Origin of the sequence: Alteraurantiacibacter aestuarii (genome assembly GCF_009827405.1) — a bacterium.
GTDB classification, from domain to species: domain Bacteria; phylum Pseudomonadota; class Alphaproteobacteria; order Sphingomonadales; family Sphingomonadaceae; genus Alteraurantiacibacter; species Alteraurantiacibacter aestuarii.
The window spans coordinates 1-111,501 of the sequence record NZ_WTYY01000002.1 but is presented as its reverse complement, the minus strand read 5'-3'; the positions used below and the strand labels follow the sequence as shown (position 1 = coordinate 111,501).

Sequence of the window (111,501 nt, the reverse complement as noted above, 5' to 3'; positions counted from 1 at the left end):
GCCATCCAGTGGCTGGCGGCGGCAAGACCGCTGGCAAGCGCGATGGATATGCCTTCTCCGGCAAGCGAGGGGATCACTGCGGCCTGGTCTCCCAGCCGGTAGAGGCCGGGGGACGTGGTGCGCGCGATCCAGCCATAGGGCACAGCGCCAATGCTATCGATTCGGCCCGATTGCCAATCGCCAGACAGACGCGCGGCAAAATGCGCCGATTGCCCGGCCAGCATCTCCAGCAGTCTGGCCGGATCGCCACCGGCGCGTGCCAGCATGGATTTGCGCACCGCCAGGCAGATGTTGGCGCTGCCATCCTCCTGCATGATGATCCCGGCATAGCCTGCATCGAACAGGTGCAGCTCGATCGCTCCGGCCAGCAGCAGGCTCTGTTGCGGAGTGGAAGGCAGGCGCAGGCGCAGGCCAATGGCCGGATCGCGCGCCTGACGCGGGCGTGAATGGCCGCGCACATCGTGCTTGCCGCTTGCGAGAAAGATAGTCTCCGCCTGCCACGTCCTGTCCTGCCCGGTGGCAATCGTGCCTTCGATGTGGCGGATGGTGTCATGAACCAGCACCGCGCCCAGATCCTGCGCTCGCTGGCGCATGGCGGTGTCCAGCGCATGGCGTGACAGGCCATAGGCAGGCGCGGGCAGGGCGATGCGCGCCTCTCGCTGCCCGGTAAACAACCGCAATTGGTGCACGCCATGCGCGCCGATCTGGTCTGGGTCGACCCCCAGTGCGCGCAATTGCTGCGCCGTCTTCCAGCTCAGGAACCCGCCGCACAGCGGATCACCCACCTGCCGGTCACGGTCCAGCAAAGTTGGCACGCCGCCGCCCTGCGCCAGCACGATGGCTGCGGCACATCCCGCAGGCCCTGCGCCGATGATCAGCGGGTCCGCGAAACGCATAGCCGGAAGGGGAAGAAGCGCTCGATTCGTGCCGCAGTGATGCCGGCATCGCCAAGCAGGCGCTGCCAGTCATCGGGGCGGAAGGAGCGGGCAATCGAAGTCTGGCCATCGCTGCGCACGATGGGATGCCAGCGCATGATCCGGGCCAGCCACGGATAGCCGACATAGCTCAGCGTATGGCGATGCAGATCGTTGATGAACCATCCCGCGCGCGCCTCACTCTCCATGAAGCGCAGGAATTCCAGCAATTGCTGCTGCGTCATGTGATGGGCGACGAGGTTGGAGATGACGATATCGAAATTCTCGCCCGCCAGATCGGCATAATCGCCGGTGCGATATTCGATTGGGTAATCGGCGGGTGTGGCCTCGCGGGCCACGCCTGCGCTGCGGGAATTGAGGTCAATGCCCACCAGATGCGCCGATATCCCGCGTTTCTTCGCCCAGCGGGCAATGACGCGCAGCGTATCACCGCAGCCAAAACCGACATCGAGCAGGGTGAAGCTCTGCCTGTCGCCAATGGCGCGTTGCAGGAAGTTCAGCGTGGGGCGGTATGCCAGCGTCAGGCGGTTGACCTGAGACAGATCGCGCAGCACCGCGCCATAAATGGTCGCATCCAGCGCGGGGTCATCCATCAGTTCATCGCACAGGCGGCGTTTATCCAGCATCGCCGGTCCAGCCGAAGCGGAAACCTTCCAGCGCAAGTCCCGGCCCGAATGCCAGCGCAAGCCCGGTCTCGGGCCGCTGTTTGAGTATCTGTTCGAGCACGAACAGCACGGTGGCAGAGGACATGTTGCCGCATTCGCGCAGTATGGTGCGGGACACTTGCAGGCGGTCTTCGGGCAGGCTCAGGCCGCGTTCCACCGCATCCAGCACCGATCTGCCGCCGGGATGGACTGCCCACGCGTCTATCCGGTCGAGCGGGGTGCCATTGCCCAGCCGGGAAACCAGGTCGCTATCCTCCAGCGCGGCGCCGAAACGGCCCGGCACTGCGCCCGAAAGATGCATGGCAAAGCCGGTATCGCCAATGGTCCAGGTGATCAGGTCGCTGCTTTCCTCCAGCGCGGCGGAAATCCCTTCGCCCATGGCCAGGCCCGCTCCGCTGGTGGAGATGATGGCAGCCGCCGCACCATCGGCAAATTGCCCCATGGCCAGCAAGGCTTCCAGATCTTCGGTTTCCTGTAAATGCAGCGTGCACAGCTCCACCGCCAGCGTCAGCACCCGGGCATCGGGGTCCGACCGGGCAATATGGGCGGCGGTGCGCAGCGCGGTGATTCCGGCATAGCAGCCCATGAAGCCGATGGAGATTCGCTCCACATCGGCGGAGAGGCCCAGCTGGCGGGCAATGATCTGGTCCAGCCCCGGCGCAAGAAAGCCGGTGCAACTGGCCACCACGATATGGGTGACACCGGCAATATCGGGCAGGCGGGCGATGGCAGACAGCGCCAGACGGGGCGCCTCGCTGGCATAGATCGCCATGCGCTGCGCCGTGCCGGGGGCCTGATCGCCGCCGTAAAAGCTGCCGGCATCGAAGTGCGACTGGCCAGCGCCCAGCACGCTGAAGCGCCGGTCTATGCCGCCGCGGGCGGACATGCGCGCAAATACACGCCTCTGCTTGTCCTGCCGCAGCTGGGCCTGCGCCCAGTTGCGATAGTGGCTGTCTATCTCACCGTCGGGCAGGGCGGTCGCAATCGCGTTGATGCGCGGGACGGGCCGCAATGTTTGCATTCGGGCAAGATAGGGACTGCCCCCCGCAATAGGAAGATGGCTCTTTGACTATGGTGGGCCAAAGCGGGGGCATCGCGGGGCCAGATGATCGGAAGACGATCCGGGGCCGATACGAAAAACCCGCCGCAATTGCGACGGGTCCCGTATTCAGTGTTCAAGAATGGTGGGCGTAGCAAGGATTGAACTTGCGACCCCTACGATGTCAACATAGTGCTCTACCACTGAGCTATACGCCCGAGCCATTCTTCACGCCGTATGGTTGCGGCAGGCGGGCCATCTAGCGCCGCCCCGGCTGCCTTGCAAGGCCTTACATCCGGACGGGGATGGCATCCTCGAAAATGCGCTCCACTTCCAGCACCAGGTCTTTCAGGTGGAAGGGCTTTGACAGCATCTTGGCATGGGGTGCTTCGCGGCTGGCGCGCAGCGTCACGGCGGCAAAGCCGGTGATGAACATCACCTTGGTGGAGGGGCTGATCTCGTTGCAGCGCTGGGCCAGTTCGATCCCGTCCATTTCCGGCATCACGATGTCGGACAGCAGCAGGTCGAAAATCTCGGTCTGCATATAGGGCAGGGCCTCGATGCCACTGCTAACGGGAACCACCGAGAATCCTGCATTTTCAAGCGCGCGCGCCAGATATGTGCGCATAGCCTGATCGTCTTCGGCCAGCAGGATACGGATCATGTTGCGGTCCCCTCTTTTGGTGCAGGTCGCGGCCTAAACCACAAAGCCGTTAACTTCCCGTGCCGATTTGGATGTGCCCAGCTTTGAAACAGGAATTTTGACTTCGTGGATAATCGAGGCCAGCAAGCATGGATGGTCGATGAGGCAGCACAGGCGCGCGATTCGGGTGGCAGCCACGGCGGTCACTTGCCGGGGGATGAGGGCAAGCCCGCATTCGAGATGCTTGCGCGCAGGCCTTCGCCTATTCCGGTGCTGATTGCCGTGCCCCATGCCGGGCGAACCTATCCAGAAGCCCTGCTCGCCCGCATGCGCTTTCCCGATGATGCCTGCGTGCGGCTGGAGGATCGCCTGGCCGATCTGGTGGCGCGCGACGTGGCGCGAGAGACCGGGGCCGCTCTGCTGGTGGCCCATGCTCCGCGCGCGATGATCGATCTCAACCGCGCGCCGGAGGACATGGACTGGGACATGGTGGCAGGCGATCCGCCACCGGGCCTGACCCGCTTTGCCGCCGGGCGGCGCGCACGCAGCGGGCTGGGGCTGGTGCCGCGCCGCCTGCCGGGCATGGGCGAATTGTGGAAGGGACGGATGAGCTCGCAAGACCTGGCCGCGCGGCTGGACCTGGTTCATCGCCCCTATCATTCCACGCTGGCGCACATGCTGGAAAGCCTGCGCGATCGCTGGGGATCGGCGCTGCTGATCGATCTGCATTCCATGCCGCCGCTTGGCCCCAAGTCTGGCCAGGACCCATCACCCGATTTCGTGATCGGCGATCGCTATGGCTCTGCCTGCAGCGCTCACCTCAGCCTTGCGGCCTTCAACCATTTCGCCAGCTGCGGGCGGCGCGCGGCGCATAACCGCCCCTATGCCGGCGGCTATGTGCTCGATCGCCACGCTTCTCCGGCGCGCGGCTTGCATGCAATGCAGGTGGAGATCTGCCGAACCACCTATCTGGAGCCGGCCTTGCGTGAGGCGGGAGACGGGCTGGGCAACGTGGTCAATGTCCTGTCGGGCCTGGTCAGGCGACTGGCGGAGGACCTGCTCGCCGGATCGGGCAATCTGGCGCAGGCGGCCGAATAGGCACCCCAATGCCCACATGAAAAAGCCACCCCGTACACAAAGGTACGAGGTGGCCAAGGTTCTGGGAGGAAGTACACCAAAGTGCACTTATCCGGCGGGCCATGAGGGCAGCCCACGGGACTTCTCCAAAATAAGTGCGGTTCAGGGCCTTTCAAGTGCAGAAGGGGCCGGACATGCCGACCCCTTCCAGATTTTTTCACCTGTCAGGCGCGCTGGCCTCAATTGGCGGCGGCAGCGGTCCCGGCGGGGAGCGAGGGACCCTTGCCCTGTGCAGACTGCTTGGAAAAAATGAAGCGCATCAGGTCGAGTGAGAACAGATGGGCGTGGATCAGCGGCAGCAGGCCGTTTTCGTTCCACTTGCGCAGCTGGTCACCGCGCAATTCACGCAGCTTTTCCTGATTGATCATCTGGAAGCCGCGATAGATGTACGGCTGGCCGGGGTTGTCATTGCGGTTGATGGCAACTTCGCCGTCCATCAGCAGGCCGGCCTTCTGGATTTCTTCCATGAACAGCTGGGTCTTGGCACCCGCTTCCTCGAACTTCTCGCAGAACTGCAACAGTTCGGTGGTGTGCTGCGTAGGCTGCTTGTCCGCCTCGAACATCGGGCGACCTTCTTCGAATTCGCCCAGCAGGCCGCTGGTCGGATCGAAGCACAGCGAAAGATTGGTGGTATCGCGGTCCAGCTTTGCCAGCAGGAACGGATAGCGGCGGATATAGGCCGGCATATAGGCGGAGGTGTCGAGCGGCGAGCCGTCGTCATCGAAAAACACGTTCACGCCGTCATTCAGGCCCATCAGCGCCAGCGGCACGGGATTGTCACCAGCGGAAAACACGATCGGGAAATCGCGCTGTGCCTGCGGGAATTCCTCCACCGTCAGCGGAATGGCATGCTGCTTGGCGACCCACGGGGCCTTGTCCACGCTGATGGACTTCCAGCTACCATGATCTGCGCTGTTGAGCGGGACGAGGTCCTTGTAAAGGACGGGCAAACCTTGCTTCGGCGCGGTGGCCATTTCATTCTCTCCGAATCTGGATTTTCCTGTCTGGCGCAATCGGTAGCGAGCCCCTCCCGCAGCGATACACCAGTTTGATGCGCGCGGGCTTTAGTGGCTGTGCGCCTCTCGTGCAAGCGGCACGAGCTTGCCCGGATTGAGCAGGCCGCGGGGATCGAGCGCCTGTTTCACCTGCCGCATGATCGCCAGCTGCACCGGATCACCCAGCCTGCCCAGCTCATCGCGCTTCAATTGCCCGATGCCATGTTCGGCGCTGATCGATCCGCCCCAGCGGGTCACCAGGTCATGCACATAGGCGCTGATGTCCTTGCCCTGGCTGGCTTCCCATTCTCCCGGAACCGCGCCGGCGGGCGCCAGCACATGGTAATGCACATTGCCATCGCCCAGATGGCCAAAGGCAACCGCGCGCACGCCGGGAAAGTGCGCCTCGACCTGCGGCACGGTTTCCGCCACGAATTCGGCCATCTGCGCCACTGGGACGGAGATATCGTGTTGCATCGCCGGGCCAAGCGCACGCTCTGCTGGGGCAATTTCATCGCGCAAGGTCCAGAATTCCTCCGCTTGCGTCTCATTCATGGCGATGGTCGCATCCTCGACCAGCCCGGCCTCGAACGCGCTTTCCAGCAGCGCCTGCGCCCGGTCATGCAGCGTATCGACGTCAGAGGCATCGGCGGCGAGTTCAATCAGCGCGTGCCATTCATGCGCCTGCTGCAGCGGAGCGCGCGCTCCGGGCTTGTGCGCCAGCACGGCGTCCAGGCTGTGGCGCGGCATCACTTCGAACCCTTCCAGCGCATCGCCCGCCTGTTTTTGCGTGTGCACCAGCAGCCGCCGGGCAGCGCGAATGTCATCAAGCCCCGCCCACAGCACGGCGCGGTCAGCCAGTGCAGGCAGCAGCCGCAAAGTGGCGCCGGTGATCACGCCCAGAGTGCCTTCGGAACCGATCAGTAATTGCTTGAGGTCGAATCCGCGATTGTCCTTCTTCAGCGGAACCAGCGAATCGAACACCGACCCGTCCGCCATCACCGCCTCTATGCCCAGCACCTGCGCGCGCATGGAGCCGTGGCGCAGCACCTGCGTGCCCCCGGCATTGGTGGAAATCAGCCCGCCGATGGTGGCAGAGCCCTTTCCGCCCAAAGTCAGCGGGAAGCGCAGGCCCACAGCCTCTGCCGCCTCATGCAGCGTTTGCAGGATCACGCCCGCCTCGCAGGTGACCTCGCGGGCATCCTCGTCCAGCCTGGTGATGCGGTTCATCCGCCGCAGTGAAATTACCAGCGCATCGCCGCTGTCATCGGGCGTGGCACCGCCGGACATGCCGCTGTTGCCCCCTTGCGGGACCAGCGGCACGCCATGCGCCGCGCACAGTTTCACCAGTGCGGAAACTTCCTGCGTGGTGGCGGGCGAGGCCATGCCCAGCGCGCGGCCGGTGTAGCGTCCGCGCCAGTCCGTCAGCCACGGATCGACCAGTTCGGGGTCCTGCGTGAAGCCGCGCTCGCCCAGCAACTGGCGCGCGGCATCGCAAAATTCGGGTCTCTTGCTCATGGCGCCGCTCATGCCAGCGCAGCCACAAGCTTGCAAAGGGCAAACTGCAGGTTAAGCCACTATTCAATGTCAGCTGGTATTGGGGACGGGAAAGCAGGCCGCATCAAGCGCCTGCACCAGAGCAAAAGCTTGAACAAACGTCTCGCCTTTCTTCTCGTCGCACCGGTCCTGCTGCTGCCTGCCCTGGCCGCAGAGGCACCTCTGCGCGCGCAATCGGCAGAGGTGAATCTGAGCGCGCAGCCAGAACGCCAGCGGCCTGAACTGGGCCTGCAGGGCATCGCCACTCCGCCGCTGCGGGTGTTGCAGAATGCCCGCCATACCGACGATCTTGAACAGATGCGCATTCGCCAGCGGGTGATCATCCGCATCTCTCCCAGCACGCCCGATACGCGCGAGAGGATGCTGGCAACCTTGCCGCGCCGCGCCTCGCAAGACGCGTTCGAGGAAGTGGCGCATGATGACTGCGTCGAGATTGACGATATTGCCGGAGTAACCGCCACGCAGGACAACCGCCTGCTGCTGTTCATGCGCAACCGGCACGTGCTGGCGGCAGCGCTGGAGGACAGCTGCACCGCGCGCGCCTTCTATTCCGGTTTCTATGTCGAGCGCAGCGACGATGGCCGCCTGTGCATCGGCCGTGACCGCCTGCAATCGCGCGCCGGGGCCTCCTGCGAAGTTGCCGGATTGACACGGATTGTCGCTGCTGGCGATTAAAGCGTGCTGCGCCTGCCGCGTCAGGCCGCATTTCTTGACTTTTTCCCCTGTTGCTGCATAGGGCGCAGCAGTTAAGGTTGGGCCGTTTGCCCACCTCCATTCGCCTGCGACCCCAGTGGCAGGCCATTGATCCGGACATTGCGATACATATGAAGTTTGCCGATCTCGGCCTTTCCGACGAATTGCTCAAAGCCGTGGAAGACGCCGGTTATACCGAGCCGACCCCGATCCAGGCGGAAGCAATCCCGCAGGTGCAGATGATGCGCGACCTGATTGCCATCGCGCAAACGGGTACGGGCAAGACCGCCAGCTTCGTGCTGCCGATGATCGACATTCTCGCCAATGGCCGGCGCCGTGCGCGCATGCCGCGCAGCCTGATTCTGGAGCCGACGCGCGAACTGGCGATGCAGGTTGCCGAGAATTTCGAGAAATACGGCAAGAACCACAACCTCAACATGGCGCTGCTTATCGGTGGTGTGCAGATGGGCACGCAGCTGAAGGAACTGGACGAGGGCGTTGACGTGCTGATCGCCACGCCGGGCCGCCTGATGGACCTGTTCGAACGCGGCAAGATCCTGCTGACCGGCTGCGACCTGCTGGTGATCGATGAAGCTGACCGCATGCTCGACATGGGCTTCATCCCCGATATCGAATTCATCTGCGAAAAACTTCCCGCCCAGCGCCAGACGCTGCTGTTCAGTGCCACCATGCCGCCGCCGATCAAGAAGCTGGCGGACAGGTTCCTGACCAATCCCAAGTCGATCGAGGTTGCCCGCGCAGCCACGGCCAACGTCAATATCGCCCAGTTCAAGGTGGAAATCAGCCCGCGCAAGAAGAAGCAGGCGCTGAAGTATCTGCTGGAAGTGGACAATGTCTCCACCGCGATCATCTTCGCCAACCGCAAGACGACCGTGCGTGAGCTGAACAAGGAACTGCGCAAGGCTGGTTTCCGCAGCGGCGAGATTCATGGTGACATGGACCAGTCCAGCCGCATTGCCGAGCTTGACCTGTTCAAGTCGGGCGAAGTCAACATCCTCGTCGCATCAGACGTTGCCGCACGCGGACTGGACATCAAGGGCGTGAGCCACGTGTTCAATTACGATACGCCATGGCACCCGGACGATTACGTCCACCGCATCGGCCGCACCGGCCGTGCCGGGGCCAAGGGCCGCGCGATCACTCTGGTTACCCCGGAAGACGCCGAGGCGCTGGCCAATGTCGAGAAGCTGACCGGCATCAAGGTGCCTCCGTTCGACTGGAGCGCAACCTCGCCCCAGCGCGACGAAGGCCGCCAGGAAGGCGTCAAGGAAGCCGAGATCGAAGCCAAGGCCAAGGCCGCGAAGGACTCAGGTCGCGATTCTGGCCGTGACTCAGCTCGCGATTCTGGCCGTGATAGCGAGCGGGACGAGAAGCCCAGGCGTTCGCGCCGCAAGAAGGCGGACGAACCCAGGGCTGAAGCTGCCCCGCGCGAGGAAGAAGCCGCTCAGGATGAGCCGCGCGCAAGGCAGGCCCGCCCGGAACGCGCTCGGGAAGACAAGCCCCGTGAGGCTGCTCCCCGCGAAGCTGCTCCGCGTGAGGAAAAGCCCCGCGCTGAAAAGCCCGCCCGCAAGCCTCGCAAGTCCGCCGACGAAGGCGAAAAGGGCGATGCAGGCGAATGGAACGGCCCCAAGCCCAGCTTTCTGAACTTCGGCTTCGATTGATTCGGACCCGCTAGCGAAACGTGACGCTGGCCCCCGGCACACGCGCCTGCGTGTGAGGGAGCCAAGGGTCACATGGAGCCGCCGCGATGGGGCGGTGGGCTGTCGGCGGGATGCCGACCGTCGCCGTGCCGATTACTGGCGTTGAATATACGGGCGCGGATCGACAGAGGCCGCCGCGCCGCTTTCGCGCAGGAACTGCTCAAGCAGGTAAACATGTCCGGCGCCGTAGAGCACGAAGACCCGCTCGCCTGGCCCCAGCGTTTCACGCAGATTGTTGAAGATACGCAAGTTGCGTGCGTACCACGTGCCCACCCAGGCAGCGCCGGGATTGTCATCGTTGGAGCCAATGGCGGCCATCTCGAAATACGGTTCATGTTGCCGCAGGCGCGCTGCCGGTCCGTTCAGATCATAATACCATTCGCCAACCGTCTGTGCGCTCATGGCTGATGCAGTCTGGTCGGCTTGCGCCTGCCCATTGGTGACAAATGCATCGAACCGGTCGCTCTGGCCGTTGCGTTCGGCCCAATCGATGAAATCATATTCCGCTGGATCGCCCGGAGCCTGTCCGTTCCAGTCGAGCGCATAAATCTTTGTGAAGCCTAGCTTTCTGGCGAGACGAAAGGCGATCTGATCGCGTTCATTCGCGCTAACATCCAGGTCGCCCGCCAGATAATCTGCATAGCGCCGGTCCAGACCTGCCTGATCGGAACGCTCCCATTCGATGGCCACGCGCGTGGGCTGCCACCGTGCAAGCCCGTCAACCAGACGCTCAATTTCCTGTTGTCGCTCTGGGACGAGAACGTCCTCGACAGGCAGGTTGATGAGGTCGCGATTACTGCTGGCGAGGTGGTAGGTCCCAAGCAACATCACCTGAGGTTCCGGGGCCGTCTGATCTTGCGCGGTAGCGGTTGCGTGGCTTGCGGTCATGGTTCCCATCGCGAGCAGCAACGCACAAAGCCTGGCAATCATGAAACAGAGTCCTTTCAGGTGTATTGGGTGAGTAATACACCTGAACTGGAAATCCGGCAAGCCGAAGATATTGTGTCCGCAACCGGGCTGCAACGGCGCCGCAACCCGGTGCGATCAGCGGCTCAATCGGCGGTCTGCACAAAGCTGTCGATCACGCGCTTGGTGCCCGATTTCTCGAACTCGATTTCCAGCTTGTTGCCGTCCTGGCCCATGACCGTGCCATAGCCGAACTTGTCGTGGAACACGCGCGCGCCGATGGCGACATCGCTGCGCGGCTTGGCGGCGAAGCTGGCGGCGCTGCGGCCGGGTTCGGCCAGGCGCTTTGGCTTGTTGTCATATCCTGTAGCGAGCGCCCTTTGCCAGCCCGGGCCGCGCTGCTGCGAGCGCTCGGGGCGGCTGGTGGAGACGTGGGCGAAGGGGTCTTCGCTCTCGCTCCAGTTGGCGCGCCACATGCTGGCGCCGCCGGTCAGCGTGGTTTCCACCTCCACCGTATCCTCGGGCAGTTCTTCCACGAAGCGGCTGGGGATGGAGCTGGTCCACTGGCCGTAAATGCGCCGGTTGGCGGCATGCAATATGGTGCAGCGCCGCCGTGCGCGGGTGATGGCGACATAGGCCAGGCGGCGCTCTTCCTCCAGCGATGCCAGCCCGCCTTCGTCGAGCGAGCGCTGGCTGGGGAACACGCCTTCTTCCCAGCCGGGCAGGAACACGTGGTTGAATTCCAGCCCCTTGGCGCCGTGCATGGTCATGATGGTGATCTTCTCGCCATCGCTGGCGGCTTCATTGTCCATCACCAGCGACACATGTTCGAGGAAATCGCCGAGCGTTTCATACTCCTCCATCGCGCGCGCCAGTTCGGTCAGGTTTTCGGAGCGACCTGCGCTCTCTGCCGAGCGATCGGCCTTGAGCATATCGTCATAGCCGCTCTCCTCCAGCACCGTGCGCAGCAATTCCGACGGGGTGACCTGTTCGGACAGTTCGCGCCAGCGCAGGAAATCCCCCATCAGATCGGCAATCGTCCGCCGCGCGCGGGCGGCCAGTTCATCGCTGTCGGCCAGTTCCAGCGCGGCGGCGGCCAGCGGCATCTGGCGGCGGCGGGCGTGCTGGTACATCTTCTCCAGCGCCTTTGCCCCCAGGCCGCGCTTGGGCTGGTTATAGATCCGCTCGAAAGCCAGATCGTCCGCCGGTTGCGCGATCACCCGCAGATAGGCGAGGGCATCGCGGATTTCGGCGCGTTCATAGAAGCGGAAGCCGCCGATGATGCGGTAATTGAGGCCGATCTGGATGAAGCGGTCCTCAAACTCGCGCGTCTGATATTGCGCTCGCACCAGGATTGCCACCTGTTCAAGGTCGGCACCTTCGCTTTCCAGCCGTTCGATCTCCTCGCCCACGCGGCGCGCTTCTTCTGGTGCGTCCCACACGCCGATCACGCGGACTTTTTCGCCAGCATTGATCTGTGTCCACAGCGTCTTGCCGAGGCGCTGCGAATTGGCCGCAATCAGCCCCGATGCAGCTGCCAGGATCTGCGGAGTGGAGCGATAATTCTGCTCCAGCCGGATCACTTTCGCGCCGGGAAAATCCTTTTCAAACCGCAGGATGTTGGCCACTTCCGCGCCGCGCCAGGAATAGATCGACTGGTCATCGTCACCCACCACGCAGATGTTCTTGCGATTCTGGGCGATCAGCCGCAGCCACAGGTACTGGACCGCGTTGGTATCCTGATATTCGTCCACCAGCACATATTTGAAGCGCGTCTGGTACTGCTCCAGAATATCGCGATGCTGGCGAAATATGTTGAGCATGTGCAGCAGCAGATCGCCAAAATCGCAGGCGTTGAGCGCTTTGAGCCGTGCCTGGTACAGCGCATACATCTGCTGGCCCTTGCCATTGGCATAGGCCTCATTGTCGATAGGCTCCAGCTCACCGGGGTTGAGCCCGCGGTTCTTCCACCCGTCGATCAGGCCCGCCAGCTGCTTGGGCGGCCAGCGCTTTTCATCCAGATCCTGATCGCGGATCAGCTGCTTGATCAGGCGCAGCTGATCGTCCGTATCGATGATGGTGTAATTGCTTTGCAGCCCCGCCAGTTCGGCATGGCGGCGCAGCATCTTGGCGCAGATTGAATGGAAGGTGCCAAGGAACGGCATGCCTTCCACCGCATCGCCGATCAGCTGGCCCACGCGGTGGCGCATTTCGCGCGCGGCCTTGTTGGTGAAGGTGACGCACAGGATTTCACTGGGCCATGCCATCCGCTCGCGGATCAGATGCGCCATGCGGTGCGTCAGCGCGGCGGTCTTGCCCGTGCCTGCACCTGCCAGCATCAGCACCGGCCCCTCCGTCGTCAGCACGGCTTCGCGCTGCGGATCGTTAAGCCGCGCCAGCCATTCTGGAACCTGTCCGGCGGTGAGGCCGGAGGTCGGAAGAGGGGCGGTGTTCACTTGTGAACAGTTAGGGAACATGAACGCGGCGCGCAAGGCTGCCGCAGTCAGTCTTCGCTTTCATCCAGCCGCAGCAGCGACAATTTGGCCTTGCCCACCTTTCGCTCGGCCTCGAGCGAGAGGCCGCGCAGTTTCAGCTCCTCATCGCGCTCTGTTTCCAGCGATATCCACGTGGCAGGGCCAATCCAGCCAAGGCGGCCCAGTTTGTCTAGCGCGACCTGTCCCGCGCCCGTGCCATAGGGCGGATCGAGCATGATCAGGTCGAGCGGAGCCGGAGCTTTGCCCAGTGTCATCACCGATGCGGCGCGCACGTCACAGCGCGGCTGCGCGCGAAAGGCGGCGATATTTTCTCTCAGAGAGCGGATGGCGGCGGCATCCTGTTCCACGAACAGGCAATGCGCTGCGCCCCGGGAAAGCGCCTCCAGCCCCAGCGCGCCCGACCCGGCGAACAGGTCGGCTACTTTCAGCTCCTCGAAAGAGCCAAGACGGCTGGCGAGCATGGAAAACAGCGTTTCGCGCACGCGGTCTGCGGTAGGGCGGGTGACGTCACCGGCAGGCGTGCGCACGGGCCGCCTCTTCCATTCGCCAGCGATGATCCTCACAGATGGCCGCCCTTTTTCAGCGAGCTTTCGAACGGTTGCAGCTCATGCTTCATGACTTCATCGGCACGCCCGCGCGGCAGATCGCCCAGCTGGAAGGGTCCATAGGCGGTGCGGATCAGGCGTGAGACCTTGAGGCCCAGATGCTCCAGCACACGGCGCACTTCGCGGTTCTTGCCTTCGGTCAGCGTCATCTCGACCCACTGGTTGCGGCCTGTCCGCCGCTCCAGATTGGCGTCGATCTTGCCATAGCGCACGCCTTCGATGGTGATGCCGTGGATCAGTTCCTCCAGCTGCGCCTGGCTGATATCGCCAAAGGTGCGCGCGCGGTAAGTCCGTTCTATCTGGCTGGACGGCAATTCCATCGCCCGCTTCAGCTCCCCGTCATTGGTCAGCATCAACAGGCCTTCGGTATTGAGATCGAGCCGTCCCACCGGCATCAGCCGCGGGGCATCGGCGGGCAGGCAATTGCGCAGCGCGGAATAGATCGTCGGGCGACCGGAAAAATCGCGCTCCGCAGTCAGCAGGCCGGGCGGCTTGTGAAAGCGGAACAGGCGCGTGCGCTCTGCCTTGCCCACCGGCTGGTCATCCACGGTCACACCGGCAAGGCTGGTCAGCACGGTGGCGGGCGTGGTCAGCACCTCGCCATTGATCTTGATGCGGCCCGCCTCAATCATCCGCTCCACCTCTCGGCGGCTGGCAATGCCTGCGCGGGCGAGCAATTTGGCGATCCGGTCGCCGCTGCGCGGGGGGAGATCGTCGCTGTTCTTATGGTCGGGTGGTGACATGCCCCGCAGCTAGGGGCTGGGAGCCTCGGGCGCAACAATCATCAGCACCTGCGAGAGGCAGGCACAGACTGGCGTTGCCATTGGGCTGCTCGGCGAATCAGTGTTCCGGATGCGGCTGACGCCGCGAATCCTCATCTTCCTGATCACTGAATTGTCGCCAGCCATGTTCCGTACGCACAAGCGGCCTGCCGCATCGCGCACATTTGGTCCGGAAATCAAGGCCATCATGCCACACCCGGTTGCGGTTGATCGAATGACTGACCAATGCACAGATCATTTTGTTCAACATTGCGAGACTCCGTTGGCTCGCCTTCAGCTATCCTCTAACAACTCCCTTCTACCACTGACCGGCATTGGACCCCAATAGGTATTGGTTCATAGACTTCCGGTTGACCATTATTTGGGACGAGGGACATTGGATGGCTGAAGCACACACCGCAGGGGGCCGGCGCAGTATCTGGCAATCGGTGGCTCCCTATTTCGAAAAGGAGTCGCTGGCGGCCTTTTTCCTGGGTGTCTCATCCGGCTTTCCCTTCGCCATGATCGCCGCCACGCTGACCACAAGGCTGGCGCAGGACGGCATCGAAAAGAGCACGGTCACCGCCTTCAGCCTGGCATTTCTGGTCTATAATCTGAAATTCCTGTGGGCCTGGGTCGTCGATGGCGTGCGCATTCCGGTGCTTGGCAGGCTGGGGCAGCGCGTTTCGTGGATGCTGGTCGCTGGCTGTTTCGTCATCGCCGCCGTCGTCAATCTGGCGCTGGCGGATCCCGGCGCAGACATTGTGTGGACCGCCACCAGCGCGGTGATGGTCGGCATTGCGGGCGCGACTTTCGATATTGTTATCGATGCCTACCGGATCGAGACGCTCAAGCCCTACCAGCTGGGCACGGGTTCGGGGATGAGCCAGTATGGCTGGCGTATCGGTGCAGGCGCTGCGGCTGCCCTGGCGCTGGTGATGGCGGCGCGATATGGCTGGTCCATTGCCTATATTGCCTGCGCGGTGTTTGCGCTGCCAGCGATGCTGACGGCGCTGATCCTGGGCGAACCGCCGCGCCGCAAGGTGGAAATAGCCCGCAAGGGTCTGGCCGAGATGTGGAAGTCCGTTTCCGGGCCATTCGCCGAATTCTTCCAGCGCAGCGGAGCCATGATGGTGTTGCTGTTCATCCTTGTTCACAAGATCGGGGACACGCTGGCCAACCTCACCTTCCGCCTGCTGTTCGATGACATGGGCTACACCAATGACGAAATCGCACTGTACGATGTGGGCGTGGGCTTCTGGGCGCTGATCATCGGCGTGTTTGTGGGCGGCATCATCTATGCCCGCCTTGGCCTGAAGAAATCGGTGCTGATCTCGCTGGTGCTGATGGCAGTTTCCAACCTCAGCTTCGCCTTCCTCGCCGCTTCGGGGAAGAGCAATCTGGGCATGGCGGGCGCCATCGGGTTCGAGAATTTCGCCAGCGGTTATGGCGGCGTAGTGGTCGTCGCATACTTCTCTGCACTGTGCGACCTGCGCTTCACCGCCGCGCAATATGCGCTGATTTCAGCGGGCGCGAGCGTGGTCGGGCGTTTTCTCACCGGCACCACGGCGGGCGCGCTGATAGAGGGGATCGGCTATTTCAATTTCTACGTCCTCACCACCGTCGCAGCGCTGCCGGGCATCGTGCTGTTCTGGTGGATGATGCGGACGGGGCTGGTCGATGCCGCAATGGGCACGGCGGGTGAAGTGGGTGAGGGCGACGCGCGGGCCGATCCCTAGCTGATCAGTCCGGAGCTGATCAGTTTGGCACTTCGCCGTTGGCCTTGAGCACCTGCCCCGCCAGATAGAGCGATCCCGCGATCAGTATCGTGCCGCCGTCCTGCGCATGCGGGGCGAGGGCGCGGACTGCGTCTTCCAGGCTGGGTGCGGTGGTGGTTTCGGCCACGCCGGCATCGCGGGCGATTGCTGCCAGATCCTCCAGCGGATGATATTCGCTGCCGTCGATGGGAATGGCGGTCAGGCTGGCCAGATGCGGCGCGATGGTCGTCAGCGTGGTGCGCGCATCCTTGGCGCTGAGCATGCCGATGATCGCATGCACCGGCTTTTGCGCCTGCGTTTCGAGATATTTCGCCATTGCCAGCGCGGCATTGGGATTGTGACCGCCGTCCAGCAGGAAAGTCGCACCGGGCAGAAGCTGCGTCAGCGGGCCATCGGCCAGAAGCTGCAATCGCGCGGGCCACACGGTGGAACGGATTCCGCTCGCCATCGCCTCGGTTGAAACCGTCACCGCGTCCTGATGGCGTAGCATGGCCACGGCCAGCGCGGCATTATCGCCCTGATGGCTGCCGGGCATTTGCGGCAGGGGCAGGGACAGTTCGCCTTGCGCGTCACGATAGGCAATGCCGTCCGCGCTCACATCGGCAAACCACGCCTTGCCGCGCATGAACAGCGGCGCACCTTCTTGCGTGCAGCGCTGGGCGATCATGGCTTCCATGTCGGCGCGGTAATTCTGCGTCACCATCGGTGATCCGGCGCGGACAATGCCCACTTTCTCGAAGGCGATGCGCACTTCGGGATTGCCGGGAGAAGGGGCGCTCGGGTCTTCGTTCAGCAGGAACTGGTGATGATCGACGCCGAGAGACGAGATGCCGCATGCGGCGGGCCTGACCATCACATTGGTGGCATCGAACCGGCCGCCAAGGCCAACCTCGATCACGCAGGCATCGGCCGGAATGCGCGCGAAGGCGAGCAGTGTGGCCGCTGTGGTCACTTCAAAGAAGCTGGGGCCAAGGTCCTCGGAAATATCGAGAACTTCCTTGAGCAACTGTGCCAGAAGATCATCGGAGATCAGCGAACCGGCAACGCGAATCCGCTCGTTATAGCGCACCAGATGCGGCTTGGTGGCGACATGGACTGTCAGCCCTTGCGCCTCCAGCATGGCGCGCAAAAAGGCGCAGGTGGAGCCTTTGCCATTGGTCCCGGCAACGTGGAACACCGGCGGCAGGTCACGCTCCGGATTGCCCAGCCGGTTCAGAATTTCGTGGATCACCTCCAGCCCGATGCGGCCCTGCGGCAAAGACAGGGCGGACAGGCGATCAAGCTGCGCCTGAACCTCGGGGTCCCCGGAAGAGGCGAAGTCCTTCATGCTGCTGCGTGTCCTGGAATCAGGCGGCCTTGGCGCCGCTCAGATAATCGAGCAGGCGGGCCAGCGTGGGGCGCAGGTCGGCACGCTTCACCACCATGTCCACCATGCCGTGCTTGTGCAGATATTCGGCGCGCTGGAAGCCTTCGGGAAGTTTCTCGCGAATGGTTTCCTGAATCACCCGCTGTCCGGCAAAGCCGATCAATGCGCCGGGTTCGGCAATTTGGACATCGCCCAGCATGGCATAGGATGCGGTAACGCCGCCGGTGGTGGGATCGGCCAGTACCACGATATAGGGCAGGCCGGCTTCCTTCAGGCGGCGCGTCATCACCGTGGCGCGCGGCATCTGCATCAGGGACAAGATGCCCTCCTGCATGCGCGCCCCGCCAGCGGCGGTAACGGCGATATAGCCGCATTTTTCGTCCAGAGCGCGCTGGGCTGCGGCGCAGAAGGCATTGCCCACCGCCATACCCATCGATCCGCCCATGAACATGAAATCCTGCACGCCCACCACGGCCTTGTTGCCTTCAATCGTGCCCACGGCAGCGGTGAAGGCATCGGGATGCGGATTGGCGGCGCGGGCGGCTTTCAGCCTGTCCGTATAGCGCTTGGTATCGCGGAATTTCAGCGGGTCTTCGGCCACAACCGGGGCGGGCAGAAGTTCGAACCCGGCGTCCAGCAATTGCTCCAGACGTGCATCGGCGCCGATCCGCCCGTGATGCTCGCAACGCGGACAGACGGACAGGTTCGCCTCATATTCCTTGGCGAACAACATCTCCTGGCAACGCGGGCATTTGACCCACAGATTGTCAGGCGTTTCGCGCTTGGACCCAAAGGGCAGCGCATTGCGTACACGGGAAATCCAGCTCATGCGGCTGTCTCTCGCGCATTATGCACTGCCTTGGCAAGGCTCGCCGTATATTCGCGCAGGTATTCGGGTGCGTCATTGCCGTATTTGCCGACGATTTCCACGAAGGCAGAGCCGACCACGACGCCGTCTGCCACGCGGGCGATCTGCTCGGCCTGTTCGGGTGTGCGCACGCCAAAGCCGACCACGATGGGCAGGTCGCTCGATTGCTTGATGCGGGCCACGTTTTCCTCAATCGAAGCGAGCGCGGCCTGCTGTTTGCCGGTGATCCCGGCGACGGAGACGTAATAGAGGAACCCTGACGAGCCATCGAGCACGGTGGGCAGCCGCCTGGCATCAGTCGTCGGGGTGGCAAGGCGGATAGGCGAAATGCCATGCGCGCGCAGGTTCGGCCCCAGATCGGGGTCTTCCTCCGGCGCGAGGTCGACGCAGATCACCCCGTCCACGCCCGCCTTCTCGGCCTCAACCGCGAACCATTCCGGCCCGCGCCGTACCATCGGATTGGCATAACCCATCAGCACGAGCGGTACATTCGGATGCCGCGCGCGAAATGCGGTGGCGATGGCGAAAATGTCTTTGGTCTTGGTGCCAGCCGCCAGCGAGCGAAGATTCGCCGCCTGGATTGCCGGACCATCGGCCATCGGATCGGTAAACGGCATGCCCAGCTCGATCACATCGGCGCCGCCTTCGACCAGCGCGTCAAGATTGGCCGCAGTGTCGCCGTCGCCAGCCGTGATAAAGCAGACGAGCGCGGAGCGGGTGGGTGAGAAGGCGGTCTGGAAGCGGGTCATTTTACTCTCGTCATCCCGGCGAAGGCCGGGACCCATTGGGCCAGCAGCGCAGGATAGAAGGATGGATTCCGGCCTTCGCCGGAATGACGAATGAGGTTCATATTTGCGTCCCCAGAGCTTCCGCCACGGTGAAGATGTCCTTGTCGCCGCGTCCGCAAAGGTTGGCGCAGATGATCGCGTCGCGGTCCATGGTCGGCGCAACCTTCGCCACAGCAGCAATCGCGTGGCTGGGTTCCAGCGCGGGGATGATGCCTTCGGTGCGGCACAGCAGCTGGAAGGCGTCCAGAGCCTCGGTGTCGGTGACCGCCGTATAATCCACGCGGCCCGTTTCCTTCAGCCATGCATGTTCGGGGCCGATGCCGGGGTAATCGAGACCGGCGCTGATTGAATGCGCTTCGGTAATCTGGCCGTCCTCGTCCTGCAGCAGATAGGTCTTGTTGCCGTGCAGGATGCCGGGGAAGCCGCCTGCGAGGCTGGCTGCGTGTTCCTTGTCCAGCCCATGTCCTGCCGCTTCCACGCCAAGCATTTTCACATCCGGATCATCCAGGAAGGGATGGAACAGGCCGATGGCGTTGCTGCCGCCGCCGATGGCTGCCACCAGCAGATCGGGCAGGCGGCCAGTGCGGGCGAGCAGTTGCGCGCGCGCTTCGGTGCCGATCACGCTCTGAAAATCGCGCACCAGTTCAGGATAGGGATGCGGGCCGGCGGCGGTGCCGATGATGTAGAACGTGTCATGCACATTGGCGACCCAGTCGCGCAGGCCTTCGTTCATCGCATCCTTCAGCGTGGCCGCGCCGCTGGTGACGGGGACGACTTCTGCGCCCAGCAGCTTCATGCGGAACACATTGGGCTGCTGGCGGGCAACGTCGGTCGCGCCCATGTAGATCACGCAGGGCAGGCCAAAGCGCGCGCACACGGTGGCGGTGGCCACGCCGTGCTGGCCCGCGCCGGTCTCGGCAATGATGCGCGTCTTGCCCATGCGCATGGCGAGCAGGATCTGCCCGATGCAATTGTTGATCTTGTGCGCGCCGGTGTGGTTCAGCTCATCGCGCTTGAACCAGATTTGCGCGCCTTTTCCTGCCGGAGCGTCCTTGCGCAGTTCCTCGGTCAGCCGCTCGGCATAATACATCGGGCTTGGGCGACCCACGTAATGCTCCAGCAGATCGTCAAACTGCGCCTTGAAGGCTGGGTCTGCCTTGGCGGCCTTATACTCACGCTCCAGATCGAGCACGAGCGGCATCAGCGTTTCGGCCACATAGCGACCGCCGAACTGGCCGAAATGGCCGCGCTCGTCAGGCTGGTTGCGGAAGGAGTTGGGCTGTTGTTCGGTCATGTTTCCACTCTGGCTTTCGGTTCAGCCGTTTCGGGCCGCTTGGCAGAAGGCCCGTATCTTGTCGATATCCTTGATGCCGGGCGCGCTTTCCACGCCGCTGGAGGTATCCACAAGGGGGGCTTTGGTCTGCCTGATTGCATCGGCCACATTGGCAGGAGTCAGACCGCCCGCAAGGCCCCACGGCGCATTGTGCGTGAAGCCTGACAGCAGCGACCAGTCCAGCGCCAGCCCATTGCCGCCCGGCAGCGCGCCAGCGGGGGCATCGTACAAAATGCGGTCGACCGCGCCGACATAGCGCTGGGCGTGCTCCATACCGGCCTGGTCCCTGACCCCCACGGCCTTCCATATCTCGATCGGCAGCGCCTGTTTCAGCGCGGCGCACCATTCGGGCGTTTCCGCGCCGTGGAGCTGCACAACATCGGGTTGCACGGCATCAATCGCGCGGGCGGTTTCGTCGGGACCCATGCTCACCAGCAGCAGCACCGTCAGCAGCGGATCGGGCACGGTTTCACTCAGCGCGCGGGCATCGGCAAGCGAGAGATGGCGCGGGCTGGGTTCATAATGGACAAAGCCCACATGCGTTGCGCCCGCAGCAGCGGCGGCATCGATGCTCTCCCGGCTGGATAGGCCGCAAATCTTGATCAAAGTGTCTTGCATACAAAATCCGGTTGATCCCGATCGCGTCATGCCGAACTCGTTTCAGCATCCACCGGGCATGAAAAGCTGCGCCTTACATGGGATGCGCTTCCTTGCCGTCAAATGGACCCTGAAACAAGTTCAGGGTGACGAGGGGACGGCAATCACTTCTCCGGCCCCTTCTCCGGCGGGTTCTGCACCAGCCGCAGCAGGTTTCCGTCCGGATCGACCAGATAGGCGATGGTCAGCCCGCTGATATCGCGCTGCGGCGGGACGAGGCGCGGTATGCCGGTACGCGCTTCGGGAACCCCGGCGGCGCTGGCCTGCGCTACCATCGCGTGCAGATCATCCAGCCGGATGCAGCAACCATGTGAATTTTCTGCCGGGTCGAGATCGGGCCAGGGGAAGAATTCCATGCTCACGCCGCCATTCTTCAGGATCAGCCAGTGGCCGGAGCGGAAGGATGCGCGAAAGCCCAGTTTGGCATAAAATCGCTCTGCCTTGAGGAAATCGCGCGCGGGCAGGTTGGGCGTGGCGTGGTCGGCCATGGGCGCGCTTACAGCGTCGCCTCAATATCCCTTGCGGCCTGTGCGGGATCTTCCGCGCGGCTGATCGGGCGGCCGATGACCAGCACCGATGCACCATCATCGCGTGCGGCGCGCGGGGTGACGACGCGCTTCTGGTCGCCCACCGCGGATCCTGCGGGGCGCAGGCCGGGGACGACGAAAAAGCCGTTCTTCCACTGCTTGTGCACCGCTTTCACTTCCTGCCCGGAACACACGATCCCATCGAGGCCCGAATCCTGTGCCAGCTCTGCCAGCCGCATCACATGGTCATGCGGAGTGCCCGATACGCCGGTGCGCAGCAGATCGCGCTCATCCATGCTGGTGAGCATGGTCACGCCCACAACCTTGCAGTTTTCGCCCGCAGCGGCCTTGGCATCTTCCATCATCGCCCGCCCGCCGCCGGCATGAACGGTGACGATGGCGGGTTCCAGCACGTGCAGCGCCTGCATCGCGCCGGCCACGGTGTTGGGGATGTCATGCAGTTTCAGGTCGAGGAAGATCGGCAGGCCGACGTGGGCAATTTCATGCACGCCATGCGCACCGTGGGCGCAGAAGAACTCCAGCCCCAGTTTCAGGCCGCCGACGTGGCCCTTGACCTTCTCGGCCAGGGCCTTTGCCGCATCGAGCTGCGGCAGGTCGAGCGCCAGATAGACCGGGTTGCTCATATCGGCGGCATGCCCGGCGTGGTGTCGCGCGTATCGCTGTCTGCCGAAAGCGGTGTCGGCTCCTCGTCCACCACCGGCTGCACGATGGGCGTGGCAGCGGCGGTGCGCGCGGCGCTTTCCAGCGCGGCGATGCGGCGCTTGAGCTGCCATTTCCCGGCGCGGTGATACAGCCACATCGGCAGGAAGCCGATCACGAAGGAGACCACCACGATGGCCGGCAGCACCGTATCGATCAGCAGGTTATCCCAGATCCGCACCGATATCGGCTGCCAGTTGGCATAGGAAAACACCATCAATGCAACCAGCAGCAGCACCCATATGACTGTGCGTACGATTTGCATGGCTCTCTCCTCCTCAATACCTCTTCGGCGATGCTAGGGGCAATGTTTCCCCTTGTGAAGTCCGGCCTTGTGAAGCCGCTTAGCCAAACACGCGGGTAAACACCGTATCCACATGCTTGAAGTGGTAATCGAGGTTGAACTTCTCCTCCAGCTCCTGCTCGCTCATCGCGGCGGCCACTTCAGGATCGGCCTTGAGCAGTTCCAGCAGCGACAGAGCGCCATCCGATTCCCACACCTTCATCGCATTGCGCTGAACCAGGCGATAGGCGTTGTCGCGGGTGATACCCGCCTGCGTCAGCGCCAGCAGCACGCGCTGCGAATGGACCAGCCCGCCCATCTTATCGAGGTTCTTCTGCATCCGTTCGGGATAGATCAGCAGCTTGTCGATCACGCCTGTCAGGCGGGCGAGAGCGAAGTCCAGCGTGATGGTGGCGTCGGGGCCGATGAACCGCTCGACCGAGGAGTGGGAGATATCCCGCTCATGCCAAAGCGCCACGTTTTCCATCGCGGGCAGGGCGTAGGCGCGGATCATGCGCGCCTGTCCGGTAAGGTTTTCGGTCAGGATCGGATTGCGCTTGTGCGGCATGGCCGAGCTGCCCTTCTGGCCGGGCGCAAAATATTCCTCCGCCTCCAGCACTTCGGTGCGCTGCAGGTGGCGGATTTCCACCGCTACCCGCTCAATCGAGCTGGCGACTACCGCCAGCGTGGCGAAATATGCCGCATGCCTGTCCCGCGGGATTACCTGGGTGGAGACCGGCTCCACCGCCAGCCCCAGCTTCTCGGCGACATATTCCTCAACGCTGGGATCGATATTGGCGAAGGTGCCGACCGCGCCGGAAATGGCGCAGGTGGCGATCTCCTCACGCGCTGCGACCAGACGCTTCCTGCCGCGTTCGAACTCGACATAGGCCTGCGCCAGCTTGAGGCCGAAAGTGGTCGGCTCCGCATGAATGCCGTGGCTGCGGCCGATGGTGGGGGTGTATTTATGCTCCAGCGCGCGGCGCTTGATGGCGGCCAGCAGCGCGTCCATGTCTTCCAGCAGCAGATCGGTGGCGCGCACCAGCTGCACCGCCAGAGTGGTGTCGAGCACGTCCGAACTGGTCATGCCCTGATGCATGAAGCGCGCTTCGGGGCCGACCTGTTCTGCCACCCAGTCAAGAAAGGCGATAACGTCATGCTTGAGGATGGCTTCCTTGGCATCGATCGCTTCCACGTCGACCTTGGGATTGGTGTTCCACCAGTCCCACAGCGCCTTTGGCCCGCTTTCGGGGACCACGCCCAGCTCACCCAGTTTCTGAGTGGCGTGGGCCTCGATCTCGAACCAGATGCGATACTTCGCCTCCGGATCCCAGATCGCGGTCATGGCAGGGCGGGCATAACGGGGGACCATGGATATCTCTCTTGCGCAAATGGGGTAAGCCGCGCGGCTAGGACGCGCGCGGCCCGATGGCAAGGGGGCGCACCGGTGATTTCCCGCGCTGCAGCTCCGATTGCATAATTGTGCTTGTGCTATAGTCTCTTGCAAAACCAGCCGTTGCTGCGGCGATTGAGGATTTGTTGATGAAAAGTCTGCGCGCCGCCCTGTTCTGTTCGGCCGTGATCATGGCCGCGCCTGCTTATGCTGGCGACGAAGTGCTTTACGGCGATGTCCCCGACTGGGTGGATCAGGCTGATTTCGACATGGCGCTGGAAGAAAACGGCCCTCCGGAACTGCTGTATGACTGGCAGCACCGGATCGAGGGCGGGGTGGTCCATGCCTATACCGATCATGCGGTGCGCATAGAGAATCCGCAGGCGCTGATGCAGCAGGGCACGCTGACTTTCCAGTGGATGCCCGACAAGGGCGATATCACCATTCACCGGCTGGAGATTCACCGCGATGGCACGGTGCTCGATCTGGTGGGGCAGGGTGTGACCTTCGATGTGCTGCGGCGCGAACAGGGGCTGGAACAGCGTCTGCTCGATGGCGCGCTGACTGCCACGCTGGCGGTGCCGGGCCTGCGCGAAGGCGATGTGCTGCGCATTGCCTACACCATCACCACTGACGATCAGGCGTTGGGAGAGGACGTGCAGGTCACCCAGTTCCTGCCCTCCGCGCCGTGGCAGGTGGGCATGGCCCGCGCCATCGTCAGCTGGCCCAAGGACGAAGATATCTATTTCCGCGCAGAGGACCGCATCAATCTGGGTGAGCCTTTCGAGCGCGGCGACTACCTCGTTCTTGATATAGACCTTCCGCTGTCTCAGCGCGATCCCGTGCCGCGCGATGCGCCCACCCGCTATCGCCGGCCCGAAGTGTTGCGCGTGGGCAGTTTTGCCAGCTGGCAGGACCTGTCCGCGGTGATGACCCCGCATTTCGAGGAGGCAGCCCGCCTTGAACCCGGCTCCGCCGTGGCACGGCAGGCCGCCGATATCATGGCCCGCACAAGCGATCCTTTGGAGCGCATGGCGCTGGCCGTGCGGCTGGTGCAGGACGAAGTGAGCTATCTTCTTGATGGGCTGGACGGCGGCAATTACCTGCCGCAGGCGGCCGAGGATACCTGGGAAAAGCGCTACGGCGACTGCAAGGCCAAATCCGTGCTGCTGCTGTCGCTGCTGCGCGAAATGGGCATTACGTCGGAAGTGGTGCTGGTCACCACGCAGGGCGGCGATGCCATTCCTGAACTGCTGCCGCTGCCCGCGGCCTTCAACCACATGATTGTGCATGCGGAGCTGAATGGCACGGATTACTGGCTCGACGGGACCAGCGCCGCCACGCGTCTGGCCAATATCGCCGACGTGCCGCCGTTCTTCTACGCCCTGCCGCTGCGCGAAGGCGGCTCTGGCCTGATGCCGATGGAGCAGCGCGATCTGGCCAGTCCGCAAATGATCATGACCATGAATGTGGATCATTCCGCCGGTGCCGATTTCCCCGTGCTGTTCACCGGCGACATGCGCATTTTCGGTCCCGGCGGCGTGCCCTTGCGGGCAATTGTCGATGCCGACAGTCCTGAAGTTCTTCGCCAGCTGGCAGCGCGCTTTGGACCCGGCAACGGGCTGGAGGGCGTGCGCATATCCGCCATCGATGTGACCTATGATGCCGAGAAGGCCATCGGCACCGTGCATCTGGAAGGCGTCGCCTCGACCTTGTTCGAATGGCGCGACGGACGCATGGAAATGGACGTTACTTCGGGCATTGATCCTTCCGGCTTCAACCCCGACCGTGCCCGGCCAAGCTGGCGTGAAATTCCCGTTGCCACGCCGGGTCCGGGCCGCCAGCGGTTTGAAACCAACCTCACGCTGCCCGATGGCGGCGCAGGCTATTCGCTGACCGGCGATGCGCAGATGGATAGCGGTTTTGGCAATCTGCGGATCACCCGCGATGCCCGGATCGAAGACGGTGTGCTGCATGTGCAGGCGGAGAATTTCCTCGCCCTGGGAGAAATCCCCGCCTCCGAACTGGGCGCGGCCAAGCGCGCGGCCAGGCGGCTGGAAAGCGATATCGTCTCGCTCGCCACGCCCACTCAGGTGACCTGGCGCTGGGACCTTTCTGAAGAGGAGCGCCGCCGCCGCGCCGCGCCGATCCTGGCTGCATATGAAGCTGCCATCGATTTTGCCGACAAGGATGATTACGGCCCGCTGCAAGCGCGCGCGATGTTCCTGATGAATATCTATGAATTCGAACAGGCGCTGGCCGATTTTGACCTGCTGGTGGAGGAAACACCCTCTGCGTGGGCCTTGCACAACCGCAGTTCCGTGCTGGAAGCGCTGGGGCGGCGCGAGGAGGCGATTGCCGACCTTCAGGCCGCCTATGACCTCGATCCGCAAAATGGCACGGCCTTCTCGCTCGCGCGGATGATGGCCTATGATGGCCACACCGCAGAGGCCAACGAACTGCTCGAATTCCTGCCCGTGGGCGAAGAGGACCGGCTGAGCCTGACAGACGTGATGGCAACCGTATCCGGGCTTGATGGCGATGTTGAAAGCGGCCTGTCGCTGATCGCGGATGAGGTGGCGGACAAGCCCACCAATGGTACCGCGCTCAATGCCGATTGCTGGTATCGCGGCCTGTTCAACGTCGCTCTGGACGATGCGGTGGACCAGTGCACCCGCGCTGTCGAGCGCTCGAGCAATTCCGCGCCTGCGCTGGATAGCCGGGCGCTGGTGCGCTTTCGACTGGGCGATCTGCAACAGGCGATAGATGATCTGGACGCAGCGCTGGAAGTGGCGCCGGGTCTGGCGCCGTCAATGTATCTGCGGGGGGTCGTGCGTCTGACTGCGGGGGACGAGGATGGATCGAACGATATCACCACTGCCCTGCGCATGTTGCCGCAACTGGCGGAATTCTACGCCCGCCACGGGGTAATACCGCCGCGTTGATTTTGGCGCGTTGATAGGGGCGCGTTGATAGTGGCGCGCTAGAGCAGGCCCTTGGCGCGCAGCGAGACCTGCCCTTCGCTGCCCACGATCACATGGTCGTGCACGGTGATGCCCAGCAGCTGTCCGGCCTCGGCAATGCGGTGCGTCATGCGGATATCCTCGCGGCTGGGTTCGGGATTGCCGCTGGGGTGGTTGTGCACCAGGATCAGCGCGCTGGCGCCGATATCCAGCCCGCGCTTGATCACTTCGCGCGGGTGTATCGATGCCTCGTCAATCGTGCCGTCATGCACAAGGTGGTCCAGCAGCAGCCGGTTCCGCGTATTGAGATAGAGCACGCGCACCCGCTCATGGTTCAGATGCGCCATGTCGATGGCGAGATAGTCCAGCAGCGCCTGCCAGCTGCCCAGAATGGCATTCTGCGAGACTTCGCTACGGGCCATACGCCGTGCCGCCAGTGCGGCAATCTTCAGCGCGCCCACGCTGGCATCGGACAGGCCCTTGACCTGTTTCAACGCTTCCGGTTCGGCATTCAGCACGCCCGCCAGCGTGCCAAAGCGCGCCAGCAGCGCCTTGGCCTGCGGCTTGGTGTCACCGCGTGCGCGTGCACCGAACAGCAGATATTCCAGCACTTCGTAATCGGCCAGCGCCTCTGCCCCGCCGCTCAGCAGCCGATCGCGCAGGCGCGCGCGGTGGCCAATCCCGCCATGCTGCTGATTTTCAGCGGCTTCTGGCTGTTTCTCCGGCAATCGGGCGCTCCCTTTATCGATTGATGTGCATTGCCTTTGCCGCCCGCCTCGCGCAAGTGTTGCGCTTCATGGCGCATGAAAGTTCCCACGCAGCCCCAGAGGTCGCACCGCGCCGAAAGCGGCGCATTGGCCGCGCTATTGCCCTGCTTCTGCTGCTGGCACTGGTGGTCGCGCTGGCGCTTGCGTGGATCAGGCGGGAGCAGATCGCCCAGCAGCTGATCACCGATATGCTGGATGGCTACGGGGTGGAGGCGACCTACGATATCGAGAGTATAGAGCCGGGCGCGCAGGTTCTGACCAATATCGTGATCGGTGATCCCGCCGCGCCTGACCTGACCATTGAGCGCGCCGAGATCCGCCTGGAGCCGCGCCTTGGCCTTCCCAGCGTCAGCCATCTGATCCTCGACCAGCCGCGCCTGTTCGGCACCATCATCGATGGCGAGCTGAGCTTCGGCGCGCTCGACCCGCTGGTGTTCACCGGCGAAGAGGGACCGTTCGAATTTCCCGACATGCGCCTGACCGTGCATGATGGCCGCGCACTGGTGGAAGGCGATTATGGCCCGCTGGCGCTGCGGCTGGAAGGGGCGGGGCACTTGCGCGGCGGCTTTGCCGGCGAACTGGCGGGCGTGGCCCCCATGCTGCACCTGCCCGGCTGTGAAGCGCGGCAGGCGACCATATTCGGCGCGTTGGAGATAGATGCCGAGCGCCCGCAGTTTGAAGGGCCGGTGCGCTTCGATGCGCTATCCTGCGCCGATGGCGGTCTGGCGATGCAGGATGGGGCCATCGCCCTGACTCTGCGCGCTGATCGCAATCTGGCCGATCTGGAGGGCGAGGTGGGCATGCGGCTGGGTCAGAGCGACCTGGTCGGCAATCGCATCGCCGCGATGCAGGGCGAGGGCGATTTCGCCTGGCGCGACGGCAATCTGATCGCCAGCTACGACGTGCAGGGGCGCGACATTACCACGCCTGCCGCGCGCATCGCCGCGCTGGCGATCGAAGGCACCGTGCGCGGGCGCGATCAATTCGCCATGGTGGATGTGGAGGCGCAGGCCAGCGGCACCAATATCATCCCCGGCGCCGCGCTGATGCAGACGCTGGCAGACAGCGCGCAGGCGGCAGAGGGCACGCTGATTGCCCCGCTGCTGGGCAAATTGGGGCGGCAACTGGCGGCAGAAACGCGCGGCAGCACGTTCTCGGCCAGTCTCATCGCCCGGCGCAAGGATGACCGGCTGAGCCTGACCGTGCCGCAAGCGAATCTGCGCGGACGCAGCGGAGCCAGCCTGCTGGCGCTCTCCCGCGCGCAGCTGGCGTTTCCTGAAACTGGACCGGATTCTGGCCCGGATTCTGGCGGCGATTCCGGCCTGCCGCTGTTCTCGGGCAATTTCATCACCGGCGGCACCGGACTGCCGCGCATTTCCGGGCGGATGGAGCAAGGCGCAAGTGGCGCGCTGGAACTGCGCATGCAGATGCCCGATTATGCCGCCGGCGATGCGCATCTGGCGCTGCCGGACCTGCATTTGACGCAAAGCCGCAATGGTGCCCTGACCTTCACCGGCAATCTGGTGGCGAGCGGAGCCTTGCCCGGTGGCTTTGCCAGCGATCTGGCCGTGCCGCTGACGGGCAGAATATCCTCCTCCGGCGCGCTGTCGATGTGGGATGGCTGCACCGCTGTTCGCTTTGACCGGCTGGTTGTCTCCAGCCTTGAACTGGGCCGCCAGCAGGTGACGCTATGTCCGCCGTCCGGCTCCCCCATCCTGAGCTATGGACCGGGCGGACTGGCACTGGCGGCGGGCACGCCCTCGCTGCAACTGGCGGGTATGCTGGGGGAAACGCCGATCCGCATTGCCAGCGGGCCGGTGGGAATCGCCTATCCAGGCGCCCTGTCGGCGCGCAACCTCGATATCGAGATGGGGCCAGTAGCGTCGCCGATGAAGTTCGTGCTGGAAGATGTTTCGGCCCAGTTGGGAGAGGAGATTTCGGGGATATTCACCGGCGTGGACGTGCTGCTCGATGCCGTACCGCTGGATGTCCTGCGGGCCAGTGGCAACTGGCGCTTTACCGCTGGCAGGCTGGACATATCGGACGCGCGCTTCACGCTGGAAGATCGCCAGGCGGTAGACCGCTTCAACCCGCTCACCGCCCAAGGTGCCACGCTCTCACTGGCAGACAACCGCATCACCAGCGCCTTCGAACTGCATCATCCGGCCAGCGATGCCAGAGTGGTGAACGTGACGATGGCGCATGACCTTGGCACGGCGGCGGGCCATGCGGACCTGCTGGTCAATGCGCTGACCTTCCGCCCGGATTTTCAGCCCCGCGACCTTTCCGAACTTTCCTATGGCGTGGTCAGCCTGGTGGATGGCACGGTCACCGGGCGCGGGCGGATAGACTGGGATGCACAGGCGATCACCAGCACCGGCACATTCTCCAGCGACAGGCTCGATCTTGCCGCAGCCTTCGGCCCGGTAAAGGGCGCGCGCGGGACGGTGGTTTTCACCGATCTGCTGGGCCTGACCACCGCGCCCGGCCAGCGCATCTACATCGACGCCATCAACCCGGGGATCGAGGTCTATGATGGCGAGGTCGCCTTCTCCCTGCGCGGCGGCACGCTGCTGGAGCTGGAGGAAGCGCGCTGGCCGTTCATGGGCGGGGAACTGACCATGCGGCCGCTCACCATGTCCATCGGGGTGGAGGAAGTGCGGCGCTATGTTTTCGATCTCAGGGGTCTGGAAGCATCCCGCTTCATCGATCACATGGACCTCAACAATCTCAGCGCGTCGGGCATGTTTGACGGCACCATACCGATTGTGTTTGACGCAATGGGCAATGGCCAGCTGGAAGGCGGGCAACTTGTGGCGCGGCCGCCCGGTGGCAATGTCTCCTATGTCGGGGAGCTGACCTATGAGGACATGACGCCGATGGTGAATTTCGCCTTCGCCGCGCTACGCAGCCTCGATTACCGGGAAATGAGCATTGCCATGAATGGCCCGCTGACCGGCGAACTGGTCACCCGCGTGCGCTTTGACGGGGTCAGCCAGGGCCAGGGGACTCAGAGCAATTTCATCACCCGGCGCATCGCCAACCTGCCGATCCGCTTCATCGTCAACGTGCGCGCGCCGTTCTACCAGATGATGACAGACCTGCGTTCCTTGTATGATCCTTCCGCCGTGCGCGATCCGCGCACTCTGGGCCTGATGAGCGATGACGGCACACGGTTCGTGCCCGGCAACAGGCAACGTCCAGCCACACTTCCAGATGAATCCGATATTCAGCCCCCCGAAAGCGAGGCAATGCCATGAACACCGTCAAATTGACCAACCAACGCTGCGGAGCGCATAAGGACCCGATGAGGGACCTTAAGGCATTTCCAACGCGGAGCGCGGTGTTGTTGCCAGGCTTGCTGGCGGGTTTGCTGGCGCTATCGGGCTGTATAACGGTGAACGCGCCGTCAGAACCGATCGTGATCGAACTCAACATCAACATCACGCAGGAAGTGATTTACCGCCTGGCAGAGGACGCCGGGAATGCGATTGATGAAAACGCCGACATTTTCTGACGGAGCCGAAACATGAACAATAACCCGATCCGCCGATTTGCCCTGCATGCCGCGATGGCCGCCATGATGGTGGGCACATTGGCCGTGCCAGCTTCGGCACAGCGCGATCCCGCCTATGCGGCGGCGCGCGCCAATGGCCAGATAGGCGAGAAGATGGATGGCTATCTGGGCATCGTCGGCAATGCCACGCCCGAATTGCAGGCCATGGTCAATGATCTCAACAATCGCCGCCGCGCCGTTTATACCGAGCGTGCGCAGGCAGAAAATGCCACGCTGGAAAGCTACGCGCTGACCGCCGGCTGTCTCGCCATTTCCCGCACGGAAGTGGGCGAGATGTATCAGGCGCCCGATGGCAGCTGGCAAAGGCGCACCTCTGCGCCCCCGTTGCGCGATGCGCGTTGCCCCTAAAAGCGGGAAGATTGCTACCCCACCGGTTGACTCGAATATGACCCCCGCCTAAGGGGGCGGCGCCCTTGGCGGGCACCTTTCGTTGCCCGTGCCGTCGCCTTGCAAGAGGAGTAGGCATGAGCGAAGAAAGTCCCGCACGGGAACCCATCGGTGAGGATGCGCGGATCGACGCGCTCGAAGAGCGGCTCAAGGCTGCACGCGAGCGGGAAGAACAGCGCAACCGGCCGCAGGTCCAGGGTGCCGATGCCAATTACCGGCTCGGTAACCAGGTGCTTGCGCAGCTAATCGGTGGGCCTCTTGGAGGGGCCGTTATCGGCTGGGCCATAGACAGGCTTGCCGGTACCAGCCCCTGGGGTCTGTTGGTGATGTTGTTCTTCGGGATAATTGTCGCCTTCAGGAACATAATACGAATTTCGAACCGCCGCCCGGACTGATTTTCGGGCGAGCGGTTTTCAAGGTTCTGGCAGGTTTAGGGAAGCGAAACACAGTGGCAGGCGAAACGGCCAAGGTCGATCCTATGCACCAGTTCACCATCGAGCCGCTTTTCGGCTCCGGTGGTTGGGAACTGGCAGGCTACAACATTGCCTTTACCAACAGTGCGCTGTGGATGGCGATCTCTGCCATCGCGCTGTGGGTTTTCATGTTTGGCGGCATGAAGCGCGAGCTGGTGCCCGGCCGCTGGCAGATGGCTGTGGAAAGCTTCACCGGTTTTGTCGATGACATGCTGGAAGCCAATGTGGGCAAGGCGGGGCGCAAATATGTGCCTTATATCTTCAGCCTGTTCATGTTCATCCTGTTCGCCAACCTGCTGGGGCTGATGCCGCTGGGCGTTGTCGGCGTGCACCCGTTCACCTTCACCAGCCACTTCACCGTCACCGGCGTGCTCGCGATCATGAGCTTTTCGATCGTGCTGATCGTCGGTTTCTGGAAGCATGGCCTGCATTTCTTCAGCCTGTTCGTGCCGCAGGGCACGCCGCTGCCGATGATCCCGATCATCTTCCCGATCGAACTGATTTCCTTCCTCGTGCGTCCCTTCAGCCTCGGCCTGCGACTGTTCGTGGCCATGATGGCCGGACACGTGCTGCTTGAAGTGCTGTCCAGCTTCGTGATCGATGGCATGAACGCCTTTTCCAGTGGCATCGGCCCTGTGGTCGGCGTGCTCAGCTTCATCCTGATGATTGGCATCTGCGCCCTGGAAATCCTCGTTGCGGGCATCCAGGCCTATGTCTTCGCACTGCTCTCGTCGCTGTATATAAACGACGCCGAGAACCTTCACTAATCGCCTGTTTCGACCAATAGAATTTACACAAAGGAGTTATAATAATGGACGCAGAAGCTGCAAAGCTCGTTGGTGCGGGTCTCGCTGCTATCGGTGCCGGCATGGCCGCCATCGGTGTGGGTAACGTATTCGGCTCGTTCCTTGAAAGCGCACTGCGCAATCCGGGTGCGGCAGACGGCCAGCAGGGCCGCCTGTTCATCGGCTTCGCCGCTGCCGAGCTGCTCGGCCTGCTGGCCTTCGTCGTCGCGATGATCCTGATCTTCGTCGCCTGATCGACCAAATCCTTCCCGGCCGGGCGATCATCGTCTGGCCGGGGTTTGAACCTGTTCTCCTGTTGACAGACGGAATCCGTCCATGCCCCAGATTGCCCAAATCCTCGAGACATGGTCCAGCCAGGTTTTCTGGTTGCTGGTCGTGTTTGGCGCGGTGTTCTTCGTCATCGGACGGGGCATGGTGCCGCGTGTGATGGATAACATCGGCATGCGCGACAAGCAGATTGCCGACGACCTTGCCGCAGCGCAGGCCGCCCGTGATGCTGCGGACGAACAGGAAGATGCCTGGCGCAAGCGCGAGAATGAAAATCGTGCCGCCGCGCAGGCTCTGGTGCATGAAGCCAAGGCCAAGGCCGCAACTTCTGCAGAAGCGAAACTCGCAACCGTACAGGCTGCGATCGACACACAGGCAGCTGAGGCCGAAGCGCGCATTGCCGCTGCCAGCCATGCTGCTGCGGCCGAGATCGAAGCTGTCGCCAGCGAAGCGGCGCAGGATATCGTGGCCCGCCTTGCTGGTGTCAAAGTGACCAAGTCTGTGGCTGGTGCCGCTGTTAAGAAGGCGATGATGGCCAATGGCTAATCCGGAAACTCCTCTGCCGCAGGTTTTTGAAACCGAAGCCGCCCAGACCTTCGTCGAAGAAGGCCACGGCGGAACAGTGGAGCATGCCGAACCCGAGCTGCTCGGCCTGGTGCCGTTCCAGTGGGTTTCGCTGGCCATGCTGGTGCTGATCCTGATCGCCATTTTCGGCGCCAAGGTGCACAAGACCATTGCCGGCGGTCTTGACGCCAAGATCGCCACCATCCGCGAACAGCTGGATGAAGCCCGCAAGCTGCGCGAAGAAGCCGAAGCGCTGCGCGCCGAATATGCGGCCAAGATCGCCAATGCGGAAAAGGACGCAGCATCGATGATCGAGAACGCCCAGGTTGAGGCGGATTCGATCATCGCCAAGGCCGAAAGCGACACCGCGGCCATGATCGCCCGGCGTGAGAAGATGGCGGGCGAGAAGATCGCCGCTGCCGAACGTCTGGCTATCGATCACCTGCGCGCCCGCGCGGCCGATGCCTCCACCGCTGCGGCTGCCGCGCTGATTGCCGAAAAGCATGATGCTGCTGCCGATGCAGCGCTGGCCGACAAGGTCATCTCCGAACTATAAACCGTGCGCTGCTTGACGGCAGCACCCGCGCACAGCACCATCCGCTCACTGTGGGAGAGGGTGGATGATGAGATGTGTGCGCGGCCTGTTGCCGGCGCTGTTGTTGCTGCCGGCCGCAAGCGCTGTGGCTCAGGATGCAGAGGACCCCGGCACGCGCATCGCGCTGTGGGACAATGGCGTTCCCGGCCATGAGGAGCGGCGAGAGATCGCCCAGGTCTCGCGAGAATACTGGACGCGGCAGGTCAACGATCCGGCCATCGTCCATTTCCCCGCTGCCGCCGGAACGGGCACCGGCGCTTCTGTCGTGATCATGCCGGGCGGGGCGCATGAATTCCTCGTCACCACGACCGAAGGCACTGATGTGGCGCGCTGGTTCGCCGCCCGCGGAGTGAGCGCCTTCGTGCTCTATTACCGCCTTGCCAATGAGGAGGTGTCGCCGTGGGATATTGAAGATGCGCGCCAGGATGCAGAACGCGCCGTGCGACTGATCCGCGCGCGGGCCGATCAATTTGCGCTCGATCCGCACAAGATCGGCGTGATGGGCTTTTCGGCAGGCGGGGAACTGGCGCGCATGACGCTGCTCAGTCCGCCCGTGCCGCCCGAAGGGGCAGGCGATGCGCTGGACCGGGGCGATGCGCGGCCCGATTTCGGCATACTGGTATTTCCCGGCCCGATGCACGGCGATGTGGAGGATACCGGGCCCGGCGCGCCGCCCTTGCTGCTATCCGCCGCTGCCGACGATGAATGCTGTTCGCAGCCCGTCATCGACATCTTCCTCGCCTACCGCGCCGCTGGCGGTTCTGCCGAACTGCACATCTACCAGGAGGGCGGCCACGCCTATAACATGGGCGAGGCGAGCGATCTGGTCTCGCTCCAGCGCTGGCCCGGACGGATCGAGGACTGGATGGTCGATCGCGGGCTGATGGCGCCCCGTCAGCCGTAAATCAGGCGCGGATCAGAAACTGTCCTTCGCGGCCCTGAGTGCGGCGAAAGTCTGGTACGGCAGATCGCCGCCCCAGCGGGCTTGCAACGATGGATCGTCTGCGCGCAGGAACGGGTTGGTGTGCAATTCACGCTCCAGCACAAAGGGAACCGTCGGCTCATCGCGGCTGCGCTTGTCGGCGATCTCATCCGCATAGGCCCGCAGCGCCTCATTCTCAGGATCGGCGTGGAGCGCGAAACGGGCGTTGGATGCGGTATATTCGTGCGCGCAATAAAGCACGGTCTGCGGCGGCAGCGAACGCACCCGCACCAGCGAATCCCAGAATTGCGGGGCGGTGCCTTCGAACATCCGCCCGCAGCCCAGCGCAAACACGCTGTCGCCCACGAAAGCCATGTCGCTGCCGGGCAGGTGATAGGCGATGTGGCCCATGGTGTGGCCGCTCACGTCGATCACCTGCGCTGTGTGATCTCCCAGCTTCACCAGGTCGCCATCGCGCACGGTGCGGTCAATCCCGGCGATCTTCTCGGCATCGCCCAGCGGGGCGGTGATGGTGCATCCGGTCGCGGCCTTGATCGCTTCATTGCCGCCGGCGTGATCGGGATGCCAGTGGGTGTTCCAGATCTGCGTGATCGTCCACCCCTTCAGCGCCGCCTGGCGCAGGTACTCATCGGCATCGGGCGTATCGATGCAGGTCGTCTCGCCGCTGGCCGGATCGTGCACCAGATAGCCGTAATTGTCCGACAGGCAGGGGAATTGGTGGATTTCAATCTGGCTCATATCAGCTTCCTCGTCCCTGTTGGTGGCGGGGGATGCCGCCGGGCACCTGAACCCAGTCGAAGCGGCCCTGTTCATACACGGACCGGGTGGGCGCAAGCTGTGCCCCTTCCTCCAGCGTTCCCAGCGTCAGCCCCATGATCTGGGGCATGCGGCTTGCAAGGCCATACACGGTGCTGCCGCAATCGGGGCAAAAACCGGTGGTAAACGTGAAACCGTTGTCGCTTGGCCGGGTGAATTCGCGCGCCTCACCCTCCACACTGACCGCATCTCTGGGGAAATAGGCCATCGCGCCAAAGGGCGACCCGCTGCGTTTGCGGCAGTCGCTGCAATGGCACAGCACGGTGGCCGCGTCCGTCCTGTCCGCCACGCTGGCGCTCAGCTTTCCGCATTGGCAGCTTGCTCTCATGGCGCGCAGTCTATGCTTTCCTGCCGGCAAAAGAAAAGGCCCGCCCGCGAATGTCGCGGACGGGCCTTTTTCTGGTCGCTGTGAAGCGAAAGGCTTACTCGCCTTCGCCCTTCTTGAGAGCGGCGCCGAGGATGTCACCCAGCGAAGCACCCGAATCGGACGAACCGAACTGTGCCACTGCTTCCTTCTCTTCCGAGATCTGGCGGGCCTTGATGGAGAAGTTGGGCTTCTTCGAACGATCGAAGCCGGTAACCATCGCATCGACCTTCTGACCGGTCTGGAAGCGATCGGGACGCTGTTCGTCACGATCACGGCCAAGGTCAGAACGCTTGATGAAGCCGGTTGCGCCATCGTCGCCCACCTGCACTTCGAGGCCGCCATCGCGAACTTCGAGCACGGTAACGGTAACCACATCGCCGCGCTTGTGCGCACCGGAAGTGGAACCGCCTTCGGCAGGAGCACCCTTTTCAAGCTGCTTCATGCCGAGCGAGATACGCTCCTTCTCGACATCGACATCGAGCACCACGGCATTGACCTCTTCACCCTTGCGGTGAAGTGCCAGTGCGTCTTCGCCCGAAATGCCCCACGCGATGTCGGACATGTGAACCATGCCGTCCACATCGCCGGGCAGGCCGATGAACAGGCCGAATTCGGTGGCGTTCTTGACTTCGCCCGACACGGTCGAGCCGACCGGATGCGTTTCGGCGAATTCTTCCCACGGATTGCGCTGGGCCTGCTTGAGGCCGAGCGAGATGCGGCGCTTTTCCGAATCCACTTCCAGAACCACGACTTCCACTTCCTGCGAGGTGGAGACGATCTTGCCGGGGTGGACGTTCTTCTTGGTCCAGCTCATTTCGGAAACATGGACCAGGCCTTCGATGCCCGCTTCCAGTTCCACGAATGCGCCATATTCAGTGATGTTGGTGACGTTGCCGCTGACCTTCATGCCAATCGGGTACTTGGCGGCGACGCCTTCCCACGGATCGCTTTCCAGCTGCTTCATGCCCAGCGAGATGCGCTGCGTATCGGCATTGATGCGGATGATCTGGACCTTCACGGTCTGGCCGATCTCGATCACTTCGCTGGGGTGGTTGACGCGCTTGTAGCTCATGTCGGTGACATGCAGCAGGCCGTCGATACCGCCCAGGTCCACGAACGCACCGTAATCGGTGATGTTCTTGACCACGCCTTCGGTAACCTGGCCTTCTGCCAGGCCTTCGATCAGCTCGCTGCGCTGTTCGGCGCGGGTCTCTTCCAGCACGGCGCGGCGTGATACCACGATATTGCCGCGGCGGCGATCCATCTTCAGGATCTGGAACGGCTGCGGCATTTCCATCAGCGGGGTAACATCGCGCACGGGGCGGATATCGACCTGGCTGCCGGGCAGGAAGGCCACGGCGCCGTCGAGGTCGACAGTGAAGCCGCCCTTCACGCGGCCGAAGATACGGCCTTCGACGCGCTTGCCTTCGCCAAATTCGCTTTCCAGCTTGTCCCAGGCAGCTTCGCGGCGGGCGCGGTCACGGCTGAGCATGGCTTCGCCATCGGCATTTTCGACGCGGTCAACGAAGACTTCAACTTCGCTGCCGACGGTCAGGCCGTGGTCGTCATCGCCACGCGAGAATTCCTTGAGGGAGACGCGGCCTTCGCTCTTGAGGCCTACGTCGACAACGGCCATGCCGTTTTCAATTGCGGTAACGGTGCCCTTGACCACGCGGCCTTCAAAGCCGCCATCGGCGCCGCCGAGCTGTTCGTCGAGCATTGCCGCGAAATCATCGCGGGTCGGATTGGCTGTAGATGCCATAAAAGACAGTTTCCTGTTTCAGTTGTATTCCGGCCACCGGGTTGTTTTCCGGGGTCTTTTCTCCACCTTGGCGGAATTGCCTTGGCGGGCCAAAAGGGGCCGATCTGCCCGTGTGGCCGCATGCCGCACAGGCGTTCCTTGAACAGGGCATCTCAGCAGCAGCAAACAGGCATGGCAAAAGGCGACGTTGCGCCCCGGTGGAATGCCGACCATGCAAGGTTAGCGTGCCGCAGACATGTTCCTGTCCATCGAACGGGGCGCAGCTAGGCGAAAACGGTTCGAAAAGCAAGCGAAACGCGCTGCCTCTGGATGAGTCCCGGGAAGCGCTCCGGCATGAAAAGGCCCGGCACCTGCTCGCAGGGCCGGGCCTTCGTCAAAGAGCCTCCATGGATGGGAGGGGGGATCAGAGGCTCTTCTTGCTGAAATACCAGTCGGTATATTTGTAGCCTTCGCCATCGCTTTCACTCTCGCGATCACGCGCGGCGGTGGCGGTCTGCGGGGGCGGGACGATCACGTCTTCGCCCGGCTGCCAGTTCTCCGGCGTGGCGATCTTGTGCTCGTCGCTGGTCTGCATCGCCGTGAGCAGGCGCACGAATTCCGGGATCGAGCGGCCGTTCGACATGGGATAATGCACCATTGCGCGCAGGATCCCGTGCGGATCGATGAAGAAGGTGGAGCGCACTGCCTGCGTGTCCGATGCGCCGGGGTGGACCATGCCATAGGCGCTGGCCACATTCATCGAGATATCCTCGATAATCGGGAAGGGTATTCGCACGCCGAAGTTCTGCTCGATACTGCGCAGCCAGGCGATATGGGCGTAATTGGAATCGATCGACAGGCCGAGCAGTTCGGCATTCATCGCGGCAAATTCATCGGCATGGCGGGCAAAGCCAATGAATTCCGTGGTGCACACCGGGGTGAAGTCAGCCGGATGCGAAAACAGGATCAGCCACTTGCCGCGGTAATCGGCAAGGCTCTTGGTGCCTTCGGTGGTCTTGGCGGTGAAATCCGGCGCGGGCTCGTTCAAACGCGGGCCGTGGGTGACGGGCGGGGAAGCGATCTCGGTCATCGTGTTTACCTCATAATGTCAAATTATGTGAAGCCGAAGTGGCTGAGCAATACATAATCATTTACCGATAGAATGTAATTGAAACTTTCCGATCACATTCAACGAGAAATCCGCATACGCCTGTAAGGAGGCGGATATCGATCTGGGCATTGCCGAAATTGCCGAATTCAATTGCAACTATTGATATATGATGGCGCTTGGCAGACGTGCGGTGAATCTCACTGGAGCCAACCGCATTGACGCAAATGTAACCCCTGTTGGCTAGTGTCGGGCTGATGGGGCGAATTTACGGACTTGAAGCCATCCGGGGCATCGCGGCGCTGATCGTCGCGGCGTATCATGTGAACAATGTCGCGCCCTTTCCCGCCGCTGCGGACGAGATGTTCGGCGTTGCCTATCTGGCGGTGGACCTGTTCTTCCTGCTTTCCGGCTTTGTGCTGACGCGCACTTACGAACAGCGGATGCCTGCGACCGCGACCTTTGCCGTGCAGCGCTATGTGCGGCTGTGGCCACCTGTTGCCTGCGGCGTGCTGGTGGGTGCGTTCTATCTTTCGGTTTCGGGCGTGATCGGCGATGGAGACTGGACCGGAATGGTGATGGCTCTGGCCACCGGGCTGGCGATCCTGCCGGTGATCGGCGGCACGATCCTGTTGAATCCGCCCGCCTGGTCGATCTTCTTCGAACTGGTCGCCAATGCCATCCACGCCGCCCTGCTGCGCCGCCTGTCACAGCCGATGCTTGCCGCCATCGTTGCCGCATGTGCGATAGTGCTGGCACTTGGGACGGGTGAGGCGCGGCTCGACGTCGGCTATGGCGAGATGTTCTGGTTCGGCATTCCGCGGGTGATGATGTCCTACACTCTTGGCGTGCTGCTCTACCGTATCAATGGGGACCGGCTGTGGCTTCCGGCGCGCCTGGTGTGGCCGGCGCTGGCCGCCTACGCACTGGCGCTGGTGCTGATTCCCGCCGGACTTCCCACCGCGGTGGAAGTGGCATTCGTGCTGCTGGTCCATCCGCTGGTGCTGCTGGCGGCGCTGTCACTGGACAGGGGCAGGCTGGCGCTGTGGCTGGGCGCCTATTCCTTCCCGCTCTATGCGATCCATTACCCGGTCCAATTCGGCATTGCCCGGCTGGAACTGGGCTGGATGCCGACGCTCGCCGCCAGCCTGATCATTGCCGCAGTGCTGGGCATGGCGGTGGATCCGCGTTGGCGCAGGCTGGTGCTGGAAGGGTTGCGGCTGCGCGCCCCGCAGCCCGCCGCCACCTGAGCGGGGTCTCTTTCGGGCGCAGTTCTCAGGGGCAGGGCGTCTGCCCGGTCAGATCATTGACGATCGCCAGCGCAGCGGCAATTGCGGCATCCTTGTCCATGTCTGACGTGTCCAGCATGATCGCATCGGGCGCGGCCACCAGCGGGGCATCCTTGCGCGCGGTGTCGCGCTCATCACGGCGGCGCAGGTCGTCCTCGATCTGGGCCAGAGTGTGGCTTTCTCCGCGCCGCGTCATCTCCATCCAGCGACGATGCGCGCGCGCCTCCACGCTGGCGGTGACGAACAGCTTCACATCGGCATCGGGCGCAATCACCGTGCCGATATCGCGCCCGTCCAGCACCGCGCCCGCGCTCTGCGTGGCAAAGCTGCGCTGGCGCTCAAACAGCGCCTGCCGCACAGCGGGGTGCACCGAGACGCGGCTGGCCAGCCCGCCGGTGGCCTCGCTGCGCAAGTCAGGATGGCCGAGCAGTTCATCGGGAAAATTGGTCGCCGCCAGAGCATCCGCAGGATCATCGGGATCGCCATTATAGAGCGACACCTGATAACCTACCGCGCGGTAGAGCAGCCCGGTATCGAGATGTGGCAGGCGGAAATGCCGAGCCAGCGCCTTGGCAATCGTGCCCTTGCCAGAGGCGGTTGGCCCATCGACGGCGATGATCATGCTTTCACCTTCCCGCGCGCCTGCCACGCGCGCACCAGCCCAAAGACCGCAATCACCACCCAGCAGGCCTCCAGCACCATGCTGGGCGCATTATGGTGCACCGTCAGCGATATCACCAGCAACACCGCACCGATCAGGTTTGCACCATGCTGGATGAACGGGTTGGGGCGATTATTGGCGGTTTGATAGGCATAGGCGGCAAGGATGCAGGCCATGCCGACAAAGCCGATGTAATTGGCGAGATCGGGATCGATCATCCCGCTGCGGCACCTTCCATCAGGGCGATGAAGTTGGGGAAGCTGGTGGCGATCGGACGCACGTCGTCCACCAGCACGCCGTCATCGCTGGCAAGGCCTGCCACCGCCATGGACATGGCAATGCGATGATCGAGGTGAGTCCTGGCGCGGCTGTTGGCGCTGCCGCGCAGGCGCGCGCCGCCGGTGCCGTGGATGACCAGCCCGTCCTCGCGCTCCTCCACGCTGGCGCCTGCGCCGGTCAGCGCCTGCGCCATCGCGGTCAGGCGGTCGCTTTCCTTCACCCGCAATTCGTCCAGGCCGCTGGTGGTGGTGGTGCCCTTGGCCAGCGCGGCGGCGACGAACAATATCGGGAATTCATCGATCATGGCGGGCGCGATGGCCGGGTCCACTTCGATGCCGGTCAGCTGCGAATGGCGCACGCGCAGGTCTGCCACCGGCTCTCCGCCCACTTCGCGCGCGTTCACTTCCTCAATGCTGCCGCCCATCTGCCGCAGCACTTCGAACAGCCCCGCGCGCGTGGGATTGAGGCCGACATTCTCTACCAGCAGATCGCTGCCGGGCACGAGCAGTGCAGCGACAACGAAGAAGGCGGCAGAGGACGGGTCGCCCGGAACCTCGATCGTCTGCGGCTTGAGCTCTGCTTCGCCTGTCAGCGTGATGATGCGCTCTGGCCCGTCGGCACCGTCCACTTCCTCAACCGTCAGCTCCGCGCCGAAACCGCGCAGCATGCGTTCGGAATGGTCACGCGTGGGGACAGGTTCGATCACCGTGGTGATCCCGGCAGTATTGAGACCTGCGAGCAGGACCGCGCTTTTTACCTGAGCGCTGGCAACGGGCAGGCGATAGGTGATCGGAACGGCGGGGCTGATCCCGCGCAGGGTGAGGGGCAATGTGCCGCCCTCCGACGCTTCGAATTCCGCGCCGATCAGCGATAGCGGATCGATCACCCGGCCCATCGGCCGCCTGGAAAGGCTCGCATCGCCCACGAAAGTCGCGGTGATCGCGTGGCTGGCCACGAGACCCATCAGCAGCCGGGTGGAGGTGCCGCTATTGCCCATGTCGAGCGGCTCGGCAGGTTGCAGCAACCCGCCCACGCCCACGCCGAAAATGCTCCACGTGCCGTCTTGCTCGCGCGTGATGGTGGCGCCCATGGCGCGCATGGCTGCCGCGGTGGCGAGCACGTCCTCACCCTCCAACAGGCCGGTCACGCGGGTTTCCCCCACCGCCAGCGCGCCCAGCATCAGCGATCGGTGGCTGATCGACTTGTCACCCGGAACACGGATGCTGCCGGTCAGCGGACCCGCCGGTATGAAGCGGCGCGGCTGGGGTGAAGTATCGGGAGAAGCGGACAAGCGAAGGCTCCAGCAGGAGAGGTATTAAAGTGCGCGGGCTTTTGACAGCGGCATGGCCCTATGGCAAGGCGCGCGCGCTCTTGACGCTGGCCCCTTGATTTGCCCACTTGAATCGGGGATGGGCGGCATCCATCAAGTCACCAGATTTATTCTGTCCGCCAAAGGGCGGGCAATACGAGGACATCAATATGGTCAAGCCAGAATGGGGCTCTAAGCGCACCTGCCCCAAATGCGGTGAACGCTTTTACGATCTGGGTCAGGAAGATCCGGTCACCTGCATCGATTGCGGCAACGTGTGGACGCCGGAGCCCGTGCTCAAGTCCAAGCAGCCGATTCCCTTCGAGGAAGAGAAGAAGAAAGAGGACGAGGCTCCCGATACGGATCTCGCCGATGACGATCTGGAAGATATCGACGACGACGATGATTCGCCGGACAACGATGTCGACCTGGGCGGTGACGACGATCTGGGCGTTGCACCCGCCAAGAAGGACGATGACGACAGCGATAGCTGATTTAACGATATTTGTTTGCTTCACCTCAGGCGCCGGGCGCGCGCATCCGCGCGCTTGGCTGCCGGGCTAATGCCCGACGCGCGTTCGCGCTCTGGCTTCCGCGTCCAGGAGTATTGGTGCGACCAGGAACTCGGGGACTGACTGGCCGGTCTTGAACGGTCGGTTCCGCTGTCAGCGGACCGCAAGGCCAAGCGGCCGCCCGAGCTTTTGCGAGGATAGCCAAGGCGGTGAATGCCGCTGCCGGCGAATGAGGCAAACAAAAGACTTGCACCGCAGGGGCAAGGCCAATAAATGGCCCCTCCCGCAAGGGTGGTGTCTTGTGTTACAAGCACCGCAATATGAATGGTACGGGGCCTTAGCTCAGCTGGGAGAGCGCAACACTGGCAGTGTTGAGGTCAGCGGTTCGATCCCGCTAGGCTCCACCATTCAACTGACAACTGGGTGAAAGTCCCACGCTGGCTGACGAGGTTTCGTCCGCCGGCGTTTTTCGCATTTGCTGTCCGCAAGGACAGCGCAAAGGAGTGACACGAGGCACATGTTCGATACGCTTTCTGATAATCTGAACAGCGTTTTCGATCGTCTGCGCGGGCGCGGTGCGCTCAGCGAGCAGGATGTGCGCGATGCCATGCGCGAAGTGCGCGTGGCGCTCCTCGAAGCGGACGTGGCGCTCAGCGTTGCGCGCGATTTCATTGCCCGCGTTACCGAAAAGGCCGTGGGTGCATCGGTGCTCAAATCGGTCAAGCCCGGCCAGCAGGTCGTCAAGATCGTCAATGACGAGCTGGTCGCCATGCTTGGCGGGGATGAGGCTGATTCGGGCGATGCAGTGCCGCTCAATCTGGATGTGCGCCCTCCGGCGGTGATCATGATGGTCGGCCTGCAGGGTTCGGGCAAGACCACCAGCACCGCCAAGATTGCCAAGCTGCTGAAGGACAAGAGCGGCAAGAAGCCGATGATGGCTTCGCTCGACGTCAACCGTCCCGCGGCGCAGGAACAGCTCAAGGTTCTGGGTGAGCAGGTTGGCGTGGCCACTCTGCCTATCATCGAAGGCCAGCAGCCGGTCGATATCGCCCGCCGCGCGCTGGAAGCCGCCAGATTGCAGAACGTCGACGTGCTGCTTCTCGATACCGCAGGCCGCCTGCATGTCGATGAAGCGCTGATGGCGGAAATGAAGGCTGTCGCCAGCGTCTCCACCCCCGCAGAAGTGCTGCTGGTGGTCGATGCGCTGACCGGGCAGGACGCGGTCAACGTGGCGCAGAGCTTCAGCGATGAAGTGCCGCTGACCGGCGTGATGCTGACCCGCATGGATGGCGATGCCCGCGGCGGCGCGGCGCTTTCGATGCGCGCAGTCACCGGCAAGCCGATCAAGTTCGCCGGTACGGGTGAGAAGCTGGACGCGATCGAACGCTTCCACCCCTCACGCGTGGCCGACCGCATCCTTGGCATGGGCGATGTCGTCTCGCTGGTCGAAAAGGCCGCAGAGGTCGTCAACAAGGAAGACGCCGAGAAGCTGGCCGAGCGGATGATGAAGGGGCAGTTCGATATGAACGACCTTCGCAGCCAGCTTGCGCAAATGCAGAAGATGGGCGGCCTTGGCATGCTGGCGGGCATGATGCCCGGCATGAAGAAGGCCAAGGCGGCAATGGCCAGCAGCGGCGTGGACGACAAGGTGCTGGTGCACATGGATGCGATCATCGGTTCGATGACGCCCAAGGAACGCAAGCGCCCCGAACTGATGAATGCCAAGCGCAAGAAGCGCGTGGCGGCCGGGTCCGGCACGTCGGTGCAGGAAGTGAACAAGCTGCTCAAGATGCACCAGGAAATGGGCCGCGCCATGAAGCAGCTGCGCAAGATGGGCGGCATGAAGGGCCTGGCAGCAATGTTCGGCGCTGGCGGCGGCGGCGGTCCCGGTGGCCCAGGCGGAATGGGCGGCGGCGGGCTTCCCGGCCTGCCGGGCGGCGGTGCAGGCGGCCTCCCACCTGACTTACAGAATTTCCTGAATAAAAAGTGATTTCAAAGATTTAATTTCGAAAGGTTATACTAAATGGCAATTTCTCTTCGTCTTTCGCGTGGCGGCGCCAAGAAGCGCCCCTATTACCGCATCGTGGCTGCTGACAGCCGCCGTGCTCGCGATGGCAAATATCTGGAGCAGATCGGCACCTACAACCCGCTGCTGGCCAAGGACGATCCCGAGCGTGTGAAGCTGAACGAAGACCGCATCCGTTACTGGTTGAGCGTTGGCGCCCAGCCGAGCGACCGCGTGGCGCGCTTCCTCGATGTTGCCGGCATTCGTGAACGTGAAGCACGCAACAACCCCGTGAAGGGTGAGCCGGGCGAAAACGCCAAGGCCCGCGCTGAAGAGAAGGCCACCAAGGCTGCCGAAGCCGAAGAAGCTGCCAAGGCCGCCGAAGAAGAAGCCAAGGCTGCTGCCGCTGCTCCCGCTCCTGAAGAAGCTCCGGCTGAAGAAGCACCCGCCGAGGAAGCACCCGCCGAGGAAACTCCCGCCGAGGAAGCACCTGCTGCTGACGAAGCACCGGCAGCGGACGAAAAGCCTGCTGACGAAGACAAGTCCGAGGATTAATCCCCCTTGGCACGCGATAAGCCCGTCACCCTTGCCGCCATCAGCGGCGCGCATGGCGTGACGGGCGAAGTCCGCCTGAAGCTGTTTGGAGACGGGCTGTCCGCGCTCAAACAGCATACAGTTTTCAATGATGGCGCGCTGACCATCACCAATCTGCGCGATGACAAGAAGGGCGGCGCGATTGCCCGCCTGGAACAGGTCACCGATCGCAACGGCGCCGAAGCCCTGCGCGGAACCACGCTCAGCGTGCCGCGCTCTGCCCTGCCTCCGCTGGAGGAGGGCGAATATTACCACATGGACCTGATCGGCCTCGCCGCCGTCTCCGACACCGGAGAAGCGCTGGGCAAGGTCGTCGATGTGCAGAATTTTGGCGCGGGCGACGTGATCGAGATTGAGCGCCCCGCGCAAGACGGTGCCAAAGGCAAGCGCTTCATGGTCCCGATGAACCCCGTTGCCGTTCCTCAATGGAATGACGAGCGTCTGGTGATCAGCGCGGACTACGTCGACGAATGACCTTCGCCGCCACCGTCCTCACGCTGTATCCGGAGATGTTTCCCGGGCCGTTGGGTATTTCGCTGGCCGGCCGCGCGCTGGAGGAACAGCGCTGGTCGCTCGATACGGTGCAGATCCGCGATTTTGCCACCGACAAGCACCGTACGGTGGATGATACACCCGCTGGCGGCGGCGCAGGCATGGTGCTGAAGGCTGATGTGCTGGGCGCGGTCATAGACCATGCCGTGGCCCGCCATCCGGCCTGTCCGGTGCTGGTGATGACCCCGCGCGGCAAGCCGATCACCCAGGCCCGCATCCGCCAGCTTGCCCAAGGTCCCGGCGTGACCATTTTGTGCGGACGGTTCGAGGGATTTGACGAGCGCATTTTCGAGGGCAGGGCGGTGGAGGAAGTATCGCTCGCCGATATCGTTCTGTCGGGCGGAGAACCTGCCGCTCTGGCCATATTAGATGCTTGCATTCGCCTGCTTCCCGGCGTAATGGGCGCGCCTTCAAGCGGCATGGACGAGAGCTTCGAAACGGGGCTTCTGGAATATCCGCAATATACCCGGCCCGTTGAATGGGAAGGGCGCACGATCCCTGAAGTGCTGCGATCGGGGGATCATGCGAAGATTTCGGCCTGGCGAAAGCACAGGGCCGAAGAAGACACACGATCACGCAGGCCGGACCTTTGGGAACGTCATAATGATGTTCGGGACCAGCCTGCCTCTGGTGCGCAGCGCGATAATGAGGATTGAGACCATGGGTCTGATTCAGGAGCTCGAGGCAGAAGCCATCGGAGCACTTAGCGAGGGGAAGACCATCCCCGAATTCCGCGCCGGTGATACCGTGCGTGTCGGTGTGCGTGTTGTCGAAGGACAGCGTACCCGTGTACAGAATTTCGAAGGCGTTGTGATCGCTCGGTCGAACCGCAGCATCAACAGCAATTTCACCGTCCGCAAGATGAGCTTTGGTGAAGGCGTGGAACGCGTGTTCCCCCTGTACTCGCCGAACATTGAAAGCATTACCGTGGTACGCCGTGGTATTGTGCGGCGTGCCAAGCTCTATTACCTGCGCGGCCGTACCGGCAAACGTGCACGTATTGCAGAGCGTCGCGAGAACGTTAGCCAGTAATCGCCCATTTCGCTGCGACAAGCGGAATAGAAAAAGGGGCGGTTCCGCGCTAGCGGAGCCGCCCCTTTCTTGTGTCTCGAGTATCGATCCTGTGCAGGCCCAGGGACTTAGAACAGGGACCAGGGTGTCTGTATCGGCCTGCGAGATATCTATTAGCTAACAAGCATTAAGGCCCGTGGAAGTTTTAAAGAAAACGGGGAATTAACAAGACCATAGGTGTCAGGCCGCTGTTGCTGCCCGCACCTTGAACCAGGACGGAGAACGCGTGTGGGTTATCGTGTGGCAGTGGTTGGAGCGACGGGGAATGTCGGGCGTGAAATGCTCGCAATTCTGGCCGAGCGCGAATTCCCGATGGACGAAGTGGCGGCCGTGGCCAGCCCGCGCAGCCATGGGACGGAAGTTGAGCTGGGTGATACCGGCAAGATGCTCAAGTGCCGCAACATCGAACATTTTGACTGGGCAGGGTGGGATATTGCCCTGTTTGCCGCCGGCTCCGGCCCGGCCAAGGAATATGCCCCCAAGGCGGCGGCTGCGGGCTGCGTGGTGATCGATAACAGCTCGCTCTACCGCATGGACCCCGATGTGCCGCTGATCGTGCCGGAAGTGAACCCGGACGCGATTGACGGCTACAAGAAGCGCAACATCATCGCCAATCCCAACTGCTCCACCGCGCAGATGGTGGTGGCGCTCAAGCCGCTGCATGATTTCGCCACGATCAAGCGCGTGGTCGTGTCCACCTATCAGTCGGTCTCCGGCGCGGGCAAGGCGGGCATGGACGAGCTTTTCGAACAGAGCCGTGCCATCTTCGTGGGTGACAAGATTGAGCCGAGCAAGTTCACCAAGCCGATCGCCTTCAACGTGATTCCGCACATCGATGTTTTCCTGGACGATGGATCGACCAAGGAAGAATGGAAGATGGTGGTGGAAACCAAGAAGATCCTCGATCCCAGGATCAAGGTTCAGGCCACCTGCGTGCGCGTGCCGGTGTTTGTCGGCCATTCCGAATCGATCACCATCGAATTCGAGAAGGAAATCACTGCCGAGCAGGCACAGGATATCCTGCGCGAGGCACCCGGCCTGATGCTGGTCGATAAGCGCGAAGACGGGGGCTACATCACCCCGGTGGAATGCGTCGGCGATGGCGCCACCTACATCAGCCGCGTGCGCGAAGACCCGACCGTGGAGAACGGTATCGCCCTGTGGTGCGTGTCCGACAATCTGCGCAAGGGCGCCGCGCTCAACGCCGTGCAGATCGCCGAATTGCTGGGCCGCAGGCACCTGAAGAAGGGCTGAGCGGCGCAACTGACCGCTCTTCCCGCCGCAACTGGCGGGGAGGGCGGGTCAGCGCCCGTATCGCGGCGATTTGCGCATCAGCAGCACCAGCGGCACGGCGGCCAGGCTGAGCCATTTCATCATCTCGAAATCATTGAGATAGGCGATCATCGCCGCCTGCCTGGTGACTTCCATATCCGCCACGCTCAGCGCCGCCTGGCCATATTGCTGGAAACGGTCGAGCGAGGACAGATCGAGCGCGGTCGACAACTGCGGTGTGACGTGGGCGGCCAGTTGTTCATGGTTGCGCTGAATGCCGCGCGCCAGCAAGGTCATCACCACCGAAATGCCGATTGATGAGCCGACCGAGCGCATCAGGTTGAGCAGGCTCGATCCATCGGTGCGCAGATGCGGGGGCAGGGTGGAAAAGGCCGTGGCGTTGAGCGGGATGAACACCAGCCCGATGCCCAGTCCCTGTACCAGTCCGGTTATGATGAAATGCATGCGGTCCGCCTCCAGCGACCACGCGGCCATCTCATGCAGCGACCATGCGCCTGTCAGGAAGCCCAGCGCCACCAGCCAGCGCGCATCCACCCCGCGCTTCATCAGCAGGCCGGACAATTGCATCGATACCAGCACGCCCACGCCGCGCGGCATCAGCACCAGCCCGGTATCGATCACGTCATAGCCGAACAATTGCTGCAACATCGGCGGCAGCAGCGCCATGGTGGCGAACATCACCACGCCCACCACCACCATGAACACCAGCGCGATGACGAAATTCACATCCGCAAACAGCCGCCGCTCGAACAGCGGATTGCTGGCGGTGGACAGGTGGATCACCGCCACCCATGCGGCGGAAATGGTCAGGCCGGTATAGATCCAGCTCTCCATTGAGGTGAACCAGTCGACCACATTGCCCCGGTCCAGCAGCAATTGCAGCGAGGCCAGTGCCAGACCGATCATGGAAAAGCCGAACAGGTCGAAACGCCGCCGCCGGATGGGCCGGCTGGGCAGTTCGGACAGCAGAATGGCGATGCACACCATGCCCACCGGCACGTTGACGAAGAATACCCAGCGCCAGCTCATCGTCTCGGTCAGATAGCCGCCGAGTACCGGCCCAAGGATCGGGCCGATCATCACCCCCATGCCCCACAGCGCGATGATCTGCGGCTGGCGACTGGGGCGGGTGGTATCGAGCAGCGAGCTTTGGCTGAGCGGAGCGATGAAGGCCCCGCCCACGCCCTGCAAAGCGCGGAACAGCACCATCTCCTCAAGGTTCTGCGCCATCCCGCACAGCATGGAAGCGAGCACGAACAGCGTCACCGAAATCAGGAACAGCCGCCGCGATCCCACCCGGTCGGCCAGCCAGCCGGTGATCGGCATGGCAACGGCGCTGGCGATGATATAGCTGGTCAGCACCCAGCTGATGGTATCGGGGGAGGCGCCCAGCGTGCTCTGCATGTGCGGGATCGCCACATTGGCGATGGTGATATCGAGCACTTGCAGCAGCGATGCCGTCATCACTCCGATGATCAGCAATATGTGATTGCGCACCGGCAGCTGGGCGATGTCTGCGGGCGGCGCTGCTCCTCCTGCCGCACCCGGCTTGCCTGCGCCCGGTCGGCCCTGCGCCGCGCTGGCCAAGCTTACTCGCCTTCTTCGGTGTAGATCGTCACATGGGTGGAAAGGCCCGCGATCAGCGCGCGCGGGCTGGCTTCATCCAGCGCGATGCGGACCGGTACGCGCTGCGTCACCTTTACCCAGTTGCCGGACGCATTCTGTGCCGGAAGGACGGAAAATTCCGAGCCCGTGCCCGCGCCGATGGAGGCCACGTGCCCGCGCAGAACCAGATCGGGATAGGCATCGAAACGTACCTCCGCGCGCTGGCCGGGAGCCATTTGCGCAAGGTCGGTTTCCTTGAAATTCGCCTCCACGTAAGTGCTGTCTTCTGAAATCAGCGTCAGCACCGGCAGGTTGGGCAGCACCTGCTGGCCGGCCTGCAGGCGGTCTGCCTGCGCCACGCGACCGGCGAACGGTGCATGCACCTCGGTCCGGCGCATGTTCAGCTCTGCACTGGCGCGCTGCGCCTGCGCGGCGGCAATGCGCGGGTCGGTGCCGGGAACAGCTGCCCCGCGGGCAAGCCGGGCGCGAGCCTCTGTCTGGCGTGCCTGCGCCTGGCGCATCGCTTCTTCTGCCTGCGCCACCGCATGAGTGGCCGCATCGTAATCGGCGCGCGTGGTAAAGCCGCGCTCCCACAGTGCCTGCTGGCGCTCCAGCTTGCTGCGGGCAAAGGCGATATCCTCCCGCGCGGCGGCAATGTCCACGCCGGTCAGGTCGGTATCGTTCTCCATCGCGGTGACATTGGCCTGCGCCGTGGCAATGGCGGCATCGGCCTGCGCGATCTGCAGCTGGTATGGCTCGGAATCGATGCGGAACAGCACGTCGCCCGCGCCCACCATATCGCCTTCATGCGCCAGCACGTCCACGATCTTGCCGCCCACTTCGCTGCTGACGGCGACCATGTCCTGCTTCACATAGGCGTTGTCCGTGGTGACCTTGCCCTGCAGGCCCAGCCAGTAGAACACGCCCGCGACCAGAATCGCCAGCGGCAGCGCCAGCATCAGGGCAATGCGCAGCGGCCTGATCGAGCGCTTTTGGGGCGCGGCGGCTTGCACGTCGGCATTTTCCTGGGAAATTTGCGGATCAGCTTCCGCCATTGCGTGTTTCCGGCCTATTGTCAGTGTGGTGGGCTACATATGCATATTGGTTTCACTTAACAACCGAAACGAGAAGGAATTGCGTGTCACACATTGCCACCAGCCAGATAGAGAGTTTTGACGGGACCGCGCTCGCCGTCCACCGGCTGGACCCGGACACCGGGGAGGGACGCCCGGTGCTGCTGCTCCACGGCCTGTTCTCCAGCGCGCAGATGAACTGGATCAGGTTCGGCCATGCACAAATGCTGGCCGATGCCGGATTTTCCGCGATCATGCCCGATCTGCGCGCGCATGGGGCCAGCGCCGCGCCGCAAGATGCCGCAGCCTATCCGCCCGATGTGCTGGTGCGCGATGTGCAGGCCCTCGTCGCAGCGCTGGGGCTGGCGGAATATGACCTGGCCGGCTTCTCGCTGGGCGGACGCACCGCGGCGGGCAGCGTGATTGCGGGCCTGCGCCCGCGGCGGCTGGTGCTGGCGGGCATGGGGCTGGAAAGCCTCGACAACTGGCACGCACGCTCCACCTTCTTCATCGATGCGATCGACCGTTTTGACACGGTGCGCAGCGGCGATCCGGCGTTCTTTGCCGTGCAGTTCATGAAGACAATGAAGATTGACCGCGTGGCCGCGCGCCTGCTGCTGCAATCGGTGCAGGACATGGAACGCGCCGATCTTGCATCCATCACCATGCCCACGCTGGTTGTGTGCGGAGAGGATGACCGCGACAACGGTTCACCCGATGCACTGGCGGCGGCTTTACCCGATGCCGTTCTGGTCAAAATACCCGGCGATCACATGGGAAGCGTCACAAAACCGGAACTTGGCCGCGCAATCGTGCGTTCTCTGTCGGATTAGGAAGCATTCTGTCGAAACCCGATGGGTGAACTGAGTGAGGTTAAGCTAGCGCAGATCGCGTGGGACCTTCTCCAGGTGAGAGGAAGCCAGTGAGGATTGCGGCATCAATTGTCTGTCTGGGCCTGTTGGCCGGTTGTTCGGTGCTTGAAGCTGGCGGCGGGCCTGCCGCCTCGTCAGGTGACGTCACCGGCACTCTTTTCGTTGCCAACAAGCGCGGCAACAGCCTTTCGCGCATCGATCTGGCCAGCGGACGGGAAACGGCTGACGTTCCCACCTGTCGCAATCCGCACGAACTTTCGGTCTCACCAGACGGCGCGCATGTTGCGCTCGCCTGCTACGGGGGCAGTTCTCTGGAGATATACAACACCAGCGATCTGCAGCGGGTGGCGCATATTGATCTGGGTGCCGGTGCCCGCCCGCATGCGGTTGTCTGGCATGCAAACGGCATGCTGGTGGCCACCGCCGAAGGGCGCGGATCATTGTTCGTGATCCACCGTCCGCTGTCGGCCCGTCCCGAAGTTGAGGAAATTGGCAAGGGCGGCTCCGGCCCCCATATGGTGGCGGTGGACGAGGCCGGGAAAGTCGCCTGGGGCACGGTTGTCGCTGACGGCAGCGTGATCCGCTATGACCTTGAAACCGGGGAGGAAACCGCCCGCCGGGAGCTGGGCGGAGAGACCGAGGCGGTCGCCCTGTCCAGCGATGGAGAGGATCTGTGGGTCGGCTCCAACATGGATGACAAGGTTTATCGCCTCAATCCCGACACGCTGGAGGTGACGGCGCAGGTATTGACCGGCGCAGTGCCGATCCGCCTTGCCGCTGTGCCGGGCGATGCCGGTCCCGGCACTGACAGCATGGTCACCAGCAATTTTGGCGATGGCGATCTGAGCGTGATTGATGAGGCAAGCGCCACTGTTTCACGCACGATCCTCGTTTCGGGCAAGGAAGAGGCGGTGCAGGTGACGCTGGTGGTGTCCAGCGATGGCGAGCGCATCTATGCCGCCGAAACCGCCCGTGACACGATTGCCGAGATCGATTTTGCCAGCGGAAAAGTGCTGCGCCGCCTGCCCACCGGCACCGGCGGAGACGGGCTGGCGGTGATCGACTGACCGCGACAAGGACTTGTGCCACGAAAAAGGGCGCCATCCCGAAGGATAGCGCCCTTTTTCATTGCTTGTGTGCAAGCGGAGGGTGGGCTCAGCCCAGTTCCTCTTCGCCAGCCTCTGCTTCGCCTTCGGCAGCAGCGTCTTCGTCTTCCGAAGTGGGCAGTTCGCCCAGTTCGCGATCGGGATCGAGTTCTTCGGTGAAGCCTTCGGCCTCGCCGCGCTCATCTTCGTTCATCTGCGAGATGACGTCGATGCCCTGGCTCTGCAGCGCAGCCTCGTCTTCCGAACGGGCCACATTGGCCTTCACGGTGACGTGGACTTCCGGGTGCAGGGCGATGGTCACGTCGAACATGCCCAGCGTCTTGATCGGAGCGCCCATGATGACCTGCTTCTTGTCGATGTCATGGCCCTTTTCGACCAGACCGGCAGCAACGTCACGCACGTTGACCGAACCGTACAGCTGGCCCGAATTGGACGAGGCGCGGATCAGGATGATCTCTTCGCCAGCGACCTTTTCACCAGCCGCTTCGGCATGGGTGCGGCGTTCCGCATTTTCGGCTTCCAGACGGCCACGGTTCGCTTCGAAAACCTGTTTGTTGGCTTCGTTGGCGCGCAGGGCCTTCTTCTGCGGAAGCAGGAAGTTGCGGGCATAGCCGTCACGCACGGAGACGACGTCGCCGATGGTGCCGAGCTTCTCGATACGTTCGAGGAGGATGATTTCCATGGTATAGTCCTCCTTACTTCACGATGTAGGGCAGCAGGCCCAGGTGACGGGCGCGCTTGATCGCCTTGGCCAGTTCGCGCTGCTTCTTGCCGGAAACGGCAGTGATGCGGCTGGGAACGATCTTGCCACGCTCGGACATGAAACCCTGAAGCAGGCGCACATCCTTGTAATCGATCTTGGGGGCATCCTTGGCCGCGAACGGGCAGGACTTGCGGCGACGGAAAAACGGACGAGCCATCAGTTACGCTCCTCACGGTCAGAGCGACGCTTCCGGTCGCGGTCGTTCTTGCGCATCATGACGGAGGGGCCTTCCTCCTCCTCATCCACGGCGATAGTCAGCCAGCGGATGATATCTTCATTGATGCGGTTCTGGCGTTCGAGCTCAGCCACCAGGCTTCCGGGACCCTCAATATTGAGCATCACGAAATGCGCCTTGCGGTTGCGGTCGATCTTGTATGCGAGGCTTTTCAGACCCCATGTTTCGGTCTTGGTGACCTTGCCTGCATTGGCCTCCACGATTTCCGTGGCGGCTGCGGCAAGCGCGTCAACCTGAGCCTGGCTCAGATCCTGACGCGCGAGAAAGACATGCTCGTACAGAGCCATCTTGCGCTTCCTTTCACTACCATGCCGATCGCTGGCTTGTCCGCGCGGATCGCGGGGCCCCTCCGGCTTTCTTTGAGATTTCCACCCGTAAGAGTGGTTTCCACAAGGCCCGTCGGCCCTGTGGAAGCGGCGCTCATAGACAAATTGCGCAGCAATGCAAGCACCGCTAGCGTGCGCGCCACGGTCTTGAGGAGGAAATACATGTTCGGCAAGTACATAAGGGCAGCGGCGCTTTGCCTTTGCGCAGCGTCAGCGACAGCGACAGCGACAGCGACAGGGGCCGCAGCGCAGGATGCTCCCGATCCGGGCCTGGAACTGCTCTACGAATCCACCGTCACGCTGGGCCAGGTCGTGGAAGTGGGGGAAACCGCGCGCGGCACACGGCGGATCATCCCCATCACCGGCGGCACATTCGAAGGGCCGGACATACGCGGAGAGATCCTGCCGATGGGCTGGGACTGGCAGCTCGACCGCGCCGATGGCTGCACCGATGTGGTGGCCGATTATTTCCTGCGCACAGATGATGGCGTGGTGATCAACGTGGTCAACACCGGGACCATCTGCCCGCCGGGAGAAGACGGACCAGTGCCGGTGCGGACCAGCCCGGTGTTCGAGGCGCCTCTGGGGAAATACCAGTATCTGGGGCAGGGCGGCTATATCGGCACGCTGGGCCTGGCGACGGGAGCAGACGGGCCTGCGGTCAGGATCGTGGTCTATCGGGCAAATTGATCCGGCGCGCCAATTGACTTGTCTTGCGCGATAGGCTGGGTACGCCCGCTCCCCTCGCCAGCAGTTCCGGCACAACGCACACAGCGCCCACAACGCAATAGCAAGGAATCCCCATGCCAAGTGGCATCGTAGCTCTTCTTGATGACGTCGCGATCATCGCCCGCGCGGCCGCCGCTTCGATGGACGATATCGGCGTGGCCGCGGGCAAGGCGGGGACCAAGGCCGCTGGCGTGGTGGTGGACGATGCGGCGGTAACCCCCAATTATGTCACCGGCTTCACCCCTGATCGTGAACTGCCGATCATCTGGAAGATCACCCGCGGCAGCCTGATCAACAAATTGCTGATCCTGCTGCCCGGTGCCCTGCTGCTGAGCTATTTCCTGCCGCAGGCGATCATTCCGATCCTGATGATGGGCGGCTGCTACCTGTCATATGAAGGCGCGGAAAAGGTACTGGAGAAGCTGGGCGCGGAAAAACACGGCGAGACACTTGAGGACGATATCGACGATGTGGTGGAGTTCGAAAAGCAGCGCGTTTCAGGCGCCATCCGCACCGATCTGATCCTGTCGGCCGAAATCATGGCCATTACGCTGAGCGAAGTGGCCGATGAGAGCCTGATCACCCGTGCCGGCGTGCTGGCGGTGGTGGGCATTGGCATCACGCTGGTGGTTTATGGCGCAGTGGCGCTGATCGTGAAGATGGATGATGTCGGCCTGCATCTGGCCAGGAAGCCATCGGCAATTGTCCAGTCGATCGGGCGCGGCCTCGTCAATGCCATGCCCAAATTGCTCACCGCACTGGCGTTCATAGGCACGATTGCGATGCTGTGGGTGGGCGGCGGCATTGTGCTGCACGGACTGGAGCAGGTCGGCGTGACGCTGCCGGCGCATTTCGCCCATGATATGCAGCATAGCGTGGAAGTGGTCACAGGTCCGCTGGGCGGCATTCTGGGCTGGGCGACCTATGCCGGGCTGTCAGCCATTTTCGGGCTGGTGCTGGGCGCGGTGATCGTTTTCCTGCTGCACAAGGTGTTGCGGATCGGCGCGCACTAGAGTTCCGGCGTCAGGCGGCATCCCGGCGCAGGCGGCGTTCTTCCACGATCCAGCTGTCCACGTCATTCCAGCAGCGGCCATCGTTGCATTCCACGCGGCCATCGGGATGGATCACGAACCATGTCTCGTCCATCGCGGCGCGCGGATCGATCACCAGCGGGGTCAAAATCCGTTCGGACCCGATCTGCCAGCCAACCACATTGGCCTTCACCAGATCGACCTGGTTGTCATCAAAATAGGCGTGCACCAGATACGTGCCAGGTTCCGCCTGGATCATGCCGATACCGCCCGGGCGATAATTCTTGATCAAGTCCTTGTGCCCCTTCCTGCGTCCCGTGAGGGTAGGGATAGGCGCAAAGTCGTTGCAAAAGTCTTGCCGCCCGCTGCGGCTCAGAGCTTGCGCGCGCCCCAGGACCCATCACCCGCACCCGGAGGCCCGGAATCATACGGCCCGCTCATCGTGCTGCCATTGGGCGCGACGGTGGCCATCCAGCGCGTGCCTTCGGTATCGATGATGGAGAATTTGTTGCCGTTCAGGCTCCAGTTCCCGCTGCGCGTGGGCGCAATATTGCCATCGGTGAAGCGCATGGTGGTGGTGCCGCCTGCGGAAACCACCAGATTGCCTTTCCACTGGCCTGATGCGGGGTAGCTCCAGCCTTCCTGATTGCCATGCGTAACCCAGTTGCCGACCATCGATTGGTTTGTCAGTGCCATGCCATGTCTCCCGTTTGCCGAACCGGGTCAGTGTATGTGGCGGCGGGGCAGGGCGCTTTGACGCCGATCAATGGTTAATCCATCGAATCAAGGAGTTCTCTGGCAAATTCGCTCAACGTATCGTCGCGCGCGCCCATCACCACCACGCGGTCCCCCGGGCGGGCGATTGCCGCGATCCTGGCGGCACAGTCCGCGCGCTCGGCAATATGTTCCGCATAGCCGCCGGCATCGATGATCATCTGCACGATCCGCTCGGTCCCCTGGCTGCGATCCACAGTGCCGCCGAAATAGACCGGATCGCACATGATGGTGATGTCATCATCGCCCAGCTCGGCGGCGAAAGTATGCGCCAGTTCATGGCCCATCTGCCGCAACGGGCCGTAACCATGCGGCTGGAAGAAAGCGATCACGCGGCCATTGTGGCGCTTGAGCGTCCTCAGCGTGGCGCGGCACTTCTCCGGGTTGTGGCCGAAATCGTCGATCACCGTCACGCCGCGCGCACTGGTGCCAACCACATCGAAACGGCGCGCAAGGCCCTTGAAAGTGCTCAGCGCCATTGCCGCATCGTGCACTTCCACCCCTGCCGCAACCGCCCCGGCAATCGCCGCCAGCGCGTTGGAAAGGTTGTGCATGCCGGGCATGGGCAGGCGCAGCGAATGGCCAACATCGGTGCGCCGGTCCACCACCAGCGCGGCTATGCCGTCGGCATCCTCGATAATCGTGCCCGGCTCCACCCCGATCATGGCCTGCGGATGCCTGATGCCGAACGAGATCACATCACTGGCCTTTTCCGAAAGGAAACGCGCCTCGTCATTGTCGAAATTGACTGCCGCCTTGCCCGCAACCTTGACGAAATTGCCGAACAGCATGCGCAGTTCCTCGATGCTCTTGTGGTCGAGGCTGACATTGAGCAGCACCGCGATGGAAGGGCGGTAAAGCGCGATCGATCCGTCGCTTTCATCCACTTCGCTTACAAACGCCTTGCCGTGGCCGATACGCGCGCTGGCAAACGGGTTGGTGGGGGAGATGAAGTTCTTCATCACCGCCCCGTTCATGATCGTGGGATCAGTGCCCGCCTGGTACAGGATCCAGCCCAGCATGCCGGTGACCGTGCTCTTGCCGCTGGTGCCGCCCACCGCCAGCGACAGCGGGGCGGCGTTGAACAGGCGGGACAGCAGTTCTGCCCGGGTCAGCCGTTCGCAGCCCAGCATCTGCGCGCGTGCCACTTCGGGCACGGTGTCTTCAATCGCGGCAGAGGCCACCAGAACCTGCTGCGGGGAAGTGATGCCGCTGCCATCCTGCGCAAACAGCTCCACCCCCTGTTGTGCCAGCCAGGCGAACTTCTCCGGCGTGCGCCCCTGATCGTAACTGCGATCGGAGCCGGCCACATCGCAGCCCAGGCCTTTGACGATCATCGCCAGCGGCAGCATTCCCGATCCTCCGATGCCGCAGAAGAAGAACGGTCGGGACAGGAGCGGGATAGAGGCGAAGCTGTTCATTGCCCCTCACCTATTCGGGGAGTGGCGCTTTGTGAAGCGGATGTTAGGAAAGGCCTCATGACACTTCGAATTGCCCTTTGCTGTCCGGGAAAACCGATCTTGCGAGAGCGCGCAGACGCCGTGCTGGACCTGGCCCGGCGCGAGTATCCCGGCGCGGAGCTGCACTTCCATCCGCAGTGCTTTGAAGAATCGGGACATTTCGCCGGGGACGACGGCGTGCGGCTGGCCGGTTTCCTAGATTGTGCCAACGATCCGGGCACCGATGCGGTGTGGTTCGCGATGGGTGGATATGGCTCCAACCGCATCGTCGGCGATGCGCTGGCGGGGCTGGCCGATTGCGCGGATGACAAGACATTCCTTGGCTATTCGGACTGCGGCACGATTCTGGGTGCATTGTACAAGCATGGAATCGGCAGGCCGGTGCATGGTCCGCTGGCAGGCGATATCCGCCGGGCGGGCGGCGCAGATGCGGTGCGCCGCGTGCTGGATTACCTGTCGGGCGAGGATTCGGGGCTGGAGCCGGACATCGATGACCAGCCGGTGGCCGCCTTCAACCTGATGTCGCTGGCAATGCTGGTGGGCACCGATTTCATGCCCGACCTGACCGGCCACGTGGTGCTTGTGGAGGAAGTGGCCGAGCATCTGTATGCCGTTGACCGCCTGTTCTTCCACGTCACCCAGCACCTGCGCGGCATTGCCGGGATCAGGCTGGGGCGCGTGTCCGAGGTGCCCGAAAATGATCGCCCGTTCGGCTTTGATGAGGAGCAGATTGCGCAATATTGGTGCGAAAAGGCCGGCATCGCCTATCTTGGCCGCGCCGACATCGGCCACGATGCTGCCAACAGGATTGTCCCCTTCGGCCTTGCCTGATCGCACAGCCCGCAATATCCGGCGCGCCACAGAGGAGCTTCACATGATCGCATTTTTATTTCCCGGACAGGGCAGCCAGAAAGTGGGCATGGGCACACAACTGGCTGAAGCCAGCGCCGCTGCGCGCGAAGTGTTCCAGGAAGTGGATGATGCGCTTTCGCAAAAGCTTTTCGCCATCATGAAGAATGGACCCGAAGACCAGCTGACGCTGACCGAGAACGCGCAGCCCGCCATCATGGCCCATTCCATCGCCATTGCCCGTGTGATGGAGCACGAATTCGGCGTGAAGCTGGCGCAGAAGGGCGAAGCCGTCGCCGGTCACTCGCTGGGCGAATATAGCGCGCTGGCCGCCGTGGGTGCGTTCAGCCTCGCCGATACCGCCCGCCTGCTCAAGCTGCGCGGACAGGCGATGCAGGCCGCCGTGCCGGTGGGTGTGGGCAGCATGTGCGCCCTGCTCGGTGCCGATCTGGAGAAAGCCACCGCGCTGGCAGAAGCCGCTGCGCAGGGCGAAGTGTGCGAAGTCGCCAATGACAATGACCCGGGGCAGGTCGTGCTGTCCGGCCACACCGGCGCGATTGAGCGCGCGGTGGAAATGGCCAGGGAGTTTGGCTGCAAGCGCGCCGTGCCGCTGCCGGTATCGGCGCCCTTCCATTGCTCGCTGATGCAGCCTGCGGCGGATGCGATGGCGCAGGCGCTGGCCGCCACGCCGCCCGCGCCAATGCTGCTGCCGGTCTATTCCAACTTTACCGCCACGCTCACCAGCGATCCGGCAACCGAGCTGGACCTGCTGGTCAGGCAGGTGACCGGCCGCGTACGCTGGCGCGAAAGCATCATGGCGATGGGCGATGCGGGCATCACCCATTTCGTGGAAGTGGGCGGCAAGGTGGTTGGCCCGATGGTGCGCAAGATTCTGCCCGACAGCACGCAGACCAGCCTGATTTCGATGGAAGACATCGAAGCACTGGCCAAAGACATTTGATCGCGGAGATTTGACGATGTTCGACCTTACCGGAATGAATGCCCTTGTAACCGGCGCCAGTGGCGGGATCGGTTCGGCCATTGCCCGCGCTCTTGCCGCGCAGGGCGCGCGCATCGCGCTGTCAGGCTCCAACGGCAGCAAGCTGCGCGCCTTTCGCGAGGAGCTGAACGATCAGTTTGAGCACGATCAGGGCGATCATGTGGAGATCACCTGCGACCTTTCGAACAAGGTGCAGGTGGAGGAACTGATCCCCGCCGCGATCGATACGCTGGGCAGTCTCGATATCCTCGTCAACAACGCCGGCATCACGCGCGACAACCTCGCCATGCGGATGAAGGATGAGGAGTGGGACCAGGTGATCTCGCTCAACCTGGAAAGCACCTTCCGCCTGATGCGCGCCGCCGCCCGCCCGATGATGAAGGCCCGCTTCGGCCGCGTCATCACCATCACCAGCGTGGTGGGCGCCACCGGCAATCCGGGCCAGATGAACTACGCCGCCGCCAAGGCCGGCATCACCGGCATGACCAAGAGCTTTGCGCAGGAAGTGGCCAGCCGCGGCATCACCGCCAATTGCGTGGCTCCCGGCTTCATCCGCACGCCGATGACCGACGTCCTGCCCGATACCGTCAAGGAAGCGCTCAACGCCCGCATCCCGATGGGACGCATGGGCGAGGGCGAGGATATCGGCAGCGCCGTGGCCTTCCTGGCCAGCAAGGAAGCAGGCTACATCACCGGCCAGACGTTGCACGTGAACGGCGGCATGGCGATGATCAGCTAGGCTGAAGCCTGGTTGACCCTTGCCGAAACAGCCTCGGCGCTTTCCACCCGTTCGGAATAGCGATCGGTCAGGTAATCCGCGCGGCCACGCGTCAGCAGGGTGAACTTCATCAGTTCTTCCATCACGTCCACCATGCGGTTGTAATAGGGCGATGGCTTCATCCGGTCATCGTCATCGAATTCAAGGAAGGCCTTGGCAACCGAGGACTGGTTGGGAATGACAATCATCCGCATCCACCGGCCCAGAATGCGCATCTGGTTGAGTGTGTTGAAGCTCTGGGATCCGCCGCACACCTGCATCAGCGCAAGGGTGCGGCCCTGTGTGGGGCGAAAGCCGCCAATGGGGGCCAGCGGCAACCAGTCAATCTGGGTTTTCATAAGCCCCGTCATCGCACCGTGACGTTCAGGCGAACACCAGACCTGCGCCTCTGACCACAGGGACAATTCGCGCAATTCCTGCACCTTGTGATGGTTCTCGGATGCGTCATCCACCAGAGGCAGCCCGGCGGGATCGAATATGCGCACCTGTGCCCCGAAATTGCGCAGCACACGCGCCGCCTCCTGCGTCAGCAGCCGGGAAAATGACCGTTCCCGCATGGAGCCATACAGCATCAATATGCGCGGAGCATGATCGGGCTCCCCCGCCAGTGTCAGACGTGCAGCATCGATAGGGTGCAGACTGTCAGCATCGATATTTGGCATGTCATGCGTCATGGCGCCGTGATTGCCTCGCCATCTTCCTTGGTGAATTCTGTCCCCGAAGGCGTCCCCAACAAGGCAAAAACCGTTTCGGATGGACGGCACAGGGCCACGCCTGCAGGGCTGCACACAATCGGGCGATTGACCAGAACCGGATGCTCCACCATCGCCTCAAGGAAGGTGTCCTCATCCACTTCCGGATCCAGCAGTCCCAGCTCCTGCGCAGGCGATTTGCTTGTGCGCAGCGCCTCCCTGGCAGTCAGGTCGGCAGCGGCAAACAGGCCCAGCAATTGCGCGCGCGTCCATCCCGTCTTGAGATATTCGATCACCGTGGGTTCTGCGCCCGACTGGCGGATAATCTCCAGCACGTTGCGCGATGTGCCGCAGTCCGGGTTGTGGTAGATTACAATGCTCATCGTTGGTCCTCGGATACGGATGCAAGGCTGGCCACCAGCGGATTGCACAGGGCGCTGTCACCGCCGCAGCAATCCTCCAGCAGGAAGCGCAGCAGATCGGATATGGCCGGAATATTCGCAAAGTAGCGGACCGATCTGCCTTGCCGCTCATTCCTGATCAGTCCGGCATTCAGCAGGATCGCCAGATTGGCAGACATGGTATTCTGCCGCACGCCCATCTGCTCGCCGATTTCACCTGACAGCAGGCCCTTCGGCCCAGCCTTTATCAATCGCCGAAACACCTGCAGCCGGGTTTCCTGGCTGAGCGCGGCAAACATGGCGGTCGGGTTTATCGAATCCATATATCATGAATACTTGATATATGGGAGAGCGGTCAATCCTGTTCTTTTCGCGTGCGCGCCTGAGGGCAATTGCGCGTGCGACCGAAACCAGAAACACGCTTTTATCCCCAAGGAATCAGCCTTAACGTCGTTCAATCCTTGCCCCCTTTGGCTCCCCCGTTAAGACTGTCCGCATCATTTCCGGCGCTTTTGGGCGATTCCGGTCCCCTCCGGACAGCCAGCGCGCGAATAGGGGTTAGTACGCAATGAAGGCCACCATCGAACGCGCGAAGTTGCTGCGCTGTTTGTCCCACGTGCAATCCGTGGTGGAACGGCGCAACACGATCCCGATCCTGTCCAACGTGCTGATCGAAGCGTCGTCAGACGGTACGGTAAAGATCATGGCGACCGATCTCGACCTGCAGGTCATCGAAAGCCTCGATGCCGCATCGGTGGAAGATGCCGGATCGATCACCGTTTCGGCCCACCTGCTGTTCGACATTGCCCGCAAGCTGCCCGATGGATCGCAGGTCAGTCTGGAAACGGCGGAAAACCGCATGGTGGTGAAGGCCGGACGCGCACGCTTCCAGTTGCCCACTCTGCCGCGCGATGATTTTCCGGTAATCGTGGAAGGCGACCTGCCGACCAGTTTCGAAATTCCCGCCAGCCTGCTGGCCGAACTGATCGACCGCACGCGCTTTGCCATCTCGACCGAGGAAACGCGCTATTACCTCAACGGCATTTTCCTGCATGTCGCCGAAGATGACAAGCCGGTGCTGAAGGCTGCCGCTACCGATGGCCACCGCCTGGCGCGCTTCACCATCGATCGCCCCGAAGGCGCAGAGGGGATGCCCGACGTGATCGTGCCGCGCAAAGCCGTGGCCGAATTGCGCAAGCTGCTGGAAGAGGCGCAGGACGGCAATGTGCTGGTGGACCTGTCCGCCTCCAAGATCCGCTTCACGCTGGGCGGGGAGGGCGGCGTTGTCCTCACCAGCAAGCTGATCGACGGCACTTTCCCCGATTACAGCCGCGTTATTCCCACCGGCAATGACAAGCTGCTGCGCGTCGATCCCAAGGCATTTTTCGCCGGTGTCGACCGTGTGGCCACCATCGCCACGGAAAAGACCCGCGCGGTGAAGATGGGGCTGGAAACGGACAAGGTCACCCTGTCCGTCACCAGCCCGGACAACGGCAATGCGGCTGAAGAAGTGCCCGCCGATTACAAGTCCGAGCCGATGGAAATCGGCTTCAACGCCAATTACCTCAAGGACATCCTCAACCAGATCGACAGCGATGTGGTGGAACTCCACCTCGCCGACGCCGGAGCGCCCACGCTGATCCGCAAGGATGAAAACAGCCCGGCGCTCTACGTTCTTATGCCGATGCGCGTGTGATGATGCGCAAGCTGGCATTCGCGGGCGCTGCACTGGCAATGCTGCCGGGGGCGGCGATGGCGCAGGACGTGGCTCTTGACCCGATCGAGGCCAAGCAATGTGCCGTCTGGGCATCGATGTTCAGCACGCAATTCGAAGACGAGGAAACGCGGCAGGCATTCATCTACGCGGTCAATTATTTCGTCGGCTATTACGAAGGCACAACCGGACAGGGTATCGGTGACCTTGAAGATGAAGAGTCGATTGCCGCAGTCGAAACCCGGTTTGCGGATTTTTCACAGATTTGCGGTGCCCACATGCAAGGCTTCGGCACACGCATGAGCGCGTGGGGCGAGTGGTTGAGCCAGTTCGGCAGCGAGACGGCGCAAGACGCGAAATAGCGCCGGAAGCCTCGATCTCGGCTTAATCCTTCGCCCTGATCATCGCCGCCACATCGACGAATTTTTCACGCGGGGCGCCTTCGCGGGCGAGCTTTTCCTCGGCTTCCTCGATCTTCTTCCAGTCGCGGAAAGTGACCACGTCCAGCCCGCGCTCCCTGGCCAGCAGATCAAAGCCTTCGCGGCCTTTCTTGTCGGCGCTGCCCAGCGCGCCGCTGGCCATATCCTCGGTAATCCGGTCAATGATGGAATAGCCATCGGGGCGGTTGGTGCCGATCGTGCCCGACGGTCCGCGCCGCGCCCAGCCAACGCAATATATGCCCGGCAGGATGCGCCCTTCGTCATTGGCGAAATGGCCCGCGCGCTCATCAAACGGCACGCCCGCGATGGGCACGGTGCGATAGCCGATGCAGGACACGACCATGTCCGCCTTGATCGTGCCCCTCTGGCCCGTTCCCTGCGCCCGCCCGCGCACTAGCGCGGTCTGTTCGACGACGATTTCCTGCACCTTGCCGTCGCCGTGCAGTTCCACGGGCTGGGCGAAGAAGGCGAACTCGATGGCGATGGGTTTTTCGGCGCGGATATGTTCCGGGATGGCGGCAAACTGGCGCAAGATGGTGACGCTCTTGCGCAACCCCGGCTCCAGCAGCGCATCCTCCGCCTCATCGGGCAGGTCGCCGGGCGACACATGCGGGCAGGCGCGTTCCAGGTGGCCCAGTTCGCCCAGTTCCTTTGGCGTCATCATGATCTGGTGCGGCCCGCGCCGGCCAAGGATCACGATCCGCTCCAGCTTCGAGGCGCAGATCGCTTCGAGCGCGTGCGAAACAATATCGCTGCCGGCAAATTCGCAGCGGGTCTTGGCCAGGATGCGCGCCACGTCGAGCGCGACATTGCCCATGCCGATCACCACCGCAGTCTTGCCCGAAAGATCGGGGTTCAGATCGGTGAATTGCGGGTGGCCATTGTACCAGCCGACAAAGGCGGCACTGCCGAACACATTGCCAAGATCCTGCCCACTTATCCCCAATTCACGGTCTTTTGGCGCGCCCGTGGCCAGAACAACTGCGTCATAAAGCCCGCGCAGCTCATCCAGAGAGACGTCGCGGCCCAGCATGACATTGCCGGCAAAGCGGACATTGTCGGTCAGCGCGACTTTCTCATAGCGCCGGGATACGCCCTTGATGGACTGGTGATCGGGCGCGACGCCGGTACGGATTAACCCGTAAGGTACTGGCATTAAATCGAAAATATCGACCCGTAAATCGTCACCAAAGGCCTTCTGCGCAGCTTCCGCCGTATAATAGCCTGCTGGCCCCGAACCGATAATCGCGATGTGACGAATGGCCATCAATACCCCCTCAACTGGCAGGTGGGGCGATAGTAACTCGAAAGCGCGGCCACTCAAGTGCCCGCGAAGGCGAGGAATTACCTTCAGGCAGGCGACCGTTTCTCACCTGCCGGTTAACTCTTTTTCAAAGCCAACTGCTGCAATGCATCCGGCATGGTTGGGGCGAAACAATTGCAGCGCATACGCGGCGCACGGGATATATCATCCGTGAGCGATGCCCCCGTGCGTGCGCAACCTCCCGGTTCTGCCCCGCAGATCAAGGCGATTTCAAAGGCGCTGGCGCCCCATCCAGCCTCTACCTCTACCTCTACCTCTACCTCTACCTATCCCGGTCCCGCCTATCCCGGTAATGCCGGCAAACCCGCAATGGCGCCTGACAGGCGCATGACCACCCGCCGTGACGTGCAGCCAGAGCGCGCATTGGTGGTGACCGCGCCGCAGCCGAATTTCGAGGAATTGTTTCCTCACCGCTGGCCCTATCTGGTCCTGACGCTGATGATGGCGGTTGGCGTGGGAATGGTCACTGTCGGAGAGCGACCGGGCGTCGTCACCACCATCACCCTGCTGGCCGCCGTCGCCATTGCCTCGCTGGTCGGGCGCGCGCACCGCTTTGCCGGCCACGCTTCGCAGTTTGGCCGGATAGCATGCACTTTCGCCGTGGTTATCACCCCCTTGCTGCTGTTCGGCTTTGGCATGACCCAATGGGCAGTGCAGGGGAATCTTCCCTGGGATGTTGCGGGCGCCGGTCTTCTTGGCGTTGGGGCGATTGCCGCGGCCTATCTGCGCCGCCAGCCGGGCATGATCCTTGCCGCGCAATTTTCCATCTGGAGCTCGGCGATTATTTCCGGCTTCTCGCTGGCAGGCATTGCCGCGCTGCTGGCCGCAGCCGTTCTTGCCATTTTTGTGAACCGCGAACAGCTGGCCGAACAATCGAGTGAACAGCAATTGCGCGCCGCGCAGGAACGCGCGCAGACGCGGGCGCGAGACATTCTGTCCGATTATGAAGGCACAAGGCAGGGCTGGTTCTGGGAAACCGATCGCCGCTCTCTGCTCACCTATGTTTCGGGACCGGTCGCTGAATCGCTGGGCCTGAATTCCGAAAACCTCATCGGTCAGCCGCTGGTGCAGCTGTTCAACCTCGACGTATCGGGTGATGAGAGCCAGCGAACCTTGATGTTCCATCTATCCGCCCGGTCGGCCTTCAAGGAACTGCCGGTACGCGCGGCCAATGGGAGGGAGGAACTGTGGTGGTCTGTCAGCGGTCGGCCGATCTATGACAGCTTCAACAATTTTGTCGGCTTTCGCGGTTCCGGAACCGATCTGACAGAGCGCAGGCGCAGCCAGGAAGAGGCTTCGCGGCTGGCCAAGTTCGATTCGCTGACCGGCCTCGCCAATCGCTTCCAGATTACCCAGGCGCTGGAAAAGATCCTCACCTCCCAGCAGGTCGCCAATCGCGAATGCGCCGTGCTGCTGCTGGATCTGGATCGCTTCAAGCAGGTGAATGACACGATGGGCCACCCGGCCGGCGATGCCCTGCTCAAGCAGGTCGCCAAGCGGCTGGAGCGGGCAGTTGGCAAGATGGGCCAGGTCGGGCGTCTGGGCGGCGATGAATTCAAGGTCATCGTGCCGGGCCGCAACCAGCGCGAGATACTGGCCGATCTGGCGCGCGAGATCATTCACGCGCTTTCGCAGCCCTATGCCATTGATGGCCAGCGGGTGGTGATCGGCGTTTCCATCGGCATTGCGCTTGCCCCCGAAGACGGTGAGACGAGCGACGACCTGATCCGCAATGGCGATCTTGCGCTCTATGCCGCCAAGGATGCGGGCCGTGGCCGCTATCACTTCTATGCCGAGGACCTGCATGCCGAGGCCGAGGCCCGCGCGCAGATGGAAGAGGATCTGCGCGATGCCATCGCCAAGGGTGACCTGCAGGTCTATTATCAGCCGGTCATCTGCACCGCGACGGAGAAGATTGCCGGGTTCGAGGCGCTGTTGCGCTGGCATCATCCGGTCAAGGGCTGGATTCCTCCGTCCCGCTTCATCCAGACTGCCGAGGACACCGGGCTGATTGCACAACTGGGCGAATGGGCGCTGCGCACCGCATGCCATGACATGGCAAAGATGCCGGAAGATGTGCGGGTCGCCGTCAATGTTTCACCGCTGCAATTCTCCAGTCCCAATCTGCCGGGCGTGGTTACCAGCGCGCTGGCTCAGGCCGGCGTTTGTGCCGATCGGCTGGAGCTGGAAATCACTGAAAGCGTGTTTCTGTCCGACGATGAGGGCACCGATGCGATGTTCGCCGCGCTCAAGCAGATCGGCGTGCGTCTGGCGCTGGATGATTTCGGCACGGGCTATTCCTCGCTCGGCTATCTCAAGAAAGCGCCATTCGACAAGATCAAGATTGACCAGAGCTTTGTGCGCGGGGCCACGCAGGAAGGCAGCCGCAACGGCGCCATCATCGCTTCCATTACCAGCCTGGCCCATGCGCTGGGTATGGAAACCACCGCCGAAGGGGTGGAGACGCTGGACGAGCTGGAACTGGTGCGCATGCATGGTTGCAGCCACGTGCAGGGCTATATTTATGAGCGTCCGCTCAATGCCGAGGCGGCGCTGGAGCGGCTGGAATCGGGTCTTGCGGCAATTGCCAATGGTCCGCGTTCGGCCCGTGCGCCGCGACAGTCCATGCTGCGCCGGGTTGTTCTGGACCATTGCGATACGCTGTATAACGGCACCATCCGCAATATCTCGACCACTGGCGCCTTGATTGAAGGCCTGTGGAATGTGCCCGATGGAACGGTGTTCAAGCTCCAGATTTCACAGGATTATTACGTCGCCTGCACATCGCGCTGGTGCGAGGAGAACAAGATGGGCGTGGAGTTTGCAAACCCGCTGCAGCGCGATGCCGCGGGCCGTATTCTGGCAGTTCTGGGGGCTTCTCCACAGCCCGTGGTTAACGGTGAACTCAAGAAGGCCAGCTAGCGCAATCGCCGCCGAAGTGACGAATTAAGGATTTGGTAACTCTGATCCTTTACACTTGATCCCCATCAGTCGGGGTCTTTCCCCGTTGGCAGTGCCTTGGGGGGTTCGACGGGAAATGGTTGTACGAAACATGTTGCGGAAAGTGGGTGGCAGCTCCGCCAACTCCGCAGCTGTGCGTGAAAAATCCCCTCAGGTTCAGATCGACCAGGCCGCACGGCTGGCCATGCTTGATGCCTTCGAAGAGAACGAGATCGGCTGGTTCTGGGCCACCGATGCGGAGAACCGGCTCACCTATCTCTCCAACTCCGCGGCCAAGAAATTTGGCGACGGCAAGCAGGTTGTCGGCCAGTCGCTTGCCGAGCTGATCGAGACTTTCGATGAAAGCAGCGACAAGGAGGGTGAGAGACCGCTAAGCTTCTTCCTCGGATCGCGCACCAGATTCCGCGATCTTGTAGTGCGGCTGAGAGGCGAGGATGACGCGCAATGGTGGAGCATCACCGGGCGGCCGCATTACGACGAGGCGGAAAGATTCATCGGTTTTCGTGGCAGCGCAAAGGACATTTCATCCGAATTTGTCCGCCAGCGCAGTGAATCGCAGCTGGCGCAATACGATACGCTGACAAGTCTGGCCAATCGTCACCGCATGGAAAAGCGGCTCGATTCCATCCTCGCATCCTATCGCGTCGCCAAACGGTCCTGCGCCTTGCTGATGATGGATCTGGACAAGTTCAAGAAGGTCAATGACACGCTTGGCCACCCGGCCGGTGATGAATTGCTGCGGCAGGTCGCGCAGCGGTTGCAGCGCATTGTTGTCGCACCTGCGGAGATCGGCAGGCTGGGCGGCGATGAATTCCAGATCATCGTGCCCGATGTGGATGATCGCGGGAAGCTGGGTGAACTGTGCAAGAAAATCATCCAGATGGTTTCCCAGCCTTATTCGCTGAACGGTGACCGGGCCACCATCGGCGCGTCAATCGGCATCGCCATTGCTCCGTATGACGGGCTGAACCGGCAGGAACTGGTCAAGAGCGCCGACCTTGCGCTCTATGCCTCCAAGGCCGGAGGGCGCGGGCAATACCGCTTTTATTCCAGCGACCTGGCCAATGATGCCCGCCGTCAGCGCGAGATCGGTGAGGAACTGGCCGACGCCATCGTCAATGATGAACTGACGATGCACTACCAGCCGATCGTCCGCAGCACGGATCACAAGGTTATCGCATTCGAAGCGCTGATGCGCTGGGATCATCCGGAACTGGGGGCTATCGGCCCCGGCACCTTCATCACCGTGGCCGAAGAGATCAACCTGATCAGCCGGATCAGCGAATGGTCGCTGCGCCGGGCGTGCACGGATGCAATGCAGTGGCCGGGCGACATCCGCGTTTCGGTGAATATCTCGGCCCAGCAGTTCTTTGCCGGCGGCCTGCCATCGCTGGTGGCCACGATCCTGGACGAAACCGGCCTGCGCGCCAACCGGCTGGAGCTGGAGATTACCGAAGGCGTGTTCATGGGGGAAAGCTCCATGGTCGACGCCATCTTCGCCAAGCTGACCAAAATGGGCGTGCGCCTCTCGCTGGATGATTTCGGCACCGGCTATTCCTCGCTCGCCTATCTGCGCCGCGCCCCGTTCGAGAAGATCAAGATCGATCAGAATTTCGTGCGCGGGTGCTGCGAGGAAGGCAATCCCAACGCCGCCATCATTACTGCCATCATCAGCCTGGCCCACGCGCTGGACATGCAGACCACGGCAGAGGGCGTGGAGGCGATGGACGAGCTGCGGTTGCTGCTGGGACTTGGCGCCACGCAGATCCAGGGCTTCATCTTCTCCCGCCCGGTCTGCCAGGACGTGGTGATGGAAAAGCTCGCATCGGGTGATTTCATCTACGAGCCGGTCGGTCCGGCAAAGCACCGGTCAGACCGGCGCACGCTGTATCGGCGCATTGGTGTGATCCATGAGGATCACCGCTATGATGCCGTGCTGCGCAATCTGTCGCGCACCGGTGCGATGATCGAAGGGCTGCTGGATGTTCCCATCGGCACCGATCTGGTGCTGGACCTGGGCGGCGGCCAGCTGGCCGTGGCAATGGTGCGGCGTTCGCAGGATGCCACACAGGGCGTGCAGTTTGAAACACCGCTGATCAGCGACGGGGCCAATGGCCTGTGCACGCGCCACCGCGTATCGCCCTATCAGCTGGCCGCAGCGGGCATGCCGCTGGCATCGCTGAGCGCAGACAGCACCGCCCCGGTAAGCCCCGCGCCCGCCCGCGCACGGCGTTTCATGCAGGTGGATGTGTCATCCGCATCGAGCCGCGCAGCATAAAAAGGCGCGTTGCTTGCGTCTGACTGCTGACACGGGGGAGAAGGGCGGCTAGAGGCGGCGCATGTCTACAGATATGTCGCTGATCCGTAACTTCAGCATCATCGCCCATATTGACCACGGCAAGAGCACGCTGGCCGATCGCCTGATTCAGGAGACCGGCGGCCTGACGGAGCGTGAGATGAGCGAGCAGGTGCTCGACAATATGGATATTGAGCGCGAGCGCGGGATCACCATCAAGGCGCAGACCGTGCGCCTGAACTACACCGCCAAGGACGGCAGGACCTATGAGCTCAACCTCATGGACACGCCCGGCCACGTCGATTTCGCCTATGAGGTGAGCCGCTCCCTGGCCGCGTGCGAAGGCGCGCTGCTGGTGGTGGACGCGGCGCAGGGCGTGGAAGCGCAGACGCTTGCCAACGTCTATCAGTCGATCGAACACGACCATGAGATCGTGCCCGTCATCAACAAGATCGATCTGCCCGCCGCAGAGCCGGAGAAGGTGCGCGCGGAGATTGAGGACATCATCGGCATCGATGCCAGCGATGCCGTGCTCACCAGCGCCAAATCGGGCATCGGGATCAAGGATGTGCTCGAAGCCATCGTGGCCAAGATTCCTCCGCCCAAGGGTGATCGCAACGCTCCGCTCAAGGCCATGCTGGTCGATAGCTGGTATGACCAGTATCTCGGCGTCGTCATCCTGGTGCGGGTGATGCAGGGCGTGATCACCAAGGGGCTGAACATCACCTTCATGCAGGGCGGCACCAACCATCTGGTGGACCGCGTGGGCTGCATGCGCCCCAAGCTGGAACTATTGCCGGAACTGGGGCCGGGCGAAATCGGCATCATCACCGCGCAGATCAAGGAAGTCGAGCAGGCGCGCGTGGGTGACACCATCACCACGGTGAAGAACGGTGCGAGCGAGGCCTTGCCCGGCTACAAGGAAGTGCAGCCGGTGGTGTTCTGCGGGCTGTTCCCGGTCGATGCCGCCGATTTCGAGAAGCTGCGCGAAAGCATCTCGCGCCTGCGCCTCAACGATGCCAGCTTCACTTTCGAGATGGAAACCAGCGCCGCGCTGGGCTTTGGCTTTCGCTGCGGCTTCCTGGGGCTGCTGCATCTGGAGATCATCCAGGAACGCCTGACCCGCGAATATGATCTGGACCTGATCACCACCGCGCCATCGGTGTTCTACCGCATCCAGCTGCGCGCCTCCAAAACCGATCCGGCGGAGGAGATCATGCTCCACAATCCCGCCGATTACCCCGATCCCAGCCGGATCGAGAAGATCGAGGAGCCGTGGATCAAGGCCACCATCTACACGCCCGACGAATATCTCGGATCGATCCTCAAGCTGTGCCAGGACCGGCGCGGCATCCAGACCGATCTGACCTATGTCGGCGGGCGCGCGCAGGTAAGCTATGAACTGCCGCTCAACGAAGTGGTGTTCGACTTCTACGACCGCCTGAAATCGATCAGCCGCGGCTATGCCAGCTTCGATTACGAACAGATCGGCCTGCGTGAGGGCGACCTGGTGAAGATGAGCATTCTGGTCAACGGCGATCCGGTGGACGCGCTGTCGATGATCGTCCATCGCGGCGTGGCCGAGGCACGCGGCCGCCACATGTGCGAGCGGCTGAAGGACCTCATTCCCCGTCACCTGTTCAAAATTCCCGTGCAGGCTGCTATAGGTGGCAAGGTCATCGCCCGCGAAACCATTGCCGCCATGCGCAAGGACGTTACCGCCAAATGTTATGGCGGCGATATCAGCCGCAAGAAAAAGCTGCTCGAAAAGCAGAAGAAGGGCAAAGCCAAGATGCGCGAATATGGCAATGTCAGCATCCCGCAGGAGGCGTTTATCGCAGCCCTGCGGATGGGCGAGGAGTAGGCGAACGCCTGCCCGGTCACGCCTGAATTTCCGGCCGGTCCAACCCCGGCTAACCAGAAAAGAACGCAATTAATCATGGCTGCATACAAAGAACCCGGTTTCGAGGAGCGCACTGCTCTGGCCCAGAAGGCACGCGAAAAGGCGCTGAAAAAGCTCGCCGACAAGCCGCCCGTGGATCCTGAGGTCCTGGCCCAGCGCAAGGCAGCAAGGCTCGCCCGCGAAGCCGCCGCCGCCGAAAAGAGCCGCGCCCGCAAGGCCGCGATCGAGCAGGCCAAAGCCGACAAGATCGCCGCCGCGAACGCAGCCAAGGTGCCAGAACCAACCGAGGAAGAACTGAAAGCCGCCCGCGACGCCCGCTATGCGGCGAGGAAGAAGCGCAAACGGTGATGTGAGCAATCCGCAGGCGGCGTTAATCGCTGCCTTGCGGATGGGTGAGGGGTGGAGTCTAAGAAAATGTCGTTCGGCGTGTTCATCCATCGAGCAGATTCAATTTACAACGACAGTCCGGCTGAGCGCTATCAATTCCCTCCGCAATATCTGGGTCGTGCTGAGCCGAGCATTGGCAATTGGATAGTCTATCTTGAACCGACAAAAGTCCCGAATTCCAGGGGCTACTTCGCTGCCGCGAAGGTCGAGAAGATTATTCCGGACCCCACCAATCGGGGTATGTATCTCGCGCTAATCGAACCCGGTACTTACATTGACTTCGCAAATAGGGTTCCATTCAGCGGACCAGAAGGACCGATAGAGCGAGGTCTGCTCAACGATGCGGGCGCTCTTTCAGGTCGCGCTCAATCTGCGGTGCGGCCACTATCTGGTACCGACTTTGCCCGCATCGTCGAGGCTGGCTTGCCAGATGATGAGGACATTCTCCCTAGAATTGACCATGGGGAGGATGAGAACCGCGTTCGGGAAGTGCAAACGTCTTTCGAGATCGAGAGGCCGATTGTTCAGACGCTGCTCTCACGAAAAAAACGCGACCGCCTCTTTCGGCGGGCAGTCCTAGCCGCTTACGATAGCAAGTGCGCCATGACGGGTTGGAAGCTCATTAATGGAGGAGGGCGGGCAGAGACCGAAGCCGCGCATATCCGACCAGTCGAGCACAAAGGCCCCGATAGCATCCAAAATGGCATTGCCTTGTCAGGCACAGTCCATTGGATGTTTGATCGTGGATTGATTGGTCTATCCGACGATCTGGATATTCTCATCTCTCGGCAAGTGAATGATCGAAGTAGTGTGGAGGCCATTCTCAACAAGACTGGAAAGGCTCTTACGCCAGAGCGCATGGCTTCGCGTCCGCATCCGACATTTCTCCAATGGCATCGAGAGTATTGCTTCAAAGGCTAGCTGAACAGCCTAGATTCGACGCGCTCCGGATTCGCTTGCGTGGCAGACCTTTGGCGTCCAATCCCTCAACTCCAGTAACCCCCGGCATACCCTGATCGCGTCCGGCCTCGGCCGGTTCTCGCGATCTTTGCTGGTCATTCGTCGCGCTCCTTGTCGGGGTCGATCCATTGCCAGCCCTCATCCTCTTCCACCTTGCGGTCCCACGGCAGGTCCATGCCGGTCCGGTTGCGCCGGCCGGATTGACCAGAAACAATGCGCTCGTCACATTTGCCGGCAATGGTGGTCTCTTCGCTGTCCCAGAGATGGAGTGAGTTACCATGAAAGCCGCACTCGCATTCCCCGTGATCACCGCCTCGTTTGCCCTTGCGATCGGCGCAAGTCCGGCGGCGGCGCAGCAGGCCGGGCCCTATACTCATGAGCAGTGCCGCGCGGCCACGGCGGTGCTGGCCGAGACGGACGGGCGCGACAGTGATGCGGCCGACATCGTCATGAGCGAGGATTGCGAGGCCTATCGCCGCGCTTTCGCCTTCGACGTGTCGCAGGACATGGAAAGAATGAAGGCGCTGCTGAAAGACAAGGGCATCGACTACGAGAGCGCCCTGACCGAGCGGATTCTGGAATGCGAGCGGCGCACCCACGCGGTGATGCTCCAGCCGGTGGCGCCGGGTGAACCTGCCCGCAACCGCGATGAAATACTCGAAGCCTGCGCGGCCAATGCCCAGATGTCCCTCTATGCTGCCGCCATTGTCGAGCTCAATGCCGTCGAACGCCGCCGTCACGAGATCGAGCAGCGCGATTACGAGACTGCGGTGGAAGCCAGGGACCTGCGGATTCGCGAACTTGAGCAAATGGAGCGTGACCGCCAGCGGGCGATCGAAGACGCGCGTATCGCCCATGAAAACGCCATGGCCGACTGGCGCCGCCGCGTGGCGTTGTGCGAAAGCGGCCAGATCGAATATTGCCAGCCGCAGTGACGCCGTAGCGCCGCTGGTTCTGCGTGGTCAGGAGCGCCTGCAATTCCTGCGGCTCCTACCTGATTTCCTCACTGTCCTCGATGATCGCGATGGCTTCCTGCCGGGCCTGATGCTTGAGCGATTCGAACATTGAGCGGGCCTCGGGCGCGTTCAGCATGTCGAGGTTGATCACGTCCTGGCCAAAGGCCTCGGGAATGGCCTCGGTCATGCGATAGCCGTATTTCTGCGAGACCCAGTTTACCGCAACCTCGCAGAATTTCACCTCCTGATAGGGGCACCTGGGCTGCCATTCGGCCAGGAATTCGCGCTGCCACTGGACGATCATCGCCTGCAACGGATCGCTGGGGAGCGAGGCTTGCGCAGCCTCTTCCTGCTGGACGTCGGGCGAGTAATTATAGCTGCGCGAACAGATCGTTTCGGCATGGCAGCCAAAATCGTGCCCGCCCGGCGGCAAGGTCAGGCTCAGCTGCGGGAACCAGATGTCCCAGTCCCAGTCCTTGCTCCACGCCTTGACGTCGACAAAGGCGTTGACGGTGATGCCGGGGGTGAGCGTGAAGCCCAGATTATAGGTCGGTTCGGCGATGGTGAAGCTGCTGGCATGGCTGATCGGATCGACCGCCAGATCGAAGCGCTGTCCGGGCCGGGTGATGTGCATTTGCGTTCCTGCCAGATTATCGGTCAGCAGCATCTCCAGCCGGTCCGAAGTCAGCCCCAGCTTGACGGAGGGATGGATCCTGGCGCCCACGAACCAGAAATTGGCGCGTCCTCCGATCAGGTCTATGTTGCGGAACACCTGCTCGGCCGATGGCGGTGAGGCCTGACCGGGTGCCGGGGGCGCGAACTGGCCGTTGGTGAAGGGCGAGGGCAGGCCATCTGTGAAATCATGCGTCACCGAAAAACCGACCGAGCCGGTTCCCATCGCCGGAACCTTGTAGCCAAAGCCCGCCCTGGCACCCACTTCGGCGACCAGTTCCTGACCGTTGAACAGTTGGTCGGCGGGCAGGGCGGTTGAGCTGAAATCGGCAGCGGAGCCGTTTACCGGCGCGATCGTGGCGGTGAAATGCGCCTGCTCGTTATTGCCGGTGCGATTGTAGCTGTAGGTGCCGCCAACCTCGATCGGCAGGCGCAGGCCAAAGCCGTAATCGAAGCCGGCATTCATTTCGACGTAATAGGTCTTCTTGCAACTGACCACGCACCAGTTGATCGTGACCGACACGCGCTTGCGCCATTCGTGCGAGCGATTGACGGTGAATCCGGTGAGGAAGATGCGGTCGGGAATGGCATGTTCGGCGTCGACGACCTCGATCGGCTGCGGCAGGAAGAAATCGCGCGCGGCCACGCCGGGAGTGGCGATGGTGAAACCTGGCCGTTGCAGGAAGATCGGTCTCATCTGTTCGGCAGACGGCACAAACATGGTCTCTTCAAGTTGGATCACGGCAGTGTTGACGAGTTCGGCCTCCAGCTCCTCATCGGTGAGCCTGGCATAGCGCGCTGCATCTTCCGCGCCGATCTCGCGCTCAATCGTGGCCCGCTGCGCCGGGTCGCGCAGCATGGCGCGCAGGCTGGCCATATCGGTGGCGATCTCCGCGGCTTCGGCCTCCCGTCTTGCCCCAAGCGTCCTGTTCCCGAGCGGGATAGTTGTCCCGGAAACATAGCGCGCGCTGGCCGGATTGGCGCGGGCGGCTGTGCGTTCCTGCTCGCTCATGCGCGTGAAGCAGGATGCCCCTGCGCGCGCCAGTTCTTGCCTGTTGCGGCTGTCGGAGCAGGAGCGCGGCAGCATCCGATAGGTCAGGAACTGGCGGATGATCAGGCCACCGCTGGCTTCCATGACGTCCATGCTGTCATGCACATCCGTCACCAGTGCGCTGCGCTGCCTGAGGCGGCTGGCCAGATTTACCGGCGCATCGGGATTTTGCAGCACGGGGCGCATATTCGCCCGCACCGGGCCGATCTGGATTTCCGGATTGCGCCGCAGCTCCTCGACCGAGAAGGATCGCCTGATTTCGAGCGACCTGATCAGATCGCCTGTTGTACCGGCCTTCAGTGTGACCGATTCCGGATCGTCATAGCTTTCCACATCTGCTGGCGGAACAATCTGGGTCGCTGGCGCCTCGATCTGAAGTTCAGGGCGCAAGACGGGCCGCAGTGTCGGCCGGGTCTCCAGTTGCTGAGCCGATACCCCGCTCGCTGCTCCGGCTATGGCCATGCTGATTGCGGCAGCTGTGTACCTGGAAAACCGCAGCGTCATGGCACCTCCTCACCAGGCCCGTCTGGTATGACACCTGATGGAAGCAGTGGGCCACACTTGGACCGTGGAGGCATTGATTTTTGTCAAGGTTGGGGCTGTCCGCATGGTGCGCTGCCGCCCAATCAGGAAAGCGCCAATCAGGCGCTTGGCTCAAGGCGTTTCGTTGGAATCGTGCAGCCCGGTCTGCATGGCTTCGTAGAAGCCGCCCACTTCGGTTCCCAGCGAGGATATCCCGCCGACGACTGTCATGGCGATAAGCGAGGCGATCAGGCCATATTCGATACCTGTCGTGCCGTCCGTATTTGCGCATAGCGCGGCCAGAGTGTTGAACATCATGTTTCCCCATGTCTCCGCACCGACTCGGGTCTTCGAAACAGAGCCGGTGCAGTTACCATGTGTGCGCCAGATGCGGTTACGGCGGTGCTACCAGTTGGCCTTAAGGTGAAATTAGCTATGTCCGGCAAGCCCGTGCCAATATGTGTGGCACATCCGTGGCGGGGACCGTCAGGCGCGCGTGCGAGGTCATGGGCAGGCCATGGCGCAGGCTCAAGTGGGCGAAGGGGCAGGCTCCGCCTCGGTCTCATTGACGGCCTCGTCGATGGACGTCTCTATGTTCTGGTAATGGGTGGTCACTTCGCCGCCAAGCGAGGAAAATGTGCCTGCCAGCGCAACCGCGATCAGCGCTGCGATCAGCGCATATTCGATGGAGGTCGCGCCAGCCTGATCGGCCAGCAAATGCCGGTTCTTGCTGCATTGCATGTCTGTTTCCCCTGGTCCCGGCGACAGAATGGTCTGCCGCGTGAGAAGCCATAGGGGACGGGGCTTCCAGATATGGCTGATGCGCCCCTAGGGGTGAACCCCTAGAGGCAGCATGTCAGAGGCAGCAGCTCAGCGCAGGAAACAGTGCGGGGCCAGTGCAGGGCCATTGCGAGGCCTCTCAGGGCTTGACCGCGCTGACCAGCGAGTAATAGCCGCCGCCGGTGCGGGTGGCCTGCACATTGGTGAAGCCCGCGCTTTCCAGGATGGCGCGGAATTCGGGCAGCGAATATTGCTTGCCCAGCGTGCCCACCAGCATCATCAGGCTGAACGCGGCGGCTTGCCAGGGACCGGCCCCGTCATCATCCATAAGCACTTCGGAAAGCAGGATTTTTCCGCCCGATGGCAGCGCGTCAAAGCTCTTCTTGGCGAGCAGGCGATTGGTCTCTTCCGACCAGTCGTGGAACACGTTGGCAAAGAAGTGCGCACTGTGTCCGGTCGGCCATTCCTGCTCGAACATGTTCACACCGGCGGTGGAAACACGCCCGGTAAGGCCGGCTTCCTCCACGAATTTATGCGCCTCGGCGCACATTTCCTTGAGATCGAGCAGCGTCACCTTGATCCGTGGATTGGCCTTGGCGATCTCGATCCCGTAGACACCCGATCCGCAGCCAACATCCATCAGGCTGTCCAGCTCGGCGAACAGCTGCTGCGATGCCGCACCGCGCGCCGGAGCCATTGAATGGGCGTGCATGAAGATGGCGATCCGCTCAGCCACTTCCTGGCTCATCGTTCCGCGTTCCCATTCCGGCCCGCCAGAGACGTTGCCCACGGGACGCTTGCCGGTCTTCAGGGTCTCCAGCAATTGTGCGTGGAGCGGGTTGGTTTCGCGAAAGCGGAACAGGAAACCGCCCCAGTATCCGACCGCGTCGGGATGGAGCCAGGTGCGGGCAGCGGGCGTGGCAGCCCATTTGCCGTCGCGCTTTTCCACCAGATCGCACGCGGCCAGCGCGCCCAGATGGATGCCAAGCGCACGCTCGTCCACCTTCAGTTCGGCAGCGAGATCGGCAGTGTTCATGGGGGTATTGCCCAATGCGCGAAACGTCCCCACTTCATCGGCCACGGTCGCCACTGGCAGACGAAACTGTGATTCCCACATATCCCAGATTGCACGGTCATCCGCGCTTGGTGGCAAAGGCCCCATCGAATCCCTCCCTCATTGTTTTCAGTGATGGAGGTTAGTGCGCAAGCTTGCAGTTCGCCAGTGCCTCATGGCATATTCCTAACGAACGTTACAAAACAGATGGGGAGAGGCCCGATGGCCACCGCAGCATTGGACAATATCGAGGATAATGCACGCCAGGTTCGCGCCATGATGCGTTATGTCGATGAGGGCGATTTCGTCACCCGCCGCTATGTCAGCCAGGGGGCGGAGATCAACACCGGCACCTATTCGGACCATGAGATCACCATCCGTGACGGCATGCCGATCCGTGACCATTTCGATCTCGATACGCATGGCTTCATGATTACCAAATGCCCGTCTGCCGTCACCGATTTTCATGACAAGGCGATGGTCGATGCGCTGTATGAAAAGGAGGTCGAATGCGATGTGATGCGCCTGACCGGTGCCGACAAATGCGTGGCGCGCGGCTGGATGATCCGCACCAGCGCCGATCTTTCAGCCAGGGCAAAGCAGAAGGCGCAGAATTATCAGCATCAGGGCGGCATCCAGCCACCTGCGGGTGAGGCGCATGTCGATACCAATACCAACACCGCGCGGCGCATGGCAGAGGCGACCTACAAGCAGCATTTCCCCGATGGCCCCGGCTTCAAGCGCTTTCTGGTCACCAGCTACTGGCGCACCTTTTCGCCTCCGCCGCAGGACGTGCCGCTGGCGGTGTGCGACGGGCGCACCAGCTTTGGCGGGGAAGAGAAGAGCAACACGCTGTTCATTGTCGATGAATTCCCCACCGGCGATGATCTGGTCAAGCCGATTGAGGGTGAGGAGGACATCCTCGCCGCGACGATCTTCTCCTATCATCACGGCCACCGCTGGTGGTATTTTCAAGGGATGCAGGCCGATGACGTGCTGCTGTTCAAATTCCATGACAGCGATCATGACCGCACCTGGCGTTGCCCGCACTCCGCCTTCATCGACAGCAGCGCGGTGAACCCGCATATTCGCGAAAGCATCGAATGCCGCAGCGTGGCCTTCTGGGAGTAGATCGGCGGATCTGAAAGCTTCTGGCCAATAGCTTCTGGCCAAAAGCTTCTGGAGCAACCCGTTCAGGCCGGCATGGGCTGCACTTCCGGGGGCGGTGACGGCCTTGGCATGCGCAGCAGGGCGAAGCTGATTGCTGCCAGCGTGAAGATCACCGCCGCACCTGTCAGCGTGCGCACATGGTCTTCAATGCCGCCCAGCCAGGCGAAGGTCCACGCGCCGATCGCCACCGGGAAGTTGGCGATCGAATTGTAGATGGTGAACTGCGTGGCCGACGCGCGCTTGTCGGACAATTGCATGCGCAGCGGGTTGGTCGTGATGCTGGAAAGGATCGTCAGCAGCGCCCAGCATGCGGTCAGGGCGATGAAGAACGGCCGTTGTGCCCATACAGGCTGCGCCGTCATCAGGACCAACACCAGGCCGATATTGAGCGCGCACACCAGCACAACAGACCAGCGCGCACCCAGCTTCAGCGTCAGCGCGCTGCCCAGACCCAGAGCGATAATGGCGCAGATCAGCTCCAGTGTGGACACCATCGAGGTGTAATACTCGGTACTCATCGCCAGGAATGTCACGGCCAGCAGCGGCCACATCGGGATCAGCATGCCCTCGGCAACGCGCAGCAGGCTCTGGCTGATCACGAACCACAGGCTGGCGCCGCGCAGCAGCGATTTGAGCGTCACCCAGATCAGTCCATCCCATCCCAGCCATTTGCTGGTCTGCACGGCCAGTGTGGCGGCGGAGGCCTGCCCCTCGCTCCACGGAAAGCGCTTTTCGCCCGGATGCTCGCGGATCATCACGGCATAGAGGGTTGGGGCGAGCAGCACCGGGATGAACAGCAGGAAGGTGATTGCCGGACCCAGCGTGACCAGCCCGATGCCGCTGGATACCGCAGCCAGCGCACGCCCGATGAATTGACCGCCAAACATGAAGGAGCTGGCAGTACCCTGTTCCTCCTCGGGCAGCAGGTCCACGGCCAGCCCGTCCACCGCCACATCCTGCGTGGCCGCGCCGGCCATCACCAGGAATGTGACCATGATCAGCGCATCGATGTCTTGCGGGCCGGGAGCCAGCACGGCGGCGCCGACAAATCCGCCGGACATCAGCAATTGGGCAAATATCAGCCATCCGCGCCTGCGCCCCATGGGCAGGTAGGAATAGCGGTCCATCAGCGCGGCAACGGCGAACTTCCAGCTCCACGGCAGATAGGCAACGCCAACCAGCGTGGCGACATTGGCGCTGGATCCGCCATTTGCCGCCACCCAGGCAGGAATGGCGACGATGGTCAGGCCCACCGGCAGTCCCTGGCCGAAATAGAAAAAGAAGAAGGTAAACAGCCGCAACAGGCGGTTTTCTGACAGGACGAGTCCCTTGCGGCCAGTTCCCGTGCTCATCGCCCCGTACACATAGAATGTCCTCCCCCAAGGACGCGCCACCTGACGGTGGTCTGCAAGCCGCGAGTATGGATTGGTTTGAGGCAGAGTCCAGATGTGACACGGCCCAAAAGTGCCCGCGGCGGATTTTATCCGCGATCCACATGACTGACTTCACTTGGCGTTCAGTAAAGCGCTGGCTATAGGCGCTTGTCATGAGGCATTCTTACACCAAGACAGTATCGCTGGCCGCCGTGGCGCTGGCTCTTTCGGCTTGCTCCGGCATGGGCGGCGGCTCTGGCCCGCGTGAGACGGCTTATGTCGCGCGCGACGTGGAATCGCTCTACTCGGCGGCAAAGGGCCGGCTGGACCGCGGGGACCTGCGTGTCGCCGCCGCGCTGTTTGACGAGGTGGAGCGCCAGCATCCCTATTCACCCTGGGCGCGCCGTGCCCAGTTGATGAGCGCGTTCGCTTATTATGCCGGCCGCAGTTACAATCAGGCGATCCAGTCAGCCACGCGCTTCCTGTCGATCCACCCGGGTAACCGCGATGCGCCCTATGCCTATTACCTGATCGGCATTTCCTATTACGAACAGATCAGCGATGTGGAGCGCGATCAGGCGATTACCCGTCAGGCCCTGCGCGCGCTGAACGAAGTGGTCCGCCGCTATCCGCGCAGCGATTATGCCGCCGATGCGCGGCTGAAGATCGATCTGGTGAACGATCACCTTGCGGGCAAGGAAATGGAAGTTGGCCGCTTCTACGAACGCACCGGCCAATGGCTGGCAGCGCAACTGCACTTTGAAAAGGTGGTGGAAACCTACCAGACCACCAGCCACACGCCTGAGGCGCTGTATCGCCTCACGGAAACCAGCCTGGCGCTGGGTATCCCCGAGGAAGCACAGCGCTATGCCGCCGTGCTGGGGGCCAACTATCCGGGCAACGAATGGTATGAAAAGGCCTTCGAACTGATCGAGAAGCACGGACCGGAAGTCGGCCTGGGCGGCTGATAGCCGACCAGTGCGGCGCTGTTCAGGTGCCGTAACAGGTTTCGCTCACCGCAATCCGGTTGGCTTCCAGCAATTGCGTCAGTTCGGGCAGGTGCATCGACCGCGCCAGCATGATTCCCGCCAGTCCATCATGCGCCCAGCGGATGGTTCCGGGTAGTTCCTTTCCGCACGATGTCATCACCGTCACTTCGTCGCCCGGCTGATATGTGCGGCGCCCCAGATTGCTGATCCGCGCACCTTGCTGCGACAGTTCGATCAGCAGGCCGCGTGCGGGCTTGCGTCCAGGTATGACCACTTCCACCGGCAGGCGCAGGGCATAGCGCTTATGTGCTCTGATCGTCAGGACAGACATGGTTTGCGCGAATCCCCTCTGCTGGCCGCACCGGGGCCGATGCCTGATTGAGCCAGCTATTGGTTAAGATTCTCTGGAGCATCCACCGTCACGATGGCGGCGGTCATTGCGATTTGGCCATGTGCGCCTTATTGACTGCAACCAGCCATGCTGACCTCGCTTGCGATCCGAAATATCGTCCTGATCGAGGCGCTTGACCTGTCTTTCGGGCCGGGGTTGGGCGTGCTCACGGGCGAAACCGGCGCGGGCAAATCCATTCTGCTCGATGCGCTGGGTCTGGTGCTGGGTAATCGCGCCGACAATGCGCTGGTGCGCGCCGGAACGGACAAGGCCAGCGTTACCGCCACTTTCGAATTTGCCGCCCTGCCTGCACCCGTGCGCGATGCGCTTGACGAGGCGGAGGTTGAGCTGGAGCCGGGTGAGCCGCTGATCATCCGCCGCAGCCTGAAGGCCGATGGCGGGTCCAAGGCCTTCGTCAACGATCAGGGCGTGGGCATTGCCCTGCTGCGAAGCCTGGCACCTGCGCTGGTGGAACTGCACGGCCAGCATGATGACCGCGGCCTCGTCAATCCGCGCGGCCACCGCGCCTTGCTCGATCGCTACGCCGGGGATGACGTGGCGGGCGTGGCCGCCGCCCATGCCGCATGGCGCAGCGCTGATGGCCTTCTGACGCAGGCCCGCGCGGACATTGCCCAGGCGCTGGCGGACCGGGACCTGCTGCTGGCCCATCTGGCGGAACTGACCGCGATCGAACCGCAGGAGGGCGAGGAAACCACTCTCGCCAATGCCCGCGCCGATATGCAGAAGGGGGAGAAGCTGTCCGGCGATCTGGAAGAGCTGCGTTTGTTCTGGGACGGGTCGGATTCAGCGCTCGCCCAGATGCGCAGCGCCGCCCGGCGGCTGGACCGGATCGCCCCCGAACACGCGCTGCTGAAGCAGGCGCTCGACAGCCTTGACCGTGCCGTGATCGAGGCAAGCGAGGCGGAGCAGTCGTTGCAGGCCGCTGCCGAGGCGATGCAGCACGATCCCGCCGAACTGGACCGGATAGAGACGCGCCTGTTCGAACTGCGCGCGCTGGCCCGCAAGCATGGCTGCCAGGTCGATGACCTGCCCGCCACCATGATCGACCTGCGCGCCCGGCTCGATGCCATTGAGAATGGCGAGGCCGATCTCGCCAAGCTGGAAAAAGCCGCCGAAACGGCGCGGCAGAATTACATCGCACAGGCCGAAGCGCTGCACGCCACGCGGGTGTCTGCGGCCATGCAGCTGGATGAGGCGGTGGCGGGCGAGCTGGCTCCGCTCAAGCTGGATGCCGCGCGCTTCCGCACCGCCGTGACCCAGCTGGAAGAGGAGAAGTGGGGCGCGCACGGCATGGACAGCGTGGAATTCCTCATTGCCACAAACCCCGGCGCCGATTTCGCCCCTCTCAACAAGATCGCTTCGGGCGGCGAGCTGTCACGCTTCATCCTGGCGCTGAAAGTGGCGCTGGCGGAGCAGGGCGGGGCGGCCACGGTGATATTCGACGAGATTGATCGCGGCGTGGGCGGGGCGGTTGCCAGCGCCATTGGCGAGCGGCTGGCGCGGCTGGCCGGCGGCGTGGATGGCGGCGGGCAATTGCTGGCGGTCACGCACAGCCCGCAGGTCGCCGCGCGCGGCGGCACGCATTATCTGATCGCCAAATCGTCCGAAGGCACGGTAACAAAGACCTCGGTCGTCCTGCTCGATGCGCTGGGCCGCAAGGAAGAGATTGCGCGCATGCTATCGGGCGCAGAGATTACCGATGAAGCCCGCGCGCAGGCGGACAGATTGCTGGAGGGTGTGTGATGAACAGGTTGCTGACCACAGGCGCGGTGCTGCTTCTGGCATCGTGTGCCGTTCCGGAAGATCCGGTGCCAACGCCGGACAATGGCCTGCCCTCGCTCGCCGCGGACCGCTCGCAGCCCCAGCTGGCGCTGATGGATCATATTCTCGGCAATTATTTCGCCAGCGATGTGCCGCTGCGTCCCACGATCTGCGCCAGCACGCATGACGGGCGCTCCGAAGTGGCGCTGGCGCCTGAGGCGGAACTGGCGCTGATGACGCGCTATGAGGCGCTGGCTCCGTTTGCGCGCTGCGCGTCTATCGATGGCGTGTGGCAGGACAGCGAAACGGGCGGACCGGCGATGGTGTTCACCATCCACAGCTTCTCCTGCCCCGACGCTGACCATTGCAGCGGCTTTGGCGGCTATGTCGCCGGCCAGACCAATTCGATGAGCGTCCAGTACACGATGGCGTTTGCGGATGGTGGCTGGACCTTCACCCGTGATCCGCGGTTGATTGGTGAGAGCTAGTCGTCCTTTTGCGCCAGGTAGATCAGCGCCAGCATGTTGATCGCACCATAGACCCAGCTGCCGTGATCGGGACCTGCACCGGCCGGCATCTGCCACGCCTGATATCCGGCGATGGCGATGACCTGGAACAGCCCCCACCAGTTGGCGATGGCACAACCATGACCGATCTTGGCAAATCGCTTGGCGCTTTCGAAACCCGTTGAATCGGCTCCGCGCGCAGACCACAGCTTCCATGCACCCCAGACCAGCATGACACCCGCAGCCAGCTCCAGCGCGAAGACCAGCGCCATGGCCAGGACGATCAGCGGCGATGGCGGTACCGGCAGCAGCGTTACCGGATAAGCCTCCTGGTCGGAATGGCTGGTTATATAGACGAAGAATTCATAGGCCGGGCCGATATTGGCAAGGTTGTGGACCAGGTATGCCAGGGCCATCAATCCGGCGATAAGCGAAAACAGAGCCTTCAAGCTGCGGTCGATCATGCTAATTCCCCCTCCAGCGCAAATTACCATGATTTGCGCGGATCATAAAATCGCGCAGGAAAAGTGCATGGCCGACATCACAGAAGCCGAAGCTGCCAATGAGCTGATGCGGCTGGCGAAGCAGATTGCGCATCACAACAGGCTCTATCACGCCAAGGACGATCCGGAGATTTCGGATCCGGAATTCGATGCGCTGGTGCGCCGCAATGCGGAGCTGGAGGCGCAGTTCCCGCAGCTGATCCGCGAGGATTCGCCCAGCAAGGTGGTGGGCTTTGAAATCGCCGCCTCGCCGCTGTCCAAGGTGCAGCATGAAGTCCGCATGATGAGCCTCGACAACGCCTTCTCCGATGAGGAGGTGATGGACTTCGTCGCCCGCGTCCGGCGCTTCCTCGCTCTGGCCGAGGATGAGCCTGTGGTGATGACTGCGGAGGACAAGATTGACGGCCTGTCCTGTTCGCTGCGTTACGAGAAAGGCGCACTGGTTCTGGCCGCCACGCGCGGCGATGGGCAGGTGGGTGAAAACGTCACCGGCAATGTCGCGCATATCGCCGATATCCCGCAAATGCTGCGCGGCAATGTGCCCGATGTGTTTGAAGTGCGCGGCGAAGTTTACATGTCGAAACAGGACTTTACCGCACTTAATGCCAGCCAGGCAGAGGCAGGCGACAAGCTCTTTGCCAATCCGCGCAATGCTGCGGCGGGATCGCTGCGGCAGAAGGATGCCAGCGTCACGGCAAGGCGCAACCTGCGCTTCTGGGCGCATGGCTGGGGCGCGGCGAGCGAACTGCCCGGCGACACGCAGATGGCGGTGATGCAGCGCATGGCCGAATGGGGCATGCCCATCTCTCCCGATCTGGTCCTGTGCCATTCGGTGGAAGAAATGCTGCAGCAATACCGCAGCATTCATCAGCGCCGCGACGCTCTGGATTACGAGATCGACGGTGTGGTCTACAAGGTCAACCGGCTCGACTGGCAGAAGCGGCTGGGCTTTGTGGCCAAGGCCCCGCGCTGGGCGATGGCGCACAAATTCCCGGCAGAGCGCGCGGAAACCACGCTGCTGGCAATCGACATCCAGGTTGGCCGTACAGGCAAATTGACACCGGTTGGCAGGCTTGCTCCGGTGCTGGTGGGCGGCGTCACCGTCACCAATGTCACCCTGCATAACCGGGACGAGATCGCCCGGCTGGGTGTGCGGCCGGGTGACCGGGTTGTTGTGCAGCGGGCGGGCGATGTGATCCCGCAGGTGGTCGATAATCTCACCCGCGATGCCGACCGTCCGCCGTTCCACTTTCCCGATCACTGTCCCGAATGCGGCAGCGAGGCGGTGGCCGAGGAGGGCGAGGTCGATGTGCGCTGCACCGCTGGCCTGATCTGCCCGGCACAGCGCACCGAACGGCTAAAGCATTTCGTCAGCCGCGTTGCGCTCGACATTGACGGGCTGGGCGACAAGACCATCGACCAGTTCTTCGCGCTCGGCTGGCTCAAAAGCCCCGCGGATATCTTTGCCCTGCGCGATCGTGAGGCAGAGATCCTGGCGCTGGACGGGTGGCAGGAAAAGTCGGTCGAGAACCTGCTCGCCAGTATCGAGGCCAAGCGCCGCCCCGATGCCGCGCGGCTGCTGTTCGGACTGGGCATTCGCCATGTGGGGGCGGTGACCGCGCGCGACCTGATGAAGAATTTTCACGAGCTGCCCGCTCTGCGGGACGCTGCCGAAAAAGCCCGCGCGGGCGATGAGGATGCGGCCGCCGCGCTGTCCTCCATCGATGGCGTGGGTCCGGTGGTGGTGGAGGCGCTGGGGGACTTCTTCCACGAGGAGCACAATGTCGCCGTGTGGGAAGACCTGCTGAGCGAGCTGGACGTGCCGCGCTATGAAGTTGAAACTCTCGACAGCCCCGTCTCCGGCAAGACGGTGGTGTTCACCGGCAAGCTGGAAACGATGAGCCGCGACGAGGCCAAGGCGCAGGCAGAAAGGCTGGGTGCCAAGGCCGCCGGGACCGTCAGCGCCAAGACCGATCTGGTGGTGGCTGGCCCCGGTGCGGGCAGCAAGCTGAAGAAGGCTGCCGAGCTTGGGATAGAGGTGATTGACGAGGCAGGCTGGGCGGCCATCGTGGCGGCGGCGGGGTAGGGCGGCGCGCCGGTCAGGTGAAGGCGTCCTCCTTGTCGAAAACCTCCTCCACCGTCAGCCCGAAGGCATGGGCGATGCGGAACGCCAGCGGCAGGGACGGGTCGAACTTGCCGTTCTCTATCGAATTGACCGAATTGCGCGACACGCCCACCTGATCGGCCAGTTCGGCCTGGCTCCAGCCTTTTTCTGCGCGCAGCAGGCGGATGGAGTTCTTCACCGTTTGGTCCACTTCCAGATAGAGGCAAGCGCGGATTTGGCGCCCAGCTGGATGACCATTGCCGTGCACAGTCCCATCAGGAAGGTCTTGCTGGGGCGGACCATGGCGACGCCGCTGCCGTTCTCCACGGCATTGGCGAGATGCGCGACAGCGCTTTGCATCGGGGTGACGAACAGCAGTAGCATCATGACAATGCCCAGCACCGTCACCGCCCAGCGGGCGCCGAAACTGGCGCTGGCGAGTTCCAGCTCATCCAGCTGCTTTTCCTTGCGCGCTTCGCGGCTGATGTTGAGCGCGAGAGCGACTGCCACCAGAGCGATCAGCAGGACGCTGTGAACGCCCGGCGTGAATGCCCGCTGGTTGATCATCACCGCGACGAAACCGATCATCGAGGCGAGGAACGCAATATCCACCGCCGCGCCCTTTTTTGTAATCTTGCTTGCCATGTGACTGCGCCCTTCATGCGAATCAATTTGCCAAGCACACTTGTCGCAATGAAAAGCTAGCTTGTCAAATCTTATACGCTGGAGGCGCTAGTCCTTGCCCGCGCCGCTCTCACCCTGATCGTCATCGCCCAGATCCTTGCGGCGCTGGATTTCCTCAACCGAATCGGACTTTCCGGGGTCGAAAATGGTCATGAAGGCGAGGCCCATGCCCATCATGATGCCGCCCGCAGTGCCCTTGCGCCGGGACTTGCCTTGGGCCTTGCGACTGGCGCGCAACAGGCGTGGCAACAGCGCCAGCAGAGTGCCGAGAACCAGAATTGCGAGCAGCCATTCCATCCCTGTCAGGTGGGGGCCGTTTCCGGCATTCCAAGCGCGCATGCACCCGTGCTAGAGCCGTCACAGGGGAATTGCAGGGGGATTGATGGACAGCACACGGCAGCACAGCAGCGTTGAAGGTGCAGGCTTTGAAGACGCCACCTATCGCAAGATCGCGCTCAAACTGCTGCCGATCCTGTTCGCGGGCTATTTCCTTGCCATTCTGGACCGGGTGAATGTCGGCTTTGCCAAATTGCAGATGGCCAGCGATCTGGCGCTGTCCGATGCCGTATATGGCTTTGGCGCGGGCATATTCTTTATCGGTTATTTCCTGTTCGAACTGCCCAGCAACCTGATCCTGTCCAAGGTCGGCGCACGGGCGTGGATCGCGCGGATCATGGTGACATGGGGGCTGCTGTCTGTCTGTTTCATGTTCACCGGCTCTGTCGGCTGGGGCGGAATCTCCGCCTGGTTCGGCACCAGCGATGCAGAGTTCACCTTCTACCTGCTGCGCTTCACCCTTGGCATTGCCGAGGCGGGCTTCTTTCCCGGCGTGATCCTCTACCTCACCTTCTGGTTCCCCGCTGCGCGGCGTGCGCATGTGGTGGCGCTGTTCCTGATCGCGATCCCGATGGCGAGCGCGGTCGGCTCCCCCATATCCGGGCTGATCCTGCAATTTGCCGATGGCATGGGAAACCTGCGCGGGTGGCAGTGGCTGTTCCTGATAGAGGGCATTCCCGCCGTGCTGCTGGGCCTTGCGGTGCTGAAAGTCCTGCCCAACGGCCCGCGCGATGCCGCCTGGCTGGCCGATCAGGAACGCGACCTGGTGGAGAGCCAGCTTGCCGCGGATGAAGTGCGCAAGCACGCCGTGGGTATGCGCCATGACTTCTCCGCCATCTTCCTCGACTGGCGCATCTGGGCGCTGGCGCTGGCGGATTTCTCGCGCGGTATCATCAACAATGCGCTCAACTTCTGGATGCCCACGCTGGTGCAGGAGATCGGCATAGACCGCGCCAACTTCCTGAAAGTGGGGCTGGTCAGCGCCATCCCCTGGTCAATTGCCGCGGTGGCGATGGTGATCGTGGCGCGCAATTCGGACCGCACGGGAGAGCGCCGCTGGCATGCCACCGCGTCGCTGCTGGTATCAATGATCGGCCTGCTGATGCTGGCATTCGGCGGCGGATCGGTCGTCGTTTCGATCCTTGCGCTCACGCTGGTGGCATCGGGGGCGATGGCGTGGCTGGCGGTGTTCTGGACCATTCCCACCGCCTTCCTTTCCGGCGTGGCGGCGGCAGGCGGGATTGCCTGGATCAACGCGCTTTCACAACTGGGCGGCTTTGTCGGACCAGACATGCTGGGCCGCATTCGCGAGGGGAATGATGGCGACGGAACTTTGGCGTTCCTGGTCATGGCCGGCATTGCGATAATCGGCGCCGCGCTGACATTCGTGCTGGCAAAACAGGCTGAGGGCGCTAAATCGCCCACGTAATGAAGGCGCAAGGCAAAGGCTGGCGTAAGATGCCCTGGGGGCTGCTGATCGTGGCGGCGCTGATGCTGCGCGTGCTGGTTCCGCAGGGCTATATGCTGGAGCAGGATGGCTCCGGCGGTATCCAGGTCAGCCTGTGCAACGCCGATGGCACATGGGTGATCCCCATGAAGGATGGCCATCCCGGTGACGATGGGCAGGATGAAGGCCGCCAGGCCTGCGCCTTTGCCGGTCACTCATCCCCCGCCACACCGCCGGATGATGCCGTCAGCCTGCCGCTGCCGCAACTGGCGCTGGCCCCTTACGATGCCGTGCGCGAACGGGCCTTGTCGCCCACGTCGCCGCGCATTCTGCCGCCTGCAAGGGCACCCCCCACACTCGTCTGAACCTGCCCTGCTGCCATTTGCGATGCGCCCTCAACCGGGCGCTGGCAGCGTCTATTGTGCTTTTTCATGACGAGATATGACCATGACTTTTCGAAACGATTTGCTGTGCGCGGCAGCCGCTGCGCCTTTCGCCCTTTGCGCTGTTGCCCTGTCCCCCCTGCCACTGTTCGCGCAGGATAATGCGCCTGCCGATGCTGACATTCTGACCGATGTCATCGTCGTCACCGCCACCGGCAGTAATCAGGATACGGACCAGATTGAAGCGCCCCGCCAGATCGCCCTTCCGGCAGATGCGGTGGCTGTTGCCGCCCGCGCGCCCGGCGCGGCGGTGATTGGCAATGGCGCACTGTCCGGCCAGCTGTCCTACCGCGGCCTGTTCGGGGAGCGTGTGCTGGGCCGCGTGAACGGCCAGCGCTTTGCATCGGGCGGACCCAATGCGATGGACCCGCCGCTGCACTATGCGCCCTCCATCCTGGTGGACCGGATCGAGATCGCGCGCGGCGTCGCGTCGGTCTCCCAGGGCCCGAGCCTGGCGGGCGCGGTCAACGCCCAGCTGGTGCAGGTGCCGTATTCGGCTGGACCAGATGCCCGGCTTACCGGCTCTCTGGCGGCGCAATATCGCAGCGTGGACAACAGCTATGCGCTTGGCGGCACTGTCGGCATTTCCACGCAGAACTGGCGCCTTGGCGTCATCGCCAGCCGGGAGGAAGGCGATGACTATGAATTTCCGGGCGGAACCGCCGCAGACACCGCGTTCGAGCGCAATCTGTATGGCGTGAACGGCGGGTTCAAACTGGGCGAGGGTGAGGTGTTCGCCGAATATCGCCGCAGCGAAACCGACCCCAGCGGCAACCCGTCCTTCGCGATGGACATCATCTATTTCAACACCGATTTCATGCAGGCGGGATATCGCGGTGAAGTGGCCGATGATGTCAGCCTGAACCTGCGGATCGGCCATGTCGCCGTGCGTCATCTGATGGACAACCAGACCCTGCGCAGTCCCGCGCCGTCCGCGATGATGGCGCGCGCGACCTTTGCCGATGCGGACAGCACGACGGGAGAGGCAAGCCTGCGCTTTGGCAGTGACAACCGCAACGTCACCATCGGCGCGGATTTTGAGCTGGTCGACAAATTCGTCCAGATCACCAATCCGAACAATGCGGACTTCTACCTCGATGCGCAGGCGGACCTTGCCGCGGACCGCTTTGGCGGCTTTGTCCAGCTTCGCGGGGGCGTGGGGAACGCGGAGTTCGAACTGGGCACAAGGCTGGATCGCACGACGCAGGATGCGGGCATTCCCGGTGTGGGCAGCGCGGTGCCGATGGGGCCGCGCAATCTGGCTGCGGCCTTTGCCGCCACGCCCCGCGAAGCCTCTGACACGACTGTGGATGTGGTGCTGCGCGGCTGGGTGCCGGGCGAAGTCGTCACGCCGCGTTTCACACTGGCGCGCAAGCAGCGCGTGCCCAGCCTGCTGGAACGCTTCGCATGGCTGCCGACAGAGGCGAGCTATGGTCTGGCCGATGGCAATATCTACGTCGGCAATCAGGCGCTTGAGCCAGAGACAGCCTATATCGCCGAGGCCGGGGTCGATATCGACAGCGGCACCGTGTCACTGCGCCCGACGATCTTCTATCGCCGGGTCGACAATTACATTCAGGGCACGCCGTTCGATGCCACGCCGGGCGTGGTCGATAGTCCGGTCGAGATGGTCGCCGCCATGAACGGCGATGCCACGCCGCTGATGTTCCGCAATGTCGATGCGGAACTGTACGGGATGGACCTCGATTTCCGCGCTGACCTGACCGCCAGCTTTGCGCTGGAAGGCACGGCCAGCTGGGTGCGGGGCAAGCGCCGGGACATCGCGGACAATCTCTACCGCGTACCGCCGTCCAACCTGCGTCTGGCCGCGATCTGGCAGCAGGACAGGTGGTCCGCCGGTGCAGAGATGGTGGCGGCTGCGGCCCAGCACGATGTCTCGGCCACCAACAGCGAAGCGCCGAGCAGCGGCTATGCGGTCTTCAACCTGTTTGGCGGGATGCAGGTCACGCCTGACATTGCCATCAATGCCGGGATCGAGAACCTGTTCGACAAGCTCTATCGCCCGCATCTTTCGGGCCTGAACCGCGTCGGTGCATCGGATGTACTGGTTGGTGAGAAGCTGCCGGGGGCAGGGCGCGGCGTGTGGGTCAGGGCCAATCTGAGCTTCTGATCCTGCCGCAGCTGGCCGGGCGCAGTTTCAGCATTTGAACCTGCGCCCGGCATGGGCTGTTTGCGGTATTGGAAAGGCCGCGCACAAGGCCTAGGTGCAGGGGACCATGAGCATGGCTCCCCTTATTTCCCGCCGCGTTTCGCGCCGCACATTGATCCGCTCCACCGCGTCGCTTGCCGCGCTGGCGGGCATTCCGATGGCGGGCTGGGCACAAGGCATGGGCGCGGCTCGCAAGGGGTCGGGCGAATTGTCGGGGGAGGACATAAGCCTCTCCATCGGTGACAGTCATTTTGCCACCGGCGGGCGGCAGGGCCATGCGATTGCGGTCAACGGATCGATCCCCGGCCCGCTGATCCGCCTGCGCGAAGGGCAGGACGTGCGCCTGCATGTGACCAATAATCTGGCCGAGGACAGCTCCATCCACTGGCACGGCCTGCTGCTGCCGTTTCAGTATGATGGCGTGCCGGGCGTCAGCTTTCCCGGCATCGCTCCGGGGCAGACGTTCACCTATCAGTTCCCCATCCGCCAGTCGGGCACATACTGGTGGCACTCGCATTCCGGATTGCAGGAACAGAGCGGCCACTACGGCCCGATCGTGATTGAGCCGGCGCATTATCACGGCCCCGCCCATGACCGCGAATATGTGCTGCTGCTGAGCGAATTCACGCCGATGCATCCGCATGACATCATGCGCAAGCTGAAGGTGGGTGAACATTACTTCAACCGCCAGATGCTGACGGCGACCAGCGGTGAAATGTCGGGGGCAGACCGCCGGATGTGGGGCCGGATGCGGATGAACCCGCGCGATATTCTGGACGTTTCAGGCAGCGAATACAGCTATCTCATCAACGGTCACGGCCCGGCGGACGATTTGGAACTGACGTTCCGCCGCGGTGAGCGGGTGCGCCTGCGGGTGATCAACGGCAGCGCCATGACCTTCTTCAACGTCCGCATTCCCGGCGCAGAAATGCTGGTGGTGGCCGCTGACGGGCAGGATGTCGATCCGGTGGCGGTGGAGGAATTCCAGATCGGCGCGGCAGAAACCTATGACGTGATCGTCCAGCCCGCAGATGGCGCGCATGTGCTGGTGGCAGAGGCGATGGACCGCTCCGGTATGGGCGTGGCCACGCTGACCAGCCAGCCGGGCGCGCGGGCGCCAGTGCCGGATTTGCGAGAACCAGTGACGCTGACGATGGCCGACATGGGTATGGGCGCGATGGCGGGTGGTTCGATGGCGGGCATGGATCACGGCGAGGGATCGATGGATCATTCGATGCGCGATCTCTCGCTATTGCCAGACAGTGTCGCCACCGGGCCGGGGGTGGACATGGTCGCTCCCATGTCGGCGGACCGGATGGATTATCCCGGCCTTGGGCTGGACGCCGTATCGCACCGCGTGCTGCGTTATACCGATCTGCGCGCCGCCAGCGCCAACCCGATGCGCGCGCCGGAACGGACGCTGCAGATCCACCTTACCGGCAATATGGAACGCTATATGTGGTCGTTCGACGGACAGCAGTTCACCGCTGTCACCGACGATCCGATCCGCTTCGGCTTTGACGAGCGGGTGCGCGTGACGCTGGTGAATGACACGATGATGGCACATCCGATCCACCTGCACGGCCATTTCTTCGAACTGGTCAATGGCGCGGATGCCACTCACCAGCCCAGAAAACACACGCTGATCGTGCAGCCCGGCAGCAAGGCGACGTTCGACCTGACCGCGAACGAGCCGGGCGACTGGGCCTTCCACTGCCACCTGCTGTATCACATGCACGCAGGGATGATGCAGGTGGTGACGGTGAGGCCGCTGGCATGAGATATCTTCTCGCCCTTCCGCTGCTGGCGCTGGCTGCTCCGCTGGCGGCGCAGGACCACGATCATTCGGCCACGAGCCAGACTGCGCCCGATCAGGCCGAACCGGCACCTGCCCCCAGCGACCATTCCGAGATGGACCACTCGGCCATGGACCATTCCACGATGGACCATTCCACGATGGATCATTCCACGATGGATCATTCCACGATGGACCATTCCACGATGGACCATTCGGCGATGGGCCATGACATGCCGCCAGCCAGCAATAGCGCGCCTCCCGCGCGCGCGCTGGAAGGGCCGCTGCACGCCGCCGATGCCATCTGGGGCGAGGCGGCAATGCGGCCGGCGCGCGAACAAATGGCCATCGAGAACGGCACCTTCCGCACCGCATCGCTGCTGGTCGAACGATTCGAGGCGCGGCTGGGATCTGGCGATGCCTATCTGTGGGACATGCAGGGCTTTATCGGCGGTGATCTGGACCGGCTGGTGATCAAGACCGAAGGCGAGGGCGAGTTTGGCGGCGCGCTGGACGATGCCGAAGTGCAGGCGCTGTGGAGCCATGCCATCACGCCGTTCTTCGATCTGCAAATGGGCGCGCGGTTGGATGTGGAGCCGGACACGCGCAGCCATGCGGTGCTGGGAGTGCAGGGCCTTGCGCCATATATGATCCACCTCGATGCAGCGGCATTCCTGTCAGATCGCGGCGATGTGACCGCGCGGATAGAGGCGGAATATGACCAGAAGATCACCCAGCGAGTGATCCTGCAACCACGCGTGGAAGTGGAACTGGCCGCGCAGGATATTGCCGAGCGCGATATTGGCGCTGGGTTCACCTCGTTCGCGGCGGGCCTGCGCCTGCGCTATGAAATCGTCCGTGAATTTGCGCCTTATGTGGGCGTGGAATGGTCCCGCAAGCTGGGCCGGACAGCCGATATCGCGCGGCTCGGCGGCGATGATCCGTCCGCCACCGCCGTGCTGGTGGGGATCAGGACCTGGTTCTGAGCCCTTGAGGGTCTAATCCTCGAAGAAGCGCTCCGCATGTTCGTAAAACTCGTCATAGGCGGGCCACGGCACATGGCCTTCGCCGTGCTGATACCAGCCTAGCGGATAGGGCATCTGTTCGCGGCTCTCGGGCACCGGCATGCCGAACGGCGGCAGCGATGCGCCGAAAACCTCCCACGCGGGCTGGGCCAGCATGAAGGCGGTCCACATGCCCGCGGGATCGACCCAGCTGTCGCCCTTTTCCGCAAGGCCACTGGTGATGAACAGCGGGCGCGGTGCGCGCAGGGCGATCAGCATATGCGCATCCACCGGCAGGTCATCCACGCTGAGCGGATCGCGGGCGAAGTTCATGATGTTGGGCGTGAACCAGTGAAATTCCCCGCTCGCGGCCAGGTTCTCCCACCGCTCGCCAAAATCGCGCCGCATCAGCTTGGCCCCTCCCGCGCCGGAACTGGAGACATGGGCATCGGCGAATTCGAGGTCGTATGCGGCGGCCACCAGCACGCCCTTGCCAAAGCGCGAATGACCGGTGAGCGAGATGCGGGAAGGGCTGATGCGCGGATCGCGGCTTAGCTCTTCGCGCAATTGGCTGGCGCCCCAGCCCCATGCGCGCAACGCGCCCCAGTCATATTGCTGACGCGGCCAGCGGGCCAGGCCGATGATCCCTTGCTCCATCTGCGCGCCATTGTCTGCCTGCAACATTTGCGGGCGATATTCGACATAGACCCAGCCATTATCCAACGCCTGGCGGATCGCATCGGGCGCGGGCGTGCCGCCGAAATTGGGAGTTACGCCGCCGGGCCAGACATAGGTGTAATTGATGATCGCCGGGCGCGGTCTGTTGTGCTTGGCCAGATAGATACGCGCGGAAATCACCGGACCTGAGCGGCCATCGCTCGTAACGATCCTGCCGGTCCAATCCTCAACGAAATTGTCGTTCAACAAATGGACCAGGCTAGCCGTAACCACCGGAACCTTATCCCACTCGATGCGGAAATCATCGACCACGGCGGGGATACGGCCAACCCAGTTGTCCTCCACCATGCGCGCCAGTTCGGCGCGGCGCGCGGGCCATCCGGCGGGCGTCTGCTGGCGGGCATTTTCAAACAGCGGCGGCAGCACATAATTGCCCACCAGCATCTCATTGCTGTTGGCGGCATTGGCAGCGTCAGGATTATTGCCATCGGCCCCGGCGCGCAGATCGCCAAAGCCGAATTGTGCCCGTTCCGCGCGGTGCACATCCTCCGCTGTGACCTGAGGCGTCACCTGCGCCAATACGGGCAGGGCGGTAAGCGCGGCCAGCATGGCGAGAGCGAACTTCAGCCCGGTTGCGGTTTTTCGATCCATTTCATCACTCCCCCGGCGAACGGTGTCCACCACCCCATTTCCACGCCGCCTTCCGCCAGCATGTCTCCCACCCAGCTATTGCACGAATTGGCCAGGGTGTAATGGCCCCGCGCATCGTAATAGGCATCGCGCGGATTGGTGCCGCGCAGGATCTGCCGCGATCCGTCCGGGCCGGGCGGCGCCAGGCTTTGCTCTATCCGTGTGGCCATGCGGGCATAGGCTGCGCGGCTGATGGTGACGGGGCGATAGTTCTCATCGGGGGCGGGGCGCACATAATGGCTCACCCGCATGATCGAATCGCCGCCGAAAAGCGCGATGCGCACGGCGGTGGCGGCTGTCAGGTCATCCCATGTGGGCACGTTGAGGAAAATCTCGCGCTCGCCCCAGCCAACCGCGATGTGGGTGGGCAGCTGGCCATTCACCAATGTGGAGGCGCTGGGGAATATTGTGCGCCAGTCCACCTCGGGGGTGACGATCGGCATGACGATGCCGGTGTGCGTGCCGTTGGTCTCGACCATGATCTCGACCCCGTCGGCAGGTTCAACCGCTCCGGCGTTGCGCGGGATGGAACTGCCGATCCAGCCCAGCACCGGAAACAGCGCCACGGCGAGCACCACGCCCAGCAATATAGCCCGCAGCAACCGGCCGATATCGCCAAGGTTCAGCCGGCGAAGCGTTTTCTCAGCCATAATATCGACCAGTCGCCATTGATGATGCGCGCCTGCAGGCGGAAGCCCGCGTGCATATAGGCGGCGCGCACGCGGCTTTCCTGCGTGGCCAGCAGACCGGCCAGAACGATATTCCCGCGCGGTGCCACGGCGGCGGCGAATTCTGGCGCCATCTCGATCAGCGGAGCGGCCAGGATATTGGCGATCAGCAGGTCAAACGGCGCGCGCTGGACCAGGAAATCATCCTTCATTCCGTCCGCAATTACCATCGCCAGCTGCCCCGGCGCGGTGCCGAGCGGAATGGCGTTCATCTCCGCATTGTCGAGCACGGCGGGCAGGCACAGCGGATCATTGTCGCTGGCCGTGGCATGGGCGGTGGGCCACAGATGCATCGCCCCAAAGGCCAGCAGGCCGGTGCCTGTGCCAATGTCGGCAATATGGCGCGCATGCACGCCGCGCCGCTTCATCGCATCGAGCATGGTGAGGCAGCCCGCAGTCGTCTCATGATGGCCGGTGCCGAAGGCCTGCGCGGCGGGAATGCAGAAATCGACCACCCCGGGCTCGTCCAGCGCGGCATGATCGGGCGTGCGGACATGGAAGCGCCCCGCACGGATCGGATCGATGCCCTTCTGGCTTTCGGTCACCCAGTCCGTTTCGGGCAGTTCTTCCAGGGTGAGGCGCGGTGCCTCACCCGCGAACAGGGCCTTCACCGCATTGCGCTGTGCCTGGCCGGGCTTGGCTTCCAGATAGACGTCGAGCCGCCAGTCCTCGGGCTGGTCCAGGGCGACTTCGAAGGCGGTAATGACGATCCCCTCGTCGCGGTCGGCATCCTCCTCATGGCGGGCGAGCGCGGCCTCGATCATCTCGCGCGGGCCAAAGGCAGTCAGTTTCCAGCTCATTGTTCTGTTTCCTGCGCCAGTCGCGCATCAAGGCGGGTGGTGATGGAGGCGGCGTATTCGGCGCAGGTCGGGCTGGCAGTCAGATCACCCGCCAGCAATTTGTCACGCATGCCACTGGCGGAGGGATGCGGGGTTAGCAAGATATCGCAGTCGCGCCCGGACATCGCCGCCAGCCGCGCAAGCCCATCGCGGTACTCCTGCACGTATTCCGGATGGTCGGAGAAGCGATAATCATCGTTGCTGACGGGGGAGAGGCTGTCGGCATAGACGATCTGGCGCGTCTCAGCTCCGCCGCGCGCAGTCAATTGCCAGCTGAGCGCGCCATGCGTGTGGCCCGGCGTGGCGATGGCGGTCAGGCTGAGCGGGCCGAGCGTGACCACGTCTCCGCCACCAACGATGCGGTCCACCCGCGCCCGCGCAGGCCCTTCGATCTCGCCATATTGCGGATCGTTCAGCGCCACTTCGCCGCTACGAAACACCTCGGCGGCGGGCGCGGAAGTGATCAGCTGCGCACCGGTGAGCGCCTGCAGGCGGGCAATCCCGCCGACATGATCGAAATGTTCGTGACTGGTGAGGATATATTTCACGTCCTCCAGCGCAAATCCCAGCGCCTGGATATTGCCCGCCACAACCCGCGCACCGGCATCCGTGCCGCTGTCGATGAGGATGTGTCCGGCATCGGAGGTGACGAGGATGGCGCCGATCCCGCAGGTGCCCACGTAATAGGAATTGCCGTGGATGCGGAATGGCGGGCCCGGCTTGTCCCAATCGTCCCAGTCCTCGCATTGCTGGGTCCACCGCGCCTGGTCGGCCGCGACTTGCGGCTGTGGGGCAGGCCCGGGCGCGGGCGCGCAGGCAATCAGAAATACCGGCAGCGATACTGGCAGGAGCAGGGAGGCTCTAGCGAACATAGCTTGCTCCATTGGCATCGATCACCGCGCCGGTCATGCTGGCAGGTGCATCCAGCGCACAGAAGGTGGCGATGCTGGCGATTTCATCGGGCGTAGCCACGCGGCCCAGCGGAATATCCGCCAGCAGGCCCGCTCCGCCGCGGCTGGCCAGATAATCGCCCGCCATCGCCGTATCGGTAAAGCCGGGCGCGATGGCGAAGCTGAGAATACCCTGGCTGGCATAGGCGCGGGCGATGGTCTTGTGCAGCGCCAGCATCCCGCCCTTGGCCGCGGCATAATGCCAGTGATCGGGCGAATCGCCCCGGTGTCCCGCGCGGCTGGCAATATGCACGATGCGTCCCTTGCGCCCGCTGGCGCGCCAGTATCGCAGCGCAAAACGGGATAATTGCGCGGCGGCGGTCAGATTGATGCGCAGCGTGTCTTCCCACAGGTCCAGCCATTCAAAGTCCGATCCTTCCACCGGATTGGGCGCAAACAGGCCGGCATTGTTGACCAGCACATCCACCTTGCCGCCCAGTTTTTCCAGCGCTTCCTGCCACAGCATCTGCGGGGCGATGGGCTGGGCGAAATCTGCGGCCACCGTCTGATCATCATGCGCGGTGGTGGCATGGCCGATCACCGTCGCGCCGCGTAGGCGCAGCTGCGCCGCAATTGCCGCGCCAATGCCGCGGCTGGTGCCTGTCACAAGAATATTCTTCATTGCCGCTGGTCTTAGCCTTGGCTTGCCGGTGCGAAAAGGGCAGGAAGGGGAATATGACCAGCCTCGAATACGGACGATGGTCCGCTTGAACGGCGATCAACATTCGTTAAGTGGGGCAAGCAAACAGGGTTATGGGACAGAACATGAGCAATCGCCCTTTATCGCCGCATCTGCAGATCTGGAAATGGGGCCCGCATATGCTGGTATCCATCCTCCACCGGGTTGCCGGGGATGGCATGGCGCTGGTCGGGCTGCCGATCCTGCTGTGGTGGCTGAGCGCACTGGCCAGCGGGCCGGAAGCTTATGCGACTTTCACCGATCACGCGATGAGCTGGTACGGCATCATCGTGCTGGTGGGCATTTCATGGGCATTCTTCAGTCACATGTGCTCGGGCATTCGCCATTTCGTGCTCGATATGGGCGCAGGCTATGAACTCGACATCAATCGCATTTTCTCGATCGTTTCGATCGGCACCGCCATCGTCCTCACCGTTGCCTTCTGGGCCGGTGTGATGTGGCTGTAAGCGTCAACAGGGGCAATCGTAATGGGTGAAGGAACCTCCATTGGCCGGGTACGCGGCCTGGGCTCGGCAAAGCACGGCGCGCATCACTGGCTGCTGCAACGCTTTACCGCTGCCGGTAATTTGCTGCTGGGCCTGTATCTGGCGTTCGCCTTCGTGCTGCTGCCGGACCTGTCCTACGCCACGGTAACAGACTGGATTTCCGGCCCGGTGCAGGCCACGCTGGTGGCCTTGTTCGTGATCAGCACCTTCTGGCATGCCCGTCTGGGATTGCAGGTGCTGATAGAGGATTACCTGCATGAAGCAGGCACCAAGTTCGCCGCGGTTCTCGCGCTCAACCTGTTCGCTTTTGCCGGCGCGGCATTTGGCCTGTTCGCCATTGTCCGCCTTGCCCTTGGAGCTGCTGCCTGATGGCTACCGATAACACCACACAGCCCGCCTACAAGATCATCGACCATATCTATGATGTGGTGGTGGTGGGTGCTGGCGGGTCCGGCCTGCGCGCCACCATGGGCGCCGCCGAAGCCGGGCTGAAAACCGCCAATATCTCCAAGGTCTTCCCCACCCGCAGCCACACGGTTGCAGCGCAGGGCGGCATTGCCGCTTCGCTGGGCAACAACACGCCCGATCACTGGCAATGGCACATGTATGACACCGTGAAGGGGTCAGACTGGCTGGGAGACCAGGACGCGATCGAATATATGGTGCGTGAAGCGCCCGAAGCCGTTTACGAGCTGGAGCACGCGGGCGTTCCCTTCAGCCGCAATGAAAACGGCACGATCTACCAGCGCCCGTTTGGCGGCCACATGCAGAACATGGGTGAGGGTCCTCCCGTGCAGCGCACCTGCGCCGCGGCAGACCGCACCGGCCATGCCATGCTGCATGCGCTCTATCAGCAGAGCCTGAAGTACCAGTCCGACTTCTTCATCGAATATTTCGCCATCGACCTGATCATGAAGGATGGCGCGTGCGTGGGCGTGATCGCCATGTGCATGGATGACGGAACGATCCACCGCTTCCGCTCGCAAAGCGTGGTGCTGGCGACGGGCGGCTATGGCCGCTGCTATTACACCGCCACGTCTGCCCATACCTGCACCGGCGACGGCGGCGGCATGGTACTGCGCGCCGGTCTGCCCCTGCAGGACATGGAATTCGTACAGTTCCACCCCACCGGCATTTACGGCGCAGGCGTGCTGATTACCGAGGGCGCACGCGGCGAGGGCGGCTATCTGACCAATTCCGAAGGCGAGCGTTTCATGGAGCGCTATGCCCCGTCGGCCAAGGACCTGGCATCGCGCGATGTGGTGTCCCGCTCCATGGCGCTGGAAATGCGCGAAGGACGCGGCGTCGGGCCAGAAAAGGACCACATCTACCTCCACCTCGATCATATCGATCCGGCGGTGCTGGCAGAGCGTCTTCCCGGCATCACCGAAAGCGGCAAGATCTTCGCCGGCGTGGACCTGACGCGCCAGCCACTGCCGGTGACCCCCACTGTGCATTACAACATGGGCGGCATCCCCTGTAATTATCACGGCGAAGTCGTCACCATTGGCGCAGACGGCAATCCCGATACGGTGGTGCCAGGCCTGTTCGCCGTGGGCGAGGCGGCCTGCGTTTCGGTGCATGGCGCCAATCGCCTCGGCTCCAACTCGCTGATCGATCTGGTGGTGTTTGGCCGCGCAACCGGCCACCGCCTGCGCGATATCCTCAAGCCGGGTGCGGCTCAGGAGGAACTGCCCAAGGACAGCGCCGATTTCGCGCTCGGCCGGCTCGATCATTTCCGCACTGCCAAGGGTGGCTCGCCCACGGCGGAAGTCCGCGCGGAAATGCAGAAGACCATGCAGAAGCACGCCGCCGTGTTCCGTGACAGCGCGCTGATGGCCGAAGGTGTCAAGCAGCTGGCGGAAACCAACAAGCGCATGCAGGACATCCACGTCACCGACCGCTCACTGATCTGGAACAGCGATCTGATCGAGACGATGGAGCTGGACAATCTGATGGCGCAGGCCGTGGTCACCATGTCCTCTGCCGAAAACCGCAAGGAAAGCCGCGGCGCCCACGCGCATGAGGATTTCCCCGATCGCAACGATGCGGAATGGATGAAGCACACCGCCGCATGGTTCACCGGCTGGGGCGGCACCGGCGGCGATGTGAAGATCGATTACCGCCCGGTCCACGAATACACGCTCACCGACGATGCAGAGTACATCAAGCCGAAGAAGCGGGTTTATTGATGGCGGTCTGTTAGGTCGATCTTCTCAGCCAATCCTCGCCAGCAGCGCTTTCTTCTGATCGCCGACCAGATCGGCCAAGGTGAACCCGTCGAGGTGGGTGAGGAAGGCTTGCAGCGCGCCTGCCAGCGGTGATTTTAGCCCGCATGCGCCATCTATGACGCAATCCTGCGGGCCGCCCATGCACGCCACAAACCCTTCGAATCTCTCGAATTTGCGGACCACTGCGCCCACGTTGATATCGCCAGGGTCGCGGGCGAGGCGCATTCCGCCGGTGCGGCCGCGGGTGGTCTCTATCAGGCCCTGACCCTGCAGGCTTTGTGCGACCTTGGCCAGATGGTTGCGCGAGATGCGATAGCGTCCGGCCACATCATCAATCGTCATCTGTTCGCCAGTTGCGGCCAGCGCCATCAACACGCGCAGGGCATAATCGGTGTGGAGGCTTAGCTGCATAAAAGAGGTATATGATATATTGCTTTTAGCGGCAAGTGGCTTAATTAAAGCATGTAGATCACCTTTTTCGAGTTGGACGCATGAGCAGGCAGGCTGTCAGAACCGGTGAAACCAATCCCCACGCGGCGCTTGCTCGCCAGAAGAAGCGTGAGGACGCGGGGCGGATTGGCCTGACGGATGAGGTCGTCAGCCGGGTGATTGCATCTTTCTATGGCAAGATCCGCGACGACGAATTGCTCGGTCCGATCTTCACCGGGAAAATACAGGACTGGCCAAAACACCTTGAACAGATGAACAGGTTCTGGCGCTCGATCCTGTTCAGCACCGCCGAATATTCGGGCAATCCGATGGTCAGGCACCAGCAATTGCCGCCTCTGGATGAGCGCCATTTCAGCCACTGGCTCGATCTGTTTTACGCCACTCTGCGTGAAGAATGCACTGAGGAGGAGGCGGTCAAGATATTCGCAGGCCGCGCCCGCATGATCGCCGACAGTCTGCTCACCGGAATCGCCATGCGCCGTGAAGGTATGGCGGGCGCCAGCAAGGGAAGGAACCTGCCGTATGTCTGACGAATTCGGAACGTCCCAGGTGCCTGAAAACCTGCAAGCCCTGCGCGAGATCGGCCCGTTCAATGCCGATACCATCCCGCGCGGCCTGTTGGCGGAACACCGCTTGAAACCCGGGCGATGGGCGCGCCTTTGCCTGAGCGAGGGCGAGCTGGATTTCGTCTGGGACGATGGTTCCAATACATCGGAACATCTGGTCGCCCCGGCAGTCATCATGGTGCCGCCTGAACGGCCTCATCATCTTGAATTGATGGGGGACATTTCCGTGACCATCACCTTCATGGCTGAGCCTGAAACCACGACCGATTAAGGCCTGTCGCCCACCACCCGCGCATCCACAATCACCACCGGATCGGCCAGCATCTGGCCCAGCATCCATCCTTCGCCCTTTTCGGGATCGATAGGCGCGGCGTGGATCGCTTCGACCACGTCCATGCCTGAGACCACATGGCCAAAGGCGGCAAAGCCGGGGCGGCTGGCGGGGTCTTCGGCATCGGGGTTGGCGTTCAGCTGCGGCAGGTCGCGCAGCAGGATGGAGAAATCGCCATTGGCGGTGCCCGGCTCCCCCATCGCCATGCTGATCGCGCCGCGCGTGTGCAGCACGCCGGTTTCACTGGTCGGCTCATGCGCGATCGGGTCCAGGATGCGGTCCCAGTCATTCTGCGCGCCGCCCTGGATCAGGCCGTTGGGCTGCTCCCCCCAGTCGAGCTGCATGGCGCGGTAGAACACCGTGCCGTCAAACCGGTCCTCCTCCACATAGCGCAGGAAATTGGCGGCGGTGATCGGTGCACGCTGCGTCTCCAGCGCTATGACGATGTCCCCCATGGTGGTTTCCAGCACCACCTGCGTGGTCGCGGGCGGGGGCGTTGCCTGCCCCTCCGCCTCCTGCGCCAGAGCGGGAGTGGCGAGCGCCAGCAGCGGGGCGAAAATGGCGAATCGTTTCAACGTCATCGGCCGATCATGCCTGCTTTACGCGCGCACGCAACACGCGCGCGCGAGTTCATCTGAAATTCAGTTCGTCGCGCCCAGAGAACGGTTCATCGCACAACTTGAGGGAGTAAGCCGATGGACCCCGAACACCGCCCCGAACACCGTCCGGAACGATCACCCGGAGCAAAACTGGCATTGACGGGGCTTGTCGCCCTTGTCCTGATGATCCCGCTGATGATGGTCTACAGTCTCGTCTATGATCGGGAGAGCCAGTCCCAGACCGCGCAGGCCTCCATCGCCGCGGGATGGGGCGGGGCGCAAACTGTGACCGGGCCAGTGCTGGTTGTCCCGTGGATGCAGGAAGTCACCCGGACGCAGACGATCGATGGCGAGGATCGCACCACCACCACAAGTCATCGCCGCGAATTGTTCTTCTCTCCCGCCCACCAGTCCATCGCCACGCAGATCGATCCTGACCGCAAGGGCTACGCCATTTACGAGACCGTGGTTTACGACTCGGCGATGTCGGGCACCGCGCGTTTCGAAATGCCCGATGATCTTGAGCGCTACGGCGTCAAACCCGGTGATCTGCTGCTGGATCAGGTGGAGCTGCTGTTCGGCGTATCCGATCCGCGCGGTCTGAAGGACGATGTGCGGGTGAGCGTGAACGGGGAGGCCCAGCAGTTGCAGCCGGGCAACGGCCCTGCGGCCACCAATGGATCGGGCTTTTCGGCCTTCACGACGTGGGACGCTTCCGCCCCGCTGAATGTGGCATGGGAATTCGGCATTCGCGGCAGCAAGTCACTCTCCGTAATTCCGCGCGGGGGGGAGACAGAATGGACAGTAACCTCCAGCTGGCCGCATCCCAGCTTTGGCGGATCATTCCTGCCAGATAGCCGCGAGATTACCGATGCGGGCTTCACCGCAAATTATGATGGCATCACCAATCTGGCGCTGGGCCGCGCGCTGGTGGCGCATCAGGATGACGGGCCGCCCGTCGCTTCAGGATGGGAGGCTCCCATCGATGTAGCCGATGAGCGGGGAGAGGGCGGCACCAGCCTTGCCGCCACCATCGGCCTGACCGATCCGGTCGATCTGTACAGCCAGGTGGACCGCGCGGTGAAATATGGCTTCCTGTTCATCGGCTTCACCTTCGCCACCTTCCTGATGTTCGACATTGTCGGCGGCGCGCGCGTGGCGGCGGCGGAATATCTGCTGACTGGTGCGGGGCTGGTGCTGTTCTTCGTGCTGCTGCTGGCCTTTGCCGAGGTGACCGGCTTCGGCTGGGCCTACGTGATCGCAGCTGGCGCCGTGATCGGCCTGCTGACCGCATACAGCGCGGCGGTGCTGGGCACATGGCGCAGGGCGGGCTTTGTCGGCGCGATGCTGGCGGGCCTGTATGCCGTGCTGTTCGTGCTGCTGAACATGGAGACATATTCGCTGCTGATCGGCGCACTGCTGCTGTTCGTGGCCCTTGCCGGCATCATGTACGCCACCAGAGGCGTGAACTGGTCCGCCGTGGGGCGGAGCGATAACGAGGTGGCAGCGGCCTAGCTCCCGCACCTCGCCACCGCGAGCGAGATGAAGCGATCCAGGGCGGCCCGTGCTGCTCTGGATTGCTTCGCTTTGGTCCCCATGGCGACCTCAGCCCGCCCGATTTGTAAAACCCGAGCGAGGTGCTAGGTTTTGCGATGTGGGGGGGGAAATTATGCGGTTTGTGTTCGCCTTTCTGGCGCTGATGTTGACGGGCAGCCTGCATGCAAGCGTGCCGGGCGCGCCCATGGAACAGCTGGTGGACGCTGAATGGCCCGCGTCTGGCGCGCCGGGGGTTGCCTATGCCATCGTCGATCATGGCGAGATCGCCTCAGGCGCGCGCGGCACGGTGCTTGCGGGCAGCGACGAAGCGGTCACGCCCGACACCCCCTTCCAGATCGGGTCGATTTCAAAGAGCTTCACCGCCCTTGCGATCATGCAACTGGTCGAACAGGGGCGGATCGATCTGGATGCCGGTGTGGGCACTTATCTGGGTGCTTTTCGCGGGCAGCCATCAGCAGCCATAACGATCCGCCAGCTGCTCAGCCACACAAGCGGATATTCCACGGTGCAGGGCAACGCCATGCACGGCGATAGCGCCGCGGGCGAAGGGGAGCTGGCCGCCTATGCCGCGCGCATCGCGCAGTGGAACCCAGCCCATCAACCCGGCACCGTGTGGGAATACTCCAACGCCAATTACCAGGTGCTGGGCGCGCTGATCGAACAGACAAGCGGCGAGGATTACGCCACTTACGTGGAATCGCACATTCTGGCGCCGCTCGGCATGGACAACAGCTCGGTCGCCGATGGAGGTCCCAGGGGAGAGATGGCGGTGGGTCACCGGCCATGGTTTGGTGGCCACCGGCCATTCCGTCAGGGCCTGACAGAGCGGATCAATGCGCCCGCAGGCGGCATCTTTGCCAGCGCAAACGACCTTGCGCTCTACCTCGCCATGATGGTGAATGGCGAGGACGATATCATCACCGCTGCCAGCAAGGCCGCAATGCTGCACCCGGCCAGCGAGGCATCGCCATTCTACGGGCTGGGCTGGTTCATCGATGGCGAATCCGGCACCGCGAGCCACAGCGGCCTGGTACCGGGAACAGAGACGCTGGCCACCATACTGCCATCGCAGGGCAAGGGCGTGGCCGTGCTGGTCAACGCCAATGGCGGGATCGGCTTTGGTGAGAACCTGCAACTGCGCAACGCCATCACCGCCAAGGCGCTGGGCTTCGACTATGCAGGCGAGGGCGCGCGGCTGTGGCCGAAGGTGACCTATCTGATGGTCGTGCTGCTGCCGCTGTTCTTCCTTGCCAGCATCGCCTGGGCCTGGCGCAATCGCCGCAAGCTGGCGGCCAAATCGGGTGTCTCCGGCCTGTTCAGCCTGTGGTTCCCTCTCTTCGCCATGTTCGCGGTGGCAGCTGTCCTGCTGATCCTGATCCCGTACATGTTCGGCGGATCGCTGGACACGCTGCTGCTGTACCAGCCAGACTTTGCCCAGGCGATGGTCGCCGCAGCGATTACCGGCCCCGTCTGGGCGATCTTCCGGCTCATCGTGACCTATCGCGAGAAGGCGCGCACCGGGCGGAATGAAGCGGGAGAGGCAGCGGGTTAGTGCCTCACACTTCGCCGCCTGGAGCGAGCCACTTGTAACATTCGTGCGATCCAGATTCTTCCGGGTCATACGAAGATCGAGAATGCAGTTCGTTATCTCGGGCTCGATGTCGAATACGCACTGCGTCAGCCGCCGAGCCCTTCCCTGCTGACCGTTATACTGGCTTGCAGATCCGTTGGACGAATGACCTCCATGACCGGAGCTTCGGCCACCAGCTTGACCCACAGGGCATCCCCGTCCCTGAACCAGGACGTCTCATTCGCTGCGCGCAATGCACCCATGCTGCCCTGCTGCGTTCCGGACGCTGCGCTGGCGAAGCCCGGCAGTTCGAACATGACCCATGAGCCCGCGTCCATTTCAGCCAGACTGAGAGTGACTTCCGGCCTTGCGGTTTTCACCTCGATCTCGGTGCCGGCGCGCACAGTGCTCTGATCGCCGTTGATCTTGAATTCCCTGCCACCGCGAACAAGCGCGATGGGCGCCTGCGGAGGACGGCGGGAGAACAGGGCGGCGCGCTGGGCCTGAACGAGGGGTGTGTCCGGCGCATTAGGGCTGAGCGAGGAGAGCAGGGCGAACCGGGCGGTGCGGCTCTCCAGATCGACTGCGGCGGGAAGTTCGCCCCTCGCATCCGAAAGGTTCAGGCGTCCGATATCGCCCGTGCACACCGCGGCGTTCCAGGTCGGATGGATCTCGCAGCTGTCATCGGTGGCGACGCTGTCGTTCTCGCCATCGTGGAGCAATACCTGGGAACCGGGGATGCCGGTCACCGATCCGTCCAGGTCATGAAACGACAGGGTCCGATATGCGTTGCCGCCGCGGTTGTCGTTATCGAAGCGGGAATCGTATGTCGGAAAATAGACCGGCTTGGCGTTGATGAACTCCCCGCCGCTGATGGTGCTTCGGGTACTCAGCCCCGCACTCGTGAACAGCAGGAAGGACAGCGCGCCTGTCTTTCGCTGGTCGTTGTCCTGGAAATTCACGAATGTCGTGTTCACCACATCATCGCGGTAATCATAATATTCGTACCCGCGGATGGGGAAATCCGGGATGGAAGGCTTCGGCAGGCTGCGGCCATAGGCGATTTCCTCCGGCGTTGCTGGATTGCCGATATTGTCGGTTTCGCCCACGACCAGCGCGTCCACCAGTCGTGAACTGAACGGCAGGCTGCCAATGTCGCCAGCGGCCTGCGTCATGCCAATGGCATTGTCTGCGAATCTGGCATTGCTGTAGACGTAGAGATCCCCCCGGCCCCACAGCCCGCCATTGCGGTTCTTGTAGCTGGTCAAATTCTCGAAGTGCGTCTCCTTCACTTCGCTCTCCAGATCGGTGGGGTCTGCCAAGGGCAGCAACGGAATGGAGGCCAGCCCGAACGTGTTGTCCTGGTCGATGTGCCGGTCGATCAGGAACCCGTCGAAGTTGGAATGGGCAGTGTTGCCCCTGAATTCGCGCAGCGCCGTGCGGCGCGGCCAGGTGTTGGCGGAGATTTCCGTCCCCAGGAAGGCGCCATTGGGGTGTTGCGGTATGGACAGCCAGAAACCGACCTGATCGGAGCCTGCCGCCACATTGTCGATGTAGCTATTGTCCGGGTTGGTGATCCAGAAGGACGACACCGTGTTGTCCGAAGGCAGCAATGTGTTGCCACTGTGGAAGCTCATTTCCCTGTAGGCCGCAGGATCCGCAGCCCTGGGGTCTCTCTCCCCATTGGCGGCGAGGTTGGTGGGCACGCAGTCCAATGTCGGATGACACTTGGTCTGGATTGCCAGGTTTCGGATGAACTCGTTGCCGGTTTCGATCCCGTCTTCCATGAAGAAGCAGTGACCCACGGTGTTGAAGGTCACGTTGTTCTCGACGCGCAGGTTGTTGGTGCCGTGCACCGTCACGCAGCGGTTGAAGGTATCGTGGATCGATGCGTTGCGGATGTATTGGCCGGCACCCTCTCCCAGTACGTGGAAGTGCAGCGGATAGCGGGCCAGCGTCAGGTGCTGGCCCATGCGGTTGAGTTCCACGCCTTCGACATAGGCTTTCGATCCGGCCATCGCCATGATGTGCCCGCCGAAATAGCTCTCCGCCGCGTCTTCCGACGCCTGCACCTTGATGTTGCGCGTCAGCATGGCGACTTCGCCGCGCTCGTCGACGCCGAAGGTAATCTCGCCGAAGTGCATGTATTCGAGCGGCTCCGCGAAGCTGATCGTGTTGCCGCTGACGCGGGTGATTGTCCGGCGCTCGGCCTGCCGCGGATTGAAGTCGGTCGAGGCGAGGACGATCTCGTCGCCCGCGCGCCATTCCGACGCATCGAGCACTTCAATGCTGGTGGCACCGGCCTCTGCCGTGCTCGACAGCTTGGTCCATGTGTGATCGCGGTTGCCGTGCATGTTGAGCGTACCGCGCAGCATCATGATGCCGCGATCGCCCATGGTGTTGATATCCTCACCCTGGACGTTGTCGGTCAGCGTGATGGTGGCGTTGTGCTGGAAAGGACTGGCCTCGGTGCCGATTTGCAGTTCGCCGCCGGGGACGTAGATCCACTCGGTGGTCAGCGCCAGGTCACGCTCGTCGACAAAGGTCAGCTTGCCCTGCACGGTCAGGCCGCGCAGTTCGGGCGGGCTGACGTCGAGCATCATCTCGGTACCGCGCGGAATGGTCACTTCCTCGCCAGCCACAGGCACCTTGCCTGAGGGCCATGCCGAGGCGTCCGACCACTTCACGGTCCGCGTCATTGCCGAAGGGGCGGCCACGTCCATCGCCATGCTGGCGTGATCCGCGCTATCCTGCGCGGCGATGCTCGTACCCATGGCGAGCAGCACGGAGGCAGGAACGAGGCGAGTGTAAAGGAACAGGTGAAACTGTTTGCGCATGACTGGATTTTCCCTCTCCGGGGACGACGAGTCCCTCTTATATTCCTGGTTTGCGGAGGATTATGAGACGAGTGA

General features: G+C 62.8%; 111 protein-coding genes, 2 tRNA genes and 1 pseudogene (1 of these 114 only partly in view). 56 read left to right on the top strand and 58 right to left on the bottom strand.

All coding sequences use genetic code 11. The annotated features are described in order from the left end of the window. The 5 genes from GRI32_RS03150 to cpdR form a co-directional block, all read right to left on the bottom strand. Positions 1-896, bottom strand: the 5' portion of a protein-coding gene (locus GRI32_RS03150) for an NAD(P)/FAD-dependent oxidoreductase (RefSeq protein WP_160589691.1). It extends 205 nt beyond the left edge of the window; the window shows 896 of its 1,101 coding nt (coding positions 1-896); its start codon is at positions 894-896; the stop codon falls past the left edge of the window. Beyond that, a complete protein-coding gene (locus tag GRI32_RS03145) occupies positions 875-1,561 on the bottom strand; it encodes a methyltransferase domain-containing protein (RefSeq protein ID WP_160589690.1) in 687 nt (228 codons plus the stop codon). Before GRI32_RS03145 ends, GRI32_RS03150 begins: the two co-directional genes overlap by 22 nt. After that, entirely contained in the window at positions 1,551-2,621 is a 1,071-nt protein-coding gene (locus GRI32_RS03140) for a type III polyketide synthase (protein ID WP_202385917.1), read from the bottom strand. The genes GRI32_RS03145 and GRI32_RS03140 overlap by 11 nt, the downstream gene beginning before the upstream one ends. Before the next feature lie 161 nt (positions 2,622-2,782). Continuing rightward, positions 2,783-2,857 (bottom strand) — tRNA-Val (locus tag GRI32_RS03135). A gap of 71 nt (positions 2,858-2,928) precedes the next feature. After that, on the bottom strand, positions 2,929-3,303 hold the full coding sequence (gene cpdR / locus GRI32_RS03130; protein ID WP_160589689.1) for a cell cycle two-component system response regulator CpdR: 375 nt from the start codon (positions 3,301-3,303) through the stop codon (positions 2,929-2,931). Positions 3,304-3,435: 132 nt separating this feature from the next. Between cpdR and GRI32_RS03125 the strand changes: the two genes are divergently transcribed. Continuing rightward, positions 3,436-4,380 (top strand): N-formylglutamate amidohydrolase, encoded by a 945-nt coding sequence (locus GRI32_RS03125; protein WP_160589688.1) that lies wholly within the window; start codon positions 3,436-3,438, stop codon positions 4,378-4,380. Between the two features lie 218 nt (positions 4,381-4,598). Here GRI32_RS03125 and GRI32_RS03120 read toward each other — a convergent pair whose 3' ends face one another. Beyond that, a complete protein-coding gene (locus GRI32_RS03120; RefSeq protein ID WP_160589687.1) occupies positions 4,599-5,393 on the bottom strand; it encodes a SapC family protein in 795 nt (264 codons plus the stop codon). 90 nt (positions 5,394-5,483) lie between these two features. After that, the gene (locus GRI32_RS03115; protein ID WP_237437359.1) at positions 5,484-6,932 is read right to left on the bottom strand and encodes an FAD-binding oxidoreductase; all 1,449 of its coding nucleotides are present in this window, start codon (positions 6,930-6,932) and stop codon (positions 5,484-5,486) included. A 129-nt stretch (positions 6,933-7,061) separates the two neighbouring features. Between GRI32_RS03115 and GRI32_RS03110 the strand changes: the two genes are divergently transcribed. Together GRI32_RS03110 and GRI32_RS03105 are read left to right on the top strand one after the other, a co-directional pair. Next, positions 7,062-7,646, top strand: a complete 585-nt coding sequence (locus tag GRI32_RS03110; RefSeq protein WP_160589685.1) for a hypothetical protein — start codon at positions 7,062-7,064, stop codon at positions 7,644-7,646. A 149-nt stretch (positions 7,647-7,795) separates the two neighbouring features. Next, positions 7,796-9,346 carry a DEAD/DEAH box helicase gene (locus GRI32_RS03105; RefSeq protein ID WP_160589684.1) on the top strand — a complete coding sequence of 517 codons (1,551 nt, stop codon included), beginning with the start codon at positions 7,796-7,798 and terminating at the stop codon, positions 9,344-9,346. 132 nt (positions 9,347-9,478) lie between these two features. Here GRI32_RS03105 and GRI32_RS03100 read toward each other — a convergent pair whose 3' ends face one another. The 4 genes from GRI32_RS03100 to GRI32_RS03085 form a co-directional block, all read right to left on the bottom strand. Next, positions 9,479-10,315, bottom strand: coding sequence for a DUF5694 domain-containing protein (locus GRI32_RS03100; RefSeq protein WP_160589683.1), 837 nt, complete (start codon positions 10,313-10,315; stop codon positions 9,479-9,481). 122 nt (positions 10,316-10,437) lie between these two features. After that, positions 10,438-12,747, bottom strand: coding sequence for an ATP-dependent helicase (locus GRI32_RS03095; RefSeq protein WP_337190141.1), 2,310 nt, complete (start codon positions 12,745-12,747; stop codon positions 10,438-10,440). 47 nt (positions 12,748-12,794) lie between these two features. Then, on the bottom strand, positions 12,795-13,349 hold the full coding sequence (gene rsmD / locus GRI32_RS03090) for a 16S rRNA (guanine(966)-N(2))-methyltransferase RsmD (protein ID WP_160589681.1): 555 nt from the start codon (positions 13,347-13,349) through the stop codon (positions 12,795-12,797). Further along, positions 13,346-14,134: a pseudouridine synthase gene (locus tag GRI32_RS03085; RefSeq protein ID WP_160589680.1), complete on the bottom strand. Its 789-nt coding sequence runs from the start codon at positions 14,132-14,134 to the stop codon at positions 13,346-13,348. The genes rsmD and GRI32_RS03085 overlap by 4 nt, the downstream gene beginning before the upstream one ends. Before the next feature lie 419 nt (positions 14,135-14,553). Here GRI32_RS03085 and GRI32_RS03080 point away from each other — a divergent pair, with 419 nt between their 5' ends. Further along, positions 14,554-15,891, top strand: coding sequence for an AmpG family muropeptide MFS transporter (locus GRI32_RS03080; RefSeq protein WP_160589679.1), 1,338 nt, complete (start codon positions 14,554-14,556; stop codon positions 15,889-15,891). A gap of 19 nt (positions 15,892-15,910) precedes the next feature. On the opposite strand, the gene GRI32_RS03075 is transcribed toward GRI32_RS03080, so the two are convergent. The 9 genes from GRI32_RS03075 to purB all read right to left on the bottom strand — a co-directional run bounded on the left by GRI32_RS03075 (position 15,911) and on the right by purB (position 23,844). After that, entirely contained in the window at positions 15,911-17,257 is a 1,347-nt protein-coding gene (locus GRI32_RS03075; RefSeq protein WP_160589678.1) for a bifunctional folylpolyglutamate synthase/dihydrofolate synthase, read from the bottom strand. Positions 17,258-17,276: 19 nt separating this feature from the next. After that, entirely contained in the window at positions 17,277-18,125 is an 849-nt protein-coding gene (gene accD, locus GRI32_RS03070) for an acetyl-CoA carboxylase, carboxyltransferase subunit beta (protein ID WP_160589677.1), read from the bottom strand. Further along, positions 18,122-18,913, bottom strand: coding sequence for a tryptophan synthase subunit alpha (gene trpA / locus GRI32_RS03065; protein ID WP_160589676.1), 792 nt, complete (start codon positions 18,911-18,913; stop codon positions 18,122-18,124). The genes accD and trpA overlap by 4 nt, the downstream gene beginning before the upstream one ends. A gap of 97 nt (positions 18,914-19,010) precedes the next feature. After that, on the bottom strand, positions 19,011-20,246 hold the full coding sequence (gene trpB / locus GRI32_RS03060) for a tryptophan synthase subunit beta (RefSeq protein ID WP_160589675.1): 1,236 nt from the start codon (positions 20,244-20,246) through the stop codon (positions 19,011-19,013). 21 nt (positions 20,247-20,267) lie between these two features. Then, positions 20,268-20,903, bottom strand: a complete 636-nt coding sequence (locus GRI32_RS03055) for a phosphoribosylanthranilate isomerase (protein ID WP_160589674.1) — start codon at positions 20,901-20,903, stop codon at positions 20,268-20,270. Between the two features lie 143 nt (positions 20,904-21,046). After that, positions 21,047-21,430, bottom strand: a complete 384-nt coding sequence (locus GRI32_RS03050) for a bleomycin resistance protein (protein ID WP_160589673.1) — start codon at positions 21,428-21,430, stop codon at positions 21,047-21,049. Positions 21,431-21,438: 8 nt separating this feature from the next. Then, on the bottom strand, positions 21,439-22,113 hold the full coding sequence (gene pyrF, locus GRI32_RS03045) for an orotidine-5'-phosphate decarboxylase (RefSeq protein WP_160589672.1): 675 nt from the start codon (positions 22,111-22,113) through the stop codon (positions 21,439-21,441). Beyond that, the gene (locus GRI32_RS03040) at positions 22,110-22,454 is read right to left on the bottom strand and encodes a LapA family protein (protein WP_160589671.1); all 345 of its coding nucleotides are present in this window, start codon (positions 22,452-22,454) and stop codon (positions 22,110-22,112) included. The genes pyrF and GRI32_RS03040 overlap by 4 nt, the downstream gene beginning before the upstream one ends. Before the next feature lie 79 nt (positions 22,455-22,533). Continuing rightward, on the bottom strand, positions 22,534-23,844 hold the full coding sequence (purB, locus tag GRI32_RS03035) for an adenylosuccinate lyase (RefSeq protein ID WP_160589670.1): 1,311 nt from the start codon (positions 23,842-23,844) through the stop codon (positions 22,534-22,536). Between the two features lie 170 nt (positions 23,845-24,014). Here purB and GRI32_RS03030 point away from each other — a divergent pair, with 170 nt between their 5' ends. Further along, entirely contained in the window at positions 24,015-26,810 is a 2,796-nt protein-coding gene (locus GRI32_RS03030; RefSeq protein WP_160589669.1) for a DUF3857 domain-containing protein, read from the top strand. A 38-nt stretch (positions 26,811-26,848) separates the two neighbouring features. Here the strand turns inward: GRI32_RS03030 and radC are convergent, their stop codons facing one another. Continuing rightward, the gene (radC, locus tag GRI32_RS03025) at positions 26,849-27,556 is read right to left on the bottom strand and encodes a RadC family protein (protein ID WP_160589668.1); all 708 of its coding nucleotides are present in this window, start codon (positions 27,554-27,556) and stop codon (positions 26,849-26,851) included. 68 nt (positions 27,557-27,624) lie between these two features. Between radC and GRI32_RS03020 the strand changes: the two genes are divergently transcribed. The 9 genes from GRI32_RS03020 to GRI32_RS02980 all read left to right on the top strand — a co-directional run bounded on the left by GRI32_RS03020 (position 27,625) and on the right by GRI32_RS02980 (position 35,168). Next, positions 27,625-30,855 carry an intermembrane phospholipid transport protein YdbH family protein gene (locus GRI32_RS03020; protein ID WP_160589667.1) on the top strand — a complete coding sequence of 1,077 codons (3,231 nt, stop codon included), beginning with the start codon at positions 27,625-27,627 and terminating at the stop codon, positions 30,853-30,855. Further along, entirely contained in the window at positions 30,852-31,112 is a 261-nt protein-coding gene (locus GRI32_RS03015; protein WP_237437358.1) for a YnbE family lipoprotein, read from the top strand. The genes GRI32_RS03020 and GRI32_RS03015 overlap by 4 nt, the downstream gene beginning before the upstream one ends. 12 nt (positions 31,113-31,124) lie before the next feature. Next, a complete protein-coding gene (locus GRI32_RS03010) occupies positions 31,125-31,520 on the top strand; it encodes a YdbL family probable chaperone protein (RefSeq protein WP_160589666.1) in 396 nt (131 codons plus the stop codon). Between the two features lie 116 nt (positions 31,521-31,636). Further along, positions 31,637-31,954, top strand: a complete 318-nt coding sequence (locus GRI32_RS03005; RefSeq protein ID WP_160589665.1) for an AtpZ/AtpI family protein — start codon at positions 31,637-31,639, stop codon at positions 31,952-31,954. A gap of 53 nt (positions 31,955-32,007) precedes the next feature. After that, positions 32,008-32,799, top strand: coding sequence for a F0F1 ATP synthase subunit A (locus GRI32_RS03000; protein WP_160589664.1), 792 nt, complete (start codon positions 32,008-32,010; stop codon positions 32,797-32,799). A 44-nt stretch (positions 32,800-32,843) separates the two neighbouring features. Next, positions 32,844-33,071, top strand: coding sequence for a F0F1 ATP synthase subunit C (locus GRI32_RS02995; protein ID WP_011414432.1), 228 nt, complete (start codon positions 32,844-32,846; stop codon positions 33,069-33,071). Between the two features lie 82 nt (positions 33,072-33,153). Beyond that, a complete protein-coding gene (locus tag GRI32_RS02990) occupies positions 33,154-33,651 on the top strand; it encodes a F0F1 ATP synthase subunit B family protein (protein ID WP_160589663.1) in 498 nt (165 codons plus the stop codon). Continuing rightward, on the top strand, positions 33,644-34,225 hold the full coding sequence (locus tag GRI32_RS02985; protein ID WP_160589662.1) for a F0F1 ATP synthase subunit B family protein: 582 nt from the start codon (positions 33,644-33,646) through the stop codon (positions 34,223-34,225). The genes GRI32_RS02990 and GRI32_RS02985 overlap by 8 nt, the downstream gene beginning before the upstream one ends. 64 nt (positions 34,226-34,289) lie before the next feature. Next, entirely contained in the window at positions 34,290-35,168 is an 879-nt protein-coding gene (locus tag GRI32_RS02980; RefSeq protein ID WP_237437357.1) for an alpha/beta hydrolase, read from the top strand. 12 nt (positions 35,169-35,180) lie between these two features. Here GRI32_RS02980 and gloB read toward each other — a convergent pair whose 3' ends face one another. The 4 genes from gloB to GRI32_RS02960 all read right to left on the bottom strand — a co-directional run bounded on the left by gloB (position 35,181) and on the right by GRI32_RS02960 (position 39,221). Continuing rightward, entirely contained in the window at positions 35,181-35,945 is a 765-nt protein-coding gene (gloB, locus tag GRI32_RS02975) for a hydroxyacylglutathione hydrolase (protein ID WP_160589660.1), read from the bottom strand. A gap of 1 nt (position 35,946) precedes the next feature. Then, complete coding sequence (locus tag GRI32_RS02970; protein WP_160589659.1) at positions 35,947-36,351, bottom strand: GFA family protein; 405 nt, start codon at positions 36,349-36,351, stop codon at positions 35,947-35,949. Between the two features lie 94 nt (positions 36,352-36,445). Further along, on the bottom strand, positions 36,446-38,152 hold the full coding sequence (gene rpsA, locus GRI32_RS02965; protein WP_160589658.1) for a 30S ribosomal protein S1: 1,707 nt from the start codon (positions 38,150-38,152) through the stop codon (positions 36,446-36,448). Between the two features lie 403 nt (positions 38,153-38,555). Then, a complete protein-coding gene (locus GRI32_RS02960; RefSeq protein WP_160589657.1) occupies positions 38,556-39,221 on the bottom strand; it encodes a peroxiredoxin in 666 nt (221 codons plus the stop codon). Positions 39,222-39,478: 257 nt separating this feature from the next. On the opposite strand from GRI32_RS02960, the gene GRI32_RS02955 reads away from it, so the two are divergent. After that, entirely contained in the window at positions 39,479-40,489 is a 1,011-nt protein-coding gene (locus tag GRI32_RS02955) for an acyltransferase family protein (protein WP_160589656.1), read from the top strand. Between the two features lie 25 nt (positions 40,490-40,514). Here GRI32_RS02955 and GRI32_RS02950 read toward each other — a convergent pair whose 3' ends face one another. The 3 genes from GRI32_RS02950 to aroA are packed head-to-tail and all read right to left on the bottom strand — an operon-like array spanning position 40,515 to position 42,759. Next, a complete protein-coding gene (locus tag GRI32_RS02950; RefSeq protein ID WP_160589655.1) occupies positions 40,515-41,150 on the bottom strand; it encodes a (d)CMP kinase in 636 nt (211 codons plus the stop codon). Then, entirely contained in the window at positions 41,147-41,407 is a 261-nt protein-coding gene (locus tag GRI32_RS02945; protein WP_160589654.1) for a CBU_0592 family membrane protein, read from the bottom strand. The genes GRI32_RS02950 and GRI32_RS02945 overlap by 4 nt, the downstream gene beginning before the upstream one ends. Continuing rightward, the gene (gene aroA / locus GRI32_RS02940; RefSeq protein WP_160589653.1) at positions 41,404-42,759 is read right to left on the bottom strand and encodes a 3-phosphoshikimate 1-carboxyvinyltransferase; all 1,356 of its coding nucleotides are present in this window, start codon (positions 42,757-42,759) and stop codon (positions 41,404-41,406) included. Before aroA ends, GRI32_RS02945 begins: the two co-directional genes overlap by 4 nt. A 188-nt stretch (positions 42,760-42,947) precedes the next feature. On the opposite strand from aroA, the gene GRI32_RS02935 reads away from it, so the two are divergent. The 8 genes from GRI32_RS02935 to GRI32_RS02900 all read left to right on the top strand — a co-directional run bounded on the left by GRI32_RS02935 (position 42,948) and on the right by GRI32_RS02900 (position 48,765). Next, positions 42,948-43,271, top strand: coding sequence for a TIGR02300 family protein (locus tag GRI32_RS02935; RefSeq protein ID WP_160589652.1), 324 nt, complete (start codon positions 42,948-42,950; stop codon positions 43,269-43,271). A gap of 349 nt (positions 43,272-43,620) precedes the next feature. Then, positions 43,621-43,696 (top strand) — tRNA-Ala (locus GRI32_RS02930). Between the two features lie 110 nt (positions 43,697-43,806). Continuing rightward, complete coding sequence (gene ffh / locus GRI32_RS02925) at positions 43,807-45,279, top strand: signal recognition particle protein (protein ID WP_160589651.1); 1,473 nt, start codon at positions 43,807-43,809, stop codon at positions 45,277-45,279. A gap of 33 nt (positions 45,280-45,312) precedes the next feature. Next, a complete protein-coding gene (gene rpsP, locus GRI32_RS02920) occupies positions 45,313-45,849 on the top strand; it encodes a 30S ribosomal protein S16 (protein ID WP_160589650.1) in 537 nt (178 codons plus the stop codon). Between the two features lie 6 nt (positions 45,850-45,855). Beyond that, a complete protein-coding gene (gene rimM, locus GRI32_RS02915) occupies positions 45,856-46,362 on the top strand; it encodes a ribosome maturation factor RimM (protein ID WP_160589649.1) in 507 nt (168 codons plus the stop codon). Further along, a complete protein-coding gene (trmD, locus tag GRI32_RS02910) occupies positions 46,359-47,096 on the top strand; it encodes a tRNA (guanosine(37)-N1)-methyltransferase TrmD (protein WP_160589648.1) in 738 nt (245 codons plus the stop codon). Before rimM ends, trmD begins: the two co-directional genes overlap by 4 nt. A gap of 4 nt (positions 47,097-47,100) precedes the next feature. Beyond that, on the top strand, positions 47,101-47,472 hold the full coding sequence (rplS, locus tag GRI32_RS02905; RefSeq protein WP_160589647.1) for a 50S ribosomal protein L19: 372 nt from the start codon (positions 47,101-47,103) through the stop codon (positions 47,470-47,472). A gap of 267 nt (positions 47,473-47,739) precedes the next feature. After that, positions 47,740-48,765, top strand: coding sequence for an aspartate-semialdehyde dehydrogenase (locus GRI32_RS02900; protein ID WP_160589646.1), 1,026 nt, complete (start codon positions 47,740-47,742; stop codon positions 48,763-48,765). 48 nt (positions 48,766-48,813) lie between these two features. Here the strand turns inward: GRI32_RS02900 and GRI32_RS02895 are convergent, their stop codons facing one another. Both GRI32_RS02895 and GRI32_RS02890 read right to left on the bottom strand, forming a co-directional pair. Continuing rightward, complete coding sequence (locus GRI32_RS02895) at positions 48,814-50,391, bottom strand: MDR family MFS transporter (RefSeq protein ID WP_160589645.1); 1,578 nt, start codon at positions 50,389-50,391, stop codon at positions 48,814-48,816. Positions 50,392-50,393: 2 nt separating this feature from the next. Further along, positions 50,394-51,464 (bottom strand): HlyD family secretion protein, encoded by a 1,071-nt coding sequence (locus GRI32_RS02890; protein ID WP_160589644.1) that lies wholly within the window; start codon positions 51,462-51,464, stop codon positions 50,394-50,396. A gap of 83 nt (positions 51,465-51,547) precedes the next feature. Here GRI32_RS02890 and GRI32_RS02885 point away from each other — a divergent pair, with 83 nt between their 5' ends. After that, positions 51,548-52,315, top strand: coding sequence for an alpha/beta fold hydrolase (locus GRI32_RS02885; protein ID WP_160589643.1), 768 nt, complete (start codon positions 51,548-51,550; stop codon positions 52,313-52,315). A gap of 125 nt (positions 52,316-52,440) precedes the next feature. Beyond that, positions 52,441-53,421, top strand: a complete 981-nt coding sequence (locus GRI32_RS02880) for a Vgb family protein (protein WP_237437356.1) — start codon at positions 52,441-52,443, stop codon at positions 53,419-53,421. A gap of 88 nt (positions 53,422-53,509) precedes the next feature. Here the strand turns inward: GRI32_RS02880 and rplI are convergent, their stop codons facing one another. Genes rplI through rpsF form a run of 3 tightly spaced genes read right to left on the bottom strand, consistent with a single transcriptional unit; the run spans position 53,510 to position 54,745 of the window. After that, positions 53,510-54,142 carry a 50S ribosomal protein L9 gene (gene rplI / locus GRI32_RS02875; protein ID WP_160589642.1) on the bottom strand — a complete coding sequence of 211 codons (633 nt, stop codon included), beginning with the start codon at positions 54,140-54,142 and terminating at the stop codon, positions 53,510-53,512. A gap of 13 nt (positions 54,143-54,155) precedes the next feature. Further along, entirely contained in the window at positions 54,156-54,380 is a 225-nt protein-coding gene (gene rpsR / locus GRI32_RS02870) for a 30S ribosomal protein S18 (RefSeq protein WP_160589641.1), read from the bottom strand. After that, a complete protein-coding gene (rpsF, locus tag GRI32_RS02865) occupies positions 54,380-54,745 on the bottom strand; it encodes a 30S ribosomal protein S6 (RefSeq protein WP_160589640.1) in 366 nt (121 codons plus the stop codon). The genes rpsR and rpsF overlap by 1 nt, the downstream gene beginning before the upstream one ends. 201 nt (positions 54,746-54,946) lie before the next feature. On the opposite strand from rpsF, the gene GRI32_RS02860 reads away from it, so the two are divergent. Both GRI32_RS02860 and GRI32_RS02855 read left to right on the top strand, forming a co-directional pair. Further along, a complete protein-coding gene (locus GRI32_RS02860; RefSeq protein ID WP_160589639.1) occupies positions 54,947-55,474 on the top strand; it encodes a DUF3237 family protein in 528 nt (175 codons plus the stop codon). A gap of 113 nt (positions 55,475-55,587) precedes the next feature. Further along, entirely contained in the window at positions 55,588-56,526 is a 939-nt protein-coding gene (locus GRI32_RS02855; protein ID WP_160589638.1) for a DUF808 domain-containing protein, read from the top strand. Positions 56,527-56,536: 10 nt separating this feature from the next. On the opposite strand, the gene GRI32_RS02850 is transcribed toward GRI32_RS02855, so the two are convergent. From GRI32_RS02850 to GRI32_RS02840, 3 genes are all read right to left on the bottom strand, one after another. Next, positions 56,537-56,836, bottom strand: a complete 300-nt coding sequence (locus tag GRI32_RS02850) for a hypothetical protein (protein WP_160589637.1) — start codon at positions 56,834-56,836, stop codon at positions 56,537-56,539. Between the two features lie 80 nt (positions 56,837-56,916). Next, positions 56,917-57,240 carry a hypothetical protein gene (locus GRI32_RS02845; RefSeq protein WP_160589636.1) on the bottom strand — a complete coding sequence of 108 codons (324 nt, stop codon included), beginning with the start codon at positions 57,238-57,240 and terminating at the stop codon, positions 56,917-56,919. Between the two features lie 74 nt (positions 57,241-57,314). Next, the gene (locus GRI32_RS02840; protein ID WP_160589635.1) at positions 57,315-58,739 is read right to left on the bottom strand and encodes a glutamate ligase domain-containing protein; all 1,425 of its coding nucleotides are present in this window, start codon (positions 58,737-58,739) and stop codon (positions 57,315-57,317) included. Between the two features lie 57 nt (positions 58,740-58,796). Here GRI32_RS02840 and GRI32_RS02835 point away from each other — a divergent pair, with 57 nt between their 5' ends. The 3 genes from GRI32_RS02835 to fabG are packed head-to-tail and all read left to right on the top strand — an operon-like array spanning position 58,797 to position 61,366. After that, the gene (locus GRI32_RS02835) at positions 58,797-59,609 is read left to right on the top strand and encodes an LD-carboxypeptidase (protein WP_160589634.1); all 813 of its coding nucleotides are present in this window, start codon (positions 58,797-58,799) and stop codon (positions 59,607-59,609) included. A gap of 43 nt (positions 59,610-59,652) precedes the next feature. Then, entirely contained in the window at positions 59,653-60,588 is a 936-nt protein-coding gene (gene fabD, locus GRI32_RS02830) for an ACP S-malonyltransferase (RefSeq protein ID WP_160589633.1), read from the top strand. Positions 60,589-60,604: 16 nt separating this feature from the next. Beyond that, positions 60,605-61,366, top strand: coding sequence for a 3-oxoacyl-[acyl-carrier-protein] reductase (gene fabG / locus GRI32_RS02825; protein ID WP_160589632.1), 762 nt, complete (start codon positions 60,605-60,607; stop codon positions 61,364-61,366). Here fabG and arsH read toward each other — a convergent pair. From arsH to GRI32_RS02810, 3 genes are read right to left on the bottom strand one after another with little or no spacing between them, the layout of a single operon-like run. Next, positions 61,363-62,067, bottom strand: a complete 705-nt coding sequence (gene arsH, locus GRI32_RS02820) for an arsenical resistance protein ArsH (RefSeq protein ID WP_419866756.1) — start codon at positions 62,065-62,067, stop codon at positions 61,363-61,365. The genes fabG and arsH overlap by 4 nt on opposite strands. Before the next feature lie 8 nt (positions 62,068-62,075). Further along, the gene (gene arsC, locus GRI32_RS02815; RefSeq protein WP_160589630.1) at positions 62,076-62,480 is read right to left on the bottom strand and encodes an arsenate reductase (glutaredoxin); all 405 of its coding nucleotides are present in this window, start codon (positions 62,478-62,480) and stop codon (positions 62,076-62,078) included. Beyond that, positions 62,477-62,821, bottom strand: a complete 345-nt coding sequence (locus tag GRI32_RS02810) for an ArsR/SmtB family transcription factor (RefSeq protein ID WP_160589629.1) — start codon at positions 62,819-62,821, stop codon at positions 62,477-62,479. The genes arsC and GRI32_RS02810 overlap by 4 nt, the downstream gene beginning before the upstream one ends. 245 nt (positions 62,822-63,066) lie before the next feature. Here GRI32_RS02810 and dnaN point away from each other — a divergent pair, with 245 nt between their 5' ends. Together dnaN and GRI32_RS02800 are read left to right on the top strand one after the other, a co-directional pair. Next, a complete protein-coding gene (dnaN, locus tag GRI32_RS02805) occupies positions 63,067-64,194 on the top strand; it encodes a DNA polymerase III subunit beta (protein WP_160589628.1) in 1,128 nt (375 codons plus the stop codon). After that, positions 64,194-64,574 carry a hypothetical protein gene (locus GRI32_RS02800; protein WP_160589627.1) on the top strand — a complete coding sequence of 127 codons (381 nt, stop codon included), beginning with the start codon at positions 64,194-64,196 and terminating at the stop codon, positions 64,572-64,574. The genes dnaN and GRI32_RS02800 overlap by 1 nt, the downstream gene beginning before the upstream one ends. A gap of 22 nt (positions 64,575-64,596) precedes the next feature. On the opposite strand, the gene GRI32_RS02795 is transcribed toward GRI32_RS02800, so the two are convergent. After that, positions 64,597-65,913 (bottom strand): FAD-dependent oxidoreductase, encoded by a 1,317-nt coding sequence (locus tag GRI32_RS02795; RefSeq protein WP_160590200.1) that lies wholly within the window; start codon positions 65,911-65,913, stop codon positions 64,597-64,599. Positions 65,914-66,126: 213 nt separating this feature from the next. Between GRI32_RS02795 and GRI32_RS02790 the strand changes: the two genes are divergently transcribed. The 6 genes from GRI32_RS02790 (at position 66,127) to GRI32_RS02765 (ending at position 75,418) form a co-directional block, all read left to right on the top strand. Continuing rightward, a complete protein-coding gene (locus tag GRI32_RS02790) occupies positions 66,127-68,898 on the top strand; it encodes an EAL domain-containing protein (RefSeq protein ID WP_337190140.1) in 2,772 nt (923 codons plus the stop codon). A 115-nt stretch (positions 68,899-69,013) separates the two neighbouring features. Beyond that, positions 69,014-71,215, top strand: coding sequence for a putative bifunctional diguanylate cyclase/phosphodiesterase (locus GRI32_RS02785; RefSeq protein ID WP_160589626.1), 2,202 nt, complete (start codon positions 69,014-69,016; stop codon positions 71,213-71,215). A gap of 61 nt (positions 71,216-71,276) precedes the next feature. Further along, entirely contained in the window at positions 71,277-73,097 is a 1,821-nt protein-coding gene (gene lepA / locus GRI32_RS02780; RefSeq protein ID WP_160589625.1) for a translation elongation factor 4, read from the top strand. Between the two features lie 75 nt (positions 73,098-73,172). Next, positions 73,173-73,484: a DUF6481 family protein gene (locus tag GRI32_RS02775; RefSeq protein WP_160589624.1), complete on the top strand. Its 312-nt coding sequence runs from the start codon at positions 73,173-73,175 to the stop codon at positions 73,482-73,484. A 66-nt stretch (positions 73,485-73,550) separates the two neighbouring features. Further along, on the top strand, positions 73,551-74,444 hold the full coding sequence (locus GRI32_RS02770) for an HNH endonuclease (protein ID WP_160589623.1): 894 nt from the start codon (positions 73,551-73,553) through the stop codon (positions 74,442-74,444). 317 nt (positions 74,445-74,761) lie between these two features. Further along, the gene (locus tag GRI32_RS02765; RefSeq protein ID WP_160589622.1) at positions 74,762-75,418 is read left to right on the top strand and encodes a hypothetical protein; all 657 of its coding nucleotides are present in this window, start codon (positions 74,762-74,764) and stop codon (positions 75,416-75,418) included. A 55-nt stretch (positions 75,419-75,473) separates the two neighbouring features. On the opposite strand, the gene GRI32_RS02760 is transcribed toward GRI32_RS02765, so the two are convergent. The 4 genes from GRI32_RS02760 to GRI32_RS02745 all read right to left on the bottom strand — a co-directional run bounded on the left by GRI32_RS02760 (position 75,474) and on the right by GRI32_RS02745 (position 79,581). After that, entirely contained in the window at positions 75,474-77,552 is a 2,079-nt protein-coding gene (locus tag GRI32_RS02760; protein WP_160589621.1) for a hypothetical protein, read from the bottom strand. Between the two features lie 264 nt (positions 77,553-77,816). Further along, entirely contained in the window at positions 77,817-78,002 is a 186-nt protein-coding gene (locus tag GRI32_RS02755; protein WP_237437355.1) for a Flp family type IVb pilin, read from the bottom strand. 210 nt (positions 78,003-78,212) lie between these two features. Beyond that, the gene (locus tag GRI32_RS02750) at positions 78,213-78,425 is read right to left on the bottom strand and encodes a Flp family type IVb pilin (protein WP_160589620.1); all 213 of its coding nucleotides are present in this window, start codon (positions 78,423-78,425) and stop codon (positions 78,213-78,215) included. A 178-nt stretch (positions 78,426-78,603) separates the two neighbouring features. Further along, on the bottom strand, positions 78,604-79,581 hold the full coding sequence (locus GRI32_RS02745; RefSeq protein WP_160589619.1) for a methyltransferase: 978 nt from the start codon (positions 79,579-79,581) through the stop codon (positions 78,604-78,606). 159 nt (positions 79,582-79,740) lie between these two features. Here GRI32_RS02745 and GRI32_RS02740 point away from each other — a divergent pair, with 159 nt between their 5' ends. Next, the gene (locus tag GRI32_RS02740) at positions 79,741-80,649 is read left to right on the top strand and encodes a CmcJ/NvfI family oxidoreductase (protein ID WP_160589618.1); all 909 of its coding nucleotides are present in this window, start codon (positions 79,741-79,743) and stop codon (positions 80,647-80,649) included. 62 nt (positions 80,650-80,711) lie between these two features. Here the strand turns inward: GRI32_RS02740 and GRI32_RS02735 are convergent, their stop codons facing one another. Continuing rightward, positions 80,712-82,040, bottom strand: a complete 1,329-nt coding sequence (locus GRI32_RS02735; RefSeq protein ID WP_160589617.1) for an MFS transporter — start codon at positions 82,038-82,040, stop codon at positions 80,712-80,714. A gap of 194 nt (positions 82,041-82,234) precedes the next feature. On the opposite strand from GRI32_RS02735, the gene GRI32_RS02730 reads away from it, so the two are divergent. Then, positions 82,235-83,029, top strand: a complete 795-nt coding sequence (locus GRI32_RS02730) for an outer membrane protein assembly factor BamD (protein WP_160589616.1) — start codon at positions 82,235-82,237, stop codon at positions 83,027-83,029. Positions 83,030-83,051: 22 nt separating this feature from the next. Here the strand turns inward: GRI32_RS02730 and GRI32_RS02725 are convergent, their stop codons facing one another. After that, positions 83,052-83,381 (bottom strand): PilZ domain-containing protein, encoded by a 330-nt coding sequence (locus tag GRI32_RS02725; RefSeq protein ID WP_160589615.1) that lies wholly within the window; start codon positions 83,379-83,381, stop codon positions 83,052-83,054. Positions 83,382-83,528: 147 nt separating this feature from the next. Here GRI32_RS02725 and recN point away from each other — a divergent pair, with 147 nt between their 5' ends. After that, the gene (gene recN, locus GRI32_RS02720) at positions 83,529-85,205 is read left to right on the top strand and encodes a DNA repair protein RecN (protein WP_160589614.1); all 1,677 of its coding nucleotides are present in this window, start codon (positions 83,529-83,531) and stop codon (positions 85,203-85,205) included. Further along, positions 85,205-85,711, top strand: coding sequence for a hypothetical protein (locus GRI32_RS02715; RefSeq protein ID WP_160589613.1), 507 nt, complete (start codon positions 85,205-85,207; stop codon positions 85,709-85,711). The genes recN and GRI32_RS02715 overlap by 1 nt, the downstream gene beginning before the upstream one ends. Here the strand turns inward: GRI32_RS02715 and GRI32_RS02710 are convergent. Then, positions 85,708-86,193, bottom strand: coding sequence for a DUF2165 family protein (locus GRI32_RS02710; protein WP_160589612.1), 486 nt, complete (start codon positions 86,191-86,193; stop codon positions 85,708-85,710). The two genes, GRI32_RS02715 and GRI32_RS02710, sit on opposite strands and share 4 nt — an antisense overlap. Positions 86,194-86,260: 67 nt before the next feature. Between GRI32_RS02710 and ligA the strand changes: the two genes are divergently transcribed. Continuing rightward, entirely contained in the window at positions 86,261-88,318 is a 2,058-nt protein-coding gene (ligA, locus tag GRI32_RS02705; protein ID WP_160589611.1) for an NAD-dependent DNA ligase LigA, read from the top strand. A 13-nt stretch (positions 88,319-88,331) separates the two neighbouring features. Here ligA and GRI32_RS02700 read toward each other — a convergent pair whose 3' ends face one another. The 3 genes from GRI32_RS02700 to GRI32_RS02690 form a co-directional block, all read right to left on the bottom strand. Next, positions 88,332-88,535 carry a helix-turn-helix domain-containing protein gene (locus GRI32_RS02700; RefSeq protein ID WP_160589610.1) on the bottom strand — a complete coding sequence of 68 codons (204 nt, stop codon included), beginning with the start codon at positions 88,533-88,535 and terminating at the stop codon, positions 88,332-88,334. Further along, entirely contained in the window at positions 88,532-88,981 is a 450-nt protein-coding gene (locus GRI32_RS02695; RefSeq protein WP_160589609.1) for a hypothetical protein, read from the bottom strand. The genes GRI32_RS02700 and GRI32_RS02695 overlap by 4 nt, the downstream gene beginning before the upstream one ends. An 87-nt stretch (positions 88,982-89,068) precedes the next feature. After that, on the bottom strand, positions 89,069-89,359 hold the full coding sequence (locus GRI32_RS02690; protein ID WP_160589608.1) for a hypothetical protein: 291 nt from the start codon (positions 89,357-89,359) through the stop codon (positions 89,069-89,071). Between the two features lie 43 nt (positions 89,360-89,402). Between GRI32_RS02690 and GRI32_RS02685 the strand changes: the two genes are divergently transcribed. The 5 genes from GRI32_RS02685 (at position 89,403) to GRI32_RS02665 (ending at position 96,197) form a co-directional block, all read left to right on the top strand. Beyond that, positions 89,403-90,785 (top strand): MFS transporter, encoded by a 1,383-nt coding sequence (locus GRI32_RS02685; protein ID WP_160589607.1) that lies wholly within the window; start codon positions 89,403-89,405, stop codon positions 90,783-90,785. Beyond that, positions 90,785-91,168 carry a DUF2946 family protein gene (locus tag GRI32_RS02680; protein WP_160589606.1) on the top strand — a complete coding sequence of 128 codons (384 nt, stop codon included), beginning with the start codon at positions 90,785-90,787 and terminating at the stop codon, positions 91,166-91,168. The genes GRI32_RS02685 and GRI32_RS02680 overlap by 1 nt, the downstream gene beginning before the upstream one ends. A gap of 76 nt (positions 91,169-91,244) precedes the next feature. Further along, positions 91,245-93,377 (top strand): TonB-dependent receptor plug domain-containing protein, encoded by a 2,133-nt coding sequence (locus tag GRI32_RS02675; RefSeq protein WP_202385915.1) that lies wholly within the window; start codon positions 91,245-91,247, stop codon positions 93,375-93,377. A 106-nt stretch (positions 93,378-93,483) separates the two neighbouring features. Then, positions 93,484-95,196 (top strand): copper resistance system multicopper oxidase, encoded by a 1,713-nt coding sequence (locus GRI32_RS02670; protein WP_419866755.1) that lies wholly within the window; start codon positions 93,484-93,486, stop codon positions 95,194-95,196. Further along, entirely contained in the window at positions 95,193-96,197 is a 1,005-nt protein-coding gene (locus GRI32_RS02665) for a copper resistance protein B (RefSeq protein WP_160589604.1), read from the top strand. Before GRI32_RS02670 ends, GRI32_RS02665 begins: the two co-directional genes overlap by 4 nt. Before the next feature lie 12 nt (positions 96,198-96,209). Here the strand turns inward: GRI32_RS02665 and GRI32_RS02660 are convergent, their stop codons facing one another. Genes GRI32_RS02660 through GRI32_RS02640 form a run of 5 tightly spaced genes read right to left on the bottom strand, consistent with a single transcriptional unit; the run spans position 96,210 to position 100,722 of the window. Beyond that, the gene (locus tag GRI32_RS02660; protein WP_160589603.1) at positions 96,210-97,544 is read right to left on the bottom strand and encodes a glucuronyl esterase domain-containing protein; all 1,335 of its coding nucleotides are present in this window, start codon (positions 97,542-97,544) and stop codon (positions 96,210-96,212) included. After that, on the bottom strand, positions 97,517-98,233 hold the full coding sequence (locus tag GRI32_RS02655) for a DUF2459 domain-containing protein (protein WP_237437353.1): 717 nt from the start codon (positions 98,231-98,233) through the stop codon (positions 97,517-97,519). Before GRI32_RS02655 ends, GRI32_RS02660 begins: the two co-directional genes overlap by 28 nt. Then, on the bottom strand, positions 98,206-99,111 hold the full coding sequence (locus GRI32_RS02650; protein ID WP_160589602.1) for a 50S ribosomal protein L11 methyltransferase: 906 nt from the start codon (positions 99,109-99,111) through the stop codon (positions 98,206-98,208). Before GRI32_RS02650 ends, GRI32_RS02655 begins: the two co-directional genes overlap by 28 nt. After that, complete coding sequence (bla, locus tag GRI32_RS02645) at positions 99,108-100,022, bottom strand: subclass B3 metallo-beta-lactamase (RefSeq protein WP_160589601.1); 915 nt, start codon at positions 100,020-100,022, stop codon at positions 99,108-99,110. Before bla ends, GRI32_RS02650 begins: the two co-directional genes overlap by 4 nt. Further along, positions 100,012-100,722 carry an SDR family NAD(P)-dependent oxidoreductase gene (locus GRI32_RS02640; protein WP_160589600.1) on the bottom strand — a complete coding sequence of 237 codons (711 nt, stop codon included), beginning with the start codon at positions 100,720-100,722 and terminating at the stop codon, positions 100,012-100,014. The genes bla and GRI32_RS02640 overlap by 11 nt, the downstream gene beginning before the upstream one ends. Positions 100,723-100,865: 143 nt before the next feature. On the opposite strand from GRI32_RS02640, the gene sdhC reads away from it, so the two are divergent. Genes sdhC through sdhA form a run of 3 tightly spaced genes read left to right on the top strand, consistent with a single transcriptional unit; the run spans position 100,866 to position 103,477 of the window. Beyond that, positions 100,866-101,246 (top strand): succinate dehydrogenase, cytochrome b556 subunit, encoded by a 381-nt coding sequence (gene sdhC / locus GRI32_RS02635; RefSeq protein ID WP_237437352.1) that lies wholly within the window; start codon positions 100,866-100,868, stop codon positions 101,244-101,246. Between the two features lie 21 nt (positions 101,247-101,267). Then, positions 101,268-101,654 (top strand): succinate dehydrogenase, hydrophobic membrane anchor protein, encoded by a 387-nt coding sequence (gene sdhD / locus GRI32_RS02630; protein WP_160589598.1) that lies wholly within the window; start codon positions 101,268-101,270, stop codon positions 101,652-101,654. Then, a complete protein-coding gene (gene sdhA / locus GRI32_RS02625; protein ID WP_160589597.1) occupies positions 101,654-103,477 on the top strand; it encodes a succinate dehydrogenase flavoprotein subunit in 1,824 nt (607 codons plus the stop codon). Before sdhD ends, sdhA begins: the two co-directional genes overlap by 1 nt. 24 nt (positions 103,478-103,501) lie before the next feature. Here the strand turns inward: sdhA and GRI32_RS02620 are convergent, their stop codons facing one another. Continuing rightward, positions 103,502-103,927 (bottom strand): RrF2 family transcriptional regulator, encoded by a 426-nt coding sequence (locus GRI32_RS02620; RefSeq protein WP_160589596.1) that lies wholly within the window; start codon positions 103,925-103,927, stop codon positions 103,502-103,504. Between the two features lie 80 nt (positions 103,928-104,007). Here GRI32_RS02620 and GRI32_RS02615 point away from each other — a divergent pair, with 80 nt between their 5' ends. After that, a complete protein-coding gene (locus tag GRI32_RS02615; protein WP_160589595.1) occupies positions 104,008-104,496 on the top strand; it encodes a group III truncated hemoglobin in 489 nt (162 codons plus the stop codon). Beyond that, positions 104,489-104,803 carry a TehB-like domain-containing protein gene (locus GRI32_RS02610; protein WP_160589594.1) on the top strand — a complete coding sequence of 105 codons (315 nt, stop codon included), beginning with the start codon at positions 104,489-104,491 and terminating at the stop codon, positions 104,801-104,803. Before GRI32_RS02615 ends, GRI32_RS02610 begins: the two co-directional genes overlap by 8 nt. On the opposite strand, the gene GRI32_RS02605 is transcribed toward GRI32_RS02610, so the two are convergent. Next, complete coding sequence (locus tag GRI32_RS02605; protein ID WP_160589593.1) at positions 104,800-105,444, bottom strand: peptidylprolyl isomerase; 645 nt, start codon at positions 105,442-105,444, stop codon at positions 104,800-104,802. The genes GRI32_RS02610 and GRI32_RS02605 overlap by 4 nt on opposite strands. 114 nt (positions 105,445-105,558) lie before the next feature. On the opposite strand from GRI32_RS02605, the gene creD reads away from it, so the two are divergent. From creD to GRI32_RS10755, 3 genes and pseudogenes are all read left to right on the top strand, one after another. Then, positions 105,559-106,977 carry a cell envelope integrity protein CreD gene (creD, locus tag GRI32_RS02600; protein ID WP_160589592.1) on the top strand — a complete coding sequence of 473 codons (1,419 nt, stop codon included), beginning with the start codon at positions 105,559-105,561 and terminating at the stop codon, positions 106,975-106,977. Between the two features lie 154 nt (positions 106,978-107,131). Then, entirely contained in the window at positions 107,132-108,571 is a 1,440-nt protein-coding gene (locus GRI32_RS02595) for a serine hydrolase domain-containing protein (RefSeq protein ID WP_202385914.1), read from the top strand. Positions 108,572-108,595: 24 nt separating this feature from the next. Further along, positions 108,596-108,694, top strand: a pseudogene (locus GRI32_RS10755) (integrase); the annotation flags it as partial. A gap of 2 nt (positions 108,695-108,696) precedes the next feature. On the opposite strand, the gene GRI32_RS02585 reads toward GRI32_RS10755, so the two are convergent. Then, the gene (locus tag GRI32_RS02585; protein WP_160589591.1) at positions 108,697-111,426 is read right to left on the bottom strand and encodes a G8 domain-containing protein; all 2,730 of its coding nucleotides are present in this window, start codon (positions 111,424-111,426) and stop codon (positions 108,697-108,699) included. Positions 111,427-111,501: the final 75 nt, after the last annotated feature.

Excerpts from the sequence above, each read along its gene's own strand:
- GRI32_RS03145 (WP_160589690.1), bottom strand. The coding sequence starts at position 1,561 with ATGCTGGATAAACGCCGCCTGTGCGATGAACTGATGGATGACCCCGCG.
- GRI32_RS03140 (WP_202385917.1), bottom strand. The coding sequence starts at position 2,621 with ATGCAAACATTGCGGCCCGTCCCGCGCATCAACGCGATTGCGACCGCC.
- cpdR (WP_160589689.1), bottom strand. The coding sequence starts at position 3,303 with ATGATCCGTATCCTGCTGGCCGAAGACGATCAGGCTATGCGCACATAT.
- GRI32_RS03125 (WP_160589688.1), top strand. The coding sequence starts at position 3,436 with ATGGTCGATGAGGCAGCACAGGCGCGCGATTCGGGTGGCAGCCACGGC.
- GRI32_RS03120 (WP_160589687.1), bottom strand. The coding sequence starts at position 5,393 with ATGGCCACCGCGCCGAAGCAAGGTTTGCCCGTCCTTTACAAGGACCTC.
- GRI32_RS03115 (WP_237437359.1), bottom strand. The coding sequence starts at position 6,932 with ATGAGCAAGAGACCCGAATTTTGCGATGCCGCGCGCCAGTTGCTGGGC.
- GRI32_RS03105 (WP_160589684.1), top strand. The coding sequence starts at position 7,796 with ATGAAGTTTGCCGATCTCGGCCTTTCCGACGAATTGCTCAAAGCCGTG.
- GRI32_RS03100 (WP_160589683.1), bottom strand. The coding sequence starts at position 10,315 with ATGATTGCCAGGCTTTGTGCGTTGCTGCTCGCGATGGGAACCATGACC.
- GRI32_RS03085 (WP_160589680.1), bottom strand. The coding sequence starts at position 14,134 with ATGTCACCACCCGACCATAAGAACAGCGACGATCTCCCCCCGCGCAGC.
- GRI32_RS03080 (WP_160589679.1), top strand. The coding sequence starts at position 14,554 with ATGGCTGAAGCACACACCGCAGGGGGCCGGCGCAGTATCTGGCAATCG.
- GRI32_RS03075 (WP_160589678.1), bottom strand. The coding sequence starts at position 17,257 with ATGAAGGACTTCGCCTCTTCCGGGGACCCCGAGGTTCAGGCGCAGCTT.
- accD (WP_160589677.1), bottom strand. The coding sequence starts at position 18,125 with ATGAGCTGGATTTCCCGTGTACGCAATGCGCTGCCCTTTGGGTCCAAG.
- trpA (WP_160589676.1), bottom strand. The coding sequence starts at position 18,913 with ATGACCCGCTTCCAGACCGCCTTCTCACCCACCCGCTCCGCGCTCGTC.
- trpB (WP_160589675.1), bottom strand. The coding sequence starts at position 20,246 with ATGACCGAACAACAGCCCAACTCCTTCCGCAACCAGCCTGACGAGCGC.
- GRI32_RS03055 (WP_160589674.1), bottom strand. The coding sequence starts at position 20,903 with ATGCAAGACACTTTGATCAAGATTTGCGGCCTATCCAGCCGGGAGAGC.
- GRI32_RS03050 (WP_160589673.1), bottom strand. The coding sequence starts at position 21,430 with ATGGCCGACCACGCCACGCCCAACCTGCCCGCGCGCGATTTCCTCAAG.
- pyrF (WP_160589672.1), bottom strand. The coding sequence starts at position 22,113 with ATGAGCAACCCGGTCTATCTGGCGCTCGACCTGCCGCAGCTCGATGCG.
- GRI32_RS03040 (WP_160589671.1), bottom strand. The coding sequence starts at position 22,454 with ATGCAAATCGTACGCACAGTCATATGGGTGCTGCTGCTGGTTGCATTG.
- purB (WP_160589670.1), bottom strand. The coding sequence starts at position 23,844 with ATGGTCCCCCGTTATGCCCGCCCTGCCATGACCGCGATCTGGGATCCG.
- GRI32_RS03030 (WP_160589669.1), top strand. The coding sequence starts at position 24,015 with ATGAAAAGTCTGCGCGCCGCCCTGTTCTGTTCGGCCGTGATCATGGCC.
- GRI32_RS03020 (WP_160589667.1), top strand. The coding sequence starts at position 27,625 with ATGGCGCATGAAAGTTCCCACGCAGCCCCAGAGGTCGCACCGCGCCGA.
- GRI32_RS03015 (WP_237437358.1), top strand. The coding sequence starts at position 30,852 with ATGAACACCGTCAAATTGACCAACCAACGCTGCGGAGCGCATAAGGAC.
- GRI32_RS03010 (WP_160589666.1), top strand. The coding sequence starts at position 31,125 with ATGAACAATAACCCGATCCGCCGATTTGCCCTGCATGCCGCGATGGCC.
- GRI32_RS03005 (WP_160589665.1), top strand. The coding sequence starts at position 31,637 with ATGAGCGAAGAAAGTCCCGCACGGGAACCCATCGGTGAGGATGCGCGG.
- GRI32_RS02995 (WP_011414432.1), top strand. The coding sequence starts at position 32,844 with ATGGACGCAGAAGCTGCAAAGCTCGTTGGTGCGGGTCTCGCTGCTATC.
- GRI32_RS02990 (WP_160589663.1), top strand. The coding sequence starts at position 33,154 with ATGCCCCAGATTGCCCAAATCCTCGAGACATGGTCCAGCCAGGTTTTC.
- GRI32_RS02985 (WP_160589662.1), top strand. The coding sequence starts at position 33,644 with ATGGCTAATCCGGAAACTCCTCTGCCGCAGGTTTTTGAAACCGAAGCC.
- GRI32_RS02980 (WP_237437357.1), top strand. The coding sequence starts at position 34,290 with ATGATGAGATGTGTGCGCGGCCTGTTGCCGGCGCTGTTGTTGCTGCCG.
- gloB (WP_160589660.1), bottom strand. The coding sequence starts at position 35,945 with ATGAGCCAGATTGAAATCCACCAATTCCCCTGCCTGTCGGACAATTAC.
- GRI32_RS02970 (WP_160589659.1), bottom strand. The coding sequence starts at position 36,351 with ATGAGAGCAAGCTGCCAATGCGGAAAGCTGAGCGCCAGCGTGGCGGAC.
- rpsA (WP_160589658.1), bottom strand. The coding sequence starts at position 38,152 with ATGGCATCTACAGCCAATCCGACCCGCGATGATTTCGCGGCAATGCTC.
- GRI32_RS02960 (WP_160589657.1), bottom strand. The coding sequence starts at position 39,221 with ATGACCGAGATCGCTTCCCCGCCCGTCACCCACGGCCCGCGTTTGAAC.
- GRI32_RS02950 (WP_160589655.1), bottom strand. The coding sequence starts at position 41,150 with ATGATCATCGCCGTCGATGGGCCAACCGCCTCTGGCAAGGGCACGATT.
- GRI32_RS02945 (WP_160589654.1), bottom strand. The coding sequence starts at position 41,407 with ATGATCGATCCCGATCTCGCCAATTACATCGGCTTTGTCGGCATGGCC.
- GRI32_RS02935 (WP_160589652.1), top strand. The coding sequence starts at position 42,948 with ATGGTCAAGCCAGAATGGGGCTCTAAGCGCACCTGCCCCAAATGCGGT.
- ffh (WP_160589651.1), top strand. The coding sequence starts at position 43,807 with ATGTTCGATACGCTTTCTGATAATCTGAACAGCGTTTTCGATCGTCTG.
- rpsP (WP_160589650.1), top strand. The coding sequence starts at position 45,313 with ATGGCAATTTCTCTTCGTCTTTCGCGTGGCGGCGCCAAGAAGCGCCCC.
- trmD (WP_160589648.1), top strand. The coding sequence starts at position 46,359 with ATGACCTTCGCCGCCACCGTCCTCACGCTGTATCCGGAGATGTTTCCC.
- rplS (WP_160589647.1), top strand. The coding sequence starts at position 47,101 with ATGGGTCTGATTCAGGAGCTCGAGGCAGAAGCCATCGGAGCACTTAGC.
- GRI32_RS02890 (WP_160589644.1), bottom strand. The coding sequence starts at position 51,464 with ATGGCGGAAGCTGATCCGCAAATTTCCCAGGAAAATGCCGACGTGCAA.
- rplI (WP_160589642.1), bottom strand. The coding sequence starts at position 54,142 with ATGGAAATCATCCTCCTCGAACGTATCGAGAAGCTCGGCACCATCGGC.
- rpsR (WP_160589641.1), bottom strand. The coding sequence starts at position 54,380 with ATGGCTCGTCCGTTTTTCCGTCGCCGCAAGTCCTGCCCGTTCGCGGCC.
- rpsF (WP_160589640.1), bottom strand. The coding sequence starts at position 54,745 with ATGGCTCTGTACGAGCATGTCTTTCTCGCGCGTCAGGATCTGAGCCAG.
- GRI32_RS02860 (WP_160589639.1), top strand. The coding sequence starts at position 54,947 with ATGTTCGGCAAGTACATAAGGGCAGCGGCGCTTTGCCTTTGCGCAGCG.
- GRI32_RS02855 (WP_160589638.1), top strand. The coding sequence starts at position 55,588 with ATGCCAAGTGGCATCGTAGCTCTTCTTGATGACGTCGCGATCATCGCC.
- GRI32_RS02845 (WP_160589636.1), bottom strand. The coding sequence starts at position 57,240 with ATGGCACTGACAAACCAATCGATGGTCGGCAACTGGGTTACGCATGGC.
- GRI32_RS02840 (WP_160589635.1), bottom strand. The coding sequence starts at position 58,739 with ATGAACAGCTTCGCCTCTATCCCGCTCCTGTCCCGACCGTTCTTCTTC.
- GRI32_RS02835 (WP_160589634.1), top strand. The coding sequence starts at position 58,797 with ATGACACTTCGAATTGCCCTTTGCTGTCCGGGAAAACCGATCTTGCGA.
- fabD (WP_160589633.1), top strand. The coding sequence starts at position 59,653 with ATGATCGCATTTTTATTTCCCGGACAGGGCAGCCAGAAAGTGGGCATG.
- fabG (WP_160589632.1), top strand. The coding sequence starts at position 60,605 with ATGTTCGACCTTACCGGAATGAATGCCCTTGTAACCGGCGCCAGTGGC.
- arsH (WP_419866756.1), bottom strand. The coding sequence starts at position 62,067 with ATGCCAAATATCGATGCTGACAGTCTGCACCCTATCGATGCTGCACGT.
- arsC (WP_160589630.1), bottom strand. The coding sequence starts at position 62,480 with ATGAGCATTGTAATCTACCACAACCCGGACTGCGGCACATCGCGCAAC.
- GRI32_RS02810 (WP_160589629.1), bottom strand. The coding sequence starts at position 62,821 with ATGGATTCGATAAACCCGACCGCCATGTTTGCCGCGCTCAGCCAGGAA.
- dnaN (WP_160589628.1), top strand. The coding sequence starts at position 63,067 with ATGAAGGCCACCATCGAACGCGCGAAGTTGCTGCGCTGTTTGTCCCAC.
- GRI32_RS02800 (WP_160589627.1), top strand. The coding sequence starts at position 64,194 with ATGATGCGCAAGCTGGCATTCGCGGGCGCTGCACTGGCAATGCTGCCG.
- GRI32_RS02785 (WP_160589626.1), top strand. The coding sequence starts at position 69,014 with ATGGTTGTACGAAACATGTTGCGGAAAGTGGGTGGCAGCTCCGCCAAC.
- lepA (WP_160589625.1), top strand. The coding sequence starts at position 71,277 with ATGTCTACAGATATGTCGCTGATCCGTAACTTCAGCATCATCGCCCAT.
- GRI32_RS02775 (WP_160589624.1), top strand. The coding sequence starts at position 73,173 with ATGGCTGCATACAAAGAACCCGGTTTCGAGGAGCGCACTGCTCTGGCC.
- GRI32_RS02770 (WP_160589623.1), top strand. The coding sequence starts at position 73,551 with ATGTCGTTCGGCGTGTTCATCCATCGAGCAGATTCAATTTACAACGAC.
- GRI32_RS02765 (WP_160589622.1), top strand. The coding sequence starts at position 74,762 with ATGAAAGCCGCACTCGCATTCCCCGTGATCACCGCCTCGTTTGCCCTT.
- GRI32_RS02755 (WP_237437355.1), bottom strand. The coding sequence starts at position 78,002 with ATGATGTTCAACACTCTGGCCGCGCTATGCGCAAATACGGACGGCACG.
- GRI32_RS02750 (WP_160589620.1), bottom strand. The coding sequence starts at position 78,425 with ATGCAATGCAGCAAGAACCGGCATTTGCTGGCCGATCAGGCTGGCGCG.
- GRI32_RS02745 (WP_160589619.1), bottom strand. The coding sequence starts at position 79,581 with ATGTGGGAATCACAGTTTCGTCTGCCAGTGGCGACCGTGGCCGATGAA.
- GRI32_RS02740 (WP_160589618.1), top strand. The coding sequence starts at position 79,741 with ATGGCCACCGCAGCATTGGACAATATCGAGGATAATGCACGCCAGGTT.
- GRI32_RS02735 (WP_160589617.1), bottom strand. The coding sequence starts at position 82,040 with ATGAGCACGGGAACTGGCCGCAAGGGACTCGTCCTGTCAGAAAACCGC.
- GRI32_RS02730 (WP_160589616.1), top strand. The coding sequence starts at position 82,235 with ATGAGGCATTCTTACACCAAGACAGTATCGCTGGCCGCCGTGGCGCTG.
- GRI32_RS02725 (WP_160589615.1), bottom strand. The coding sequence starts at position 83,381 with ATGTCTGTCCTGACGATCAGAGCACATAAGCGCTATGCCCTGCGCCTG.
- recN (WP_160589614.1), top strand. The coding sequence starts at position 83,529 with ATGCTGACCTCGCTTGCGATCCGAAATATCGTCCTGATCGAGGCGCTT.
- GRI32_RS02715 (WP_160589613.1), top strand. The coding sequence starts at position 85,205 with ATGAACAGGTTGCTGACCACAGGCGCGGTGCTGCTTCTGGCATCGTGT.
- GRI32_RS02710 (WP_160589612.1), bottom strand. The coding sequence starts at position 86,193 with ATGATCGACCGCAGCTTGAAGGCTCTGTTTTCGCTTATCGCCGGATTG.
- ligA (WP_160589611.1), top strand. The coding sequence starts at position 86,261 with ATGGCCGACATCACAGAAGCCGAAGCTGCCAATGAGCTGATGCGGCTG.
- GRI32_RS02695 (WP_160589609.1), bottom strand. The coding sequence starts at position 88,981 with ATGGCAAGCAAGATTACAAAAAAGGGCGCGGCGGTGGATATTGCGTTC.
- GRI32_RS02690 (WP_160589608.1), bottom strand. The coding sequence starts at position 89,359 with ATGCGCGCTTGGAATGCCGGAAACGGCCCCCACCTGACAGGGATGGAA.
- GRI32_RS02685 (WP_160589607.1), top strand. The coding sequence starts at position 89,403 with ATGGACAGCACACGGCAGCACAGCAGCGTTGAAGGTGCAGGCTTTGAA.
- GRI32_RS02680 (WP_160589606.1), top strand. The coding sequence starts at position 90,785 with ATGAAGGCGCAAGGCAAAGGCTGGCGTAAGATGCCCTGGGGGCTGCTG.
- GRI32_RS02675 (WP_202385915.1), top strand. The coding sequence starts at position 91,245 with ATGACCATGACTTTTCGAAACGATTTGCTGTGCGCGGCAGCCGCTGCG.
- GRI32_RS02670 (WP_419866755.1), top strand. The coding sequence starts at position 93,484 with ATGAGCATGGCTCCCCTTATTTCCCGCCGCGTTTCGCGCCGCACATTG.
- GRI32_RS02665 (WP_160589604.1), top strand. The coding sequence starts at position 95,193 with ATGAGATATCTTCTCGCCCTTCCGCTGCTGGCGCTGGCTGCTCCGCTG.
- GRI32_RS02660 (WP_160589603.1), bottom strand. The coding sequence starts at position 97,544 with ATGGATCGAAAAACCGCAACCGGGCTGAAGTTCGCTCTCGCCATGCTG.
- GRI32_RS02655 (WP_237437353.1), bottom strand. The coding sequence starts at position 98,233 with ATGGCTGAGAAAACGCTTCGCCGGCTGAACCTTGGCGATATCGGCCGG.
- GRI32_RS02650 (WP_160589602.1), bottom strand. The coding sequence starts at position 99,111 with ATGAGCTGGAAACTGACTGCCTTTGGCCCGCGCGAGATGATCGAGGCC.
- bla (WP_160589601.1), bottom strand. The coding sequence starts at position 100,022 with ATGTTCGCTAGAGCCTCCCTGCTCCTGCCAGTATCGCTGCCGGTATTT.
- GRI32_RS02640 (WP_160589600.1), bottom strand. The coding sequence starts at position 100,722 with ATGAAGAATATTCTTGTGACAGGCACCAGCCGCGGCATTGGCGCGGCA.
- sdhC (WP_237437352.1), top strand. The coding sequence starts at position 100,866 with ATGAGCAATCGCCCTTTATCGCCGCATCTGCAGATCTGGAAATGGGGC.
- sdhD (WP_160589598.1), top strand. The coding sequence starts at position 101,268 with ATGGGTGAAGGAACCTCCATTGGCCGGGTACGCGGCCTGGGCTCGGCA.
- sdhA (WP_160589597.1), top strand. The coding sequence starts at position 101,654 with ATGGCTACCGATAACACCACACAGCCCGCCTACAAGATCATCGACCAT.
- GRI32_RS02620 (WP_160589596.1), bottom strand. The coding sequence starts at position 103,927 with ATGCAGCTAAGCCTCCACACCGATTATGCCCTGCGCGTGTTGATGGCG.
- GRI32_RS02615 (WP_160589595.1), top strand. The coding sequence starts at position 104,008 with ATGAGCAGGCAGGCTGTCAGAACCGGTGAAACCAATCCCCACGCGGCG.
- GRI32_RS02610 (WP_160589594.1), top strand. The coding sequence starts at position 104,489 with ATGTCTGACGAATTCGGAACGTCCCAGGTGCCTGAAAACCTGCAAGCC.
- GRI32_RS02605 (WP_160589593.1), bottom strand. The coding sequence starts at position 105,444 with ATGACGTTGAAACGATTCGCCATTTTCGCCCCGCTGCTGGCGCTCGCC.
- creD (WP_160589592.1), top strand. The coding sequence starts at position 105,559 with ATGGACCCCGAACACCGCCCCGAACACCGTCCGGAACGATCACCCGGA.
- GRI32_RS02595 (WP_202385914.1), top strand. The coding sequence starts at position 107,132 with ATGCGGTTTGTGTTCGCCTTTCTGGCGCTGATGTTGACGGGCAGCCTG.
- GRI32_RS02585 (WP_160589591.1), bottom strand. The coding sequence starts at position 111,426 with ATGCGCAAACAGTTTCACCTGTTCCTTTACACTCGCCTCGTTCCTGCC.